This window comes from Streptomyces alfalfae, from assembly GCF_004127445.1.
GTDB classification, from domain to species: domain Bacteria; phylum Actinomycetota; class Actinomycetes; order Streptomycetales; family Streptomycetaceae; genus Streptomyces; species Streptomyces alfalfae.
Genome location: NZ_QEXM01000025.1, coordinates 1 through 115,343, shown reverse-complemented (window position 1 = coordinate 115,343; position 115,343 = coordinate 1). Strand labels below are relative to the sequence as shown.

At 71.6% G+C, this 115,343-nt stretch carries 93 protein-coding genes, 2 tRNA genes and 2 pseudogenes (1 of these 97 running past the window's edge); 59 read left to right on the top strand and 38 right to left on the bottom strand.

What is annotated here, in order from left to right:
- Together DCW30_RS10025 and DCW30_RS10020 are read right to left on the bottom strand one after the other, a co-directional pair.
- Positions 1 to 132, bottom strand: the 5' end (the start) of a protein-coding gene (locus DCW30_RS10025) for an exopolysaccharide biosynthesis polyprenyl glycosylphosphotransferase (protein WP_076685207.1). The gene continues 1,362 nt to the left of window position 1, outside the view; the window shows 132 of its 1,494 coding nt (coding positions 1-132); its start codon is at positions 130 to 132; its stop codon lies beyond the left edge, outside the window.
- The gene (locus tag DCW30_RS10020; RefSeq protein WP_076685206.1) at positions 129 to 1,304 is read right to left on the bottom strand and encodes a glycosyltransferase; all 1,176 of its coding nucleotides are present in this window, start codon (positions 1,302 to 1,304) and stop codon (positions 129 to 131) included. Before DCW30_RS10020 ends, DCW30_RS10025 begins: the two co-directional genes overlap by 4 nt.
- Before the next feature lie 386 nt (positions 1,305 to 1,690).
- Between DCW30_RS10020 and DCW30_RS10015 the strand changes: the two genes are divergently transcribed.
- The 6 genes from DCW30_RS10015 to DCW30_RS09990 all read left to right on the top strand — a co-directional run bounded on the left by DCW30_RS10015 (position 1,691) and on the right by DCW30_RS09990 (position 5,546).
- Positions 1,691 to 1,930 carry a chaplin gene (locus DCW30_RS10015; protein WP_062774708.1) on the top strand — a complete coding sequence of 80 codons (240 nt, stop codon included), beginning with the start codon at positions 1,691 to 1,693 and terminating at the stop codon, positions 1,928 to 1,930.
- A 260-nt stretch (positions 1,931 to 2,190) separates the two neighbouring features.
- Positions 2,191 to 2,769: a hypothetical protein gene (locus DCW30_RS10010; protein ID WP_062774710.1), complete on the top strand. Its 579-nt coding sequence runs from the start codon at positions 2,191 to 2,193 to the stop codon at positions 2,767 to 2,769.
- Between the two features lie 188 nt (positions 2,770 to 2,957).
- On the top strand, positions 2,958 to 3,236 hold the full coding sequence (locus DCW30_RS10005; protein WP_062774713.1) for a hypothetical protein: 279 nt from the start codon (positions 2,958 to 2,960) through the stop codon (positions 3,234 to 3,236).
- A gap of 303 nt (positions 3,237 to 3,539) precedes the next feature.
- On the top strand, positions 3,540 to 4,202 hold the full coding sequence (locus DCW30_RS10000) for a vitamin K epoxide reductase family protein (RefSeq protein ID WP_076685205.1): 663 nt from the start codon (positions 3,540 to 3,542) through the stop codon (positions 4,200 to 4,202).
- Positions 4,199 to 4,636 (top strand): tyrosinase family oxidase copper chaperone, encoded by a 438-nt coding sequence (locus tag DCW30_RS38105; protein WP_076685204.1) that lies wholly within the window; start codon positions 4,199 to 4,201, stop codon positions 4,634 to 4,636. The genes DCW30_RS10000 and DCW30_RS38105 overlap by 4 nt, the downstream gene beginning before the upstream one ends.
- A 37-nt stretch (positions 4,637 to 4,673) precedes the next feature.
- Positions 4,674 to 5,546 (top strand): tyrosinase family protein, encoded by an 873-nt coding sequence (locus DCW30_RS09990; protein ID WP_076685203.1) that lies wholly within the window; start codon positions 4,674 to 4,676, stop codon positions 5,544 to 5,546.
- Positions 5,547 to 5,633: 87 nt separating this feature from the next.
- On the opposite strand, the gene DCW30_RS09985 is transcribed toward DCW30_RS09990, so the two are convergent.
- Together DCW30_RS09985 and DCW30_RS09980 are read right to left on the bottom strand one after the other, a co-directional pair.
- On the bottom strand, positions 5,634 to 5,909 hold the full coding sequence (locus tag DCW30_RS09985; protein WP_062774722.1) for a chaplin: 276 nt from the start codon (positions 5,907 to 5,909) through the stop codon (positions 5,634 to 5,636).
- Between the two features lie 203 nt (positions 5,910 to 6,112).
- Complete coding sequence (locus DCW30_RS09980) at positions 6,113 to 6,373, bottom strand: hypothetical protein (RefSeq protein WP_123985604.1); 261 nt, start codon at positions 6,371 to 6,373, stop codon at positions 6,113 to 6,115.
- Between the two features lie 196 nt (positions 6,374 to 6,569).
- On the opposite strand from DCW30_RS09980, the gene DCW30_RS09975 reads away from it, so the two are divergent.
- Both DCW30_RS09975 and DCW30_RS09970 read left to right on the top strand, forming a co-directional pair.
- Complete coding sequence (locus DCW30_RS09975) at positions 6,570 to 7,784, top strand: FAD-dependent monooxygenase (RefSeq protein WP_076685201.1); 1,215 nt, start codon at positions 6,570 to 6,572, stop codon at positions 7,782 to 7,784.
- 265 nt (positions 7,785 to 8,049) lie between these two features.
- Positions 8,050 to 8,970: a DUF2382 domain-containing protein gene (locus tag DCW30_RS09970; RefSeq protein ID WP_076685200.1), complete on the top strand. Its 921-nt coding sequence runs from the start codon at positions 8,050 to 8,052 to the stop codon at positions 8,968 to 8,970.
- A gap of 163 nt (positions 8,971 to 9,133) precedes the next feature.
- On the opposite strand, the gene DCW30_RS09965 is transcribed toward DCW30_RS09970, so the two are convergent.
- The 4 genes from DCW30_RS09965 to DCW30_RS09950 all read right to left on the bottom strand — a co-directional run bounded on the left by DCW30_RS09965 (position 9,134) and on the right by DCW30_RS09950 (position 12,130).
- Positions 9,134 to 10,357 carry a hypothetical protein gene (locus DCW30_RS09965; protein ID WP_232626783.1) on the bottom strand — a complete coding sequence of 408 codons (1,224 nt, stop codon included), beginning with the start codon at positions 10,355 to 10,357 and terminating at the stop codon, positions 9,134 to 9,136.
- Positions 10,350 to 10,568: a hypothetical protein gene (locus DCW30_RS09960; protein ID WP_076685199.1), complete on the bottom strand. Its 219-nt coding sequence runs from the start codon at positions 10,566 to 10,568 to the stop codon at positions 10,350 to 10,352. Before DCW30_RS09960 ends, DCW30_RS09965 begins: the two co-directional genes overlap by 8 nt.
- A gap of 425 nt (positions 10,569 to 10,993) precedes the next feature.
- Positions 10,994 to 11,509: a hypothetical protein gene (locus DCW30_RS36645; RefSeq protein WP_162933569.1), complete on the bottom strand. Its 516-nt coding sequence runs from the start codon at positions 11,507 to 11,509 to the stop codon at positions 10,994 to 10,996.
- A 156-nt stretch (positions 11,510 to 11,665) separates the two neighbouring features.
- The gene (locus tag DCW30_RS09950) at positions 11,666 to 12,130 is read right to left on the bottom strand and encodes a DoxX family membrane protein (RefSeq protein ID WP_076685197.1); all 465 of its coding nucleotides are present in this window, start codon (positions 12,128 to 12,130) and stop codon (positions 11,666 to 11,668) included.
- A gap of 170 nt (positions 12,131 to 12,300) precedes the next feature.
- Between DCW30_RS09950 and DCW30_RS09945 the strand changes: the two genes are divergently transcribed.
- Complete coding sequence (locus tag DCW30_RS09945) at positions 12,301 to 13,527, top strand: amidohydrolase family protein (RefSeq protein WP_076685196.1); 1,227 nt, start codon at positions 12,301 to 12,303, stop codon at positions 13,525 to 13,527.
- A gap of 86 nt (positions 13,528 to 13,613) precedes the next feature.
- Here the strand turns inward: DCW30_RS09945 and DCW30_RS09940 are convergent, their stop codons facing one another.
- The 7 genes from DCW30_RS09940 to DCW30_RS09910 form a co-directional block, all read right to left on the bottom strand.
- Positions 13,614 to 14,546: an FkbM family methyltransferase gene (locus DCW30_RS09940; RefSeq protein ID WP_103557445.1), complete on the bottom strand. Its 933-nt coding sequence runs from the start codon at positions 14,544 to 14,546 to the stop codon at positions 13,614 to 13,616.
- A 491-nt stretch (positions 14,547 to 15,037) separates the two neighbouring features.
- Positions 15,038 to 15,796, bottom strand: a complete 759-nt coding sequence (locus DCW30_RS09935; protein WP_076685195.1) for a glycosyltransferase family 2 protein — start codon at positions 15,794 to 15,796, stop codon at positions 15,038 to 15,040.
- Between the two features lie 726 nt (positions 15,797 to 16,522).
- Entirely contained in the window at positions 16,523 to 20,578 is a 4,056-nt protein-coding gene (locus DCW30_RS09930) for a WD40 repeat domain-containing protein (protein WP_076685194.1), read from the bottom strand.
- A gap of 151 nt (positions 20,579 to 20,729) precedes the next feature.
- The gene (locus DCW30_RS36640) at positions 20,730 to 20,900 is read right to left on the bottom strand and encodes a hypothetical protein (RefSeq protein ID WP_159043843.1); all 171 of its coding nucleotides are present in this window, start codon (positions 20,898 to 20,900) and stop codon (positions 20,730 to 20,732) included.
- Positions 20,901 to 21,250: 350 nt separating this feature from the next.
- Positions 21,251 to 21,541, bottom strand: coding sequence for a hypothetical protein (locus tag DCW30_RS09925; protein WP_076689038.1), 291 nt, complete (start codon positions 21,539 to 21,541; stop codon positions 21,251 to 21,253).
- Between the two features lie 862 nt (positions 21,542 to 22,403).
- Positions 22,404 to 22,631 carry a hypothetical protein gene (locus tag DCW30_RS09915; protein ID WP_076685193.1) on the bottom strand — a complete coding sequence of 76 codons (228 nt, stop codon included), beginning with the start codon at positions 22,629 to 22,631 and terminating at the stop codon, positions 22,404 to 22,406.
- 213 nt (positions 22,632 to 22,844) lie between these two features.
- On the bottom strand, positions 22,845 to 23,543 hold the full coding sequence (locus DCW30_RS09910; protein WP_076685192.1) for a helix-turn-helix domain-containing protein: 699 nt from the start codon (positions 23,541 to 23,543) through the stop codon (positions 22,845 to 22,847).
- A gap of 330 nt (positions 23,544 to 23,873) precedes the next feature.
- On the opposite strand from DCW30_RS09910, the gene DCW30_RS09905 reads away from it, so the two are divergent.
- The 5 genes from DCW30_RS09905 (at position 23,874) to DCW30_RS09885 (ending at position 29,569) form a co-directional block, all read left to right on the top strand.
- Positions 23,874 to 24,551 carry a hypothetical protein gene (locus DCW30_RS09905; protein ID WP_079250047.1) on the top strand — a complete coding sequence of 226 codons (678 nt, stop codon included), beginning with the start codon at positions 23,874 to 23,876 and terminating at the stop codon, positions 24,549 to 24,551.
- A 61-nt stretch (positions 24,552 to 24,612) separates the two neighbouring features.
- Positions 24,613 to 26,028, top strand: coding sequence for a ParB N-terminal domain-containing protein (locus tag DCW30_RS09900; protein WP_076685191.1), 1,416 nt, complete (start codon positions 24,613 to 24,615; stop codon positions 26,026 to 26,028).
- The gene (locus tag DCW30_RS09895; protein ID WP_076685190.1) at positions 26,029 to 27,849 is read left to right on the top strand and encodes a DEAD/DEAH box helicase; all 1,821 of its coding nucleotides are present in this window, start codon (positions 26,029 to 26,031) and stop codon (positions 27,847 to 27,849) included.
- A gap of 266 nt (positions 27,850 to 28,115) precedes the next feature.
- Positions 28,116 to 29,069 (top strand): NaeI family type II restriction endonuclease, encoded by a 954-nt coding sequence (locus DCW30_RS09890; RefSeq protein WP_076685189.1) that lies wholly within the window; start codon positions 28,116 to 28,118, stop codon positions 29,067 to 29,069.
- Between the two features lie 86 nt (positions 29,070 to 29,155).
- Positions 29,156 to 29,569, top strand: coding sequence for a very short patch repair endonuclease (locus DCW30_RS09885; protein ID WP_237283556.1), 414 nt, complete (start codon positions 29,156 to 29,158; stop codon positions 29,567 to 29,569).
- A 24-nt stretch (positions 29,570 to 29,593) separates the two neighbouring features.
- Here the strand turns inward: DCW30_RS09885 and DCW30_RS09880 are convergent, their stop codons facing one another.
- The 6 genes and pseudogenes from DCW30_RS09880 to DCW30_RS09855 form a co-directional block, all read right to left on the bottom strand.
- A complete protein-coding gene (locus DCW30_RS09880; protein ID WP_076685187.1) occupies positions 29,594 to 30,868 on the bottom strand; it encodes a DNA cytosine methyltransferase in 1,275 nt (424 codons plus the stop codon).
- A gap of 472 nt (positions 30,869 to 31,340) precedes the next feature.
- Positions 31,341 to 31,757: pseudogene (locus DCW30_RS09875) on the bottom strand (serine hydrolase); the annotation flags it as partial.
- Positions 31,758 to 31,816: 59 nt separating this feature from the next.
- Positions 31,817 to 32,263: a hypothetical protein gene (locus DCW30_RS09870; RefSeq protein WP_076685186.1), complete on the bottom strand. Its 447-nt coding sequence runs from the start codon at positions 32,261 to 32,263 to the stop codon at positions 31,817 to 31,819.
- A gap of 1 nt (position 32,264) precedes the next feature.
- Complete coding sequence (locus DCW30_RS09865; RefSeq protein ID WP_076685185.1) at positions 32,265 to 33,164, bottom strand: TIR domain-containing protein; 900 nt, start codon at positions 33,162 to 33,164, stop codon at positions 32,265 to 32,267.
- Between the two features lie 193 nt (positions 33,165 to 33,357).
- A tRNA-Pro gene (locus DCW30_RS09860) sits at positions 33,358 to 33,431 on the bottom strand.
- Positions 33,432 to 33,589: 158 nt separating this feature from the next.
- On the bottom strand, positions 33,590 to 34,516 hold the full coding sequence (locus DCW30_RS09855; RefSeq protein ID WP_076685184.1) for a metallophosphoesterase: 927 nt from the start codon (positions 34,514 to 34,516) through the stop codon (positions 33,590 to 33,592).
- Positions 34,517 to 34,684: 168 nt separating this feature from the next.
- On the opposite strand from DCW30_RS09855, the gene DCW30_RS09850 reads away from it, so the two are divergent.
- Positions 34,685 to 35,149: a GatB/YqeY domain-containing protein gene (locus DCW30_RS09850; protein WP_076685183.1), complete on the top strand. Its 465-nt coding sequence runs from the start codon at positions 34,685 to 34,687 to the stop codon at positions 35,147 to 35,149.
- Positions 35,150 to 35,426: 277 nt separating this feature from the next.
- On the opposite strand, the gene DCW30_RS09845 is transcribed toward DCW30_RS09850, so the two are convergent.
- The gene (locus DCW30_RS09845) at positions 35,427 to 37,742 is read right to left on the bottom strand and encodes a transglycosylase domain-containing protein (protein ID WP_076685182.1); all 2,316 of its coding nucleotides are present in this window, start codon (positions 37,740 to 37,742) and stop codon (positions 35,427 to 35,429) included.
- A gap of 384 nt (positions 37,743 to 38,126) precedes the next feature.
- Here DCW30_RS09845 and DCW30_RS09835 point away from each other — a divergent pair, with 384 nt between their 5' ends.
- Positions 38,127 to 38,471 carry a WhiB family transcriptional regulator gene (locus DCW30_RS09835; RefSeq protein WP_030782081.1) on the top strand — a complete coding sequence of 115 codons (345 nt, stop codon included), beginning with the start codon at positions 38,127 to 38,129 and terminating at the stop codon, positions 38,469 to 38,471.
- 180 nt (positions 38,472 to 38,651) lie between these two features.
- Here the strand turns inward: DCW30_RS09835 and bagB are convergent, their stop codons facing one another.
- Positions 38,652 to 40,028, bottom strand: a complete 1,377-nt coding sequence (gene bagB / locus DCW30_RS09830) for an ATPase BagB (protein WP_076685180.1) — start codon at positions 40,026 to 40,028, stop codon at positions 38,652 to 38,654.
- Complete coding sequence (gene bagA, locus DCW30_RS09825) at positions 40,025 to 41,005, bottom strand: ATPase BagA (RefSeq protein ID WP_076685179.1); 981 nt, start codon at positions 41,003 to 41,005, stop codon at positions 40,025 to 40,027. The genes bagB and bagA overlap by 4 nt, the downstream gene beginning before the upstream one ends.
- Before the next feature lie 82 nt (positions 41,006 to 41,087).
- On the opposite strand from bagA, the gene DCW30_RS09820 reads away from it, so the two are divergent.
- The 4 genes from DCW30_RS09820 (at position 41,088) to DCW30_RS09805 (ending at position 43,695) form a co-directional block, all read left to right on the top strand.
- Positions 41,088 to 41,249 carry a Sp36 family protein gene (locus tag DCW30_RS09820; RefSeq protein ID WP_003975360.1) on the top strand — a complete coding sequence of 54 codons (162 nt, stop codon included), beginning with the start codon at positions 41,088 to 41,090 and terminating at the stop codon, positions 41,247 to 41,249.
- Complete coding sequence (locus tag DCW30_RS09815; RefSeq protein WP_062774759.1) at positions 41,246 to 41,716, top strand: RidA family protein; 471 nt, start codon at positions 41,246 to 41,248, stop codon at positions 41,714 to 41,716. The genes DCW30_RS09820 and DCW30_RS09815 overlap by 4 nt, the downstream gene beginning before the upstream one ends.
- Before the next feature lie 190 nt (positions 41,717 to 41,906).
- The gene (locus DCW30_RS09810; protein ID WP_076685178.1) at positions 41,907 to 42,788 is read left to right on the top strand and encodes an NUDIX hydrolase; all 882 of its coding nucleotides are present in this window, start codon (positions 41,907 to 41,909) and stop codon (positions 42,786 to 42,788) included.
- Between the two features lie 76 nt (positions 42,789 to 42,864).
- Positions 42,865 to 43,695 (top strand): MBL fold metallo-hydrolase, encoded by an 831-nt coding sequence (locus DCW30_RS09805; RefSeq protein ID WP_076685177.1) that lies wholly within the window; start codon positions 42,865 to 42,867, stop codon positions 43,693 to 43,695.
- Between the two features lie 139 nt (positions 43,696 to 43,834).
- On the opposite strand, the gene DCW30_RS09800 is transcribed toward DCW30_RS09805, so the two are convergent.
- On the bottom strand, positions 43,835 to 44,509 hold the full coding sequence (locus DCW30_RS09800; RefSeq protein ID WP_055553109.1) for a Crp/Fnr family transcriptional regulator: 675 nt from the start codon (positions 44,507 to 44,509) through the stop codon (positions 43,835 to 43,837).
- A gap of 419 nt (positions 44,510 to 44,928) precedes the next feature.
- On the opposite strand from DCW30_RS09800, the gene nth reads away from it, so the two are divergent.
- The 3 genes from nth to DCW30_RS09785 all read left to right on the top strand — a co-directional run bounded on the left by nth (position 44,929) and on the right by DCW30_RS09785 (position 48,142).
- Positions 44,929 to 45,912: an endonuclease III gene (gene nth, locus DCW30_RS09795; protein WP_103557444.1), complete on the top strand. Its 984-nt coding sequence runs from the start codon at positions 44,929 to 44,931 to the stop codon at positions 45,910 to 45,912.
- A 147-nt stretch (positions 45,913 to 46,059) separates the two neighbouring features.
- Positions 46,060 to 46,887: an NUDIX hydrolase gene (locus DCW30_RS09790; protein WP_079250377.1), complete on the top strand. Its 828-nt coding sequence runs from the start codon at positions 46,060 to 46,062 to the stop codon at positions 46,885 to 46,887.
- 49 nt (positions 46,888 to 46,936) lie between these two features.
- Positions 46,937 to 48,142, top strand: coding sequence for a MarP family serine protease (locus DCW30_RS09785; protein ID WP_062774768.1), 1,206 nt, complete (start codon positions 46,937 to 46,939; stop codon positions 48,140 to 48,142).
- Between the two features lie 54 nt (positions 48,143 to 48,196).
- Here the strand turns inward: DCW30_RS09785 and DCW30_RS37405 are convergent, their stop codons facing one another.
- The 6 genes from DCW30_RS37405 to DCW30_RS09755 all read right to left on the bottom strand — a co-directional run bounded on the left by DCW30_RS37405 (position 48,197) and on the right by DCW30_RS09755 (position 56,188).
- A complete protein-coding gene (locus DCW30_RS37405; RefSeq protein WP_076685175.1) occupies positions 48,197 to 48,385 on the bottom strand; it encodes a hypothetical protein in 189 nt (62 codons plus the stop codon).
- Between the two features lie 175 nt (positions 48,386 to 48,560).
- Positions 48,561 to 49,577, bottom strand: a complete 1,017-nt coding sequence (locus DCW30_RS09775) for an alpha/beta fold hydrolase (protein WP_234381537.1) — start codon at positions 49,575 to 49,577, stop codon at positions 48,561 to 48,563.
- Positions 49,574 to 50,071, bottom strand: coding sequence for a phage holin family protein (locus DCW30_RS09770; protein WP_062774770.1), 498 nt, complete (start codon positions 50,069 to 50,071; stop codon positions 49,574 to 49,576). Before DCW30_RS09770 ends, DCW30_RS09775 begins: the two co-directional genes overlap by 4 nt.
- 52 nt (positions 50,072 to 50,123) lie before the next feature.
- A complete protein-coding gene (nhaA, locus tag DCW30_RS09765; protein WP_076685174.1) occupies positions 50,124 to 51,524 on the bottom strand; it encodes a Na+/H+ antiporter NhaA in 1,401 nt (466 codons plus the stop codon).
- Between the two features lie 249 nt (positions 51,525 to 51,773).
- Complete coding sequence (gene acs / locus DCW30_RS09760; protein WP_103557443.1) at positions 51,774 to 53,774, bottom strand: acetate--CoA ligase; 2,001 nt, start codon at positions 53,772 to 53,774, stop codon at positions 51,774 to 51,776.
- Positions 53,775 to 53,839: 65 nt separating this feature from the next.
- Complete coding sequence (locus DCW30_RS09755) at positions 53,840 to 56,188, bottom strand: bifunctional SulP family inorganic anion transporter/carbonic anhydrase (protein ID WP_076685173.1); 2,349 nt, start codon at positions 56,186 to 56,188, stop codon at positions 53,840 to 53,842.
- Between the two features lie 299 nt (positions 56,189 to 56,487).
- On the opposite strand from DCW30_RS09755, the gene DCW30_RS09750 reads away from it, so the two are divergent.
- Entirely contained in the window at positions 56,488 to 57,756 is a 1,269-nt protein-coding gene (locus DCW30_RS09750) for a polysaccharide deacetylase family protein (protein ID WP_076685172.1), read from the top strand.
- Between the two features lie 15 nt (positions 57,757 to 57,771).
- On the opposite strand, the gene DCW30_RS09745 is transcribed toward DCW30_RS09750, so the two are convergent.
- Positions 57,772 to 58,752: an ATP-binding protein gene (locus tag DCW30_RS09745; protein ID WP_076685171.1), complete on the bottom strand. Its 981-nt coding sequence runs from the start codon at positions 58,750 to 58,752 to the stop codon at positions 57,772 to 57,774.
- Between the two features lie 101 nt (positions 58,753 to 58,853).
- Here DCW30_RS09745 and DCW30_RS09740 point away from each other — a divergent pair, with 101 nt between their 5' ends.
- On the top strand, positions 58,854 to 59,669 hold the full coding sequence (locus DCW30_RS09740; RefSeq protein ID WP_076685170.1) for a Fic family protein: 816 nt from the start codon (positions 58,854 to 58,856) through the stop codon (positions 59,667 to 59,669).
- A 411-nt stretch (positions 59,670 to 60,080) separates the two neighbouring features.
- Here DCW30_RS09740 and DCW30_RS09735 read toward each other — a convergent pair whose 3' ends face one another.
- Positions 60,081 to 60,905 (bottom strand): HAD family hydrolase, encoded by an 825-nt coding sequence (locus tag DCW30_RS09735; protein WP_062774786.1) that lies wholly within the window; start codon positions 60,903 to 60,905, stop codon positions 60,081 to 60,083.
- A 565-nt stretch (positions 60,906 to 61,470) separates the two neighbouring features.
- On the opposite strand from DCW30_RS09735, the gene ssd reads away from it, so the two are divergent.
- The 7 genes and pseudogenes from ssd to DCW30_RS09700 form a co-directional block, all read left to right on the top strand.
- Positions 61,471 to 62,610 (top strand): septum site-determining protein Ssd, encoded by a 1,140-nt coding sequence (ssd, locus tag DCW30_RS09730; RefSeq protein WP_076685169.1) that lies wholly within the window; start codon positions 61,471 to 61,473, stop codon positions 62,608 to 62,610.
- Complete coding sequence (locus tag DCW30_RS09725; protein WP_076685168.1) at positions 62,607 to 63,779, top strand: TadA family conjugal transfer-associated ATPase; 1,173 nt, start codon at positions 62,607 to 62,609, stop codon at positions 63,777 to 63,779. The genes ssd and DCW30_RS09725 overlap by 4 nt, the downstream gene beginning before the upstream one ends.
- Positions 63,776 to 64,633 (top strand): type II secretion system F family protein, encoded by an 858-nt coding sequence (locus DCW30_RS09720; RefSeq protein ID WP_076685167.1) that lies wholly within the window; start codon positions 63,776 to 63,778, stop codon positions 64,631 to 64,633. Before DCW30_RS09725 ends, DCW30_RS09720 begins: the two co-directional genes overlap by 4 nt.
- The gene (locus DCW30_RS09715) at positions 64,630 to 65,409 is read left to right on the top strand and encodes a type II secretion system F family protein (protein WP_076685166.1); all 780 of its coding nucleotides are present in this window, start codon (positions 64,630 to 64,632) and stop codon (positions 65,407 to 65,409) included. Before DCW30_RS09720 ends, DCW30_RS09715 begins: the two co-directional genes overlap by 4 nt.
- Before the next feature lie 195 nt (positions 65,410 to 65,604).
- Complete coding sequence (locus tag DCW30_RS37400; protein ID WP_076685165.1) at positions 65,605 to 65,817, top strand: DUF4244 domain-containing protein; 213 nt, start codon at positions 65,605 to 65,607, stop codon at positions 65,815 to 65,817.
- The gene (locus DCW30_RS09705; RefSeq protein ID WP_076685164.1) at positions 65,804 to 66,220 is read left to right on the top strand and encodes a TadE family type IV pilus minor pilin; all 417 of its coding nucleotides are present in this window, start codon (positions 65,804 to 65,806) and stop codon (positions 66,218 to 66,220) included. Before DCW30_RS37400 ends, DCW30_RS09705 begins: the two co-directional genes overlap by 14 nt.
- A pseudogene (locus tag DCW30_RS09700) lies at positions 66,217 to 66,501 on the top strand (Rv3654c family TadE-like protein); the annotation flags it as partial. The gene DCW30_RS09705 and the pseudogene DCW30_RS09700, both read left to right, overlap by 4 nt.
- 155 nt (positions 66,502 to 66,656) lie before the next feature.
- On the opposite strand, the gene DCW30_RS09695 reads toward DCW30_RS09700, so the two are convergent.
- Positions 66,657 to 69,593, bottom strand: coding sequence for a DEAD/DEAH box helicase (locus tag DCW30_RS09695; RefSeq protein WP_418347112.1), 2,937 nt, complete (start codon positions 69,591 to 69,593; stop codon positions 66,657 to 66,659).
- An 80-nt stretch (positions 69,594 to 69,673) separates the two neighbouring features.
- On the opposite strand from DCW30_RS09695, the gene bldG reads away from it, so the two are divergent.
- The 14 genes from bldG to DCW30_RS09625 all read left to right on the top strand — a co-directional run bounded on the left by bldG (position 69,674) and on the right by DCW30_RS09625 (position 89,753).
- The gene (gene bldG, locus DCW30_RS09690) at positions 69,674 to 70,015 is read left to right on the top strand and encodes an anti-sigma factor antagonist BldG (RefSeq protein WP_005475923.1); all 342 of its coding nucleotides are present in this window, start codon (positions 69,674 to 69,676) and stop codon (positions 70,013 to 70,015) included.
- Positions 70,016 to 70,157: 142 nt separating this feature from the next.
- Entirely contained in the window at positions 70,158 to 70,595 is a 438-nt protein-coding gene (locus DCW30_RS09685; RefSeq protein WP_076685163.1) for an ATP-binding protein, read from the top strand.
- A gap of 520 nt (positions 70,596 to 71,115) precedes the next feature.
- Positions 71,116 to 73,518, top strand: a complete 2,403-nt coding sequence (locus tag DCW30_RS09680) for a sodium-translocating pyrophosphatase (protein ID WP_076685162.1) — start codon at positions 71,116 to 71,118, stop codon at positions 73,516 to 73,518.
- A gap of 276 nt (positions 73,519 to 73,794) precedes the next feature.
- Positions 73,795 to 74,382 carry a small secreted protein gene (locus DCW30_RS09675; protein WP_076685161.1) on the top strand — a complete coding sequence of 196 codons (588 nt, stop codon included), beginning with the start codon at positions 73,795 to 73,797 and terminating at the stop codon, positions 74,380 to 74,382.
- A gap of 530 nt (positions 74,383 to 74,912) precedes the next feature.
- Positions 74,913 to 76,427 (top strand): DUF7059 domain-containing protein, encoded by a 1,515-nt coding sequence (locus tag DCW30_RS09670; protein ID WP_076685160.1) that lies wholly within the window; start codon positions 74,913 to 74,915, stop codon positions 76,425 to 76,427.
- 378 nt (positions 76,428 to 76,805) lie between these two features.
- Entirely contained in the window at positions 76,806 to 77,003 is a 198-nt protein-coding gene (locus DCW30_RS09665) for a hypothetical protein (RefSeq protein WP_062774810.1), read from the top strand.
- Between the two features lie 324 nt (positions 77,004 to 77,327).
- The gene (gene topA / locus DCW30_RS09660) at positions 77,328 to 80,174 is read left to right on the top strand and encodes a type I DNA topoisomerase (protein WP_076685159.1); all 2,847 of its coding nucleotides are present in this window, start codon (positions 77,328 to 77,330) and stop codon (positions 80,172 to 80,174) included.
- 123 nt (positions 80,175 to 80,297) lie between these two features.
- A complete protein-coding gene (gene tmk, locus DCW30_RS09655) occupies positions 80,298 to 83,588 on the top strand; it encodes a dTMP kinase (RefSeq protein ID WP_076685158.1) in 3,291 nt (1,096 codons plus the stop codon).
- A gap of 320 nt (positions 83,589 to 83,908) precedes the next feature.
- Complete coding sequence (locus DCW30_RS09650; RefSeq protein ID WP_076685157.1) at positions 83,909 to 85,114, top strand: DNA polymerase III subunit delta'; 1,206 nt, start codon at positions 83,909 to 83,911, stop codon at positions 85,112 to 85,114.
- A gap of 206 nt (positions 85,115 to 85,320) precedes the next feature.
- Positions 85,321 to 86,904, top strand: a complete 1,584-nt coding sequence (locus DCW30_RS09645; RefSeq protein WP_076685156.1) for an alpha/beta hydrolase — start codon at positions 85,321 to 85,323, stop codon at positions 86,902 to 86,904.
- 95 nt (positions 86,905 to 86,999) lie between these two features.
- Positions 87,000 to 87,076, top strand: a tRNA-Thr gene (locus DCW30_RS09640).
- A gap of 278 nt (positions 87,077 to 87,354) precedes the next feature.
- Complete coding sequence (locus DCW30_RS09635) at positions 87,355 to 87,948, top strand: hypothetical protein (protein ID WP_076685155.1); 594 nt, start codon at positions 87,355 to 87,357, stop codon at positions 87,946 to 87,948.
- Between the two features lie 454 nt (positions 87,949 to 88,402).
- The gene (locus tag DCW30_RS09630) at positions 88,403 to 88,984 is read left to right on the top strand and encodes a cupin domain-containing protein (protein ID WP_079250044.1); all 582 of its coding nucleotides are present in this window, start codon (positions 88,403 to 88,405) and stop codon (positions 88,982 to 88,984) included.
- Positions 88,977 to 89,753, top strand: coding sequence for an SDR family NAD(P)-dependent oxidoreductase (locus tag DCW30_RS09625; RefSeq protein ID WP_076685154.1), 777 nt, complete (start codon positions 88,977 to 88,979; stop codon positions 89,751 to 89,753). Before DCW30_RS09630 ends, DCW30_RS09625 begins: the two co-directional genes overlap by 8 nt.
- Positions 89,754 to 90,058: 305 nt before the next feature.
- Here the strand turns inward: DCW30_RS09625 and DCW30_RS09620 are convergent, their stop codons facing one another.
- The 3 genes from DCW30_RS09620 to DCW30_RS09610 form a co-directional block, all read right to left on the bottom strand.
- Positions 90,059 to 90,712 (bottom strand): LuxR C-terminal-related transcriptional regulator, encoded by a 654-nt coding sequence (locus DCW30_RS09620; RefSeq protein WP_062774822.1) that lies wholly within the window; start codon positions 90,710 to 90,712, stop codon positions 90,059 to 90,061.
- Positions 90,676 to 92,010, bottom strand: a complete 1,335-nt coding sequence (locus DCW30_RS09615; protein WP_079250043.1) for a sensor histidine kinase — start codon at positions 92,008 to 92,010, stop codon at positions 90,676 to 90,678. Before DCW30_RS09615 ends, DCW30_RS09620 begins: the two co-directional genes overlap by 37 nt.
- Before the next feature lie 290 nt (positions 92,011 to 92,300).
- A complete protein-coding gene (locus DCW30_RS09610; RefSeq protein WP_076685153.1) occupies positions 92,301 to 92,756 on the bottom strand; it encodes a MaoC family dehydratase in 456 nt (151 codons plus the stop codon).
- A 259-nt stretch (positions 92,757 to 93,015) separates the two neighbouring features.
- On the opposite strand from DCW30_RS09610, the gene DCW30_RS09605 reads away from it, so the two are divergent.
- The 11 genes from DCW30_RS09605 (at position 93,016) to DCW30_RS09555 (ending at position 104,259) form a co-directional block, all read left to right on the top strand.
- Complete coding sequence (locus tag DCW30_RS09605; RefSeq protein ID WP_076685152.1) at positions 93,016 to 93,948, top strand: 3-oxoacyl-[acyl-carrier-protein] synthase III C-terminal domain-containing protein; 933 nt, start codon at positions 93,016 to 93,018, stop codon at positions 93,946 to 93,948.
- 129 nt (positions 93,949 to 94,077) lie between these two features.
- Complete coding sequence (locus tag DCW30_RS09600; protein WP_076685151.1) at positions 94,078 to 95,532, top strand: preATP grasp domain-containing protein; 1,455 nt, start codon at positions 94,078 to 94,080, stop codon at positions 95,530 to 95,532.
- Positions 95,529 to 96,815 (top strand): type III PLP-dependent enzyme, encoded by a 1,287-nt coding sequence (locus tag DCW30_RS09595; RefSeq protein ID WP_076685150.1) that lies wholly within the window; start codon positions 95,529 to 95,531, stop codon positions 96,813 to 96,815. Before DCW30_RS09600 ends, DCW30_RS09595 begins: the two co-directional genes overlap by 4 nt.
- Before the next feature lie 36 nt (positions 96,816 to 96,851).
- On the top strand, positions 96,852 to 97,127 hold the full coding sequence (locus tag DCW30_RS09590) for an acyl carrier protein (protein WP_062783014.1): 276 nt from the start codon (positions 96,852 to 96,854) through the stop codon (positions 97,125 to 97,127).
- A 2-nt stretch (positions 97,128 to 97,129) separates the two neighbouring features.
- Positions 97,130 to 97,948: a hypothetical protein gene (locus tag DCW30_RS09585; protein ID WP_076685149.1), complete on the top strand. Its 819-nt coding sequence runs from the start codon at positions 97,130 to 97,132 to the stop codon at positions 97,946 to 97,948.
- Positions 97,932 to 98,573 carry a hypothetical protein gene (locus DCW30_RS09580; protein ID WP_076685148.1) on the top strand — a complete coding sequence of 214 codons (642 nt, stop codon included), beginning with the start codon at positions 97,932 to 97,934 and terminating at the stop codon, positions 98,571 to 98,573. Before DCW30_RS09585 ends, DCW30_RS09580 begins: the two co-directional genes overlap by 17 nt.
- Positions 98,570 to 99,697, top strand: a complete 1,128-nt coding sequence (locus DCW30_RS09575) for an acyl-CoA dehydrogenase family protein (RefSeq protein WP_076685147.1) — start codon at positions 98,570 to 98,572, stop codon at positions 99,695 to 99,697. Before DCW30_RS09580 ends, DCW30_RS09575 begins: the two co-directional genes overlap by 4 nt.
- Before the next feature lie 104 nt (positions 99,698 to 99,801).
- A complete protein-coding gene (locus DCW30_RS09570) occupies positions 99,802 to 100,467 on the top strand; it encodes a 4'-phosphopantetheinyl transferase family protein (RefSeq protein WP_076685146.1) in 666 nt (221 codons plus the stop codon).
- 163 nt (positions 100,468 to 100,630) lie between these two features.
- On the top strand, positions 100,631 to 102,832 hold the full coding sequence (locus DCW30_RS09565) for an MMPL family transporter (RefSeq protein ID WP_103557440.1): 2,202 nt from the start codon (positions 100,631 to 100,633) through the stop codon (positions 102,830 to 102,832).
- A 229-nt stretch (positions 102,833 to 103,061) separates the two neighbouring features.
- Entirely contained in the window at positions 103,062 to 103,370 is a 309-nt protein-coding gene (locus DCW30_RS09560) for a helix-turn-helix domain-containing protein (RefSeq protein WP_076685145.1), read from the top strand.
- A gap of 157 nt (positions 103,371 to 103,527) precedes the next feature.
- Positions 103,528 to 104,259: an AfsR/SARP family transcriptional regulator gene (locus DCW30_RS09555; RefSeq protein WP_232626794.1), complete on the top strand. Its 732-nt coding sequence runs from the start codon at positions 103,528 to 103,530 to the stop codon at positions 104,257 to 104,259.
- Positions 104,260 to 104,314: 55 nt separating this feature from the next.
- Here the strand turns inward: DCW30_RS09555 and DCW30_RS09550 are convergent, their stop codons facing one another.
- Positions 104,315 to 111,430: an amino acid adenylation domain-containing protein gene (locus tag DCW30_RS09550; protein WP_076685144.1), complete on the bottom strand. Its 7,116-nt coding sequence runs from the start codon at positions 111,428 to 111,430 to the stop codon at positions 104,315 to 104,317.
- A gap of 207 nt (positions 111,431 to 111,637) precedes the next feature.
- On the opposite strand from DCW30_RS09550, the gene sbnA reads away from it, so the two are divergent.
- Positions 111,638 to 112,678: a 2,3-diaminopropionate biosynthesis protein SbnA gene (gene sbnA / locus DCW30_RS09545; RefSeq protein ID WP_076685143.1), complete on the top strand. Its 1,041-nt coding sequence runs from the start codon at positions 111,638 to 111,640 to the stop codon at positions 112,676 to 112,678.
- A gap of 38 nt (positions 112,679 to 112,716) precedes the next feature.
- Positions 112,717 to 115,343: amino acid adenylation domain-containing protein (locus DCW30_RS09540; RefSeq protein ID WP_129299889.1), on the top strand; the 2,627-nt coding region annotated here is incomplete at its 3' end.

Genomic DNA, 115,343 nt, shown 5'->3' with positions numbered 1-115,343 from the left:
GGGCCCCCTCGCCGGGGCGCCGGCGCGCGGGCAGAGGGCGCCGCGGGGCGCCACGACGAGGGGTCCGGCCGGGGGGTACGTGTCCTGCCGCGGCTGTCCCGCGGAGGAGGCGACGGTTCGTTCGGCACTCACGTGGTCGTGCACTCCCTGTACTTGGCGGTCGCCGGGTACGTGGTGGGCGCCGGGCCCAGCAGCTCCCGGTACACCGCGTCGATCGCCGACGCGGTCCGCCGGGCGTCGTGGTGATCGAGGACATGGCGGCGGCCCCGCCGCCCGAGTTCGGCCCGCAGCGGGCCGTCCCGCAGCAGGGCGAGCAGCGCCCGTGCCAGCGTCGCCGGGTCGCTGGGCGGTACGAGGGCGTGCGCGCGGTCGGCCGGGGGAAGGCTCTCCCTGGCTCCGTCCACGTCGGTGACCACCACGGGACGGCCGCAGGCCATGGCCTCCAGCGGGGCCAGGGCCATGCCCTCCCAGCGGGAGGGCAGGACGACCACGTCGGCCGCCCGGTACCAGCAGGCGGTGTCGTCCGTCGCCCCCGCGAACGTCACGGTCGTGTCCGCCAGGTCCCGCAGCCCGGCGGCGTCGGGGCCGTCGCCGACGAGGACGAGCCGGGCCCCGGGCAGCGCTTCGGCGACGGCGGCCCAGGCGCGGAGCAGGACGTCCTGCCCCTTCTGCCGGCACAGCCGGCCCACGCACACCACGAGGGGGGCCCGCGCGAAGGAGTCGGGCAGCAGCCGGCGACGGGCCTCGGACCGGCGGCCGGGGGCGAAGCGGGCGACATCGACGCCGTTGGGGATCACCGTGTACGCACCCGTGACGCCCGCCCTGCGGCCGGTGATCCACTCGGCCTCGCTGACGCAGACGATGCGGTCCGTCCAGCGGGCGGCGCGCCGCTCCCAGCAGCGGGTCAGGGGCGCGGTGACGCCGCCGACCGCCTCGAAGGACCAGGCGTGCGGCTGGAAGACGGTCGGGACGCGCCCGCGCAGGGCGAGGCGCGCGGCGAGGCCCGCCTTGGCGCTGTGGGCGTGCACGAGCGCCGGCCGCACGCGGGCGATGACGCGGGCCAGGTCCCGTACCTCTGCGGCGAGTTGTGGGCCGGGGGAGCGCGACGCCGTCCACGGATGGCCGCGTACGCCGCCGTCGGCGGTGTCCCAGACCCGGGGCAGCATGCCCTCGTCGGGGCAGGCCACGTGGACGTCGGCGCCCGTCGCGGCCTGGGCGCGGGCCAGGTCGGTGACCACCTGGGCCACACCGCCCTCGACGGGCCGGCTGACGTGCAGGATCCGCGGGCCCGGGGAGTGACGCATGACGGCGTTGGCCTTCCGACGTGAAGAGCTCTGAACCACAGCGGAGATAAGGCATCTGCAAGGAATGCCGGGATCTTACGTATATGACTGAAATATCCCAATGCGATGCGCAACTGTAGCTCGGTGGAGGAGTAGCTCCGCCGATCCCGGCGCGTGTGTCGGATCGGTGAAATGCGTGGTGGGGCGGGGTCGATGGGAACGGCACACGTATCCGGTGCGCCCAGCGGGCCGCCGGTCGCGGCGTCGGCCGGTGCCCTCGCCGTCAGCGGGGCGCACGGCACACATCACTCTTCTGGGTGCACAACTCGGCGTCCGGATCGGCAGTTGATTTCCCGTACACGGGCATTCCGCCCGTGCGTCACACCTTTGCCAAGGAGCAGCACCCCATGTCCCGTACCACCAAGGTCCTCGCCTTCTCCGCCGTCGCCGCCGCCGCTGTGGCCGGATCGGCGGGTGCCGCCTCCGCGGACGCCGACGCGAAGGGCACCGCCTCCAACTCACCCGGCGTGGTCTCCGGCAACGTCGTACAGGTGCCGGTCAACGTCCCCGTGAACGTCTGCGGCAACACCGTGAACATCGTCGGCCTGCTGAACCCCGCGTTCGGCAACAAGTGCGTCAACCACTGACACACCGCCCGGAGAACGGCCGTCCCCGCGGAGGCGGGGGCGGCCGTTCCCGCGTTCGGAGCAGTCGCCGGGGGCCCGTGCCCCGAATGGAGTGGCGTCAGGAAATTATCCGACCGTCCGTCAAATCTCGTCCCCACCTGCGCTGATGCTCCCGGACGCCCGGTGGAGCGCCGGGCCGGGTGGACCGCTCGGTTGCGGTGGGCCCGCACCGCTCGCACGGTGATCGCAAGATCCGACGTATCACCGAAAGGCTGTGACCTATGCGCGCTCTGCCCGTACGGCGTATCGCGACCACCACCCTGTGCGCGACGCTGCTCCTCGGCACGGCCGGCCCCGCGCTCGCCTCCGCGGACTCCGCTTCCCGCGAGGAGACCAGGACCGCGCCCCGCGCACCCGTCATGACGCCGAAGGCCATGCTGGCCGAGGCGAAGCGGCTGCAGGACGCCGGCGGTGTCATCACCCCGGCCGCCGACCTGCTGGTGGCGGTGCTGGAGGCCGAGGGGTACAGGCTCTCCGCCGCGGAGGCCGCGAAGCACGCCCAGGCCGTACGGACGGAGGCCCGGAAGGTGTCCGCCAGGCAGCCCGCCGCTCCGGCCGCCGCCCCGGCCGCCAGGGCCCCCGAGCCCCCGGCGGGCAGCCTCCCCGCCCTGCAGAAGACGGTCGACAACATGCTCAAGGCCACCACGACCGGTGACGCCACCGGCGTCGTCAGGGAGGGGCGCTCGCTCGTCACGGGGCTGCTCCAGGGCGTGCTCGGCGGCCTCGGCGGCGCGGCCCAGCCGGCCCCGGCGCCCGCTGCGGCCCCGGCCGCCGGACCGCAGCAGACGCCCGCGACCTGAGCGGCGGACGGCGGGCGGCCTTCATGCGCGCGGGTCCGCGGGAAGTTCCCGGTCCAGGGGTTTCCGTACCGGCCCGTGCTCGTTGGTTCCTTACGAAGTGACACGACAGGTGAAGTGACACGTCCGGGCGATCGACGCCAGGGCGGCACGTCCACCGGGCGACACGCGTTGCCAGAGAAAGGAACAAGATGAAGGCCATGAAGGCTGCCGCCGTCCTTGCCGGTTCCCTCGCCATCGCGGGTTCCGCCGCCGTGCCCGCGTTCGCCGGCGCCCAGGCGCCCTCCGGCCCGAACGGCGGCCTCGACGACCTCGCGAGCAAGGGCCTGGAGGCCGCCACCCCGGTGGGCACGAACATGCTCAACCCCAAGAACAGCGACTCCGTGGCCAACACGGTCAAGGGCGTCGTCAGGGGCCTGAGCTCCGAAGGCCCCGGCAAGCTCATCGGCGGCCTCCCCGCCGGCAAGTAGCCGCGCCTCGCGCAGCCCCCCCGGGAACACAGAGGGCCGGCTCCCTTCGACGGGCCGGCCCTCCGGCGTGCGCACGGGCGGTCAAGGCGTCCCGTACGGCCACCAGTTCGACCCGGAGCCGTCCTGAGCCCCACCGGTGTGACCCCATCGTGTGATGGCTGCCCGCGGCTCCGCCACCCGGGTGACAACGGAGCCGGTCGCGCCGCCGGGCGTCTATACGGTCTCCCCCATGACCACGACCACGACTTCCGGCGGCCCCCGCGACGCCGCGCACCGCCCGCCGCCGACGCCCGGCCCCGGCCGATGAGCGCCACGGAACTGCCGCTCCGGCTGCCGGCGCAGTCCGCGGGCGGGCGCGGCCCGGCCCCGGCGCCGCCCGCCGAGGGGCCCGGCCGGTGGTTCGGCGTGCTGCTCGTGGTCACCGGGGCGGCGGGGCTGCTCGCGGCGTGGGCCATCACGCTCGACAAGTTCAAGCTGCTCGAAGACCCGGACTTCCGGCCGGGGTGCAGCCTCAACCCGGTCGTGGCCTGCGGCAGCATCATGCGGAGCGAGCAGGCGGCGGTCTTCGGGTTCCCCAACCCGCTCCTCGGCCTCGTCGCCTACGCCGTCGTGGCCGGCGTGGGCGCGAGCGTGCTGGCGGGCGCCCGCTTCCCCCGCTGGTACTGGCTGGCGCTCAACGCGGGCATGCTCTTCGGCGTCGCCTTCTGCACCTGGCTCCAGTTCCAGTCGCTCTACCGCGTCAACGCGCTCTGCCTGTGGTGCTGCCTGGCCTGGGCCGCGACCATCCTCATGTTCTGGTCCGTGACGGCGCACAACGTCCGGCGCGGATTCCTCCCCGCGCCCCGGGGGCTGCGTACCGTCGTCGCGGAATGCGCCTGGGTCCCGCCCGCCCTGCACATGAGCGTCATCGGCATGCTCGTCCTCACGCGCTGGTGGGACTTCTGGACGAGCGGAACGGCGGGGTGAGCCGGCCGTGGGGCACGCACGGTGAGCCGGAACGGCTCGTCGACCGGGTGACGCGCCGTCACCTCCTCGGCGTCGCGGCCTCGGCCCTGCTCGCCGCCGCCGAGATCATGCGGACGCCCTGGGTCACGCGCGAACAGAGTCCGGCCCCGGCGCAGGCCCCGGCCGAGGTGCCGGACGGCCCGCCCGCCGGCTTCGACGAGATGTACCGGGGCCGCCGCATCCAGGGGGAGCCGGTGGCCGTGCGCGAGGGACGTACGCCGGAGAGCTGGCGGATCACCGTGGACGGCCGTCCGCTGGGCCTCATGCGCCGCGCCGACGGCAGCTTCCTCAGCATGGTCGACCACTACCAGTCGTACGACACCCCGCTGGCCGCCGCACGAGGCGCCGTGGACGAGATCGGCCCCCTGCAAACCCTGAGCGGCCGGCACCACTGAGTCCGGCGGCCCACCCCGGAACGCGGAACGGACGGACATGGCCCCCACGCGCAAGAACCAGAGCAGGCTGACCAAGGCCGAGCGGCGCAGGTTCGTCGACGCGGTGCTGAAGCTGAAGCGCCGGGGTGAGTACGACGCCTTCGTGCGCACGCACCTCGACTTCTACGTCTCGGACGGCGAGAGCCGCCTGCGGGTCGCGCACATGGCCCCCTCGTTCTTCCCGTGGCACCGCCGCTTCCTGCTGGACTTCGAGCGGGCGCTCCAGCGGATCGACGCGGGCGTGACCGTCCCGTACTGGGACTGGACGAAGGACCGGACCCCGGCGGCGTCCCTGTGGGGCGACGACCTGATGGGCGGCACGGGACGGGGGCCGGACCGCCGGGTCACGACGGGGCCGTTCGCCCGGGGGAGCGGCCACTGGGTCATCAAGGTGGGCGTCACCGACGGGGACTTCCTCACTCGCGACCTGGGGCGTCCGCGCGCCCCCATCGCCCTGCCGACCGCGCGGGAGGTGGCCGACGCGATGGCGGACCCGCGCTACGACGTCCCGCCCTACGACTCCACGGCACGCGCGGGTTTCCGCAACCGGCTGGAGGGCTGGACGTCGGCGCGGGGCGACGCGCGGTGGCGCAACCACAACCGGGTCCACCGCTGGGTCGGCGGGCACATGCTCGGCGGGGCCTCCGTCAACGACCCGGTCTTCTGGCTGAACCACGCCTTCGTCGACCTGCTGTGGGACCGCTGGCGCCGCCGCCATCCCCGCTCGGCCCCCTACCTGCCCGCGGAGCCGCCGGGCGCCGGCTCGTCCCAGTACCGCCGCGTCGTCGCGCGCCACGAGCGGATGCCGCCGTGGGACGTGCGCCCGGACGACCTCCTCGACCACCGCGCGCACTACCGGTACGGGGGGTAGCCCCCGGCGGGCCGTTCACCGGGGGCCGGTGGACCGCTCACCGAGGGCCGGCGGGCCGGCGGGCCGCTCGGGGCGGCCCGGGGGCACTCAGCGGCCGTAGCCGCCGTGGCCGTGCTCGTGCTTGCTGACGTTCGTGCACTCGTTGCCGAAGGCGGGGTTCAGCAGGCCGACGACGTTGACGGTGTTGCCGCAGAGGTTGATCGGGGCGTGGACCGGAACCTGCACGACGTTGCCCGAGATGGCGCCGGGGGAACCGACGGCAGCGCCCTTCGCGTCCGCGTCCGCCATGGCCATGCCCGCGCCACCGAGTACGACGGCACTGGTACCGAGGGTGGCGGCGGTGACCTTCGCGATGCGAGACATCACGTTCTCCTTTGACTTGGTGAGCGCGGCTGCCTACGCGCAGCCGCACCCTCGTTAACGCCCCGCGTCAACGTGAAGTCACGGCAAGGAGTGCCGCGACCGCCATGAACAAGGACATTTCGCAGATGAGATGGCACGCAGAGTGGTCGCGTGGAGGAGAGGGACGTCGCGTGGTGGTTCGGCGCCGCTCGCCCCGCGCGGTGTCACATGCGCCCGCCGACGACGCACGAGCTGCCGTACCGCCAGTCGCAGGCGGGCGAACTCCCGACGGAGGCGTCCCGCACAGAGGTGTCGTGGACGGAGGCATCCCGTACGGAGGCGTCCCTTGCGGACTTGCTGCTCTCGGAGGTGGTGGTCACCGCCGGGGAGGGCCCCGTCGGCGTGGCCGCCGCGGACACGATCCCCAGCGGGGGGACCAGGGCCAGCGCGAAGATCAGGAGCGGCCTGGTGAGGTGAGCCGACACGTCCGGTCTCCTCGTGATCGACGTAACCCGAGACAGAGTGATGGTGCACACATCTCACCCAAGATCGCATGCCGATCACTTTCGGTGAGCGGCGGTGGGGTGACGTGCGGCGACACTGCCGCGCCCTGGGCGGCGGAGACGCCACGGGCGGCTACTTTATGTCACCGTTCCGCTTCCCTCGGCGACAGGAGTCCCCGTGAAGATCGATTGCGTCGGCGGAGGCCCCGCATCCCTGTATCTGGCCATCCTGGCGAAGCTCAAGGACCCGGCCCACGAGGTCACCGTCCATGAGCGGCACGCCGAGGGCGCAAGCCACGGCTGGGGCGTGACCTTCTGGCCGGACCTCCTGGAGGAGCTGCGGGCGCACGACCCCGAGTCGGCCGCGGTCATCGCCGAGCGGTGCGTGAGCTGGCGCGGCGGCTTCGCCCACGTCGGCGACAGGACCACCGCGCACGACGGCGATCTGGGCCATGCCATCGGACGCCACGAGATGCGGACGATCCTCGCGGACCGGGCCCGCTCCCTCGGCGTGCGCCTGGCGTTCGGCACCGAGATCGGCGGTCGCGGCGACCTGCCGGACGCGGACCTGGTCGTCGCGGGCGACGGCGCGCACAGCAGGCTCCGCACGGCGCACGCGGAGCACTTCGGCACCCGGGTGACCACCGGCGCCAACCGCTTCATCTGGCTCGGCACGACCCGCGTCTTCACGGCCTTCACCTTCGCGTTCGTGGAGACCGAACACGGCTGGATCTGGTGTTACGCGTACGGGTACAGCGGCGGGCACAGCACCTGCGTGGTGGAGTGCTCGGCGGCCACCTGGACCGGCCTGGGCTTCGACCGGATCGCCCACACCGACGCCCTGCGGCTGCTGGAGAAGCTGTTCGCCGAGCCACTGGACGGCCACGGGCTGCTCGGCCGCGACGACATCGAGGGCCACGCGCAGTGGCAGGCGTTCCCGACGGTCACCAACGCCACCTGGTCCCACGGCAACCTGACGCTGATCGGCGACGCCGCCCACACCACGCACTACTCCATCGGCGCGGGCACCACGCTGGCGCTCCGCGACGCCGCGTGCCTGGCGGGGGAGCTGAGGGGCGTGGGCCCGAGGGAGCTGCCCGACGCCCTCGCGCGCTACGAGCGCCGCCGCAAGCACGCCCTGCTCGCGGTGCAGAGCGCGGCCCGGCACAGCGCCCAGTGGTACGAGAACCTGCCCCGCTACATCGGCATGCCCCCGGAGCGGATGTTCGCGCTCCTCGGCCAGCGCCACTCGCCGCTGCTGCCCTATGTGCCGCCGCAGATCTACTACCACCTGGACCAGACGGTCGGCCGACTCAACTCCCTCCGCTGGCTGAAGCAGCGGCTGGGGCCCCGCGTGGCCAGGGCGCTGCAGGGCCGGCGGCCGGAGTCCTGACGGGCGGAGTCCCGACGGCCGGTGGCCCATGGATGCAAACCCCAAGTGTTCACCCGTTCGGACCCTCGGGGCCGAAACCGCTGTGACCGGCTCGATCGCCTCGGTTGCCGGGGCGGAGAACGCGGGCGAGCCGTTCCCCGCACGCTCCGTGACTCCCCGCCTTGCGGGGCGGGCCGGGGCGGCGCGCGATGGACCTTAAGAGGCGTGCGTCGTTCCGTGGCGGATCGGATTTCGCCCGTCGCATGCTCAAAGGGAGTGATCACCCATGACGCAGGGCGAGGCCTTCACCAACCCTGACGCGCTCAAGGGCCTGACAGCCTATGACCGGACCGGCGAGAAGATAGGCAGCATCGAACGGGTCTACCTCGACGACCGCAGCGGCCGCCCCGAGTGGGTGACCGTCAAGACGGGCCTCTTCGGTATGAAGGAGAGCTTCGTGCCGCTGTCCGGGGCGCGCCTCCAGCAGGACGCCCTGCACGTCTCGTGCACCAAGGAGGCCGTGAAGGAGGCGCCGCGAGTCGACGCCGACCAGCACCTGGAGCCCGGTCAGGAGCACGAGCTGTACGCGCACTACGGCCTGTCCCGCCCCGGCATGGGCACCACTGGCACCGGTACGGGCACGGGCATGGGCGCCGCCGGTACGGCCGCCGGTACGGGCACCGGCATGGCCGCGGGCGAGCGCCCGATGGCCGGAGCCGCCGGTGGCCGCGAGTACGCCATGCGCGGCAAGGAGCGCGACGACAGGGCGCAGGACATGATCCGCTCCGAGGAGCGGCTGCGGGTCGGCACCGAGGAGGAAGAGGTCGGCCACGCCCACCTCCGCAAGACGGTGGTGAACGAGGACGTCACGACGTCCGTGCCGGTCACGCACGAGGAGGTCCGCGTCGTCCGCGAGCCGATCCGCGAGGGCGACCGCTCGCGCGCCAACATCGGCGAGGCGGAGACGGAGGTGACCCTCCACGCCGAGCACGCGGTGGTGAGCAAGGAGTCCGTGCCGGTGGAGCGCGTCCACCTGGAGACCGAGCGGGTCACGGAGACCGAGGAGGTCACCGGCACCGTCCGCAAGGAGCAGATCGAGTTCGACGACGGCACGAAGGACAGCCGCCGCCGCGGCATGAAGGGCGACCGCCGGGGCACGAAGGGCACCGACGCCTGGCGCGAGGGCAAGCAGGGCCCGAACCACTGACCCGCGCCCAGGGCCACCGGCCCCCCGGCAGAGGCCCTCACCCACCGGGTGAGGGCCTTCGCCATGTCCGACCGGGGCCGGGCCGCGCCGCCGCCTGCCCCTGCTGCCTCGCCGCGCCACGCGTCGTGTCCGATGAGCGGCCGATGACCACGCCCCATCGGGCTCAGACGATCGACTTGATGGTCCTGTCCGCGTACCGCAGCGTCTCGTCGATGGTCCTGCCCATCTCACGCACGGCGTCGGGCCGTGCCGTCAGGAGGGCGCTGACGTTGATGCTGCTCACAGCGAGGAGGCAACCGGCCACGGTCAGGAACTCCCGGTACCGCTCCTGCCCCTCATGCCCGAGCGATGCCCAGTGCCGGGGCTCCGGCGGCAGATTCACCCTCCACTTCTCGAGGGCGTGGGTGCCGTGGACGCTGACGTACTCCATGATCTCCGTGGCGCGATGCAGTACGTCGATCATCGCGTCGAAGCCCCGCTGCGACTGGTCCAGAGCCGCCTCCGCGGCTTCGACCTCGGTTCGGAGACGCTCCTCCTCCTTCTTGTTCCGACGCTGCCTCACGACGTAGAAACCTGCGGCGGCCAGCGCTGCCACCGGGGCGGCGACCATGCCGGTGAGCAGGAGGGTCCCACCGGCCATCCCCGCACCGCCGGCGGCCAAAGTGCCCCCTCCCAGGAGGGCCAGAGTCGCGTTGGTCGCGGCCACCCCGGACAGCGTGGAGATGGCTGCTCCCGTGGAGGCGGTCCCGAACAGCGCGGCGGCCGTGAACGCGCCGTAGGCCGCGGCGCCGCCGACCGCCGCACCCGCCGCGCCTCCGGCGGCGGCACCGCGGATCGCGTTGGCGATCCCGACGGCCATGGCCTCGACACGTATCGCGGTAGGGATCTCGCCCGCGGTCTCGATCTCCTCCTCGCCCGGCATCTCCGGCTCGGGCGCCTCGCCGATGCTCTCGGCCAGCTCCACGAATCGCAGGAAGAACTCGTCGCGGGCGGCATCATGGACACGGTTGAAGGCTTCCCCGTCCTCCTGGGTGATCCTCGACCGCTCGGCCGCCTTCTCGGTGATCTCGGCGTGACGCCTCTTCGTCTCCGCGACCTGGTCCCGCAACTTCACCGGCCGCCGGCCCCGCTGACGGGCGAGGGAACCGGTCCGGTCCTCCGCCTCCTGCGTGAGTTGCGCGGGTGTCAGCCGGAGCGCGAGGGCGATGGCGGCCAGACGGTGCTCCCCGGGGCTCACGAGCCCACGCTCGATCCGGGAGATCGAGACCGCGCCGCCCTTCCCGTAAGCGGCCCGCTCGGCCAACTCCTCCTGGGACATGGAGGGAGTCCGCGCCAGCCGGTGCTCGCGGATCACGAGCCCCATCGCCTCTGCGCTGAAGTCACTCACCGGTTCCGGTCCTCTTGGCCAGCGGACTGTGGCGACGCCAGGAGGACCGAGCCTCACGTGCCAGCACACCGCCGGAGCGGAGAGCCTGGACGCCGTCCTCCGCGAACTGCTTGGCCGCCTTGACGACCACCGGGTCACGACGGACTTTGTCGGCCGTCTGGATGTTCTGGGCGGCGGTGAGGGTGAGGTGGGCGAGGTTGAGACGAGACATGGCGGCAGGCCTTTCGTCGCTGGTGACGCCTGGGCCCGTGCAACATAGCCTCGCTTAGTGTTCGGCGTCCGCACTATGGCGATACTGCCCGCGGTCAGCCGGGTTGCCCGACAGGATCGGATGCCGGCCATGCGCAGTGACCGTGGGTGCCCGCGTCCCCGGAGCGCTCTCCGGGGAGAGCCCACTTCAGCGCGCCGGCGCCGTGGCGCTCATCGAGGGCGGCTTCGATCCGGTCGATGCCGTCGAGGGACCTGACGGCGTGGAAGCCGACGTCCCGGACAGCGACGTGGCCGTCACGCCGTCCACCGGATCGGTCAGTCGTCCTCGTCGCAGCAGGTGCCGTCCTCGTCGACGTCGCAACCGTTGCTCGCGGCCCTGGCCCCGCTCTCCCAGCGGGAGGGGCCCGGGGCACCGCTGTGCCGGCATCAGAGGTGGAGCATCGTCATCATCTCGGGGCTGCGGGTGCCGGTGGAGACGGCCGGCACGGTTTCCCCGGGGCGGATCCATCCGGCACGCTCGGCCGCTGCGACGGCAGCCCTCTCCGCGGCGTCGGCCTCCGCGTTCAGGCGCTCGTCGGTGCCGACGTGTTTCGCGCCGGCGGCCGGCGAGGCCTTGAGCACTGCCTGGCAGGCGGCCACTGCGGTCCCCGCGGCGTCGTCGACGAGCTGCGCCGTCTGAGAGGCCCGCGCGGCCGAAGCCGCAGCGTTCCGTGCGCAGCGGGAATCCGCGGCCGTGTCGGGCGCGCTCTCCGAGAGGACGGCAAGCGCCTGCGCCGCGACACGCGCCGCGTGAGCGGATCTCCAGACGGCGTCGGCGTGCTCCCCGGACCCGCGCCGCTCGACGTAGCGGCTGAGCGCCGCCGCGCTCCCGGCCCGGGCCGCGTGGCCCGGCCGCAGGGCAGCCGCGGCTGCCTCCCCCTCACCGTGCTCGTGCTCGTTCACCGGCACCTCCATGCCCGCGCGGAGCGACGGAGCGTGCCACCCCGCCCTCGTCCGACGACGTCCACACCGGTGGACCGCGGATGTGCCGGGCAGGGTGGCACGGTGCCGTGCAACTGACCAGAGCCGGTGTGCACGCCGCAGCGCGATCGTCGCCGCTCACGGGCGTGCTCCCGGCTGGAACAGCCCGAACACGTCGTCCAACGACCACACCTGCCAGCCCACCGCGAAGAGAACGACGACGGAGATGAGAGCCATCATCAGGTTCTGGCCCTGCTCGGCCCAGTCGTGGATCATCAGCACGAAGTAGACCAGGTTGAGCATCAGGCCGCCGACGAGCGCGATCGGTGTGAGCGCGCCGAGGACGAGACCCAGGCCGAGCGCCAGCTCCGCGTAGGCCACGATGTAGGCCATCAGCCGTGGCCGGGGTCTCACCGCCAGGTCGAAGCCGGAGCGGACGAACTGCCAGCGGTGCTTCTCGGCGATGCCCACCGCCCAGCCGATGCCGCCTCCGGTGAACCACGTCTTCTTGTCCTTGTGGCGCCAGCTCTCCAGCCACCACAGGCCGAGGCCGATCCTCAGCACGGCGATCCACTCGGCGCCGCTGAGCCACATCGTCCGCATCGGTCGTCCTCCTCGGCCGCACCTGACGGTACGTCAGTTCAGCGGGTTCCGCCCGATCGCGCAAGGGGTCCGGTTTCCGGCGGGCCGTTGCCGTCATCGGTGTGAGCCCATAACCTGAATCTGATGGATCGTCAGATACGGACAGGGGCAATCGGCAGGTAGTAGGGGGCATGGCAGTGGAGAACAACGAGGTCGGAGCCACAGAGCTCCCCCGCGTCATCAGCGTGGACGACCACGTGATCGAACCCGCGCACCTCTTCGAGAAGTGGCTCCCGAGCAAGTACCGCGACCGGGGCCCGAAGCCCTTCACCGCAGGTATCGGCGAGCTCGAGTACATCGGCGGCAAGTACAGGTTCACGACGGACCCGGAAGGGCAGGTCACCGACTGGTGGGAGTACGAGGGGGAGATCTTCCCGTACAAGCGGATCATCGCCGCTGTGGGCTTCTCGCGGGACGAGATGACGCTCGACGGCATCACGCGTGAGCAGATGCGCCGCGGCTGCTGGGACCCGAAGGCCCGGCTGGCGGACATGGACGTCAACCATGTCGAGGCCTCCCTCTGCTTCCCGACGTTCCCGCGCTTCTGCGGGCAGACCTTCTCCGAGGCCAAGGACAAGGAGGTGGGGCTCGCCTGCGTCCGGGCGTACAACGACTGGATGGTGGAGGAGTGGTGCGGTGACAGCCGCGGCAGGCTGATCCCGCTGTGTCTCATCCCGCTCTGGGACGTGGACCTCGCCGTCGCCGAGATCAAGCGCAACGCCGCCCGCGGGGTGCGAGCGGTGACCTTCAGCGAGATCCCGACGCACCTCGGGCTGCCGTCGATCCACTCCGGTCACTGGGACCCGTTCTTCGCGGCGTGCGAGGAGACCGGGACGGTGGTGAACATGCACATCGGTTCGTCGTCGCAGATGCCGGCGGCGTCACCCGACGCGCCCCCGGCCGTTCAGGCGTCCCTGAGCTTCAACAACGCCATGGCATCGATGATGGACTTCCTCTTCTCCGGCGTCCTGGTGAAGTTCCCGCGCCTCACACTCGCGTACAGCGAGGGGCAGATGGGATGGATCCCGTACGCCCTGGAGCGCGCCGACGACGTCTGGGAGGAGCACCGGGCCTGGGGCGGGGTCAAGGACCTCATCCCGGAGCCTCCGTCGTCCTACTACTACCGGCAGATCTACTGCTGCTTCTTCCGGGACAAGCACGGTATCGCCTCGATCGAGACGGTGGGCGTCGACAACGCCACCTTCGAGACCGACTATCCGCACGTCGACTCGACGTGGCCGCACACGAAGGCGGTGGCCGAGGATCACGTCGGCCACCTCCCCAAGGACGTGGCGTACAAGCTGCTCCGTGGGAACGCGATCCGGATGCTGGATCTGCCGTTCGACCGGGGCCTGTAGGGGCGGCCACGGGTGGTGAGCCGGTGGGACCCGGCCCCGCCACCGGGCAGAAAGGGGTCGGACGGCGGGGCTGAGCCCGAACCGGGTCAGCGCAGCGTCTCGGCGTCGATACGGGAGAAGACCAGCTCGGTCTCACCGACGATGGGGCCGCGCCAACGGACCGGAGGCTCCGGCCGGCGCAGGGCGCGGGGGTAGTTCTCCGGCCGGTAGTCGGTCGGCAGCCGGTAGGTGTGAAAGCCGTGCCGAGCCATGGTGTCCAGCAACTCGTCGATGGAGTCGCCGAGCTGGGCCATGCGGTCCGGAGTGACCTCCACGGCGATCTCCGCGTCCGGGCGGAGCTCCGCGAGGGCGGGGGCCAGCCCCCTGATGACGCCGCCCTCGGCGCCCTCCACGTCGATCTTGATCACGCGGGCCCTGCCGAGTTCGCCCTCGTCCAGGACCTCGGGCAAGGGGAGCGCCGCCATCTCGAAGCTGGACTCGGCCGGACCGTCGTACGGGACGATCGAGTTCGCGCCCATGTTGTTCGAGCTGGCGAGGACGAAGGTCAGCGTCTTGTGGCTGTCGGAGACCGCCGCGTTGACGGCACGCACGTTGCCGCAGTCGTTGAGACGGATGTGCCGCAGCACGCGCTCGTGGAAGGCGGGGGACGCCTCGATGGCCACGACCTGTCCCGCGCCGCCGACGAGTCGTGATCCCAGGACCGCGAAATATCCGATGTTCGCGCCGACGTCGATGAACGTGTCTCCGGTGCTCAGCCGGCTCCGCAGCCACCGCGTCATGTGGGGCTCCCACACCCCGTAGAGGCTGATGAACCGCTGGATGAGGTCTCGGGAGTCACACGCGAAGCGCGCCCCGAAGCGGGCCTCGACCACGCGCTGCCGCGGGTGGTCACGGAGGTACGGGTTGAGGTAGCGGGCGGCGAGCAGGCCCTTGAGCAGCGAGCCGGGTGCGTTGCGCACGTAGCCGCGACCGAGCGTGGCGAGAAGCTCCGACGCGGGGCGGGGGGTGGCGGGAGGCATAGCTGTGACCGTACGAGTGCGCGGAAGCCGCGGCAAGATCGGGTGGGGTCCGGGGCGGCAGCGTGCAGATATAGGCGCAGGCCGGGAGGCTGAGCCGCTGGCGGACGGCCGGTCGGGGGAGCTGACGCTGCCGGCGGCCATCCGGGCGGGACGGTTGACGCTGGCGGCGGCCGGCTGGCCGGGGCAGTTGACGCTGCCGGGGGGGCGCCCGGGCGGGGAAGTGGGCGCTGCCGAGGGACACCCGACCGGGAGGGCTGACGCTGTCGGCGGGCACCGGGGCGGGACGGTTGACGCTGGCGGCGGCTGGCTGGCCGGGACGGTTGACGCTGCCGGGGGACACCCGACCGGGAGGGCTGAAGCTGCTGGCGGGCACCCGGGCGGGACACCCGACCGGGACGGCTGACGCTGCCGGCGGATGGCCGGGCGGGCGGGACAGTCGATGTCGCCGTGCCCGCGGCCTCCCGCGAGACGGCCTACGAGACGCAGGTCGATCAAGAGCCGACGGGGTAGCGCCACTGGAAGTGGCCGAGTGCTCGCGCCCTGGCCTCGACCACGGCCATGCGCGCGTCGCGCTCCGCCGTGTCGACATGCGCTGCCTGGCCGGTCACCTGGCCCTCCCACTTGCGGTAGAACAGGCCGACCTCCGACGAGAACCAGCCGCGTGACGTGGAGTTCAGGGCGAGCAGAAGGCCCGTGTCCTCGGAGGCCGGCAGGGCCATCCAACCGCCCAGGGCCACGAGCAGGTCGCGACGCACGAAGAGGGTCGCCGGGTGCACCTGTGCGCGGTAGTCGTGAGACGCCCAGTGGTCGAGCACTTCCTGGCGCTCGACCGGCCCGGGCTCCGGGTCGCCGGGGAAGCCGACGGTGGAACCGTCGGGGAGGAGATCGAGCGCGCGCGACGTCGCCCAACCGATGGTCCGATCTGCTTCGAGGGCTGCGAGGTCGCGGGCCAGCGCGCCCGGCGCCAGTTGGTCATCGGCGTCCAGGACCTTGACGTACTCGCCGTCCGCGTGGGCCAGGGCGATGGTGCGGGCAAGCCCGGGGCCTCCGTGACGCCCCTGCCGGAACGTGATCCGGCCGTCGTCGGGGACATGGGGCGCGACCTGATCCGTCTTCCCGTCCTCCTGGATCAGCCAGTGCCACTCCCAGCCGGCAGGCAGCTCCTGCTCGCGGATGGACTTGTACGCGTCAGCCAGGAAGTGCGCCGACGGTGCATGGACGGCCGTGACGATGACGATGCGCCGGCTCACGGCTCACCACCTTTCCGAGGGAGTCGTGAACAGCGTTTCCGTGCGGCAGACCCGCCCCCTCCGCCCTCCTGAACCGCCGGAGGCCGGGCCGTCACACGCTCTTCCGACGCGGAGGCCCCGGTCCTTCGTGCTCACCGTCTCACCGTCCCGTCGCTCAAGCACGCTTCAGCGTACGACTCCTCAAGCGGGCTCAAGGCTGCGCCTCTTGAAGAGTGATGGCGCGCGGACACGGCGGCCCACCCCTGGCCGTACGCGCTGCGATTTCCGTGAGCTCGCCGGCCGCTGCGCCGGATGAGCTGCTCGGATCGGGCCGGCAGTCGGCGTCCAAAGCTGAATTCTCCGCGGTTTCAAGCCAACATCTAGGCCCGGCCCGATAAAAAATCTAGCCGGGCTTGAGGTGCGCGTTATGCGAGGCCTGTGACACGAAGCGTGGCCCAACCACTCAGTGGGCTCGCGGGTGGTTAGCGGGTGATGTCAAAATGTGGACCACCTGGCCGCCGTTTTACCACGCATCGGGAACTGGGCGCCTTGCGGACGGGCGCCCCCACACCGGCCGCTGAGCGACGAGGGTACGGAAGTGCCCGACCGCTGGCGACGGGGGATGCACCAGCGATCGGGCTAAGGCCAACGGTAACAAGGCTGTTGAGGTAAGGGGAGGCAACTGCTCCGTCAAAGTGGGGCGTTGTGACCGGGATCACGCGGCCTGGTCTGCAGGGGAGAGATTCGCTACTCGTCGCACGGCGGCGCGTAGGAGAGGCGAGGCAGATACTCCTGCCATTTCTCCCGGGTGAGAACACCGAGAGTGGCCGAGCAGATCCGGCGAATCGCCTCGTCGGTGTCCAGGTTCCAAAGCCGGACGGTATCCGTGCCACTCGAAACTCCGATCATCTCGCCCCGGGGGCTGAACGACAGGAAGCTGCCCGTCTTGGCGTTGGGGCTCATGGACTGGCCGATGGGGGAGGCGTCAGAGGGGCGGGCGACATCCCAGAGCCGGACCGTGTTGTCGTCGCCGCCACTCGCCAGAGTGTGACCGTCCCTGCTGAACGTCAGCGACACCACCGCGTCCGTGTGGCCTGTGAGTGCGGAGCCCGCCTGGGCCGCCTTGAGCGGATCGGCGACGTTCCAGAGGCGGACCGTGCCGTCGTCGCTGCCGCTGGCCAGCGTACGGCCGTCCGGGCTGTAGTCGAGCTCGTTGATGGGGCCCAGGTGCCCCCGGAGGGGCTTGCCGATTCGTGAGACATGGCGGGGGTCGGCGACGCCCCAGAGGCGGATCGTGCCGTCCGCGCTGGCGCTGGCCAGGGTCCGTCCGTCTCTCCCGAAGGCGAGGGAATTGACGTAGCCCTTGTGGCCCGTGAGCGGCGCGCCCAGCTTGCGGAGACGTGACGGGTCGCCGGCGTCCCACAACTGGATGGTGCGGTCCGTGTCGGCGGTCGCCAGTGTGCGCCCGTCCGGGCTGAAGGCGAGCGCGGCCGCGAACCGCGTCCGCAGGGCCACGGGCGGCCCCTCGGGCTCGGGCCGCGTGGGATCGGAGACGTCCCAGAGCTGCACTGCGCGGTTTCCCGTCAGTACCGCCAGGGTGTGGCCGTCGGGGGAGAACACCGGCGCACGGACCTCGCCGTCCCGGGGCGTGAACGGTTTGCCCAACGCCACGGGGCGATTGGGGCGCTCCACGTTCCACAGCCGGAGCCGTTCGTCGCGCGCGGCGGTGGCGAGCACCTTCCCGTCAGGGCGGAACGCCCCGATCCTGCCCACCACGTCCGACGTCGGTATCGACCACAGGCGGACCTTGTTGTCGCCGCTCCCCGTGGCGAGGGTTCGCCCGTCGGGGCTGAAGCCCAGGGCGTAGATCTCCCCGCTGCTGCCCGCGAGAGGCTCGCCGACCTGCGACGGATGTGCCGGGTCACGGACGTTCCACAGGCTCGCCGTGCTGTCCGCGCTGGCGGCGGCGAGCATGGTCCCGGCGGGGTTGAAGGACACGGACCACACCGCGCCGGTGTGGCCGGTCAGCGGCGCGCCGAGGGGTTTCGCACGGCGGGGGTCGCGCACGTTCCAGAGACGGACGGAGTTGTCTCTGCTGCCGCTTGCGAGAGTGCGTCCGTCAGGGCTGAAGGCCACGGAGTGCACGGTTCCCGTATGGCCGGTCATCACCTTGTCGACCGGCTTCGGATGATGTGGATCGGTCACGTTCCACAGGCGGATCGTGCCGTTGTCGCCACCGGCCGCCAGTGTTCCGCCGTCGGGGCTGAAGGCCACGGAGCGCACAGCGGCGGTGTGGCCGGTCAGCCTGCGGAGCGGCTTCGGCCGGCTCGGGTCGCGGACGTTCCACAGACGTACGGTGTGGTCGTCCCCGGCCGAGGCCAGCGTGCGCCCGTCGGGAGTGAAGGCGACCAGATAGATCGCGCCCTTGTGACCGGTCAGGGGAGAACCCAGCGGACGCGGGTGGCCGGGATCGCGCACATCCCACAGCCGGACCGTGCCGTCGTCCGAAGCGGTCGCGAGGGTGTCGCCGTCCGGACTGAAGACCGCACTGCTCACCCAGCTCTTGTGGCCGGTGAGGGGCTTGCCCAAGGGCTTGGGACGGGACCGGTCCGACACGTCCCACAGCCGTACGGTCCTGTCGTAGCTGGCGGTGGCCAGGAACCGTCCGTTCGGGCTGAACGTAGTGAGGTAGACGGCCCCCTTGTGGCCGAGGAGCTGCGTGGCCAACGGCGCGTTCACGATCGAGAGCAGCCGGTTCTGCGTGTCCTCGTCATCGGGCCGCAGATCATGTGCCACCAGGTCGAGCTGAGCCGACAGCGACGGATCCGTGTCCTGGACCCGATCGGCCTCGGCGACCACTTGCTCGAACACCGCGTCGTCTCGTTGCCGCCACGCGACGACCGCGGAGACGACGGCCACCATGGCGAGGACGACCAGGACCGCCACCGCGCCCCGGATGATCAGGACCGTGCGCCTACGGAGTCGGGCCGAGGCGGCCAGGAACTCCACCGCGCCTTTGGTCAGGAACGTGCCCCCGGCGGTCTTCCTCCAGGCACGGGCTTGCTCGAGACGGGAGCCCCGGTAGAGCAGCGACGTATCGCGGCCGGAGTCCTCCCAGGCCCTGCCGTCCTCCTCCAGGCGCTGGCGCAGCAGGTTGTCGTTCCTGTCCTCGTCGATCCAGTCACGCAGACGAGGCCAGGCGTGGAGCAGCGCCTCGTGTGTGATCTCCACGGTCTCGGCGTCGAGGGTCACCAACCGAGCGCGTACCAGTGCTTCGAGCGATTCCTCGGTCTTGCCGGGGTCCGTCGATTCCTCGGCCAGTTGCCGCCGCGCGCCGCGTCTGCGAGTGGCCTGCGTGTCCTCGCCGAGCCGGACCAGCCTGAGCAGGAGCAGGCGAGCGGCGGTGCGCGCGGCCGGGTCGAGGTCGGACCAGGCACGCTCGGCGCTGGCCGCGACCGCCCCCTGTATCCCTCCCGCCGCGCGGTAGCCGGCCAGCGTCAGCCTGCCCGTCTTCCGCCGCTGCCACGTGGCGAGCAGGGCATGGGAGAGGAGCGGAAGCACTCCCGCGTCGTGCGTCCCGCGGGGCCCGTCGGTGCTCACTTCCCGGATGATCAGTTCCGCGAGCCCTGGTTCCAGTTCGAGACCCACGGCTTTGGCCGGTCCGGTCACGGCTTCGCGCAACTCCGACGTGGTCAGTGGCCCGAGCACCATGTGCCGGTGCTGCAGGGCGTCGGCCAGTTCGGGATATCTGAGGCACTGCTCATAGAAGTCGGCTCGTATGCCCAGGACCACGAGCGCGGGAGCCGGCTCACCGGTGGCGCTCGGCGCGCTCGCCGCCTGGAGGAGCTGGATGAAGGCACGCTTGCTCGCCTCGTCGGAGGAGAGGGTGAACGTCTCCTCGAACTGATCGATGATGAGGACGGGGCGAGCGGTCGAGGACGTCTGGCGTCGGGCCCAGGCCGTGACGGCTTCTTTCACCGCCTCGGCGAAAAGCGGAGTACCAGCTTCCCGCACCGTTGCTGCGGCTGCGGCTGCCGCTGCCGTTTCTGTTGCCGCTCCCGTCTCCTCGGTGGCGGAAACGGCATGAGCGAGCTCAGGTATCCGGCGGGTCAGCTCGGCGAGAGGGTCGGCTCCCGGTACGAGCTGCAGCACCGGGCCGGGTCGGCCGCCCTCGTCGCTCAGCACGCCGTTCTGCAGTGCGGGCACCAGGCCGGCGTTCAGAAGGGAGGACTTTCCCGCCCCTGAAGCGCCGACGAGCATGACCAGGCCGCCCGTCTTCTCCGCGGCACGCAGCTGGGCGACAAGGGCGTCTGTACTCCGCTTGCGGCCGAAGAACCACCGGGCGTCCTGCTGTCGATACGAGGCCAGCCCTCGGTAGGGGCACACACTGTGGACGGCAGCCGGGGCGTCGCCCTGGAGCCGTTCCTGATCGTCCGCGAACGCGGGGGCGGAGCGGCCGTTGGCGGGGTCGGCCACCGCGCGCTCCCAGAGGAGCTGCCACTGGGCCATGTCGTACAGGCCGGCGGACACCGGGACGGGCCGCTCGCGACGTGCTTCCGGGATCAGCACATGGAGCACCGCCGAGAGAGCGGCGAACTGGGCGGGCACGTTCTTGGCCCGGCGCCAGTCGCTGATCCGCTGGGCCGATACCCGTACGATCCGCCCGCGCTCGTCGACCCGCGGGTGCCGGACGACGGCTTCGGCCACGCGCTGGAGGGGAGGATTGCCGGCTTCCTTGTACAGCAGCGCGAGACGCTCCGCGAAGGCTGTGCGTGCCCCTGAGTCGGGACTCAAGGCCTCCACCCCTTACTTCCCCCGCACATGGACATCCGGACCGGAAAACTCACTTTATACGCCTGACCTGCGGTTACGGGGGCCGAGCAACGACGGAACCTCCTCTTCCAGCGCCTCGACTGGCAGGATCAGGAATCGGTAGCGAGCCAACCGCGCAGCGTCAGGGCAGGTCACCAGCACGACGTGACTCGCCCAGGTGAATCGCGACGCTGCACGCCCTCGGCTGGTTTTCGCCGATCACCTCCGGACCGTTGTCGCGTGGACTGCGGATCCGCCTTTCCTCGATCCGCGCCGATACGCCGACATGACGCGGATCGATGCAGTGCGTCATTCGGTACCGGTCCCCACAGGGGAGGGACCGGTACCGGATCGACGCGGCCAGGACCGAGCCCGGCCGTCACGGGACCGCCTGGGGCCGACACCCTCACTCGCCGCACCGAGCCTTCCCGAGGCAGGGGCTCGGCGGGGGGCAGACAGCGGACCAGGCCCGGCTTCCATGTCTGGAAACCGGGCCTGATCGCTGGTGTTTCAGCTGCCGGGTCGGCGGAGATCTCGCAGGCGTCCGCCGCTGCCGGCCGGTGTTGTCACGCGGTCAGACACTCGGGCCGCCTGATCTCGGGCCGCCTGGTCTCAGGCCGCCTGATCTCGGGCCGCCTGGTCTCAGGCCGCCTCTCGGCCGGCTCAATGGCGTTCGTGGAGCCGCTTGACCTGCTTGACCCAGAAGCCGAACTTCTCATCCGCCGACGCGCTCATGGGGAGAAGCTGGAGTTCCTTGGCCAGCTGGTAGAAGCCGGAACCGGCGTCGTTGGCCCCCAGGTAGTTCACCAGGGCCGAGAGCATGAGAGGCGGGTCCGAGGGGGCGATCTCCTGGTCGCGCTCCACGATGAGCCCGAGCAGATGCCCCATCGCGGCCCGCTCGTCAGCACGCTCGAAGTCGAAGGGACGGCACCCTGTCCGCCTGGCCACAGTCACGTTGAGCTCGGTATACGAGGTGAGCCTGCCCAGCTTCGCTCGCTCGACGAGAAAGCCCCGACCGGCATGTACCAGTTCGTCCCATTCGCTGTCCGCGCGGCCGTATCCAGACATTCCCGCCCCCTGAGCTACGTCGATCTGTGAGACGGAACGTACAGCGCCGGCACAACGCCCACAATCGCTCAATGGGTTGATCACCGCAGGTCCGGGTCACGGGTCACGGCGGGGAACACCTCATCGCTGAGGAGGTCTACCGGAGGCACATCCGGCCCATGATCCAGACCGTTGCGGTGGTCATGGACGGCATCTTCGAGCGGGGGCCGGAGTGGTAGGCATGCGGATGGACACGCATGCGAAACAGGTGAGGCACCTACGGATATCCGTAGATGCCTCACCTGGTGTTTCAGCTGTCGGGGTGGCGGGATTTGAACCCACGACCTCTTGGTCCCGAATGGGGTTCGGGTGGCGATCTTGCCAGCGTGGATGGTGTTTGCGCTGGTCAGGGCGTCGGGATGTCGTGGTCTCGGAGGGGCTCGGGGGGGGGGGCGGGTTGGCTCCCAGATGGCTCTCAGGGGCGCAGCCACTACTCGTCCTCGTCGACCTGTGCTCGCAGCATGCTGCGTTCGAGGGTAGGCAGATGGCGGTAAGGGGGCTGGCCTCTGCGCCCTGTGAGGTCGATGGTGTCGTGTGCCGGCTGTCTGCTGGGGGCAGGTCAGCAGCCCGGCAGTGTGCCGCACCCGCCGATATGCGCGGGTGCCGCACACTGCTTGATCGTTCAGCTCGCCGTCGTTAATGCGGCCGGTCGGTCATCGCCTGCTCCCTGGGGGAGGAGGAGCCGCGGGCCGTGAGCGGTGAGCAGACCTCAGTGGTTGAGGTACCGAGTGGCCACGATCTGGATGATGACGCCGCCGCCGGCGAAGGCGGCCCCCTTGAGGAGCTGGATCACCAGCGTCCAGCGGAGGAAGCGGAGTCGGCGACGCGTCTTCTCCCAGAGGGGGCCGACGCGTCCCAGGCCGTCGGCGTCGCGGAGCCGCAGGCAGGCAGCCTTGATCTTCCTGGTCAGTCGGCCCAGGAGGGCCTTACTATTCAAGATGGAACTCCTAGTTGGTCATCGATCTAACGGGCGTTTCGGCAGGGGAGGTCTCGGTCGCGGTTTGCCGACCCTTCAGGCCGAGCCTTCCCTGCGCCGCCGGGGGTGCGCGGCAGTAGCCATTAAGGGGGCGGGAAGACCCCTCGCGCCTATTTCTGAACATGCGTGTTTCCTGTTTCTGGCTCGGGGGAGGATTAATCATTCAAGATGATGCTAGCGGAGTGCACCGAGAGTGATCGCGATTTCCGTCGAGTCCCTTCCTGCTGATTTCGCAGAACGGATCAGAACCTCCATTTCGGTCTTCATCCCTGCACGTGCAAGGATGTCGGCATATGTGCCGATATCCCCTTCGCTCAGCGCAGCTCCCAGACTCTGCAGATGAGCCACGCGATCGACGTCGATCATCGTCGCCAGATGCGTGGGTAGATCCGGGTTCATCTGTGCCGTCCTGTTGCGCCGGTCCCCCTTGTCGGCAGAGGCATCGCAGGAACTGTTGCGCCGGTCCCCCTTGTCGGCGGCGCTGGAATGCGCGTTGCGCCGGTCACCTTGGGCTACCTTCTCGTCGCAGATGCACTTGCCCGCGCATCGACGGCAGGCCGACTTCCGTGCGGCCTGGAGGAGCGGCTCGAGTGCCGCGAACTCATGGGCCAGGGCGGCGGCATTCCCGTCGCCTGCCACCCCCTTGACCGCCAGCCCGGACATCTCCTCGATAACTGCCGGGTGCGGAAGCCGCCGCCCGTTGAGCCAGTGGGAGAGGAGCGGCGGCGAGATGTGCAGCGCCTTCGCCTTCTGGGCCATCGTGTCGCCGGGGCGGACGTGGTGGATGAGGAGCTTGAGGGCGTTGGCGAACGCCTGAACCTCCTCCGTGGCTTCGGGTGCACAGGTGGTGCTAATCGATCCAAGTGACGGCATGCCAAACGAAACCTTCCGCTCGCTCGAATTTGCCTATGGGGAACCGGTGATCAACGGAAGCCTAGCCACTCCCCGGCTCGGTGGTGCACGGTTCCATGTTTTTCCCTGACTACTTTTTTGTGGGAGAGTTTGGCACCTTTAATGCCGACAAATAATGCCAAAACGGATCTTTACGGACACTTTCTCTTTCCTTGTTTGTGTAAAGATCGCTCATCGCTGGAATGAAGGTGTGGTGCCGTGCTACTAATGAATGTCCGCAGCCCGCAGCCCGCTGCCCACCAGTTCCACCCCGTGCCTCCCCGCCGGGAGGCCCCCGCGAATGGAGATGTCATGCCGTCCTGGCAGGATGCCGGCCTCGGAACAATGAAGCGAGTGGCTCTGTGGCTGGTCTCCGTAGTCGGCGAAGGCAACACCTTCACTAAGGAGGAGCTGCGGGCAGCCTTCCCTGGGGTGTCCCAAGTCGACCGCCGCATGCGAGATCTGCGGGACTTCGGTTGGCGCATCGATACCAACAGGGAAGACGCGGGATTGGACTCCCATGAGCAGCGCTTCGTGAAGCCCGGCGACCCCGTCTGGGAGCCCGGTCGCGCTACCCGCAAGTCAGGCACGATGGCGATCGGCGCAGCGCGTCGGCGCGAGGTGTTGGCTAGGGACGGGTACATGTGCCGCTCCTGCGGCATCACCCCCGGCGAGACCTACGCCGGCACTTATGAGGCAGCCCAGCTCGACATCGCCCGCCGGGATGTGGTGAAGGCGGACGGTACCAAGGCCACGGAACTGGTCACCGAGTGCAAGCGATGCCGCGTGGGAGGCAGGTTGCTCACAGCGGATCTGGAGAAGGTGCTCACGGCAGCCGCTGCGCTCGGCTCAGCCGAGCGCAGCGTACTGTCCGGTTGGGTGGCGGCCGACCGGCGGGAGTTCAGCCGCCTGGAGCAGATCTGGAGCGACTACCGCTCTCTGCCTGAGGAGTCACGGGCGCAGCTCCGGGCGGAGCTGGGACTCGGCTGAGCACACGCCGGCAGCACGGAACAACCCTCGTAAGAACGCGAACGAAAGCAGGAGCGAGTACATGGCCAAGGGCTACGGTCTGCCGCCGGGTGCCGAGGAGAACCGCGCCCTCGTCCAGTCCCGGTTGGAGGAGATCGCGGCCGGCGGCGGCCCCCGGGAGACCTTCACTGTCGAGTGGCGGGGTGGTCCGGAGCATCTGGAAGTCATCCAGATGCCGGTGGGCAACCTCTACTACAACCCGGCAACCCACCGCATCCGCGCACAGGCCGACCACGACCCGAAGCAGGCGGCAGCGCTCGCGGACGACCCCTGGACCAGCGACAGCCAGGCATACCTTGACCGCCTCCTGCAAGTGCTCCCGGCAGACCCCGCCCGGACTGACCCTGAGTTCGACGAGCTGACAGCGAGTCTGAAGGAGTACGGGCTAACCGATCCCGGGTTGATCACTCACGAAGGCATCCTCGTCAACGGCAATACCCGGCGCGCTGCTCTGATGCAGCTCTACGGCCCCACTCATGCCATGCGTGTTGCCGTTCTGCCGCCCTCCTGCGACTGGCAGGACATCGCCGCGATCGAACTGTCGCTCCAGCTGCGCAAGGAGCACCGGCGGGACTACTCCTACATCAACCGGCTGCTCGCGGTTCAGGAGCTAGTGGACCAAGGCACGCCCCTCGCTGTCATCGCTGCTACTTTCCGCACGACCGCGGAGCGCTGCCGGCAGGACCAATGGGTACTCGCCCGCATCGAGTCGCTTATCGAGCGAAGTAAGACGGCCGGTGAGCAGCTGTCCTTGGTTGCGTTCGAGGACCAGGCTGAGAAGTTCCGCGAACTGCACCGCGCCTACGCCAAGCAGTACGCGGTCAACCCCGAGAAGGCTGAGCTGCTGCTGGAGAATCGGTTGGCGGCCATGCTCCTTGGCTTCGCCAAGACCGATGTCCGGTTCATCGACCACGACTTCCGCGACCGCTACCTCTCCGAGATCCTGCCGGACAGCGAAGTCCCGACCGAGCCCTCATCGGGGGTGGCCATCCCTGGTTTGGGGCGGGCCGTGAAGGGCCCGTCCGCCGCCCTTGGCGCAGCCAAGGCACTGACAGACGCAGTCCTGCACGCGCGAGCTGTCAGCCGACCGGGCAGCGCGGCTTCGCCGGAGGCTGCGGCTGAAGCGCAAAGGGACGTCAATCGGCTGCGTAAGGCGATGGATCAGGCCCTCGGCGATGCCGGCCGCGACGCGCGTATCAAGAAGCGCAAGCAGGCAGCACCTGCTCGCCTTGCCGACGCAGGTCGCGACATCGAGCAGTGCGTCACCGACCTGGTCATGTCCCGCGCGCAGCGAAGCCTGGATGAGGAGTCGTTCGACGATGCCGTCACTGACCTGCGGCAGAAGCTGGAAAAACTTGCTATCGAGGCCAAGCGCACTGTGCAGCAGCCCGGTGACGGCGTGACCTGGCTCCTCGAGACGTTCGGGAAGGCGCAGTAAGTGGCTGACGAGCCCAGTCTGACGATTGGCTTCGACGTCACGCGTACGCAGGCTGCGCTGCGGACAGTGCCTGCCTGCCGCAGCGCGCTCGGGCAGATGGTGGCCGGCTTCCCCAGCGGCCGGATGACCGACAGGCTCTCGGCGGCTGTCCCTATCGACAGCTTCCTCGCCAGCCTCAACGCTCTCGGTGCCTGGCCCCGGCCGGACAGCGTCGTATGGGAGGACGACTTCCGCCTCCTAGTCACCGAGATGCTCGACACGGCGGACACGGCGGAACGGCTCCTCAGCGGCTCGCCCGACGAGAACACCGTCGAGCCGGAATCGGTCCCGGCCTTGTTGAGTGGCGACTGGACCGGCCCTCTCACGCCATTCCAGCTCCGCGACATAGCTCGACTGCTCTCAGTCGGCCACGGAGCCAATTTCAGCGTTCCCGGCGCTGGCAAGACCCGTGTCTCCCTCGCTGTCTTCTCTGCGCTCCGCCAGCGCGGAGCGGTGGCGCGCATGCTCGTGGTGAGTCCCAAGTCCGCCTACGAGGCATGGCAGGATGAGACCAAGCGATGCTTCTCCACCCGGCTCGATGTGCAGGTGCTGGGCAAGTCAGTGCCGGCGTCTGCGGACATCCTCCTGGTGAACTACGAGCGTTTGGACCGGGCTCTCGCCGGGCTGTCGCAGTGGTTGAAGGCGGCTCCGGCAATGCTCATCCTCGATGAGGCACACCGCATGAAGCTCGGGGGAGCAGGGGTGTATGGTGCCGCCTGCATGGCGCTCGGCCCCCTCAGCCGAGTCCGGATGATCCTCACCGGCACCCCAGCCCCCCAAGGCGCCAAGGACCTGGAGAACCTGCTTTCCTTCGTCTGGCCCGGCCATGGCCGACGCGTGGTCACCCAAGCTGTTGACGGTGGCGACCTCGCCCATGCCAGCCGAGTACTGCGCCCCCTTTATACGCGGACGACCAAGGAGGAACTGGGGCTGCCCCCGGTGGAGACGCGAGTGCGCCGAGTCCCGATGCCGCCACTGCATCGCGAGATCTACGACGCGCTGGTGGGCAAGCTCTCAGCCAGGGCGGCCGCAGACAGGACTGACTTCGAAGCCCTCGGCAAGACGGCGCTGCGCCTGCTGATGGCGGCGACGAGCCCGTCCCTGATCGTGGCGGGTTCTACACGCCACGAGCCGCTCCACTTCCGCGTCCCACCATTGGAGGTGGCTGAAGGGGAATCGCTCTCAACGCTCCTCCGCCGCCTCCCCGACTACGAGCTGCCGCCCAAGTACCAGGAGGCTCTCTCCATCGTCTCTGCCAATGCCGCGGCTGGACGCAAGACCCTGGTGTGGACCAGTTTCGTGCGCAGCATCACCTCGCTCCAAGCACTGCTGGCGCCGTTCCAGCCAGCGGCAGTGCACGGAGGAACCCTCGATCGGGAAGCTGAGCTGCGCCGCTTCAGGGAAGATCCGGACTGCAATGTCCTGATTTCTAATCCGGCGACCCTCGGCGAGGGCATCAGCCTCCACCAGGTCTGCCATGACGCGGTCTATGTAGACCGTGATTTCCAGGCAGGCCGGTTCCTGCAGAGCCTCGACCGCATCCACCGTCTCGGCCTCGCCCCGGACACGGAGACGCGGGTCACGGTCCTCACAGCCGAGGGAAGCATCGACGAGGTGGTGGCCCTTCGACTGGCGGAGAAGCTGGACTTCATGGGGCGGATCCTTGACGATCCGGAGGTGCAGCAGCTGGGCGACCCCGAGGAGGAGCTCCCGTTGGCCGCAGGGATGGACGCCGCCGACGTGCGAGCACTTCTCGAACACCTGGGGGCGGGAGCGGCCTAGCGGGGGCGGGATCTCGACTCACAGTCCCGCGTTGCAGCAGTGCCTCGAAGGCGTCGGCTTCTCGCTGCAGCACCATGCGCCCATGAAGGCCAGGATCCGGCCGCCTGCATCCAGGTCGGCCTCCGCAAGGAGCCCCAGCAGCAGGGACACACGGCCTTCGTCATCAATCTGCAGTTCTGCTGGTTCGCTTATCACAATCGAAGTTTGCCAGCTTCCGTGGGAGGGCTTGGCTGCCCCGCAGCCCGGCTCCCGGATAGAGTCCCGCCGTGGACGGCGAAGCGATCAGTACGCAGGCGGCCCTATGGACTGTTGACGAACCGGGCGATCCAGAGCTGGATGCCGTTGCGCAGCAGATCCTCGCTGCCGACCCGCACGGCGGGAGGTTTGCAGGGGCGATCCGGCGGAGCATCGACATGCTCCTGGACGGCCAGCACACCGGCCGCTTCCGGTGGGACCAGCTGTACAAGACAGAGAAGGCTCACCTGGGCACGCTGATCGAGATCAATGTCCAGCGGGAGTTCGGCTTCGACGACGGCATCAGCATGGATTACTCCATTGCCGGCACCGACGTCGACTGCAAGTACTCGCAGACGCTCGGCGGGTGGATGGTGCCGCCAGAGGCCCTCGGCCACCTGCTGCTTGTCGTCTGGGCCAGCGATGATGAGTCCCGCTGGTCCGCTGGCCTCGTACGCGCACTGCCAGCAAGGCTGAACAGCGGCGGCAACCGGGACGCCAAGAAGACACTCAACGCCGCAGGGCGGTCCGCTGTCCGGTGGCTGTTTCACCGGGCGCCCCTCCAGGAGAACATGCTGCTGCGGCTCTCCGAGGCCGACATCAAGTCGATTTTCTCCCACAAGAGCGGCCAGCGCCGAGTGGATGATCTCTTTGTGCGAGCTCAGGGCCGACGGGTCAGCCGCACTGTCGTCGCCACAGTGGCGATGCAGGAGGACTACATGAAGCGCGTCCGCTACAACGGCGGCTCGCGCTCAAGGCTCCAACCCCGCGGAATCGTCATCTTGGGCCACTACTCCAGCCACGGCCGGATCGCTGAATTGCTCGGGTTGCCCGTACCGTGCTCAGGCGAGTCGGTGAGTGCGAGGCTTGCGGCTGCCCGTCCCCATCATGGGGAAGCGCCGAGAATAGAGATGGACGGACAGGAATGGGTCCTCGCCAGGCCGGACGATCCGGAGGAAGCCGTCCCTAAGCTGCCGGAGATATGAGCGAGCAAGGACAACCAGAAGCACCGGCCGTGCAGTGGGCACCGCCGGAGGGGTCGTGGGCGTCGTCGGCTGCGAACCGGCGGAGCATGCTCGGCAACCGGAATCGCGATACCGCACCCGAGCTGCTCCTCCGCTCGCTTGTCCACGCCGCTGGACTGCGCTACCGGGTGGCTGCAAAGCCGCTTCCAAAGATGCGCCGCACGGCCGACATGGTCTTCCGCCCTGTGAAGGTGGCCGTCTTCATCGATGGCTGCTTCTGGCACGGCTGCCCGGAGCACTTCGTGATGCCCAAGACGAACCGGCCGTACTGGGAAGACAAGATCGGCCGGAACGTCCAGCGAGACCGGGACACGGACAACCGCCTCGCGGAGGCAGGCTGGCTGGTGCTCCGCTTCTGGGAGCACCTCGAACCAGAGGCGTGTGCCGCCACTGTCATTGAGGCAGTGGCCGCCCGGCGGCAGGAGGTCGAAGCCTCGAAGCATCCGAGGAAGATCTCCTGACCGCCGTGTTGCTGGCGGCAGCCGTCAGCTGATCTTCGCCTGGTTCAGCGAGAAGAGCTCATGCCGCTGGTGGCCTTCTTGGCCGACGAATGCTCTGAACTCGCCGAGCCTGTAGCCGAGGGCGCCGCTGGACCGCTTGACCCTCTGGATGACGAAGTCCCGCTCCAGGTGCGCGATGTGCCGCTCTACTTCCGGCTCGGACATACGCTGCCCGGTCTTCTCCAACCGACTGATGATCTGGTCGACGCCGATGGGGCGCTCCATTGCCCGCAGCAGCTTGTAGACGGGGTCGTGGACCACCTCTGTGGTCTCCACAAGCTCGGTGCGGGAGCCCTCTTTGCGCAGGGCTCGGGCGATGGACCGGCCTACCGCCTCTGCGACAGGCGGCGGGAAAGCGTTGCCCACCTGCCGGTACGTGCTGGTCTTCCGGCCTTCAAACACCCAGCTGTCCTCCGGCTTCCAGCCCTGGATCCGGGCAACCATCTCGACAGTCAATTTCGGTCCGGGCTTGCCTTCAGCCGGCTTCCATCCAGGCTCTGGGGCATGATCGCTGATTCCGAGGGCGTCCACCCCCAGCTTCGCCCATGCTGCCTTGGCGCGCGTGGGCCCCAGATCGGCACCGCCGTGCTTCTTTGACCCTCCGACGATGGTGGGGCCGATGTCGTTTGCCTTCTCCGCCCAGCTGCTAGCGCCCTCCCAGCCCCTGGCGGCCATCAGATCGCGAAGGACCTCGCCTACCGTTGGACGCTTGCCTGCCAGTGGCTCGGGCCAGGCGAAGTACTCAGCGTACTCAGGGAGGAGCGCAACGAGCACGAAGCGGGGACGCAGCTGCGGAACACCGAAGTCGGCTGCGTGCAGAAGCTTCCACTGGGCGATGTAGCCAGCGCTCTGCAGGGTGTCGAGGACGTTTTGCCGATAGGCCGTGAAGCGATTGGCGCTGAGCCCCCGGACGTTCTCCAGGAGAAGAGCCTTGGGCTTGACCCTCTCAGCCAGGTGCACAGCCCAGGCGAAAAGATCGCGCTCGTCTGTGGCCCCCAGCTGCTTACCAGCAATGGTGAACGGCGGGCAGGGCACTCCGCCGGCGATCAGATCCACTCCGCCGAACTTCTCGGGCTCCCACACCTTCGGATCGGCCACGTCGCCTTGCCGCACATCCCAGTGCGGCCGATTTTTGCGCAGCGTGGCGACGGCGTGCGTGTCGAGCTCCACGGCCAGGGCGTGCCCGAACCCAGCGCGCTCCAGCCCGAGGGCCTGCCCGCCCGCACCTGCGCAGATCTCGACAGCCTGCAGATCCGTCATTCATCCTCCATACGTGCGCACCGCCCGCCGCATGCCTGGCTGCACTTGCGGCAGACTGGACTCGAACACGCTAGCGAGTCCGTCTCTGTGTACGAACATCCCAGGAACAAGCCAGCACGTCCACCGAGACGGGCATGTACAGCTGACCGCGAACGCGACCAGTGAGAAAGGCCAGTCTAGATGGCTGGAACCCTGCAGACTCTTGCCTTACTGCCGCCTCACGCGAAAGAAATGGAGGGCCTCCTCACACACAGGAGTGTCCTTGGTTATGCCATCGGGAGGCAATCGAACGCTGCTTCCGGAGGCTGAGCGCCAGACATGGCCTACGCTTGTGATTCGCCACAGAAGCGACGTGTCAGCATGCCAGCGAAGCAGACATCCACCACTACGCGCTGATCATTCTGCACCGCATGCCGACGGGATCCGGCCTCGTGGCTGGGTGGCGTGGACCTTCAGCGTCAACCTCGACCAGTTACGCCAGCGACCTTCGCACTGCGTCCACCAACGACGTCGCACGCTTATCGCCGGGCCCGCCGATGATGTGGTTCATTGCGTAGCCGAAGGCGACGCCGCGCTCGGGGTCGGCGAAGCCGAGTGAGCCGCCTCTGCCGGTGTGGCCGAAGGCGTTCGGGCCGGTCATGGGGTTGGTCTCAGTGGGCAGCATGTATCCGGAGCTGAATCTGCTCGAGATCAGCATCACCTGGTCCCTCCCGCCAGCCTGCTCCTTGGTCGCCGAAGCCAGGGTTTCCGGGGTGAGCAGGCGTACGCCGTCCACCTCGCCGATCAGCGCTGCGTACATGCGCGCCAGTCCGCGAGCAGTGCCGACGCCGTTTGAGGCCGGGAGTTCCGCGGCCTGCACCTCGGGGGAGTCGAAGTCGATCTCGGTGGGGCACGCGATCACCGCGTGGCGGCACACGCGTTCGTGACCGCCGCTTCGGCCGCCTCGGGTCAGACAGCAAAGGCTTGACCGCATACGAGGCAGTGATAGGGGCCCGACGTGTCTTCGGGTACTTTCACCGGCTCGTACGAGTGACAGGGGGATGTCACGATGACCATGTCGTCGGGTTCAGTGAGGGGCGAAGGCGCCTCTGGGGTATCCACGCTGCCCTTGACGCCGACCTTCACGTACTTGCTACGGATCGGCTTGAGCGCGTTCTTAAGCTCGTCCTCCACCATTCGCGCTGCGGCGGGAGCGATCAGGCCCCTGGCGTAGTCGACCTGTTCCTGCGTCCACCAGGAGTCTGGCCCCGCCGGCTGCCCACAGAGAGGGCAGTAGTAGGGCTCGGCCTCTTCATTCGCCGGTCCGTGGTGCCACTTGAACTGGTTGATGCAGTGGGGACACTCGCGACGCACGAAGCCGTCGTGGTCCAAGGGCAGGCTCATCGGAATTTCCATGTCACGCCCCATCCACGAACTCTTCGACCCTGATCGGTACCCCGTCGGCGGTCTTCCCCGTCAGGACGACGTTAAAGTACGAGCTTGCCCCCATCCCCAGGGTGCGAGCACTCATCACCCGCACCGACTTACCGGCGGGCAACTTCGGGACGGGGAACTCACCATCGCTGTGGGTGATAAGCCTGTTCTCCTCTTCGGCTTCCACATCCAGGTCGTAGACGTCTCCTGGACCGTGGTTGGTGATTACGACCGTCCCCATCTTTCTCGACCCGTTGTCGACGTAGCGGGCACTGAGCCGAGGGGTACCGGCTGCTTGCGACGACGGAAGCTTCCGTCCCAGCGGAAGCCCGCCACCTGGTGGGACAGGCGGAGTGAAGTCGCCGGCGTCATGCCAGTCCGTACCGGTCAGCCGCACGGCGCACCCCGCGGTCTGCAGACGAGTCGCGAGATCCTGCCGCTTTCTCGTGGAGTCTTCAAGGCGGATCACGTGCCGGCCGTGAATGTCGCTGAAGACCTTCACCTGCCCGAGCTCGACTATCACGGTGCGGTTCTCGTCCCGGCCCATGGCTATCCCTGCCTCGAACAGCACGTTCGGTCGGGGTTGCATCTGCGGGTTGCACTCGGGGTCTCCGGCGTACGTGAGGCTCTCGTGCAGGTAGGTGACGTCGTCGGGGGTCTGGAGCACCACCACCGCCTGTGCCTGTGAGAACGCGGTGTCCAGGACCTCGCCGATGTATGGGGAGCCCTCGCCAGTCCTCTGGATGGCCTCGGACCATTCGATTGGATCGAGGCCGATAGCGCGCAGGAATTCGAAGAGCCCCTTGCGCGCGAGCTCGTTCCGTCCGTGGATCACGAACACCTTTCGAGGGTCTACGCCGCCCTCGGCCACTCGGTCTGCCATGTCTTGCTCACCACTCACGGTCGAGGGAGAACTGTTCTCAGCGACGGTAGCGGCAGGCACTGACAACGAAGGGAGCACGATGCTGGGAGCCGGATTCCGCAGTTGGCTCCCAACTGGCTCCCGAATGGTCCCCGGAACCACTCAGGGGCCCGACCCGCACCGCGGGTCAGGCCCCGGACCTGGTACTTCACTGTCGGGGTGGCGGGATTTGAACCCACGACCTCTTCGTCCCGAACGAAGCGCGCTGCCAAGCTGCGCTACACCCCGATGTCGTTGCTCCACTGTCCGCACTGCTGTGGGCCGTGGCGACATCGATAACTCTAGCGGACCCGCGGCCGGAGACGAAATCCGGTTATCGGGGGCCGGAGCCCCGGAGGCTTCGACCCGCCGGGGGAAGGGCGCGGGGCCGCCCCCGGGCCCACTCCTCAGACCCGAGGCGCCAGCGTCAGCAGGGTCGCCTCCGGGGGGCAGGCGAAGCGCATGGGGGTGTAGCGGTTGGCTCCGCAGCCGGCAGAGACGTGGAGGTAGGACGTCTGGCCCTCGGCCTCGTGCGTCGAGAGGCCCTTGACGCGGTCCGTGTCCAGGTCGCAGTTGGTGACCAGCGCCCCGTAGAAGGGGATGCAGACCTGGCCGCCGTGGGTGTGGCCGGCCAGGATCAGCGGGTAGCCGTCCGCGGTGAAGGCGTCCAGGGTGCGCAGGTACGGGGCGTGCACGATGCCCATCGAGAAGTCGGCGCCGGAGTCCGGACCGCCCGCCACGCGCGCGTAGCGGTCGCGTTTGATGTGCGGGTCGTCCAGGCCCGTGAGGGCGATCTCGTAGCCGTCGATCTTCAGGGAGCCCCGCGTGTTCGTGAGGTTCGCCCAGCCCGCGGCGTCGAAGCCGTCGCGCAGGTCCTCCCACGGGTTGTGGATGACGCCGACTGCGGGCGGGTTCCCGTTCAGGCCGTGCTTGCCCTGCACCTTCTCCAGGAGGTAGCGGGCGGGGTTGCGGGGCTTCGGGCCGTAGTAGTCGTTCGAGCCGAAGACGTACGCCCCGGGGAACTCCATCAACGGGCCCAGCGCGTCCAGCGTCTCCGGCACGCCCTCGGGGTCGGAGAGGTTGTCCCCCGTGTTGATCACGAAGTCGGGGCGCAGGCCCGCGAGTGACTGCAGCCAGCGCTGCTTCTTGCGCTGCCCGGACACCATGTGGATGTCGGAGACCTGGAGGACCCGCAGGGGTCGCATCCCCGACGGCAGCACGGGCACCGTGACCCGCCTCAGCCGGAAGGAACGGGCTTCGAAGCCCACCGAGTAGGCGAGACCGGCCGCAGCCGTCGCCGTGATGCCCAGGGGTACTGCGTATCGCGCGCGCATCCCCCCATCGTGTCAGACACCGCAGGTCCGCGATCCCGAGGGCGGTCGCCGCCAACCGTCCACGGGGCGCGGGCGTCCGCCCCCGGCACCACCCCAACAGCCGCCCCACACCGCCCCCTCGGCGAAATCGAGGCGCAGGGAACCTTCCGCACCTGCCACAATCGACCCATGACCACGCTCAAGTCGAAGCTGCAGGAAGACCTCACCGCCGCGATCCGGGGGCGTGACGAGCTGCGCTCCTCGACGCTCCGGCTGACCCTCTCCGCCATCACCAAGGAGGAGGTCTCGGGCAAGACCGCGCGCGAGCTCTCCGACGACGAGGTGCAGAAGGTGATCGCCCGCGAGGCCAAGAAGCGCCGCGAGGCCGCCGAGGCGTTCGGGCAGGGCGGCCGTGCCGAGCAGGCCGAGCGTGAGAAGGCGGAGGGCGAGATCCTCGCCGAGTACCTCCCGAAGCAGCTCTCCGACGACGAGCTGCACGCGATCGTCGCCCAGGCCGTGGAAGAGGCCAAGGCCGCCGGCGCCGAGGGACCGCGCGCCATGGGCCAGGTCATGAAGATCGTGAACCCGAAGGTCGCGGGCCTCGCCGAGGGCGGCCGCGTCGCCGCCACCGTCAAGAGGCTCCTCGCGGGCTGACGGTTTCGCACGAAGGCGGGGCCCGCCCCCTGCGGCTGACCCGCCCCGGCCACTACGGCCACTACGATCGCCCCGGCCACTACGGCCACCACGATCATGACGGCCGCCACAGCCACCAGATCTCACGACTGAGGGCGCCCCCCGATCCGGCTGAACAGCCAGATCAGGGGGCGCCCTCAGTCACGTGACGCAAGCCCGCGGTCACGCCGAAGCCGAAGCCGACGCCGAAGCGGCAGCCGACGTCGAAACCGAAGCCGAAGCGAACGCGGACGCGGAGCTACGGCCGCCAGCCGCCGATCCCCCCGTCACCGCCATTGCCGTTGCCACCGCCATTGCCGTTCCCGCCCCCGTCGCCCAGGCCGCCGATGGCGTCCGGCGGGATCTCGACGTCCGGCCAGTCGTCCCCGAGGCCGCCGTTGTCGCCATTGCCGCCGTTGTCGCCGCCGCCCGCGCCCGGCTTGTCGTCGTCCTGGTCCTGGTCCCGGCCCTGGCCGTCGTCACCGTCCCGGTCCCTGTCGCGGTTCTTGTCCTTGTCGCCGCCGGGGATGTGCACGGTGTTGAAACCGGGCGCCGGCTTGCCCGCCAGGGCGCCGCTCATCGCGTCGCGCCAGATCGGGCCCGGCACCTCGCCGCCGAAGACCTTGGAGTACGGGACCCCGCCGATGGTGATGTCGACCATCTGCCGCTTGTGCTGCGGGTCGCCGACCCAGACCGCGCCCGACATGTTCGGGGTGTAGCCCACGAACCAGGCGGCGTAGCGGAAGTCGGTCGTACCCGTCTTGCCCGCGCTCGCCCGGGAGCCGAGCCCTGCCTGCCTGCCCGTGCCGTCCTCGACCACACCCTTGAGGAGCGTGTTGATCGTGTCCGCGGTCTTCTGCGACATCGCGCGCGAGCACGTGGACTTCGGCACCGGCAGCGACTTGCCGCTGAGCGTGTTGATCGACTCGATGGCGATCGGCGTGCAGTACGTGCCGCGCGAGGCGAAGGACGCGTACGCGCTCGCCATCGTCAGCGGCGACGTCTCCTGCGTGCCGAGGGCGATCGAGGGGGCCTGCGCCATGTCCTTGCCGTCCGCGCGCTCGACGCCCATCTTGTCGGCCATCCGCGTCACCGGACAGATGCCGATGTCGCCGATGAGCTGCACGTAGTAGGTGTTGACCGACTTGGCGGTCGCCTCCCGCATGCCGTACGGGCCGACTTCGGTCTCGTTCTCGTTGGTGAGCTTCTCGTTGTTGCTGTTCACCCAGTTCTTGCCGCCACAGGTCGAGACCCGGGCCGGATACGGCATCTCGTACGGGGACGAATAGCGCTGCCCCGCCGACTTGCCGCCCTCCAGGGCGGCCGCCGCGACGATCGGCTTGAACGTCGACCCCGGCTGGTAGCCCGCGCCGCCGCCCATGTCGCTGTCCACCGAGAGGTTGATCGTGGTCTCGTCCTTCTGGAAGCCGTAAGGACGTGACTGGCCCATGCCGAGGACCTTGCCCGTGCCCGGCTCGACGATGGTCGTGGCGGTCGCCACGTCGTCGCTCTTGTTGACGTGGTCCTTGATCGAGGCCTGGACCGATTCCTGCGTCTGCGGGTCGAGGGTCGTGCGGATCTTCAGGCCGCCCCGGTTCCAGACCTTGGCGCGCTCTTCCTTGGTCTTGCCGAAGACCGGGTCGTTGAGGAAGACCTCGCGCACGTAGTCACAGAAGAAGCCCGCGCCGCTGACCGCGGTGATGCAGCCGTTCTTGGGGCGGCTCACCTTCAGGCCGAGATCGGTCTTCTTGGCCTCGTCCGCCTCCTGCTGCGAGATGTCGTGCGTCTCCGCCATGCGCTGGAGGACGATGTTGCGCCGCTGGGTGGCCTCCGTGGCGTCGTTCACCGGGTCGTACCGGCTCGGCGACTGCACGATGCCGGCCAGCAGCGCGGCCTCCTGGAGCTTCAGGTCCTTGGCGGGCTTGGAGAAGTAGCGCTGGGAAGCGGCCTCGATGCCGTAGGCCTGCTGCCCGAAGTACGTGATGTTCAGGTAGTTCTTGAGGATGCGCTTCTTGCCCAGCTCCTCCTCGACCTGAATCGCGTACTTCAGCTCGCGGATCTTGCGCCCGAGCGTCTGCTGCGTGGCCTGGGCGACCTTCGTCGGGTCGTCGCCGGCCTCCTCCACGAAGACGTTCTTCACGTACTGCTGCGTGAGGGTCGACGCGCCCTGCGCGACACCGCCGCTCTGCGCGTTCTGGTTGAGCGCGCGCAGGATGCCCTTGAGGTCGACGGCGCCGTGCTCGTAGAAGCGGGCGTCCTCGATCGCGACGATCGCCTTCTGCATGTACGGGGAGATGTCCTTGAGGGGCACCACCGTGCGGTCACGTGAGTAGACCGTAGCGATGTTGCCGCCCTTGTTGTCCAGGATGGAGGTCCGCTGGCTCAGCGGCGGCTGCTTGAGATTGGCGGGGATCTCGTCGAACCCCTCGACCGAGCCCTTGGCCGCCAGGCCCAGCGCTCCGGCCGCGGGCAGGGCGATCCCGGCCAGTACCGCACCCGCGAGCACGCTGACCCCTAGGAACTTCGCGGCTTGCTGAGTGGGAGACAGACCACCGCCCGAGCGCTTCTTTGCCATGGGGGCAGCCTACGTTCTGATTCGCCGGACACGCCTTAATGCCTTGGCCTAAGCTGCTCACAACTGTCACAGGACTGCGGTGTGGCAACAAGCCCTCTGTCGCTCCCGATTCTGACGGATTTCTGTCCGAATTCGCCTTGAGTGGCGTCCGACGTCCGTTGTGACCCAGCTGAACTGCCCCGATATGCCGGGTTCCTCACGCATGTCACCAGCTCACTCCGTCGGGTGATCTGCCGCTTACGCATAGTCCGTTCGGACCATTCAAGATTGGGCCCGAAGGGGGTGTTGCGCTGTGCCCACCTTCCGTAACGTCCTCAACTGGCGGCGGTGCATATGCCGCTGCCGCCGTGGGGGAGCCTCGATTCGGGAGAGGACGGCGCCGGTATGGGCTGGGTAACCGACTGGAGTGCGCAGGCGGCCTGCCGCACTACCGATCCGGATGAACTGTTCGTACAAGGAGCAGCGCAGAACAGGGCCAAGGCGGTGTGCACCGGATGTCCGGTGCGGACCGAGTGCCTGGCCGACGCGCTGGACAACCGCGTCGAGTTCGGCGTCTGGGGTGGCATGACGGAGCGTGAACGCCGCGCGTTGCTGCGCAGGCGCCCCACCGTCACCTCATGGCGCAGGCTCCTGGAGACAGCGCGCTCCGAGTACGAGCGTGGTGCGGGCCTGCTGCCCGTGGACTTGGAGGACGAGGAGACGTACGAGAGCTACGCGGCTGTGGGGTAGCCGGCCGCGCCGCGGGTCGGCCGGTCGCGGGCCCGCCGGAAGAGCCGGACACCGGGCCGCGGAGGACCGTCGTACGGCACCGTCGTGCGGGGCCCGGCTGCACGACCCTGTGCGGCACCGCCGCGCGGGGCCGGAGCGAGCCGACCCGGTGGGCGGGGTCGGCCGGCGTCGGAGGGGCGGTCAGCCTGCCAGCCGGTCGCCGATGGCCCGGAGCCCCGCGAGGTCGTGCACGTCGCCCGGGAGCGCGGCGACTTCCGTCACCGCCACCTCGGGGTGGAGCGAGGTGAATCGATCACGCGTGCGCTGCTCACGGTCGAGCAGGCGCATGCGCTCCGCGTGCAACCGCAGTAGGCCCGCGGTCAGCTGCGCGGTCAGCTGTTCCTCGGACGCGTCGGCGTCGGTGTGGGTCTCGTGCGCTTCCGGTGCGGCAGATCCGGCGGGTGCGTCAGGTGCGTCACGTGGGTCAGGTGTGGTCTGTCCGGGCCGGGGAGCCTCGGTGGGGGTTTCGGAGGTCTCGGGGGTCGCGGAGTGCTCGGGGGAGCTACGAACTGCTTCCTTCCCATCCCCCTGATCCACAATGCGATTATCTTCAAGATTTTCCGCGGCGGCGAGCGCCCGCTCGGCCGAGAGCTGCGCGGCACCGCTGCCGTGCACACGGTTCAGCACGAGCCCGGCCAGCGGCATGTCGTCCGCGGCGAGCCGCTCCACGAAGTACGCGGCCTCGCGCAGCGCGTCCCGCTCCGGCGAGGCCACCACGAGGAACGCGGTGCCGGGCGCCTGGAGCAGCCGGTACGTGGCGTCCGCGCGCGTACGGAAGCCGCCGAACATGGTGTCCATGGCGGCCACGAACGTCTGCACGTCCCGCAGCAGCGGCCCGCCGAGCAGCTTGCCGAGCGCCCCGGTCATCATCGACATGCCGACGTTCAGGAACTTCATGCCCGCCCGGCCGCCCACCTTGGCGGGCGCCATGAGCAGCCGGATCAACTTCCCGTCGAGGAAGGAGCCGAGGCGCTTGGGCGCGTCGAGGAAGTCGAGCGCCGAGCGTGAGGGCGGCGTGTCCACGACGATGAGGTCCCACTCGTCGCGCGACCTGAGCTGCCCCAACTTCTCCATCGCCATGTACTCCTGCGTGCCCGCGAAGCCCGCCGAGAGCGACTGGTAGAAGGGGTTGCCCAGGATGGCCTCGGCCCGCTCCTTGTCGGCGTGCGCCTCGACGATCTCGTCGAAGGTGCGCTTCATGTCGAGCATCATGGCGTGCAGCTCGCCGTCGCCGTCCACGTCCTTGACCCGCCGGGGGACGTTGTCCAGCGAGTCGATGCCCATCGACTGGGCGAGCCTGCGCGCCGGGTCGATGGTGAGCACGACGACCTTGCGGCCCCGCTCCGCGGCCCGCAGCCCGATGGCCGCCGCCGTGGTCGTCTTGCCGACGCCACCGGAGCCGCAGCACACCACGATGCGGGTCTCGGCGTCGTCGATCAGCGCGTCGACGTCCAACGCGCGCGTGGCGTCGTCCAGCGTGCGTGCGTCGTCCAGGGGCCGTGCCGGTTCCGGGGTCATGCGATCCCTTGCTTCCGCAGTGCCGTGGCGAGCTCGTAGAGGCCCGCGAGGTCCATCCCGCCCGACAGCAGCGGGAGTTCGTGCAGAGGCCGGCCGAACTCCGTGAGGACGGCGCGCTGGTCCTCCTCCAGGGAGTACCGCTCGGCGTACTCCGAGGCCTGCTCCAGGAGCGGTTCGACCAGGCGCTCGGCGCCGCCGCCGCGCCGGGTGTCGCCGAGTCCCGCGGCCGAGAGCGACTCCGCGATGGCCTTACGGGGCGGCCGGTCGAGGCCGAGCCGCAGCGCGGTCTCGTCGAGCGGGGCGGGGCGCACCATGTTCACCATGATCCGGCCCACGGGGAGCCGGGCGGCCCCCAGCTCCGCGATCCCGTCCGCGGTCTCCTGGACGGGCATCTCCTCCAGGAGGGTCACCAGGTGCACGGCCGTCTCGGGGGACTTCAGGACCCGCATCACGGCCTGCGCCTGGTTGTGTATGGGCCCGATCTTGGCGAGCCCGGCGACCTCGTCGTTCACGTTCAGGAAGCGGGTGATGCGGCCGGTCGGCGGCGCGTCCATCACCACGCAGTCGTACGCGAAGCGCCCCTGCTTGTCCTTCCTGCGCACCGCCTCGCACGCCTTGCCGGTCAGCAGGACGTCCCGCAGACCCGGCGCGACGGTCGTCGCGAAGTCGATGGCCCCGAGCTTCTTCAGGGCGCGGCCGGCGCCCCCCAGTTTGTAGAACATCTGGAGGTAGTCCAGCAGCGCCAGCTCGGGGTCGATGGCGAGGGCGTACACCTCCCCGCCCCCGGGAGCGACGGCGATCTTGCGCTCCTCATAAGGCAGCGCCTCCGTCTCGAAGAGCTGCGCGATGCCCTGCCTGCCCTCGACCTCGACGAGGAGGGTCCGCTTGCCCTCCGTCGCGAGGGCGAGCGCGAGGGCCGCGGCCACCGTGGTCTTGCCGGTACCGCCCTTGCCACTGACGACCTGGAGCCTGCTCACACTTCCGAGCCTAACCAGTCGTCGGCCGGGCTACGCAGGAGCCCACCGTGAGCATCCCCTCACACCGACTACAGTCGGCCACATGACCAAGTGGGAATACGCAACCGTGCCGCTGCTCGTCCACGCGACGAAGCAGATTCTGGACACCTGGGGCGAGGACGGCTGGGAGCTGGTCCAGGTCGTGCCAGGACCGAACAACCCCGAGCAGCTCGTGGCCTACCTGAAGCGCGAGAAGCAGGCATGAGCGGCGCCGTGGAGGCCCGCCTCGCCGAGCTGGGCCTGACCCTGCCGGAGGTCGTGCCGCCGCTCGCCTCGTACCAGCCCGCCGTCCGGTCCGGCGTGTACGTCTACACCGCGGGGCAGCTCCCGATGGTGGAGGGCAAGCTCGCCGTGACCGGGAAGGTCGGCGGCGAGGTCACGCCGGAGGAGGCCAAGGACCTGGCCCGCACCTGCGCGCTGAACGCGCTGGCCGCGGTGAAGTCGGTCGCCGGTGACCTGGACCGCGTCGCGCGGGTCGTGAAGGTCGTCGGCTTCGTGGCCTCCGCCCCCGACTTCACCGGCCAGCCCGGCGTCATCAACGGCGCCAGCGAGCTGCTCGGCGAGGTCCTCGGGGAGAAGGGCGTGCACGCCCGCAGCGCCGTGGGCGTCGCCGTGCTCCCGCTGGACGCTCCGGTCGAGGTCGAGATCCAGGTGGAGCTGACGGAGGCGTGAGGCCCGGCCCCGCCGGCCTCGCCAACCTCGTAGAGGCTTCGTAGGGCTGATGTGCTCGGGCCGCACGGCCTCCGTGGGACCGATGCGCTCGGGCGGGAACTCCGTGGGACCGGCGCGGCGCAGGCAGGGCCTCTGTAGAGCCCGATGGCTGCCTCTCGAACATCAGCCCACCAGGGGATAGCCTCCGCCCATGGCAAATGGGCAGTGGTACCCCCCGGAGTGGCCCGACCGCATCCGCGCCCTCGCGAGCGGCGAGCTGACTCCGGCGACCCCGCGCCGCGCCGCGACCGTCATGCTGCTCAGGGACGGCGCGGAGACCGGCGCACCACAAGTGCACATGCTGCGCAGACGCGCCTCCATGGCCTTCGCCGGAGGCGCGTACGCGTACCCGGGCGGCGGCGTCGACCCGCGCGACGACGACCATCTGGTGCGCTGGGCGGGCCCCACGCGCGCGTGGTGGGCGGCCCGGCTGGGCGTCGACGACGAGGCCGGGGCCCAGGCGATCGTCTGCGCGGCGGTCCGCGAGACGTACGAGGAAGCGGGCGTGCTGCTCGCCGGGCCCACCCCGGAGACGGTCGTGGGCGACACCACGGGCGAGGACTGGGAGGCGGACCGCGAGGCCCTGGTCGCCCGTGACCTGTCCTTCGCGGAGTTCCTCGACCGCAGGGGCCTGTGCCTGCGCAGCGACCTCCTGGCCGCCTGGGCCCGCTGGATCACCCCGGAGTTCGAGCCCAGGCGCTACGACACGTTCTTCTTCGTGGCGGCGCTCCCCGAGGGGCAGCGCACCCGCAACGCCTCCACGGAGGCGGACCGTACGGTCTGGATCCGCCCGGCGGACGCCGCCGCCCGCTACGACAAGGGCGAGCTGCTCATGATGCCGCCGACGATCGCGACGCTGCGGGCGCTGGCCGCCCACGCCTCGCCCGCCGGGGCGCTCGCCGCCGCCGCGGAACAGGACATGGCACCCGTGCTCGCCGAGGCGCGCCTTGAGGGCGACGCCCTGGTCCTCACCTGGCCGGGGCACGACGAGTTCACCAAGCGCGTCGCGCCGGGCCCCGAGGGCGTCGCGTGACCCCGCGGAGGCCCGCGCGGCCCCCGGCCGCCGCACGTGACGCGCACACCCCCACCCCGACGGGAGCCACCCCCGCATGACCGACGCCGCCGCCCTGCCCGGACAGCCCCGTGGCGGGGTCCTCAGCGGTCCTGCCACCGCCCGCGCGGTCAACGTCCTCGCGCCGAACGCCTCCGCCATGACCCTGGACGGCACCAACACCTGGATCGTCTCGGAGCCCGACTCCCCCCTCGCGGTGGTCGTCGACCCCGGGCCGCTCGACGACGGCCATCTGGGCCACGTCATGGAGACGGCCGAGAAGATGGGCAAGCGCGTGGCGCTCACCCTGCTGACCCACGGTCACCCCGACCACGCGGAGGGCGCGTCGCGCTTCGCCGAGCTGACAGGAACTCACGTACGCGCCCTCGACCCCGCCCTGCGCCTGGGGGACGAGGGCCTCGGGGCGGGGGACGTGATCACCACGGGTGGCCTGGAGCTGCGGGTGGTGCCCACCCCCGGCCACACCGCGGACTCGCTCTGCTTCCATCTCCCGGCCGACCGGGCGGTCCTGACGGGCGACACGGTCCTCGGCCGCGGGACGACGGTCGTGGCGCACCCCGACGGCCGCCTGGGGGACTATCTCGACTCCCTGCGCCGGCTGCGGTCCCTGACGGTCGACGACGGCGTCCACACGGTCCTGCCGGGCCACGGGCCGGTCCTGGAGGACGCCCAGGGGGCCGTCGAGTTCTACCTCGCCCACCGGGCCAACCGCCTCGCCCAGGTCGAGACGGCCGTGGAGAACGGCCACACCTCCGCGGCGGACGTCGTGGCGCACGTGTACGCGGACGTGGACCGCTCGCTGTGGCCGGCCGCCGAGCTCTCGGTCAGGGCGCAGCTGGACTACCTCCAGGAGCACGGCCTGATCTGAGGCGCAGCCTCGGCGCGAGCAGGGGCCGCCTCGGCACGAGCAGGGGTCTCCGCGGCATCAGCAGGCGTCTCTCCGGCACGAGCACGGATGGGCCCCGCCTCACGTGAGGCGGGGCCCATCTCCGTACGTCGTACGAGCGTCAGCGCGAGCGCTTGGCGAGGCGCTCCACGTCGAGCAGGATCACCGCGCGGGCCTCCAGGCGCAGCCAGCCGCGTCCGGCGAAGTCCGCCAGTGCCTTGTTGACCGTCTCGCGGGAGGCGCCGACGAGCTGGGCCAGCTCCTCCTGGGTGAGGTCGTGCACCACGTGGATGCCCTCCTCGGACTGCACGCCGAAGCGGCGCGACAGGTCGAGCAGCGCGCGGGCCACACGGCCGGGCACGTCGGAGAAGACCAGGTCCGACATCTGGTCGTTGGTCTTGCGGAGCCGCCGGGCGACGGCGCGCAGCAGCGCGGACGCCACCTCGGGGCGCGCGTTCAGCCAGGGCTGGAGGTCGCCGTGGCCCAGGCCGAGGAGCTTGACCTCGGTGAGGGCGGAGGCGGTGGCCGTACGGGGGCCCGGGTCGAAGAGCGACAGCTCACCGATGAGCTCGCCGGGACCGAGCACCGCGAGCATGTTCTCGCGGCCGTCGGGTGAGGTGCGGTGGAGCTTCACCTTGCCCTCGGTGACCACGTAGAGGCGGTCTCCGGGGTCTCCCTCATGGAAAAGGGCGTCTCCGCGCGCGAGCGTCACCTCACTCATGGAGCCGCGAAGCTCCGCGGCCTGCTCGTCATCGAGCGCCGCGAAGAGCGGGGCGCGCCGCAGAACGTCGTCCACGAGTTCTCTCCTTGTCGACCTGCATCAGGGGACCGTGTTCCCCAGTTTGCCGGACGGTCCAAACAGTGTGATCAGTCACAAGTCTGCCGCACCGGCGTGGCGTGCTGTGCGGGAGGGGGCCAATTGGGGGCCGATCCATGAGGTCAGGGGCGGATGTCAGTGCCGGGCCCTAGGCTGGCCGGGTGTCCAAAAAGCCGGTGAACGCACAGGCCGTGGGGGCTGGGAAGGTGGCCGCACCCCCTGATTCCGCTGTGGGCGAACAGGAGTCCGGTGCGTCGGGCGAACCGGCGAATCGGGCAGGAGTGACACGTCCGGAGGGTACGCCTCCGGCGAAGCGGGCCGCACGCGCGGAGCGGTCGGTCCGTGCACGGCAGACCACCCCCGAGCAGCAGCCGGCCTCCCCGAAGAAGGCACCTCCAGTGAAGAAGCAGACGCCCCCGGGTCCGGAACCCGCCCCGGCGAAGAAGACGACCGCCCCGGCCGAGAAGACGGCGGCCACCGCCAAGAAGGCCACGCCCGCCGCCAAGAAGACAGCGGGCGCCGCGAAGAAGGCGGCGAGCACCGCGAAGAAGGCCACGCCCGCCGCCAAGAAGGCCGCGGCCACCTCCAAGAAGGCCCCCGCCGCCGCGAAGCTCCCCCAGGAGTCCCGCACGGCGCTCGTCCGCCGCGCCCGGCGGATCAACCGGGAGCTCGCGGAGGTGTACTCGTACGCCCACCCGGAGCTGGACTTCGAGAACCCGTTCGAGCTGCTGGTGGCGACGGTGCTCTCCGCGCAGACCACGGACCTGCGGGTGAACCAGACGACGCCCCGGCTGTTCGCCAGGTACCCGACCCCGGAGGACCTGGCCGCGGCGGTGCCCGAGGAGGTCGAGGAGCTGATCCGGCCGACCGGGTTCTTCCGCGCCAAGACCAAGTCGATCATGGGCCTGGCCAAGGCCCTGACGGAGGACTTCGGGGGCGAGGTCCCGGGACGCGTGGAGGACCTGGTCAAGCTGCCCGGTGTGGGCCGCAAGACGGCCTTCGTGGTCCTGGGCAACGCCTTCGGAGTGCCCGGCATCACCGTGGACACCCACTTCGGACGCCTCGTCCGCCGCTGGAGGTGGACCGAGGAGACGGACCCGGAGAAGGTCGAGGCGGCTGTGGGCGCGCTCTTCCCGAAGAGCGAGTGGACGATGCTCTCGCACCGTGTGATCTTCCATGGCCGCCGCATCTGCCACTCCCGCAAGCCCGCCTGCGGCGCCTGCCCGATCGCCCCGCTCTGCCCGTCGTACGGCGAGGGCGAGACGGACCCGGAGAAGGCGAAGAAGCTCCTGAAGTACGAGATGGGCGGCTTCCCCGGCCAGCGCCTCAAGCCCCCGGCCGACTACCCCGGAAAGCCGGCGCCCCCGCTCGCGGAGGGGTGACATCGCGGCGGGGCGGAACGAACGGGGAGACGAAGAGCGTTGTCCAGACGGACGGGGGCGCCGATGACGCACGCGAGCGAGATGACGGACACCACGAACAGCCACAGCAGCAGCCACACGGACGACGCACGCACCGACGGCGAAGCCATGCCCGGAAGCGGCGCGGCAACCCACCAGAGCGGCCACACCACACTCCGGAGCGGCCACACCTCATCCCAGAGCGGCCACACCTCGCGCCAGAGCGGCCACGCCTCGCTCCGGAGCGGGCAGGCGTCGCCCCGGAGCGGTGAGGCCACGCTCAAGGGCGACGCCCCGGTCGTCCGTGCCGAGGGGCTGCCGCCCTGGCTCGACCCGGTCGCGCACGCCGCGCGGACCGTCGAGCCGCTCCAGCTCAGCCGCTTCCTGCCCCCGGAGAACGGCACGGGACGCCAGTCGGCGGTCCTCGTCCTCTTCGGGGAGGGCGAGCGGGGCCCCGAGCTGCTCCTGATGGAGCGCGCGGGCTCCCTCCGCTCCCACGCGGGGCAGCCTTCCTTCCCCGGCGGCTCCCTCGACCCCGAGGACGGCGACCCGCGGACCGAGGGGCCGCTGCGCGCCGCCCTGCGCGAGGCGGAGGAGGAGACGGGCCTCGACCCCCGGGGCGTCCAGCTCTTCGGCGTGCTGCCGCGCCTCTTCATCCCCGTGAGCGACTTCGTGGTCACCCCGGTGCTCGGCTGGTGGCACACGCCGACCCCGGTCGGCGTCGTCGACCCGAACGAGACGGCCCGCGTCTTCACGGTCCCCGTGTCCGATCTCACGGACCCGGCCAATCGCGCGACGGCCGTCCACCCGAGCGGCCACCACGGACCCGCGTTCCTCGTCGAGTCAGCCCTGGTCTGGGGTTTCACCGCGGGCGTGATCGATAGAATTCTGCACTTCGCGGGCTGGGAGCGACCCTGGGACCGCGGTAGGCAGGTCCCGCTCGACTGGCGCGCATGACAAGGTTGCGTGGACGTGGCGGTCGCGATGCGAGGCGAGGATTGAATCGGTGAACGTGCTGGACGTCCTGTTGCTGCTCGCCGCGGTCTGGTTCGCGGTCGTGGGCTACCGCCAGGGCTTCGTGGTCGGCATCCTCTCGGTGATCGGCTTTCTGGGCGGCGGCCTCATCGCCGTATACCTGCTGCCGATCGTCTGGGACGCGCTCAAGGACGACGACGCGGCCGGGGTGAGCACGACGGCCGCGGTCGTCGCCGTCGTCATCGTGATCGTCTGCGCCTCGATCGGCCAGGCCTTCACCACCCATCTGGGCAACAAGCTCCGCAGATACATCACCTGGCAGCCCGCCCGCGCCCTGGACGCGACGGGCGGCGCCCTGGTGAACGTGGTCGCCATGCTCCTGGTCGCCTGGCTGATCGGCTCCGCCCTCGCGGGGACGACGCTGCCGACGGTCGGCAAGGAGGTGCGCAACTCCAAGGTGCTGCTCGGCGTCTCGCGGGCGCTGCCCGGCCAGGCCGACACGTGGTTCAACGACTTCTCCTCGGTCCTCGCGCAGAACGGCTTCCCGCAGGTCTTCAGCCCGTTCTCGAACGAGCCGATCACCGAGGTCCGGCCCCCCGACCCCAAGCTCGCCAAGAGCAAGGTCGCCACGACCGCGAAGCGCTCCATCGTGAAGGTCCGCGGGGAGGCCCACAGCTGCGGCAAGGTCCTCGAAGGCACCGGCTTCGTCTTCGCCGAGCGCCGCGTCATGACGAACGCGCACGTGGTCGGCGGCGTGGACGAGCCGACGGTCCAGATAGGCGACACGAACCAGACGTACGACGCCAAGGTCGTCCTCTACGACTGGGAGCGGGACATCGCCGTCCTGGACGTGCCCACGCTGAAGGCGCCGGCCCTGAAGTTCACGTCCGAGGACGCGTCGAGCGGTGCGGGCGCCATCGTCGCCGGCTTCCCCGAGGACGGTCCCTACGACGTCCGTCCCGCGCGCGTGCGCGGCCGCATCCAGGCCAAGGGCCCGGACATCTACCACCGCGGCACGGTGCGACGCGACGTCTACTCGCTCTACGCGACGGTCCGTCAGGGCAACTCGGGCGGCCCGCTGCTCACGCCCGACGGCAAGGTCTACGGCGTGATCTTCGCGAAGTCGCTCGACGACCCCGACACGGGGTACGCCCTGACGGTGGACGAGGTGCGCGAGGACATCGAGCGGGGCCGCACCGCGAACCAGGAGGTCGACAGCCAGGGCTGCGCCCTGTAGGCGCAGGGCTGCGCTCTGCCTGGATCGCGGAGGTGAGGCGCCGGGGGAGCGGGGTCAGTCGCGGGTGTGCCGGAGCCGCGCGGAGACCCAGCGGGCCCTCCGGCGGAGGATGCGGGAGATGCCCATGGACTGCGGGGGTCCGTGTCGGCCCCTGTCCTGTTGCCCGCTCCTCTCGCGGCTGTTCAGCGCTGTGGCCGAGCGGCGATTGCGTGCTACGTCACTGTAGTCGTGCGTCCAGCCCATACCCGGACGTGTGCCCGGGCCCCATGGTCGGTAACCGCGCTCAGGGGACCCAATTGGCCTATGCGCCGGGCAATTGGCGTTCGTAGGACAAGTGTTCCCAGAAGTTATCCGGATGACCACGCTCCGGAGGCCTGACAGTGGGGCCCGGAGGCCCGACAGCCGGGACCCGGGGGCCTCACCGGTCCGGCTCGGGGTCCTTCAGCCAGTTCACCAGCTCCGTGGAGAACGCCACCGGGTCCTCCTCGTGCGGGAAGTGCCCGAGGCCGTCGAACAGCCGCCAGCGGTAGGGGGCTTCGACGTACTCGCCGGACCCCGCCGCACTCCTCGTACGCATCACGGGATCGAGGGAGCCGTGCAGATGCAGCGTCGGCACGCGCACGGGCCGCTTCATCCGGCGGTTGAACTGGATGCCGTCGGGCCGCGCCATCGACCGCACCATCCAGCGGTAGGGCTCGATCGAGCAGTGGGCCGTCGAGGGGATGCACATGGCCCTGCGGTACATCTCCACCGCCTCGTCCTCGGGTAGCCGGGGCCCCGACCAGTCCCGCACCAGACGCCCCACCAGGGCGCCGTCGTCGGCGACGAGTTGACGCTCCGGCAGCCAGGGCCGCTGGAAGCCCCACACGTACGAGCCCGCGGCGGTCTGCCTGCGGTCGGAGAGCATCGCCGAGCGCCAGCGCCGGGGGTGCGGCATGGAGGAGACGGCGAGGCGGCGCACCAGCTTGGGCCGCATCACGGCCGCTGTCCACGCGAGGTATCCGCCGAGGTCGTGGCCGACGAGCGCGGCGTCCGGTTCGCCGAGCGAGCGGACGACGCCGGTGATGTCCAGGGCGAGGTTCGCCGGGTCGTAACCGCGGGGTGTGCGGTCGCTGCCGCCCACGCCCCGCAGGTCCATCGCCACGGCCCGGAAGCCCGCGTCGGCGAGCGCGACCAGCTGGTGCCGCCAGGTCCACCAGAACTGCGGGAAGCCGTGCAGCAGCAGGACCAGCGGTCCTTCGCCCATCTCGGCGATGTGGAAGCGGGCCCCGTTGGCGGCCACGTCCCGGTGGGTCCAGGGGCCGTCGACGCGTACGGCGGACGAGGGCTGCGCGGGTTGCGCCGAATGGGCGACGACGTCCCGCGCGGGGGCCAGTTCGTCGCCGTGCCGCGGGGTGCCGTCGAGGGCCTGGTCCTGGGGGGCGGGGTCCGTCATGAGGACGAGCGTGCCACAGTGGCCCCCGTCTCACCGACTCGGACGTCGACCGCACCCGCGGGGCTCACGGAACGCGCGTGGGGCTTGACGTTCCCCAGGACGGCGGCCGTCTCCTTGGCCGAGGCGGCGACCTTCTGCGGGCCCTTGCCCTTCTTGGCCTTCTTGGCGAAGACGACGCCGATCAGCGCGAGCGCCCCGGCGACCAGCACATTGGCGGCGAAGGACAGCAGGAAGCAGACGGCGAGGTTCCAGTCGCTCCAGGTGTGGATGCCGTACGCGAGCGCGAAGCTCAGCATCGGCAGCGAGAAGATGAGGACCATGCCGGCCGCGCCGAAAGCGCCGCCGCCGATCGCCCCGCGCTTGACGTCCTGACGCAGCTGGGCCTTGGCCAGCGCGATCTCGTCGTGCACCAGCGCGGACATCTCACTGGTCGCGGTGGCGACCAGCTGACCGAGGCTGCGCTCGGCGCCGACGGGGCCGTCGGGTGAGCTCATGGCGTTCTCCCCTTTTTCTCTTCTGATCTCTTCTGAGATATGTCTGCTCAGATCATGCCGGACCGTTGCCATCCTCGCTTTCCCCACCCGCGACTTCGGCAAGCCTGCGGTGTTCCGCGGCCTTCTTCTCGTGGATGGCCGCCATTCGGAGGTGGTAGTCCGGGTTGCCGAGCTCGTAGACGTCGGGTATCCCGTCCAGGTCCTCGTCGCGCTCCTCGTCCTCCCAGAGCTTGCGGTACTTGGCGTTCCGCAGCTTCAGCAGGATTCCGGAGAGGACGGCCGCGATGAGGGAGCCCGCGAGGACGGCGGCCTTGATCTCGTCGGTGAGCAGCGGATCACCGGTGAAGGCGAGCTCGCCGATCAGCAGGGAGACGGTGAAGCCGATGCCGGCGAGCGAGGCGACCGCGAACACGTCGGGCCACGCCAGGTCGTCGTTCAGTTCGGCCCGGGTGAAGCGCGTCGCGAGCCAGGTGCCGCCGAAGATGCCGACCGCCTTGCCGACGACGAGCCCGAGCACCACGCCCAGCGTCTCCGGCTGGGTGAATACGTCGCCCATCGCGCCGCCCGAGACGGAGACACCCGCGCTGAACAGGGCGAAAAGCGGCACGGCAAGACCGGCGGAGAGAGGGCGTACCCGGTGTTCGATGTGCTCGCCGGGGGAGTGCGGCTCGCTCTCGTCCTCGCGGTGGCAGCGCAGCATGAGACCCATGGCGACGCCCGCGATGGTGGCGTGGACGCCGCTGTTGTACATCAGGCCCCAGATGACCAGGCCGAGCGGCACGTAGAGGTACCAGCCGCGGACCCGCTTCCTGAGCAGCAGCCAGAAGAGGGCGAGGCCGAGGAAGGCTCCGCCGAGCGCCGCGAAGTTCAGGTCGCTGGTGAAGAAGACCGCGATGATCAGGATGGCGAAGAGGTCGTCGACGACGGCCAGTGTGAGCAGGAAGGCGCGCAGCGCGGACGGCAGGGAGGTGCCGATGACCGCGAGGACCGCCAGCGCGAAGGCGATGTCGGTCGCGGTGGGCACGGCCCAGCCGGCCGTCGAGCCGCCGCCCATGACGTTGGTCAGGACGTAGACGAGCGCGGGTACGGCCATGCCGCAGAGGGCCGCGACCACGGGCAGCGCGGCGGCCTTGGGGTCGCGGAGATCACCGGCGACCATCTCGCGCTTGAGTTCGATGCCCGCGACGAAGAAGAAGACGGCGAGCAGTCCGTCGGCCGCCCAGTGCTGGAGGGAGAGGTCGAGTCCGAGCGAGCCGGGTCCGAGGTGGAAGCCGCGCACCGCCTCGTACGAGCCGCCTGCCGTGTTGGCCCAGATCAGCGCGGCGACCGCGGCCACGAGCAGCAGGACGCCGCCCACGGTCTCGGTGCGCAGGGCTTCGGCGACGAAGTTCCGCTCGGGCAGGGAGAGGCGGCCGAGGAACTTGTGGCGGGTGCGGGGGGCGGGCGCGGTCACGGGGATGGACCTCCGGGCAGGTGGGCAGGACGGAGCACATGCCGACCAGACTTCCCGGCGCACCTGGGTACTACGTGTCGCGTGACCGCCGTGATCTCTTGTCACGGTCTTGACGCGGAGTCCAGCCTACCCAAGCGCCGCCGGGACGTATCCGGCGATCTTCACTTTACGGAGAAAGAGGGCACCCGGCGCGCTGCCGGATGCCCTCCTCGTACCGCTGGCGCGGTCGTCCGCGCGGACCCGCTGGGGTCAGTCCTCGCTGGGCGCGGCCGGGAGCCGCGTCTGGATCAGGTCCATCACGGAGGAGTCCGTGAGCGTGGTGACGTCACCCAGCTCGCGGTTCTCCGCGACGTCCCGCAGCAGGCGCCGCATGATCTTCCCGGAGCGCGTCTTCGGCAGCTCCGCCACCGGCAGGACGCGCTTGGGCTTGGCGATCGGGCCGAGCGTGGTGCCCACGTGGTTGCGCAGCTCGGCGACGAGTCCCTCGGCCTCGGCGTCGGCGGAGCCGCGCAGGATGACGAAGGCGACGATGGCCTGCCCGGTCGTCTCGTCGGCGGCGCCGACGACGGCGGCCTCGGCGACCGCCGGGTGCGAGACGAGCGCCGACTCGACCTCGGTGGTGGAGATGTTGTGCCCGGAGACGAGCATCACGTCGTCCACCCGGCCGAGCAGCCAGATGTCGCCGTCCTCGTCCTTCTTGGCGCCGTCACCCGCGAAGTACCTGCCTTCGAAGCGCGACCAGTACGTGTCGATGAACCGCTGGTCGTCGCCCCAGATGGTGCGCAGCATCGAGGGCCACGGCTCGGTCAGGACGAGGTAGCCACCGCCGCCGTCGGGCACTTCGTTGGCCTCGTCGTCCACCACGGTGGCCGAGATGCCGGGCAGGGCGCGCTGCGCGGAGCCGGGCTTGGTCTCGGTCACGCCGGGCAGCGGCGAGATCATCATCGCGCCGGTCTCGGTCTGCCACCAGGTGTCCACGATGGGGCACCTGTCGCCGCCGATGTTCTTCCGGTACCACATCCAGGCCTCGGGGTTGATCGGCTCGCCCACCGATCCGAGCACCCGCAGACTGCTCAGGTCGAACTTCGCGGGGATGTCGTCGCCCCACTTCATGAACGTCCGGATCGCCGTCGGCGCGGTGTAGAGGATCGTGACCCCGTACTTCTGGATGATCTCCCAGAAGCGGCCCTGGTGCGGGGTGTCGGGGGTGCCCTCGTACATCACCTGCGTCGCGCCGTTCGCCAGCGGACCGTACGTGATGTACGAGTGGCCGGTGACCCAGCCGATGTCGGCGGTGCACCAGTAGACGTCGGACTCCGGCTTGAGGTCGAAGACGGCGTGATGGGTGTAGGCCGCCTGCGTCAGATAGCCGCCGGAGGTGTGCAGGATGCCCTTCGGCTTGCCCGTGGTGCCCGAGGTGTAGAGGACGAAGAGCGGGTGCTCCGCGTCGAAGGCCTCGGGGGTGTGCTCGGCGGACTGCCTCTGGGTGGCCTCGTGCCACCACACGTCGCGGCCCTCGGTCCACGCCACGTCCTGGCCGGTGCGGCGCACCACGAGGACGTGGCGCACGCCCTCGGCGCGGCCGACGGCCTCGTCGACGGCGGGCTTGAGCGCGGAGGGCTTGCCCCGGCGGTAGCCGCCGTCGGCGGTGATGACGACCTTGGCGTCGGCGTCCTTGATGCGGGCGGCGATGGCGTCGGCGGAGAAGCCGCCGAAGACGACCGAGTGGGCGGCGCCGATGCGGGCGCAGGCCAGCATCGCGACGACCGCCTCGGGGATCATCGGCAGGTACACCGCGACGCGGTCGCCCTTCTCGACGCCGAGCTCGGTCAGCGCGTTCGCCGCCCGGCTGACCTCTTCCTTCAGCTCGGCGTAGGTGATGGCCCGGCTGTCGCCGGGCTCACCCTCGAAGTGGATCGCCACACGGTCGCCGTGTCCCGCCTCGACGTGGCGGTCGACGCAGTTGTACGCGACGTTGAGCTTTCCGTCGGCGAACCACTTGGCGAACGGCGGGTTCGACCAGTCCAGCGTCTCGGTCGGTTCCGTGGCCCAGGTCAGCCGGCGGGCCTGCTCGGCCCAGAAGCCGAGCCGGTCAGCCTTGGCCTGTTCGTACGCCTCCGCGGTGACGTTCGCGGCGGCTGCCAGCTCCGCCGGCGGCGCGAAGCGACGCTCCTCCTTCAGAAGGTTGGCCAGGCTTTCGTTGCTCACGACATCTCCCTTTCCCAGGGTGTCCGTTGTGTCCGAAGCCACAGCTCATCAGACACAACCCGGTGTGACAAGGGTCTGCCGAAAATTGGTTTAGACCTTTAACCGTCTCACAGCTGTGGCGCCGCCGCCCGCGTCGGCCCGGGACGGGTCGGCGAGACCTGGTCGAAGACCTCGTAGGGCGGCCTGCCCGACCCGGAGCCATCCGTCAGCAGATAGGACTGCGCCTCTCCGACGTGGAAGTACATACCGTGCAGCTCAAGATCACCGGCCGCAAGTCGACGCGCCACCGACTCGTGCGCCCGCAGGTGCTCCAGCTGCTGAATCACGTTGGTGAGGCACAGCTGCTCCACCGGGTCGGCCGGCGCCTGTCCCGCGAGCCGCGCCCAGTCCTCACCCTGGGCGGCCACCCGCTCCAGGCTCGGCCGGCCGTGCCGCAGCCACCGCCACAGCGGGGTCTGCGCGTCGCCCTCCGGGATGCTGAGCAGGGCCTGCATCGCACCGCACCCGGAGTGCCCGCACACCGTGATCGACCGCACCTTCAGCACGTCGACCGCGTACTCGATCGCGGCGCCCACCGAGTCGTCACCGCTCTCCGTGCCCGGCGGCGGCACCAGATTGCCGACATTGCGTACGACGAAGAGGTCGCCGGGGCCGCTGGATGTGATCATCGAGGTGACGACCCGGGAGTCGGCACACGTCAGGAAGAGCTGTGCGGGCTGCTGCCCCTCGCGGGCGAGCCTGGCCAGCTCGCCCCGGACATGAGGCGCCGTGTTCCGCTGGAAGGCGCTGATGCCGCTGGCCAGTTGGTGTCCGCGCGGCTGCCCCGTCTCCTGCTCCTCCTGCGGGCGGTCGCAGTGGTGGTTGCGCCACGGGGTCCATGGCCGGCAGCACGAGTGCGCGGCGCTCGCGGGCTCGGCGATGCGGGTCCCGGCGCGGCCGGTGACCTCGACGCTGCCGCCGTGCGCGGCGTGCGCGTCCTGCCAGCACTGCAACGACTCGAAGGCGGCGTGGTCCATGAAGGAGCCGTCCAACTCCACGACGACGTCCTCCCCTTGCGGGACGAGGTGCAGGGTCCTGCTGAGCCGGGGCACGGCGAGGAACGTCAGCTGCCCGCGCACGCGGACATGGTGGACGCCGGCCACCTTCTCGTGGGTGATGCGGGTGCGGGCGAGGCGGTGCAGCGCGACGGCGACGGCCACGGCGATGCCGAGCGCCACGCCCTCCAGGACGCCGAAGACGACCACGCCGAGGGTGGTGGTCGCGTACACGACGATCTCGCGGTGACGGGTGATGGTGCGGATGTGGTTCAGGCTGACCATCTGGATGCCGACGGCCATGACGAGGGCGGCGAGGGCCGCGAGCGGGATCAGCTCCAGGGCGGGGACCAGGAGCAGCGCGGCCACCACTACCCAAACGCCGTGCAGCATCGTGGAGTTCCTGCTGACGGCTCCCGCTCGCACATTGGCCACACTGCGCACCGCGACCCCGGCGACGGGGAGGCCGCCGAGCGCGCCGGAGACGATGTTGGCGCCGCCCTGGCCGAGCAGCTCCCGGTCGAGGTCGGAGCGCCGCACGCTGGTGTCGAGCTCGGGTCGCTGAGAGGTCAGCTTGTCGATGGCGACGGCGCCGAGCAGCGACTGCACGCTGCACACCAGGGTGGTGGTGAGCACGGCGGCGACGATGCCGAGCACGGGGCCCTCGGGGAGCCCGGCGAGCGCGTGGCTGCGCCACGAGGGCAGGTCGACCCGGTCGAGGCTGAGCCGGGTGACGGAGGCGAAGCAGGTCGCGACGGCCACCGAGACCAGCGCGGCGGGCAGGACGCGGGTCATGCGCCCGGCGCGTCCGGGGATGCGGGGCCAGAGCAGCAGGACGACGAGGGTGAGCAGACTGATCGACAGGGCGGCCGGGTGCAGGGTGGCCAACTGGGCGGGCAGGGCGCGGAGGTTGTCGAGCACCGCGCTCTGCGGGGTGCCGCCGAGCACGATGTGCAGCTGGGCCATGGCGATGGTGACGCCGATGCCGGCCAGCATGCCGTGCACGACGGCGGGGCTGACGGCGAGCGCCGAGCGGGCCACCCGCAGGCAGCCGAGGCCGAGTTGGGCGAGCCCGACGAGGATGGTGATGGCGCAGGTGGTCTGCCAGCCATAGCGGTGGATGATGTCCGCCGTCACGACCGTGAGGCCGGCGGCCGGGCCGCTGACCTGGAGAGCCGATCCGCCGAGCCGTCCGGCGACGAGGCCGCCGACGGCGGCGGCGACGAGGCCCGCCTGCAGGGGCGCTCCGGTCGCGAGGGCGATGCCGAGCGAGAGCGGCAGGGCGATCAGGAAGACGGCGAGCGACGCCGAGATGTCGGCTCCCGCGATGCGGAACCTCTTCCCGGGCGGCGGGGCGTGCGGCTTGTGGGCGCGCGGTTCGTGGATCGACTCGGTCGTGTCGGTGGGGGCGTAGGCAGTCATGTTTCCCGTCTCCTCCGGGGCAGCGCGGTCGCGGACATAGGGGCCCTCCGGCGGTGTGCGGAGGACGGCATCGCGGCCGTGGGTCACGGCGTAAAGCGGCGGGGAGCTATCAACGCTCGGTAAACGAATCGTAATGCAGAGTAAAGGTCGTGGATGGATTTTCGGGGCAAATGGGGCAGACGGTCACTCGGATGAGCGAATAAAAACTTTTATCGGCTTGTCGGACCGGAGATTTCAGGCCTGCGGGCGAGGCTGCTGTCTGTTCTGTCCCGACTTGCACGAAAGAAGGTGGGCGGAAGATGGCCGCCAACCGGAGAGTCACCGCGAGCCTCACCGCCCTCGTGGCCTGCGCGGCAGCATTGGCCGGCTGCGCCGAGAGCGGCAACGGCGTGAAGGAGGGCGCGCACGGCGCGAAGAAGGGAGCCGGCGCCCCGCTCAAGAGCCCCGTCCGGCTGATCGGGGACGGGTCCACCGCCTACACCGGGAAGCAGCCGCATCTGCCGAGGCCGGAACGGCTCAAGCCCGGCCAGAAACCACCGCAGTTCGTGGTCTTCTCCTGGGACGGCGCGGGGGAGGACAGCCAGAAGCTGTTCTCCCACTTCCGCAAGGTGGCCAAGCGGAACGACGCCACCATGACGTACTTCCTCAGCGGTGTGTACATGCTTCCCGAGAAGAAGCGGGAGCTCTACAAGCCGCCGCGGCACCTCACGGGCAGCTCGGACATCGGCTTCAACGACCGCCGGGGAATCGCGGACACCGTGGAGCAGCTCCGCGGCGCCTGGCTGGAGGGCAACGAGATCGGCACCCACTTCAACGGGCACTTCTGCGGCGCGGGCCGCGGTGTCGGGGAGTGGTCCGTCGAGGACTGGAAGAGCGAGATCAAGCAGGCCAAGTCCTTCGTGAAGTCCTGGAAGACGAACACGGGCATGAAGGGGGCGAAGCCGCTGCCCTTTGACTACGACAAGGAGCTGGTGGGCGCCCGGACCCCCTGCCTGGAGGGCCAGAAGAACTTCATGCGGGCGGCGCGCGAACTGGGCTTCCGCTACGACACCAGCGGCGTCAACGACCAGCTCTGGCCCAAGAAGAAGGACGGGCTCTGGGATCTGTCGATGCAGCTCGTGCCCGTCCCGGGGCGCACGTTCGAGACGCTCACCATGGACTACAACTTCATGGTCAACCAGTCCGGCACGACCTCACAGGGCGACCCCTCCATGCACGAGTACTGGGGTGACCAGATGCGCGACGGCCTGCTCCAGGGCTTCGACCGGGCCTACAAAGGCAACCGCGCCCCGCTGATCATCGGCAACCACTTCGAGTCCTGGAACGGCGGCACCTACATGCGCGCCATCGAGGAGACCATCGAGAAGGTGTGCACCAAGTCCGAGGTGCGCTGCGTCTCCTTCCGCCAGCTCGCGGACTGGCTCGACGCGCAGGACCCGAAGGTCCTCGCGCGGCTGGTGAAGCTGCCGGTCGGCCAGGCCCCGAAGGAGGGCTGGGCGAGATACCTCTCCGCCCAGCCCGCACCGGCCCCGAAGGGTGTGCCGGGCGCTCCGGCGCACAAGTCCTGAACCCGGCGGCCCTGTTCAGGCAGTGGCCACCATCTGCTCGCGCAGGACGAAGTCGGGGTCGACCTGGCCCGCCAGGTCGGCGCCCGTCCGTTCGTTGCCCCAGCTCTGCGCGTTCTTCAGGTGGAAGTGCACCATCTGGCGCGTGTACCGCTCCCAGTCCCTTCGCGCGTACGAGGCGTCGACGGTGGCCTGGAGCGTCCGCAGGGAGCGGCGGTTGTCCTCTTCGAGCAGCTCGAAGCGGGGCGGGCGGCCCTTCTCCATGGCGCGCACCCAGTCCGAGTGCCCGACGGTCACCAGGAGGTCGTCGCCGACCTGTTCACGCAGGAAGTCGACGTCGTCCTGGCCCTGCACCTTGTTGCCCACGACCTTCAGCTCCACGCCGAAGTCGCGTGCGTACTCCTTGTACTGCCGGTAGACCGAGACGCCCTTCCTCGTCGGCTCGGCCACGAGGAACGTCAGGTCGAAGCGGGTGAACATGCCGGAGGCGAAGGAGTCCGAGCCCGCGGTCATGTCGACGACCGCGTACTCGTCCCGGCCGTCGACCAGGTGGTTCAGACACAGCTCCACCGCTCCCGTCTTGGAGTGGTAGCACGCGACACCGAGGTCGGCTTCGGTGAACGGCCCGGTGACCATCAAACGCACGGTGGCGTCGTCGAGTTCCACGGGCCGCGCGCACGCGTCGAACACCGGGTTGTTCTCGCGCACCCGCAGGAGCCGTGAGCCCTCACCGGGCGGTGTCGTCTTGATCATCGTGTCGGCGGAGGCGATCCGCGGGTTGGAGCCCCGCAGGTACTCCTTGATCAGCGGCAGGTGCGCGCCGAGGGCGGGCAGCTCGGCGGCGTCCGTCTCGTCGAGGCCGAGGGCCGGTCCCAGGTGCTGGTTGATGTCGGCGTCCACCGCGATGACGGGTGCGCCGGTGGCGGCGAGGTGGCGGATGAAGAGCGAGGACAGGGTGGTCTTGCCGCTGCCGCCCTTCCCCACGAAAGCGATTTTCATAATCACGAAGCGTAGCTGATTGGTCACCACGCGTGCGTGGCTCGGGTGAAGAAGACCACTCCTTCGTGGAGGGCGGCCGTTCAGTACGTAGGGTCGTACTCATGAGTACGACACCCGATCCGCTCGCGGCCCTGGGGACGATCCCCGGCGTGGCCGACTCCGTGGACTCCGTGCGCAAGGCGGTGGACCGGGTCTACGGACACCGGATCATGCGGCGCCGCAGCAATGAGGTCACTTCAGAGGCGGCCCTGCGGGGTGCCCGCGGGTCCGCGGCGCTCTCGGGCGCGGAGTGGGCCCTGGAGGAGGTGCGCAGGCGCAGTGACTTCAGCGGTGACGGCGAGGCGCGCGCGGTCGGCGGGGCCCTGCGGCTGACCGCCGAGGCGGGCCAGCTGCTCTCCATCTGGCGGCAGTCGCCGCTCCGGGTCCTGGCGCGCCTGCATCTGGTCGCCGCGGCCGACGCCGACGAGGCGGCGGGGCGTCCGCGCCTCGCGGGCGAGTCCGTCGATGAGCCGCTGATCGAGCTTCCGCTGCCGGACGCCGACGAGGTGGCGGGGCGTCTGGAGGGCCTTTCGCGGCTGATCATCCAGGGCGGCTCGGCGCCGGCCCTGGTGACGGCGGCCGTGGTCCACGGAGAGCTGATCACCCTGCGGCCCTTCGCCTCGTGCAACGGCCTCGTCGCGCGCGCCGCCGAGCGCATCGTCCTGGTGGGCAGCGGCCTCGACCCGAAGGCGGTCTGCCCGGCGGAGGCGGGTCACGCGGAGCTGGGGCGGGCGGCCTATGCGGCGGCCCTCGAGGGCTACGCGTCCGGCACGCCGGAGGGCGTGGCGGCCTGGATCGCCCACTGCGGCAAGGCGGTGGAACTGGGCGTCAGGGAGTCCACGGCGGTCTGCGAGGCGCTGCAGCGGGGAGCGGCGTAGGGCCTCGGACGGGAGTGCGGGGGCGGAGCGGCGTCAGGCCTGGACACGGGGGCGGCGCAGGGCCCTGGACAGGGTTGCGGCGGTACGGAGAGCCGTACCGCCGCTGGCATGTCCACCGTGTTACCAAGCGTCCTCGATATGTTGCCCATCAGGTCGGGACTTTGCCCGTCACCTGGTGCGGCTGGCCCGTAATCGACGGGTCGACGTCGCGTGGGTGCTCGGTGTTCATGCTTCGGTCCGTGGGGCCGTTACTGCGTTTGAAGGGGATCCTCTCGGATGTCCTTGGTCTCGCGGGCCGTTGACTCCTTTGTACTCCTGTCCTGGGGTGAGCGGAAGTCCTGGCCGCACTTCTTTACTTTTACTCTCAAATACGCCTGAATCGGGCGCGGGGAGGGTGCGGGGAGGAGTGGGTCAGCCCACGGGGGCCCGGCGGCGGCCGGCGAGCCAGACGAGGCTCGCGGCGGCGGCCGCCGCGCCCACCGCGGCCGCCGCGATCAGGGCGGGCCGCGGCGGAGCGGCCAGGCGCTGCTTCAGCCGTACCGGACGGTGGAAGTCGAGGATCGGCCACGCGCGCGTGAGCGCCTCGCGGCGGAGCGCGCGGTCCGGATTGACGGCGAACGGATGCCCGACCGCTTCGAGCATCGGCAGATCGGTCGCCGAGTCGCTGTAGGCGAAGCAGCGGTCCAGGTCGTACCCCTCCGAGAGGGCGAGTTCCTTGATGGCCTGCGCCTTGGTGGGTCCGTACGCGTAGTACTCCACCTCGCCGGTGAAGCAGCCGTCGTCCCCGACGACCATGCGGGTGGCCACTACGCGGTCCGCGCCGAGCATCTCGCCGATCGGCTCGACCACTTCCGCGCCCGACGTGGAGACGATGACGACGTCCCGCCCCGCCGAGTGGTGCTGCTCGATGAGGGAGGCGGCCTCGTCGTAGATGATCGGGTCGATCAGGTCGTGCAGCGTCTCGGCGACGATCTCCTTGACCTGCTGCACGTTCCACCCGCGGCACAGCGCCGAGAGGTACTCGCGCATCCGCTCCATCTGGTCGTGGTCCGCGCCGCCCGCCAGGAAGACGAACTGCGTGTACGCGGTGCGCAGCACCGCTCTGCGGTTGATCAGGCCGCCTTGGTAGAACGACTTGCTGAACGTGAGCGTGCTCGACTTCGCAATGACCGTCTTGTCCAGGTCAAAGAAGGCGGCGGTGCGAGGCAAGGAGTGGTTTTCCACGATGCTGAGCATAGGGGCCCACCATTCGGCGTAAGCTGAGGCGTGTGGGTTTGCCTGAGAAGGCTCTCGGGTACACCATGGAAGTCACGGATCGTTCGCGACCGTGCTAACCCGGTCTGGCTCCTCCCCCCCCGAGTCGGACCGTGGGGACGACCCCCGCTCTCCCCCCCGGCGGGGGTCGTCGCATGTCCGGATGGGTTTTTGAGCCCTCCGCGGATCATCTTTCGGCTCCGCCGCTCCCCTTCCCGCCCTCCGCGCGGTCCTCTGTCGCGGCCGAAGACTGTCACTGTGTGTAGTCGATGGGCTGCGCTGTGAAAGCCCCGGGGAAGTCGGCCGGAAGCCGGCCCGGGACCTGTGGGAAGTCGGCGGGAAGCCGACGTTCCGTCACCGGTATGGGTGACGGAAATATTCACAGGCATCGCCTCGTCCACAGTTATTGAGCAAGATCCACACGATTTCCGGTGACGCCGCACGCTGATTCCACGCGTTCCGCTTGCGAAGTTCATGGCCGGATTGCTTTGTCCGGTTCTTCGCCGATGCGGAGTGCGCCATTCAGGGGTGCTTGCGGTGAAGGGGGATGGAGATCGTGGGTGGAGTCATTGCGCGGGACGGGTCCGCGTCGTCCGACGGGCGACAGCGCGGACCGCTGATCCTGACCGAGGATGTGCAGCTCCTCGACGACCTGCTGCGGCTGTGCGCCGCGGCGGGTGCGCGGCCCGAGGTGCACCACGGGGGGCCGGGGTGCGGAGAGGGGTGGGATTCGGCCCCGCTCGTCCTCGTCGGCGACGACGCGGCGGACCGGGTGCGCGGAGCCGCCCGACGGCGTGGCGTCGTGCTGGTTGGGCGGGATCAGGACGATTCCGGTGTCTGGCGGCGCGCGGTGGAGATCGGCGCCGACCATGTGCTGCTCCTGCCCGACGGAGAGCAGTGGCTGGTGGACCGCATCGCCGATGTGGCGGAGGGCGTGGGGCGGCCCGCACTGACCGTGGGGGTCATCGGCGGGCGCGGCGGAGCGGGCGCCTCCACCCTGGCCTGCGCCCTCGCGGTCACCGCGGCGCGGGCGGGCCGGCGCACGATGCTCGTCGACGCCGATCCGCTGGGCGGCGGCCTGGACGTCCTCCTCGGCGGCGAGACGGCCGACGGCCTGCGCTGGCCGGCGTTCGCCGCGTCACGGGGCAGGGTCGGCGGGGAGGCGCTTGAGGAGTCCCTGCCGGAGCTGCACGCGCTGCGGGTCCTGAGCTGGGACCGGGGCGAGGCGGTGGCGGTCGCCCCCGAAGCGGTGCGGGCCGTGGTGTCGGCGGCCCGCAGGCGCGGCGGCGTGGTCGTCGTGGATCTGCCGCGCCGGGTGGACGAACCGGTCGCGGAGGCGTTGGCCCAGGTGGACCTGGGGCTCCTGGTGGTGCCGCCCGAGCTGCGGGCGGTCGCCGGGGCCCGGCGGGTCGCCTCGGCCGCGGGGCTGGTGCTGCGGGACCTGCGGGTGGTGATCGGCGCCGGAGCGGGCCGTGGCGCCCCGGCGGGCCGCGGCGGGCTCGACTCCGAGGAGGTCGCCCGCCTCCTCGGGCTGCCGCTGGTCGGTGACGCGCCCTGGGAGCCGGGCCTCGCGGCGGCGCAGGCGGCGGGGGTGCCGCCGGGCGGGCTCGCGCGCGGGCCGCTCGCCCGGTTCTGTGACGCCTTCTGGGGCAGGGTGCCGGTCGACGCCGTGGGCGGTGGCGTATGAGCGCCGTCGTCGGGGCGCGGATGCTGGACGGGGTCCGCCAGTGGCTCGCGGAGAGCGGCAAGGAGCCGACCCCGGCCAGGGTTGCCGAGGCGCTGCGGGCCCAGGGCAGGGTCCTCGGGGCCACGGAAGTGCTCGGCGCCGCATCGCAGTTGCGCTCGGAGCTGGTCGGAGCGGGGCCACTGGAACCCTTGCTCGCGGACCGCTCGGTGACCGATGTGCTGGTGTCCGCGCCCGACCGGGTCTGGGTGGACCGTGGCGGCGGGCTCGAACTCACCGGGGTCACGTTCGAGGACGCTGACGCGGTGCGGCGGCTCGCCCAGCGCCTCGCGGCCGTCGCGGGGCGGCGCCTGGACGACGCGCGGCCCTGGGTGGACGCCCGCCTTCCGGACGGCACCCGGTTGCACGCGGTCCTGCCGCCGGTCGCCGTGGACTCCACGTGTCTCTCGCTGAGGGTCGTGCGCCCCCGCGCCTTCACCCTCGCCGAGCTGGTCGAGGCGGGGACGGTGCCGCCCGGCGGCGACCGCGTGCTGCGGGCCCTGCTCCACGCCCGTCTGTCGTTCCTGATCAGCGGGGGGACGGGCAGCGGCAAAACGACCCTGCTGAGCGCGCTGCTCGGCCTCGTCGGGCCCGGGGAGCGGATCGTGCTTGCCGAGGACTCCGCGGAGCTGCGCCCCGACCACCCGCACGTGGTCCGTCTGGAATCCCGGTCCGCGAACCAGGAGGGCGCCGGCCACGTCGGCCTGGACGACCTGGTCCGCCAGGCTCTCCGCATGCGGCCCGACCGGTTGGTCGTCGGCGAGGTGCGGGGCGCGGAGGTGGTCCATCTGCTGGCCGCGCTCAATACGGGGCACGACGGTTCCGGCACCGTCCACGCCAATGCCGCCGGTGACGTGCCCGCCCGGCTCGAAGCCCTGGGGACGGCCGCGGGGCTCGACAGGACGGCGCTGCACAGCCAGCTGGCCGCGGCCCTGTCGGTGGTGATCCACCTGGTGCGCGACCGGCAGGGGAGGCGTCGCATCGCGGAGGTGCACGTGCTGGAGCGGGACCCGTCGGGCCTGGTGGTGACGGTGCCTGCGCTGCGGTGGGGCGCGCGGTCCTTCAGCGAGGGGCCGGGGTGGCAGCGGCTCAAGACGCTGCTGGAAGGCGCTGCTTGGGGTGACCCGACATGAGTACGTCGATGTGGGCGGCGGCGGCCTGCGCGGGCAGCGCCGCCTGGCTGCTCGGCGGCCGGGACAAGGACGCCGGAAGGGTCCACGCGGTGCTCGCGACCCCGGCGCCCGCCGAGACGGACGGCTGGTCCTGGCGGCGGCTCGTCGCGGCCGGACGCGGGCGGGTGCGGCACGAGTGGTGGTGCCTGGCGGCGGGACTGCTGGTGGCGCTTCTGGGGGCGTCCGTGCTGCCGCTGGTGGCCGGAGCGGCGGCGGTGCCACTGGCCGGGCGGGTGCGGCGGGCCCGGGCCGCGCGCGCTGAGCGGGAGCGGTGCGGCGCGGCGGTCACCGCGCTCTGCGGGGCGCTCGCGAGCGAGGTGCGGGCGGGACGGCAGCCCGGGGACGCGCTGCGGCTGTCCCTCGGTGAGGCGGCTTCGCGGGGGATCTCCGAGGGCGCCCGGAGCGCGGCTCTCGCGGCGGCGCGCTTCGGCGGGGAGGTGCCGGACGCGCTGCGAGAGGCGGCGCGGGAGCCGGGGGCCGAGGGGTTGCTCGGCCTGGCGGCGTGCTGGCGGGTGGCGGTCGACCGCGGCGCCGGTCTCGCGGCGGGGCTCGAAAGGCTGGAGGCGGCGCTGCGTTCCGAGCGCGATCAACGGGCGGAGCTGCGCGCACAACTGGCCGGCGCGCGCTCGACGGCGGTGATGCTCGCGGGGTTGCCGGTGCTCGGGCTGCTGATGGGAAGCGCGCTGGGAGCCGAGCCGCTGCGGGTGCTGCTGCACACGGGCGCGGGTCTCGGATGCCTGGCGGTGGGCGCGGTGCTCGAAGGCGTCGGCCTGTGGTGGGCGCTGCGGATCGTGCGGGGAGCGGAGGGGCGATGAGCGATATCCACAGCCTGGGGGTAACGGTGTGGGGAATCGCGGCCGTGCTGTGGGTGGTGTCGACGCTGCTGGCCGCGCGACGCGAGAAGACGGAGCGGCACCGGACCGGAATGGCCCTCGGCGTGGGGGCGCCGGCAGCGGAGCGCTCGAAGCGGCGTCCGGCTGTACGGGGCGGGGCGCGCGCCTGGCTCATGGTGACCGGCACGGCGGGCGCGGTCTACGCCCTGGTGGGCGGCGGCGTGGGGCTGGTGCTGGCGGTGGCCGCGGGGTACACCGCATGGCGTTGGGCGCGGAGCCGGGCGTCACCTCCCGCTTGCGGGGAGCGGGGCGAGGAGGCCGCGGCTCAACTGCCGCTTGCCGCCGACCTCCTGGCGGCATGTGTGACCGCGGGGGCGAGCCCCGTCGAGGCCGCCCGAGCGGTCGGCGAGTCGCTGCGGGGACCGGTGGGTGAGCGGCTGGCGCGGGGGGCCGCGGAAGTGCGGCTCGGCGGTGAACCGGGCGAAGCCTGGCGGCACTTGCGGGAGATCCCGGGAGCCATACCGCTGGCCCGCCTTCTGGAGCGCGCCGACGAGTCCGGAGCGCCGGCCGCGGAACCGGTGGCACGCCTCGCGGCGGACGCCCGGGCCGAGCGAGGCCGGGCGGCCACGGCCAGGGCGCGGCGGGCGGCGGTCCTGATGACGGCTCCCGTGGGCCTCTGCTTCCTCCCGGCGTTCCTGGCGATCGGCGTGCTGCCGGTGGTGATCGGGCTGGCGCAAGGGCTGCTGAGCGCGGGGTGAACGCAGGCGTGGTGTTCGTTTCGGCCGCTGGGGCCCGGGCGGACCGAGCGGACCGAGCGGGCCCCAGCGGGCCGAACGGGCCTCAGCGGGCCGAACGGGCCCACACCGGGCTGAGCGGGCCCCAGCGGGCCGCGTGAGCAAAGCAAGTGAGTGACCGAGTCAGTGACCAAGTGAGCGGATCAGTGGAGGTCAGAAGTGTTCGGACATGGGTGTAGCGGTAGTGCGCGATGGCTGGTGCGGCGGGTTCGAGCGGCGCGCAGGGATGCGGGGATGGTGACGTCCGAGTACGCGATGGGCTTGATCGCGGCGGTGGGGTTCGCCGGGTTGCTCTACAAGGTCGTGACGAGCGGTCAGGTCAGGGCGGCGCTGCAGTCGATCGTGGAGAAGGCTCTCCATGCGCAGTTCTGAGGCCTGGCTTCGGGCGCGGGCCCGGGTGCGGGGCCAGGGCGGGGGCCGCTGTCGGGACGCGGGGTTCGTGACGGCGGAGGCTGCGGTGGTGCTGCCGACGCTGGTCCTGTTCGCCATGGCGCTGCTCTGGACGCTCCTTGCCGCGTGTGCGCAGGTCCAGTGCGTGGACGCGGCGAGGGCCGGCGCGCGCGCCGCGGCTCGGCAGGACCCGGAGGCGGTCGCCGTCGCGGCGGCACGGCAGGCGGCGCCACGTGGGGCGCGGGTATCGGTGCGGCGGGAGGGCGACCTGGTGCGCGTCGAGGTCCAGGCGGACGCCCCGGGGCCCAAGGCCCTGGGCCTCGGCCTGCGGCTGCGGTCGGAGGCGGTGGCGCTGGCGGAGGAGAGCGTGGGGGTGGGCGCATGACGGGCAGGCCTTGGCGCGGGGCGGCGAGGGACCGAGGGGCGGCGACCGTTTGGGTGGCCGTGGTGATGGCCGTGCTCTGCGTGATCTGCGGGGCGGTGCTCGCGATGGGGCAGGCCGTCGTGGCCCGGCATCGGGCGGGCGGGGCCGCGGACCTGGCGGCGCTGGCGGCGGCGGACCGTTGGGCGGCGGGGAGCGCGAAGGCGTGCGAGGGGGCGCGCAGGGTGGCCGAGGCGCAGGGAGCGCGGCTGGTGCGCTGCGCCGTGCGGGGGGAGATCTCCGAGGTGACGGCCTCGGCCTCCGTGGGCCCCTTCTCGCCACGGGTCAGGTCCCGCGCGGGGCCGCGACCGGCGGCGCCGTTCGAAGGACCGGGGGTCGCGTGGCCGCGGGGGCCGGCACCCGAAGCCGAGTCCGGCCCGATCGGCCATTCGGCCGTCGGCTACTGGGGCGGAGCCGAAGCCGTCCCTGCTTCCGGAGGCGAAGCCGCCCCGGGGCCCGAGGCCGCCACCCCTGGAGGCGAAGCCACCGGGGTCTCCGAAGCCGTCCCTGCTTCCGGAGGCGAAGCCGTCCCGGGGTCCGAGGCCGCCACCCCTGGAGGCGAAGCCACCGGGGTCTCCGAAGCCGTCCCTGCTTCCGGGGGCGAAGCCATCCCCGCCTCTGAGGCCAGCCCCGTCTCCGGAGTCGCCGGGGCTTCCGGAGGCGAAGCCGACCCTGCCTCCGGACCGGAAGCCGTCCCCGCCCCGGAAGGCGAAGCAGCCCCCGCCTCTGAGGCCGGCCCTGCCCCGGAAGCCGTCCCTGCCTCCGGACCCGAAGCCGTCCCCGACCCTGCCTCCGGACCCGAAGCCGTCCCCGACCCTGCCTCCGGAGGCGAAGCCGTCCCCGACCCTGCCACCGGACCGGAAGCCGTTGCCGCCCCCGGGGGCGAAGCCGCCCCCGCGTCCCGCAGCAGGACGGAAAGCAACCGCACCGCCCCCCGCTTGTGCAGCGGTTCGTTGCCGTTGCCGCACTTGGGGGACTGGATGCAGGACGGGCAGCCGGCCTCGCATTCGCAGGAGGCGATGGCCTGGCGGGTGGCCGTCAGCCATTCGCGGGCCGTGTGGAAGGCCCGTTCGGCGAAGCCCGCCCCGCCGGGATGGCCGTCATACACGAAAACGGTCGGGAGGAGCGTGTCCGGATGCAGCGGCACGGAGACCCCGCCGATGTCCCAGCGGTCGCACGTGGCGAAGAGCGGCAGCATGCCGATGGAGGCGTGCTCGGCGGCGTGCAGGGCGCCGCCGAGGATCTCGGGATTGACGCGGGCCGCGTCCAGTTGGTCCTCGGTGACGGTCCACCAGACCGCCCGGGTGCGCAGTGTGCGGGGAGGGAGGTCCAGCTTGGTCTCGCCGAGGACCTCACCCGTGATGACCCTCCGGCGCAGGAAGGAGACGACCTGGTTGGTCACTTCGACGGAGCCGTAGCAGAGGCGTCCCTGGCCCCAGGGGACCTCGACATCCGTCTCCAGGATGGCGATGGCCGTGGTGTCGCGCGCGGTCGTGGAGTACGGCGGCGCGGCCTCCTCGACCAGGGCCACGGAGTCCTGGAGGTCGAGGTGGCGCACGAGATACGTACGGCCCTGGTGGAGGTGGACCGCGCCCTCGTGGACGGTGGTGTGGGCGGCGGACGCGTCGACCGTGCCGAGCAGCCGTCCCGTGCCCTCCTCGACGATCTGGACGGGCTCGCCGCCCTCGCCGCGGATGTCCGTGAGGTCGGCGGCCCGCTCCCGGCGGGTCCAGTGCCAGGCCTTGGTGCGGCGACGCAGCAGCCTCGCGGCCTCCAGCTGCGGAAGCAGTTCCTCGGCGGCCGGGCCGAAGAGCGCCAGGTCCTCCTCGACCAGCGGCAGCTCGGAGGCGGCCGCGCAGAGGTGGGGCGCGAGCACGTAAGGGTTGTCGGGGTCGAGGACCGTGGACTCCACGGGCCGACGGAACAGCGCCTCCGGATGGTGGACGAGATAGGTGTCCAGCGGATCGTCCCGGGCGACGAGGATGGCCAGCGCCCCCTGGCCGGAGCGCCCCGCGCGGCCGGCCTGCTGCCAGAGCGAGGCCCGGGTGCCCGGATAACCCGCGATGACGACGGCGTCGAGGCCCGACACGTCGATGCCGAGTTCGAGGGCGCTGGTGGCGGCGAGGCCGAGGAGTTCGCCGGAGTGCAGGGCGCGTTCCAGGGCGCGGCGTTCCTCCGGGAGGTAGCCGCCGCGGTAGGCGGCGACGCGGTGGGTGAGGGAGCGGTCGACCTCGGCGAGGCGTTCCTGGGCGATCACCGAGATCAGCTCGGCGCCGCGCCGGGACCGTACGAAGGCGACCGAGCGGACGCCCTGGACGGTGAGGTCGGTGAGGAGGTCGGCCGTCTCCGCGGTGGCGGTGCGGCGGACGGGCGCGCCCTTCTCGCCGTGGAGTTCGGTCAGCGGCGGCTCCCACAGGGCGAAGACGAGGTCGCCGCGGGGCGAGGCGTCGTCGGCGACCTCCTTCACCGGCAGCCCGGTGAGGCGCTCCGCCGACACGGCGGGCTCGGCGGAGGTGGCGGATGCGAGGAGGAAGACGGGTTCGGAGCCGTAGCGGGCGCAGAGGCGGCGCAGACGGCGCAGGACCTGCGCGACGTGGGAGCCGAAGACGCCGCGGTAGGTGTGGCACTCGTCGATGACGACGTAGCGCAGGGCGCGCAGGAAGGAGGACCAGCGCGGGTGGGACGGCAGTATCCCGCGGTGCAGCATGTCGGGGTTGGTCAGCACGTAATTGGCGTACTGGCGCACCCACTCCCGCTCTTCGAAGGGGGTGTCGCCGTCGTAGACGGCCGGACGCACGGCGCTGCCGAGGGGAGCGGCCAGTTCGCGGACGGCGCGGCGCTGATCGGCCGCGAGGGCCTTCGTGGGGGCGAGGTACAGAGCGGTGGCGCCACGCCCGTTCGAAGCCTCGGAGCCGTCCATGAGGGCGGAGAGGACGGGGGTGAGATAGGCGAGCGACTTGCCCGAGGCGGTTCCGGTGGCGACGACGACCGAATGGCCGTCGAGCGCGTGCTCGGCGGCGAGTGCCTGGTGGGCCCAGGGATGTTCGATGCCCGCGGCCCGGACGGCGGATATGACCTCCGGCCGGATGCGGTCGGGCCAGACTGCATACCGGGCCTCACGTGGGGGCATGTGCTCCGTATGAGTGACGCGCGCAGCACGGCTCGGCCCAGCGGTGAGTCGGTCGAGGACCACCCGTGGGGAGGCGTGTGCCCGGGCGCCCGCAGAGGGTTCTCCGGGGGGAGAATTGTTGGCCATCGGCATCGAGTGTGTCACTGGTGGGATGGACAATGGTCGTAAGGCGTCGTGCACGCCCGCCGGTAAGTGATTGAATGCCATCGCGGCTGGCGATCCGTCCTGGGGGCTCTGCCGAGGTGTCCCGAGGGATGACCGCTCGATAGCAAGGTGCTGGAGGTTCCGTGGACCTGTCCCTGTCGACCCGTACCGTCGGCGATCGCACGGTCGTCGAGGTCGGTGGCGAAATCGATGTGTATACCGCGCCCAAGCTGCGCGAGCAGTTGGTCGAGTTGGTGAACGACGGCAGTTTCCATCTGGTCGTCGACATGGAGGGCGTGGACTTCCTCGACTCCACCGGACTCGGCGTGCTGGTCGGCGGCCTGAAGCGTGTGCGTGCCCATGAGGGCTCGCTGCGCCTGGTCTGCAACCAGGAGCGCATTCTCAAGATTTTCCGTATCACCGGTCTGACCAAGGTGTTCCCGATTCACACCTCGGTCGACGAAGCGGTCGCGGCCACCGACTGACTGGCGTGCGGCTGAGCGCCGGACGACGGAGGTCCGGCGCACCAGCCGGGCGTCCGGGCCGTTGGCCCGTGTGGCAGTACAGCAGGGGGCTGGGCCTCGGCCCGGTCCCCTGACAGCACGCGTGAAAGTCCGAGGGGGACGTATGGCCACCGTCGAGCTCCGCTTCAGCGCGCTGCCCGAGCACGTGAGGACCGCCCGTCTGGTGGCGGCCGCGGTCGCGCGCAGGGCGGGTGTGGAAGAGGCCGTGCTCGACGAGGTCAGGCTCGCCGTCGGCGAGGCCTGCACGCGCGCCGTCGGACTGCATCAGGCCGGCGGCGTCACGGCGCCGGTGCGGGTCGCACTCATCGAGGACGAGAAGCAGTTCTCCATCGAGGTCGGCGACGAGGCACCCCGTTCGGCCCCCGGCGACCGGGTTCCCGGCGCGGCGGGCCAGGGCGAGGAGCCGGAGGCCGACGGCGAGGACGAGATGGGTCTCGCGGTCATCAGCGGTCTCGTGGACGACGTCGAGGTCACCGCGGGTGAGTCCGGTGGCCTGATCCGCATGACCTGGCCGACGACCCCCGCGCCGCTCGTTTCCTGAGCACGGCGGCCGTTCCTTTCCTGAGCACGGCGACAGCGCCCGGGGCGTAGCCGCGGCCTGTCCGCGCGCCGCAGCGACCGGGCCGTCTCCGCCTGCCGTCGTCGCCTCTGCCCCGCGCCACACCCCCCGCTGGCCGCCGCCATCCCCTCTGCCCGGGATGATCACGGCGATCACGGCGGTCACGGCGGACACCGCTGGCACGGCCGACCATGACGGACGCGGCCGACCACGACGGCCATGGCGTAACCCATCGATCCGATAAGCCCACACCCCCGTCATCCCCGTCATGAACAGGGGCTTTTCTTCGGGTGATCTTATTTCGGGTTAGATCGACGATCTTTCGGAAATCGCTCGTCAACGGTTTTGAGGCATTACCGCTTTCAGGGTCATCTGGTGACCCGGATCATTTGCTCAGGGGCAATCTCCGGTCAATTGCGTTAGCGGCGCTCTGTTTTGATCAGGTTCCGCTCCCTACAATCCGTCCACATCTTGAGCTCAGGTCAAGCGTCAAGGAGGACGAATGGCGGGGCTTTCTACCCCTCATCAGATTGACCAACCCACAACCTTCGCAGCCGCAGTACTGACGGATGACAACCGTCTCATCGTCATGGTGATCGCGGCCGTCGCGCTCGCGGCGCTCGTCGTCGCGGGCGTGCTGGTACGCCAGGTCCTCGCGGCGGGCGAGGGAACCGACAGCATGAAGAAGATCGCGGCGGCGGTCCAGGAAGGCGCGAACGCCTATCTGGGCCGGCAGCTCCGCACCCTCGGCGTATTCGCCGTCGTGGTGTTCTTCCTGCTCATGCTGCTGCCCGCGGACGACTGGAATCAGCGCGCCGGACGATCGATCTTCTTCTTGATCGGAGCGGCGTTCTCGGCGACCACCGGCTATATCGGTATGTGGCTCGCCGTACGCAGCAATGTGCGTGTGGCGGCCGCCGCCCGAGAAGCCACTCCGGCACCGGGCGAGCCGGAAAAGGATCTCACCGCCGTCTCGCACAAAGCCATGAAGATCGCTTTCCGTACGGGCGGTGTCGTCGGCATGTTCACGGTGGGGCTCGGTCTTCTGGGCGCCTCCTGTGTGGTGCTCGTCTACGCCGCCGACGCGCCGAAGGTGCTGGAAGGTTTCGGCCTCGGTGCGGCGCTGATCGCGATGTTCATGCGTGTCGGCGGCGGCATCTTCACCAAGGCCGCCGACGTCGGCGCCGACCTGGTCGGCAAGGTCGAGCAGGGCATTCCGGAGGACGATCCGCGCAATGCCGCGACCATCGCCGACAACGTGGGCGACAACGTCGGCGACTGCGCGGGCATGGCCGCCGACCTCTTCGAGTCGTACGCCGTGACGCTGGTCGCCGCGCTGATCCTCGGCAAGGTGGCGTTCGGTGACTCCGGGCTCGCCTTCCCCCTGCTCGTCCCCGCCATCGGCGTCGTCACGGCGATGATCGGCATCTTCGCGGTGGCGCCCCGGCGCTCCGACCGCAGCGGCATGAGCGCCATCAACCGCGGTTTCTTCATCTCCGCGGTGATCTCGCTGGTCCTCGTGGCGGTCGCCGTCTTCGTCTATCTGCCGTCCTCGTACGCGCAGCTGGACGGTGTCACGGACGCGGCGATCAAGGGCCACGACGGTGATCCGCGGCTGCTCGCGCTGATCGCCGTGGCCATCGGCATCGTGATGGCCGCCCTGATCCAGCAGCTCACCGGGTATTTCACCGAGACCACCCGGCGTCCCGTCAAGGACATCGGCAAGACCTCGCTGACCGGTCCCGCCACGGTCGTCCTCGCCGGCATCTCGATCGGCCTGGAGTCGGCCGTCTACACCGCGCTGCTCATCGGGCTCGGCGTGTACGGGGCGTTCCTGCTCGGCGGTACGTCGATCATGCTCGCCCTCTTCGCGGTCGCCCTGGCCGGCACGGGCCTGCTGACGACCGTCGGCGTCATCGTCGCCATGGACACCTTCGGTCCCGTGTCCGACAACGCGCAGGGCATCGCGGAGATGTCCGGTGACGTCGAGGGCGCGGGCGCGCAGGTGCTCACCGATCTGGACGCCGTCGGCAACACCACCAAGGCCATCACCAAGGGCATCGCCATCGCGACCGCGGTCCTCGCGGCCTCGGCGCTCTTCGGGTCGTATCGCGACGCCATCGCGACCGCGGCCAGGGACGTCGGCGAGAAGCTCGGCGACGGCGCCCCGATGAACCTGGTCATGGACATCTCGCAGCCCAACAACCTGGTCGGCCTGATCCTCGGCGCCGCGGTCGTCTTCCTCTTCTCGGGGCTCGCGATCAACGCGGTGTCGCGGTCGGCCGGGGCCGTGGTCTACGAGGTGCGGCGGCAGTTCCGCGAGAAGCCCGGGATCATGGACTACAGCGAGCAGCCCGAGTACGGGCGCGTCGTCGACATCTGCACCAAGGACGCGCTGCGCGAGCTGGCCACACCGGGTCTGCTCGCCGTGCTCACGCCGATCGCGGTCGGTTTCTCGCTCGGCGTCGGCGCGCTCGGCTCGTTCCTCGCGGGCGCGATCGGCACGGGCACGCTGATGGCGGTCTTCCTCGCCAACTCGGGCGGAGCCTGGGACAACGCGAAGAAGCTTGTCGAGGACGGCCATCACGGCGGCAAGGGGAGCGAGGCCCACGCCGCGGTGGTCATCGGCGACACCGTGGGCGACCCGTTCAAGGACACCGCAGGCCCGGCGATCAACCCCCTGCTGAAGGTGATGAACCTGGTGGCGCTGCTCATCGCGCCCGCGGTCATCAAGTTCAGCTACGGGGAGGACGCCAGCGTCGGCATGCGGGTGCTGATCGCGGTGCTCTCCATCGCGGTCATCGTCGGCGCGGTCTACGTCTCCAAGCGGCGCGGCATCGCCGTGGGCGACGAGGGCAACTCCGAGCGGGCCGCCAAGCCGGCCGATCCGGCGATCGTCTCCTGACCCTTCCGGAAGCCTGCTCAACGTGTGGGCGGACGGCGCTTCTTGACGCGCCGTCCGCCCACACGTCTATATGGTCCCGCCCCCGCCTCTGCGCGGTTGTGCCCCTCGTCTGCGTGGCCCCTCCCGACGGTCCGTCACGCGCACGCGCAACCGTGAGGCTTCTCTCCCGCTCCAGGCCCTCTCCCGCTTGGTGCAAATGGCTGCAATAGGGGTAGTAGCGGACCCTCGGCATGCGGATGTAGCCCAGTTGGCGTGTAAGTTCCGGGGCCGAGAGCCATGGAAGGGACCAATCCGGTGAACAAGAAGCTTGCAGCCGCACTGTCCGGCGGTGCGGTACTGGTACTCGCTCTGTCAGGGTGCAGCAGCGACGACGGCGACAAGGAGCTGGACGACTGGGCCAAGAAGGTCTGTGACTCCGTTCAGCCGCAGTCGAAGAAGATCGCGGACGCCAACGCCGCGATCCAGCAGGAGACCTCGGACAACAGCTCGCCGACCGATGTCCAGAAGACCGACTCCAAGGCGTTCCAGGACATGTCCGACGCCTACAAGGCGATGGGCGACTCCGTGAAGAAGGCGGGCGCCCCGCCGGTCGACGACGGCAAGAAGAAGACGGACGACGCCGTCAAGGAGCTCAACGCCATCTCCAAGTCGTACGGAGACCTGAAGAAGCAGGTCGACGGCCTGGACACGAAGAACCAGGCGGACTTCGCCGACGGCCTCAAGGACGTCGCGGGCGAGCTGGACAAGCTGAGCAAGAGCGGCAACAGGGCGCTGGAGAAGCTGCAGGAGGGCGAGGTCGGCAAGGCGATGGGCCGCCAGGACAGCTGCAAGAGCGCGTCCGCCACGCCGTCCGGCAAGGGTTAGCCCTTACGGGGGGCGCGTGCGGCAGCGCCGGAGTGGCGGAGCCGCCCGGGGCTGCCGGAGCCGTCGGAGCCGCCAGGCCGCCAGGGCCGCCGGGGCCGCGGCAGCCGTCGAAGCCGCCAGAGCTGCCGGAGCCGCCAGAGCTGCGGCAGCCGCCGGAGTTGCCGGAGCCGCCGGATCCGCGGGAGTCGGCGGTGCCGCCAGGACCCCGGGAGCCCCGGCAGCCGCGGAAGCCGTCAGAGCCGCGGGCCCCGGTGGAGACGGCGGCGCCCGCACGCTGTGGGCCCAGGCGCGGCCTCGGCTCGGGCGCACCCCGCCGGGCCCCGGGTCAGGCGCACCCGCGCCCGCCCCAGGCGCGGCCTCGGCCCAGGCGCACCCCGCCGGGCCCGCCCCAGGCGCACCCCCGTCCGCCCCGGGCCCAAGCGCACCCCCGCCCGCCCCCGCCCCGGCCCTTTTCGGCCGTACGTTTCTCACGCCCTCGGCGCCTGTGCGGCGCTGGGGGCGTTGGCGGGACGGCGGGCCACAATGGAGGGGTGAGTAACGCCAGCCTCCCCCTGCCTTCGTCCGACCGCGCCGATGTGGCCGCCTCCCTGCGCAAGGCCCTGCTCGACGCGGCCTTCACCGCCGATGGGCTGCTCGAACTGCTCGGGGCCTCCGCGTACGCCGCGCTGGCCCGCAGCGAGACCGTGCCCGCGCTGCGCGCCACGCGCGGCGACGGCGCGCTCGCCGCGCTCGTACGCCTCTTCCTGCTCCAGGAATCCGTCCCGCACGCGCGCGTGGTCGGCGTCCTGCCCGTCGACGCCCTCCTGGAGAGCGGCTGGCTGACCGGGCGGGACGGTGAGCTGCGGGCCACCGTCGACGTGCGGCCCTACGGCGGACCGAGCGGCGAGGACTGGTTCATCGTGTCCGACCTGGGCTGCGCGGTCGGCGGCGCGGGCGGCATCGGCAGCCATGACGAAGGCGTCGTCCTCGGGGTCGGCGGGGCGTCCACGACGCTCGCCGGGCTCACCGTGCGCACGCCGGTCGACAGCGCCCTCGACCTCGGCGCCGGCTCCGGCATCCAGGCGCTGCACGCCGCGCAGCACGCCACGCGCGTGACGGCCACCGACCTCAATCCGCGGGCGCTGGAGTTCACGCGGCTCACGCTGGCGCTGTCCGGCGCCCCCGCGGCGGACCTGCGGCAGGGTTCCCTCTTCGAGCCCGTCGCGGACGAGACGTACGACCTGATCGTGTCCAACCCGCCCTTCGTGATCTCGCCCGGCGCGCGGCTCACCTACCGCGACGGCGGGATGGGCGGGGACGATCTGTGCCGCTCGCTCGTTCAGGAGGCGGGGGAGCGGTTGAACGAAGGGGGGTACGCGCACTTCCTGGCCAACTGGCAGCACGTGGACGGCGAGGAGTGGCAGGACCGCCTGCGCTCCTGGGTGCCGCGCGACTGCGACGCCTGGATCGTGCAGCGCGAGGTGCAGGACATCACGCAGTATGCCGAGCTGTGGCTGCGGGACGCGGGGGACCACCGCGAGGACCCCGCGCGGTACGCGGAGCGGTACGAGGCATGGCTCGACGAGTTCGAGGCACGCGGGACACGGGCCGTCGGCTTCGGCTGGATCACGCTGCGCAAGACCGGCGCCGCCGAGCCCGTCGTGACGATCGAGGAGTGGCCGCACCCCGTCGAGCAGCCGCTGGGCGAGACGGTGCGGGAGTTCTTCGAGCGCCAGGACTATCTGCGCGCGCACGACGACGCGGCGCTGCTCGCCGGGCACTTCAAGCTCGCCGACGAGGTCGTCCAGGAGCAGGTCGGGCTGCCGGGCGCCGAGGACCCCGAGCACGTCGTGCTGCGCCAGCACCGCGGCATGCGGCGGGCCACCAAGGTGGACACGGTGGGCGCCGGTTTCGCCGGGGTGTGCGACGGGTCGCTGAGCGCGGGCCGCATCCTTGACGCCATCGCGCAACTGGTCGGCGAGGACCCGGTGTTGCTGCGCGACCGGACGCCCGCGCAGATCCGGCTCCTCGTGGAGCAGGGCTTCCTGCTGCCGGTCGAGGCGTAGGAGCGCGCTCTCCCCCTCGTCGCCGGAGTGGGGGCGGCTTCGGTTCCGGCGTAGGGACGCCGGACCTCCGGCGTGGGGCCGCCTCCGTGCGGGCGGGAGCGCCGGGCGGGCAGGCGCGGTGATCCGGCCGGAGCGGGCGGAACCGGCCAACCTGCCGTACACATCCGGCAATTCGGGTTCCCCGGGCGAAGCCTTCGGGCCGCCTCCCGGGAGCCACCCGGGCACGGCGGCCGCCGGACGCCCGCCGGGCACGGCGCAGCGGTCGGGCGGGGCGAGGGGCCGCCGACCGTTCACCCCGATTTCGCGCTCCCGATTCCCTCGCGTGTCAGCCTCCGAGCGGGGACCGCGAAGGAAGAGCTGTACGGGGAGGCAAGGGCAATGGAGAGCGCACCAGCGATCTTCGCCGGAACGGTGTTCGCGCTGTTCGGCGCCGGGCTGCTGCTGTGGACCGGGGTGCGGGTCGCGCACCGCGCGCCCGTCGCCCAGGGTGTGAGTCCCGTCGCATCGGCGACGCTCGCCGCACTCGCGGGTTCGGCCGCGCTCCTCCTCGCGGCGTGGTGCTTCACGCGGCTGTGAACTCAGCGCGTGGCCGCCCTCTTCCGGTGGGGCGGAGCGACGCGCTCCGGTGATCGCGCCGATGACGTGGGGCCGCTGCCCGGGCCGGGCGCCGAAACGGCGGGTCCACCCTCCGGGCGGCAGGAATGGCGGTAGTCGGGTTACCGTTCGAGTGGCCGTTGCGGGCTTTTCCCGTTTGACACGGGGGCGGGATGTACCGTCACACTCCGCAGCGTCAGCGCAACGCAAGCCATGCGAGCACTGCCACCGCACTGTCACGAGCACTGCGACCACGTGGTGCCACCGCGCACTGCCACCGAGCGTCGACCGGAGAGAAGAGCGAAGTTGTCCCCGACCAGCGAGACCGCACAGGGCGGCCGCCGACTCGTCATCGTCGAGTCGCCTGCCAAGGCGAAGACGATCAAGAGCTACCTCGGCCCCGGCTACGTAGTCGAGGCGAGCGTCGGGCACATCCGTGACCTCCCCAACGGCGCCGCGGAGGTGCCCGAGAAGTACACCGGCGAGGTGCGCCGCCTCGGCGTGGACGTCGAGCACGACTTCCAGCCCATCTATGTCGTCAACGCCGACAAGAAGGCACAGGTCAAGAAGCTCAAGGACCTGCTGAAGGACTCCGACGAACTCTTCCTCGCCACCGATGAGGACCGCGAGGGCGAAGCCATCGCGTGGCACCTCTTGGAGGTCCTGAAGCCCAAGGTCCCCGTCCACCGGATGGTCTTCCACGAGATCACCAAGGACGCGATCCGCAGCGCCGTCGCCAACCCGCGCGAGCTGAACAAGCGCATGGTCGACGCCCAGGAGACCCGCCGCATCCTCGACCGTCTCTACGGCTACGAGGTCTCGCCGGTCCTGTGGAAGAAGGTCATGCCGCGCCTGTCGGCGGGCCGTGTCCAGTCCGTGGCCACCCGCCTCGTCGTCGAGCGGGAGCGCGAGCGCATCGCCTTCCGCTCCGCCGAGTACTGGGACCTGACCGGCACCTTCGGCACCGGCCGCGCCGGTGACGCCTCCGACCCCTCGCAGCTCGTCGCCCGCCTCACCACGGTCGACGGCAAGCGCATCGCCCAGGGCCGCGACTTCACCTCCGTCGGGCAGCTCAAGGCCAACAGCGCGGGCACCCTGCACCTGGACGAGGCCAACGCCCGCGCGCTGGCCGCCGCCCTGGAGAACACCGCCTTCTCGGTGCGGTCGGTCGAGTCCAAGCCCTACCGCCGCTCGCCGTACGCCCCGTTCCGTACGACGACCATGCAGCAGGAGGCCTCGCGCAAGCTCGGCTTCGGCGCGAAGGCCACCATGCAGGTGGCCCAGAAGCTGTACGAGAACGGCTTCATCACGTACATGCGTACGGACTCCACGACCCTGTCGGACACGGCGGTCACCGCCGCCCGTGCCCAGGTCACGCAGCTCTACGGCAGCGACTACCTGCCGGACAAGCCGCGCACGTACGCGGGCAAGGTCAAGAACGCGCAGGAGGCGCACGAGGCGATCCGCCCGTCGGGCGATCGTTTCCGCACCCCTGCCGAGACCGGTCTGACCGGTGACCAGTTCCGGCTCTACGAGCTGATCTGGAAGCGGACCGTCGCCTCCCAGATGAAGGACGCGACGGGCAACTCCGTCACGGTCAAGATCGGAGGCCGTGCCTCCGACGGCCGCGACGCCGAATTCAGCGCGTCCGGCAAGACGATCACCTTCCACGGCTTCCTCAAGGCCTACGTCGAGGGCGCCGACGACCCGAACGCCGAGCTGGACGACCGCGAGCGCAGGCTCCCGCAGGTCGCCGAGGGCGACGCGCTCTCCGCCGACGAGATCTCCGTCGACGGCCACGCGACCAAGCCGCCGGCCCGCTACACCGAGGCCTCGCTGGTCAAGGAGCTCGAAGAGCGCGAGATCGGCCGCCCGTCGACGTACGCGTCGATCCTCGGCACGATCCTCGACCGCGGATACGTCTTCAAGAAGGGGACGGCGCTCGTCCCCTCGTTCTTGTCGTTCGCCGTCGTCAACCTCCTGGAGAAGCACTTCGGGCGGCTCGTCGACTACGACTTCACCGCCAAGATGGAGGACGACCTCGACCGCATCGCGCGCGGCGAGGCGCAGGCGGTGCCGTGGCTGCGGCGCTTCTACTTCGGTGAGGGCGAGGGCTCCGGCTCCGCGGCCGAGGCGGGCAACGGCGACGGCGACCACCTCGGCGGCCTCAAGGAGCTCGTCACCGACCTCGGGGCGATCGACGCCCGCGAGGTGTCCTCCTTCCCCGTCGGCGACGGCATCGTGCTCCGCGTGGGCCGCTACGGCCCCTACATCGAGCGCGGTGAGCGGGACTCCGAGAACCACCAGCGCGCCGACGTGCCGGAGGACCTGGCGCCCGACGAGCTGACCGTGGAGTACGCGGAGGAACTGCTCGCCAAGCCGAGCGGCGACTTCGAGCTGGGCACGGACCCGCAGAGCGGCCACCAGATCATCGCCAAGGACGGGCGGTACGGCCCGTACGTCACCGAGGTGCTCCCCGAGGGCACCCCGAAGACGGGCAAGAACGCGGTCAAGCCGCGCACGGCCTCGCTCTTCAAGAGCATGTCGCTCGACACGGTCACCCTGGAGGACGCGCTCAAGCTGATGTCGCTGCCGCGCGTGGTCGGCGCCGACGCCGAGGGCGTCGAGATCACCGCGCAGAACGGCCGGTACGGCCCGTACCTCAAGAAGGGCACGGACTCCCGGTCCATCGACTCCGAGGAGCAGCTCTTCACGATCACGCTGGAAGAGGCCCTGGAGATCTACTCCAAGCCGAAGCAGCGCGGGCGGGCCGCGGCGAAGCCGCCGCTCAAGGAGCTCGGCGAGGACCCGGTCAGCGGGAAGCCGGTCGTCGTCAAGGACGGACGTTTCGGGGCGTACGTGACCGACGGCGAGACCAACGCGACCCTGCGCGCGGCGGACTCCGTGGAGGAGATCACCCCGGAGCGGGGCTACGAGCTGCTCGCGGAGAAGCGGGCCAAGGGCCCCGCCAAGAAGACGGCGAAGAAGGCTCCCGCCAAGAAGGCGACCGCCAAGAAGACCGCCGCGAAGAAGACGACCGCCAAGAAGACGGCGGCAAAGAAGACGACGGCCACGGCCAAGAAGACCGCCGCCAAGAAAACCACCGCCAAGAAGACGGCCGCTTCCGCGAAGAGCGCCGCTTCCGAGAGCTGACGCCCCACCGCCGGGCGCCCCGTTTCCGGGCGCCCGGCGGCTTCGGCGTTGCCCCCGATCACCGGGCGGTCGTTTGTTCGGGTGGGGACGCATGGACATCGGGCGTCCGGATAGGCTGGACGGATGACGCGTGCCGAGCAGCCAACGGCCGGAATCCCGGCCCCCGACGACGCCCTGGTCGCAGATTCCCGAGAGCGTGCCGTCCGCGCCTTGCTGCGCGTACCGCAGCTGAAGCGCCTGTGGAGCGCACAGTTGGTGGGCAGTGTCGGCGACGCCCTCGCCCTGCTCGTCCTGGTGATCCTCGCGCTCCAGTCGGCGATCTCCGAAGCCGCCTTCGGCGGTGGATACCGCGGTGTCGCCCTCGCCATCACCGCCGTCTTCGGGGCCCGTGTCCTCGCGACGCTGCTCTTCGGGGCCGTGCTGCTCGGCCCCCTGACCTCCCTCACGTCGCCGGACGGGCCGCTCGACCGGCGCTGGACGATGGTCGGGGCCGACGGCGTACGCGCCGCGCTGCTCGTCGTCGCGCCGCTGTGGATCGACTGGACCCCGGACAACGCGCTCGCGGTGATCCTGGTGACGTCCTTCGTGATCGGCGTGGCCGAGCGGTTCTGGACGGTCGCCAGGGAGTGCGCCGCGCCCGCGCTGCTGCCCGCGCCGCCCCTGGAGGGCGCGACGGTGCGGCCGCTGCCGGACCACATGGACGCGCTGCGGCGCCTCTCCCTGCGTACGGGATTCGTGGCGCTGCCCATCGCGGCCGTCGTGCTCGTGGCCATCACGCTCGTCGGCAACGTGCTCGGCGCCGGTCTCGAATGGTTCGAGCTGCACCAGGCGGGGCTCGCCTCGTTCGTCGCGGCCGGACTCTTCGCCGCGTCGCTCTCCATCGTCTACCTCCTCGTCCTGCCCGGCAGGCAGACGCCACGCGCGCGTAGCCCGCTCGAAGGGCTGCGCAGGCCGCGCACCGGCACCGGCCCCGACAAGGGGCGCACGGGGACCATCCCGCTGCTCGTCGTCGCCTGCGCGGCGGTCGCCACCGCCATCGCCGCGGCCGTCGCCGTGGCCCTGCTGCACGCCAAGGACCTCGGCGGAGGCCCCGTCGCGTACGGCCTGTTCGTGCTCGCCCTGACCGGCGGCACCGTCGCGGGCATCGCCGGCGCCCCGTCCCTGCTGCCCTCGCTCTCCCGCCGCCGGCTGCTGGCGCTGGCCCTCGCGCTGACCGGCGTCGCGCTGCTCGTGGCGGGCCTCGTGCCCGACGTCACCACCGTGCTGCTGCTCCTGGCCCTCGCCGGGGCCGCCGCGGGCGTCGCCGCGAACACCGGGCACGCGCTGCTCGAACAGGAGGTCGAGGACTACCGCAGGATCCGCATCGCGGAGCACCTCCAGGCAGTCGTACGCCTCTGTGTCGCGCTCGGCGCGCTCCTCGCCCCGGTGGTCGCCGCCCTGATCGGGCCGCACCGCGTGGTCAACGGCAAGTTCGTCTTCGACCACGGCGGCGCCGCCTTCACGCTGATGCTGGTCGGCGCGCTGCTCCTGCCGGTGGCCGCGCTGCTGCTCGCCAAGACCGACGACCGGCAGGGCGTGCCGCTGCGGCACGACCTGCGCGACGCCCTGCGCGGCGGCGACGACCCGGCGCAGGCCACCTGCGCCACCGGCTTCTTCATCGCCCTGGAGGGCGGCGACGGCGCGGGCAAGTCGACCCAGGCCGAGGCGCTCGCCGAGTGGATCCGCGCCAAGGGCCACGAGGTCGTCGTCACGCGCGAGCCGGGCGCCACGCCCGTCGGCAAGCGGCTGCGCTCGATCCTGCTCGACGTCTCTTCGGCCGGCCTCTCGCACCGCGCGGAGGCACTGCTGTACGCCGCCGACCGCGCGGAGCACGTCGACACCGTCGTGCGGCCCGCGCTGGAGCGCGGCGCCGTGGTGATCTCCGACCGGTACATCGACTCCTCCGTCGCCTACCAGGGCGCCGGACGCGACCTCTCGCCCACCGAGGTCGCCCGTATCAACCGCTGGGCGACCGGTGGCCTGGTACCGCATCTGACCTGCCTGCTCGACGTGTCGCCCGAGGCGGCGCGGGAGCGGTTCACGGAGGCGCCCGACCGGCTCGAGTCGGAGCCCGCCGAGTTCCACGCGCGCGTGCGGTCCGGTTTCCTCACCCTCGCCGCGGCCGACCCGGGGCGCTACCTCGTCGTCGACGCCTCCCAGGAGCCGGAGGCGGTCACCACCGTGATCCGGCACCGGCTCGACATGGTGCTGCCGCTCTCCGAGGCCGAGATCAAGGCCCAGGAGGAGGCCCGCAAGGCCGCCGAGGAGGAGGCCAGGCGCAAGGCCGAGGAAGAGGCCGCGCGCAAGGCCGAGGAGGAGCGGCTCGAGCGCGAGCGCCAGGCGCAGCTCGCCAAGCTCCGCGCCGAGGAGGAGGAGCGCAAGCGCCGCGAGCTGGAGGAGGCGCAGCGCCGCGAGGCCGAGCGGCAGGCCGAGGAGGCCAGGAAGCGTGCCGAGGAGGCGCGCCGCAAGGCCGAGGAGGAGAAGGCCAGGCTGCTCGCGGAGGAGAAGCTCCGCGCGGCCGAGGAGGAACGACGCCGCCGGGAGGCCGAGGAAGAGGCGCGGCGGCGGGCCGAGGCGGAGGAGCGCCGCCTGGAGAAGCAGCGCAAGGCGGAGGAGGCACTGCTCCGGGCCGAGGAGGCGCGGCGGATGGCGGCGGCTTCGGCGGCCGCGGCCGCCGCGGAGGCGGAGACCGCCAGGGCCGCGGCTGCCGCTCGGGCGGCCGAGGCCGCGGCGGCGACGCCGAAGCGGGCGGACTTCACCAAGGCTTCGGGCTCCGCTGCGGGCTCCGCTTCGGGGGCGGCTTCGGCTGCTTCGAAGGGCGCGGCCGGCCGGGCTTCCGGGGGCGGTGCGGCCGGTGCTCGGTCCGGTGGCCAGTCCGGTGCTCAGTCCGGTGCTCAGTCCGTCCCGGACAATGAGACGACCGTGCCCACGCCCGTGGTGAAGCCGTCCGGCGGCCCCACGGGTCAGAGTGGTCCCACCGGGCCTGCCGGTCCCGTCGGTCCCGCCGACGAGACGGCCGTGCTGCCGCGGGTGCGGCCCGACGGGCCGGGCCCGGAGGACACCGAGGTGCTGCCGCAGCCGCAGGTTCCGGGTGCGGCGGACGAGACGGCGGTGCTGCCTGCCGTCCGGGAGGACCAGGTTCCGCCGGGATACTTCCGCGACGAGCGGCCCTCGCCCGACGGTCCCAACGAGCGCACGGCGGAGCTTCCGCAGATCGACGAGCAGGGCGTGCCCCGGCGGAGGCCCGACTGGGCCGAGGAGACCCCGCTGGACGACCTGCCGACGCTGGCGGACGAACTGCTCGGCGGCCAGGCCGACGAGGCCGACGAGGACGACAAGCGCGGTCGGCGGCGCCGGGGCGGCCGACGGGGCTGATGGGTCTGGCCCCAGGGCCTCGGGCGGGCTGTGGCCTCGGGTCGGCTTTGACCGGGCTCCGGCTCGGCTCTGGCCGGCGTGGGGCCCGGCTTCGGTTTCGGCTCTGGTCGGCGTGGGCCACCCGGCTTCGGCTCGGCTCTGGCCGGCGTGGGGCCCGGCTTCGGCTTGGCTGGCCGGCGTGGGCCCGGCGTTGCCCGGAGTGGCCCTGACTGCGGGAAGGCCCACGTCGGCGTCCGGCGGCCCGCGTTGTCAGTGCCGTGTCCCACAATGGGCAGTCCGGCAACAGCACAGAGCAGTGAGCGGCGTAAGGCGGTGACCCCATGAGCGTGTGGGACGACCTGGTGGGGCAGGAGCGGGTGGGCGAGCAGCTGGCGGCTGCCGCCCGGGACGCCGACGCGCAGGTGACGGCGGTCGCCGCGGACACCCCGCTGCCGGACTCGTCGAAGATGACGCACGCCTGGCTGTTCACGGGGCCGCCCGGCTCCGGGCGGTCCACCGCCGCGCGGGCCTTCGCCGCGGCCCTGCAGTGCACGAGCCCGGACCGCGCGCTGGGCGGCGCCCCCGGCTGCGGGTTCTGCGACGGCTGCCACACCAGTCTGATCGGCACGCACGCCGACGTGGAGGTGGTCCGCACCGACCTGCTCTCCATCGGCGTGAAGGAGACCCGCGAGCTCGTGCGGCGGGCCCAGCTGTCGCCGGCGGTGGGACGCTGGCAGGTCATCGTCCTCGAGGACGCGGACCGCCTCACCGAAGGCGCGGGGAACGTCCTGCTGAAGGCCGTGGAGGAGCCCGCTCCCCGCACGGTGTGGCTGCTCTGCGCGCCCTCCCTGGAGGACGTGCTGCCGACCATCCGCTCCCGCTGCCGGCACCTGACACTGCGTACGCCGTCGGTGGACGCCGTCGCCGACGTGCTCGTACGCAGGGACGGCATCGAGCCGGACGTCGCGGCCGTCGCCGCGCGCGCGACGCAGGGCCACATCGGCCGTGCCCGGCGCCTCGCCACCGACCCGCGGGCGCGGGAGCGCAGGGCCGCCGTGCTCAAGCTGCCGCTGCGGGTGCAGGAGATCGGCGGTTGCCTGAAGGCCGCTCAGGAGCTGATCGACACGGCCGCCGAGGACGCCAAGCAGATGGCCGAGGAAGTCGACGTCAAGGAGACCGAGGAGCTGAAGGCGGCCCTCGGGGCGGCGCAGGGCGGCCGGATGCCGCGCGGCACCGCGGGCGTGATGAAGGAGCTGGAGGACAAGCAGAAGCGCCGCAGGACCCGTACGCAGCGCGACAGCCTCGACCTCGCGCTCATCGACCTGACCGCGCTCTACCGCGACGTCCTCGCCCTGCAGCTCGGCTCCCGCGTGGCCATCGCCAACGCCGAGGTGCAGGACATGCTGGAGCGCATGGCCCTGGGCGCCTCGCCCGAGTCCACCCTGCGCCGGATAGAGGCGATCGGCGCCTGCCGCACCGCCCTGGACCGCAACGTGGCACCGCTCCTGGCGGTCGAAGCGATGACGGTGGCGCTGCGAGCGGGCTGAAGCGGCCATGGATCCACCGGAACCGGTGGATTCGCGGGCACCGGTGTATCCACGGGAACCACGAACCGCAGGAACCGCGAGAACCACTGGAATCACTGGTGGGTGAAATCCGGACGACACGAGGGGGTGGATGAACGACTCACCCATACGAGTAACGTATGAGCACGTTGAGTGATGCGCGCCTTGCGGAGAGTTAATGTCACCTGATGGACACCAGCCGTCACCGCAGTCGCCGCACCCTCGGCCATCGCCTCACCTTCCGTACGTGCGGCACCCTGCTCGTGACCGCGGGACTGCTCGCCTCCGGCTGCTCGTCGAGCGGTTCGACGGCGGACGCGTCCCTGGTCGCCGCGCTTCCCGAGTCGACGCCCACGGAGCTGGCCCCGTACTACAACCAGAGACTGAGCTGGCGCGCGTGCGGCGTGGAGGGTTTCGAATGCGCCTCGATGAAGGCGCCGCTCGACTACGCCAAGCCCGCGAAGGGCGACATCAAGCTCGCGGTGGCCCGCAAACAGGCCACGAAGAAGAGCGGGAAACTGGGATCGCTCCTGGTCAACCCGGGTGGCCCCGGCGGCTCGGCGGTCGGCTACCTCCAGTCGTACGCGGCGCTGGGCTACCCCGAAAAGGTCCGCGCCCGCTATGACATGGTCGCCGTGGATCCGCGCGGCGTGGCCCGCAGCGAGCCCGTCACCTGCCTCGACGGCAAGGAGATGGACGCGTACACGCAGACGGACGTCACCCCCGACGACCGGCGCGAGACGGTGGCGCTCCGGGCCTCGTACCAGCGGTTCGCGGACGGCTGCGAGAAGAACTCGAAGAAGATCCTTCCGCATGTCTCCACGGTGGAGGCGGCGCGGGACATGGACGTGCTGCGGGCGGCGCTCGGCGACGCGAAGCTGTCGTACGTGGGCGCGTCGTACGGCACGTTCCTCGGCGCCACGTATGCGGGCCTCTACCCCAAGCGGGTGGGCCGGCTGGTCCTGGACGGTGCGATGGACCCGTCGCTGTCGGCGCGCCGCATGAACCGCGACCAGACGGCGGGCTTCGAGACGGCGTTCCAGTCGTTCGCGAAGGACTGCGTGGGGCGCGGCGCGGAGTGCCCGATCGGCACGGGCGGCACCCGTGACGCGGGGAAGCGCCTGAAGTCGTTCTTCGAGGCGGTGGACCGCGAGCCCCTGCGCACCGGAGACGCCTCGGGCCGCAGGCTCTCCGAGGCGCTGGCCACGACCGGTGTGATCGCGGCGATGTACGACGAGGGGGCCTGGCCACAGCTCAGGGACGCGCTGACCTCGGCGATCAGGAACAAGGACGGTTCGGGCCTGCTGGCCCTGTCCGACAGCTATTACGAGCGGGACAGCAGCGGCGAGTACGCGAACCTGATGTCGGCCAACGCCGCCGTGAACTGTCTGGACCTGCCGCCCGCCTTCACCACGCAGGAGCAGGTGAGGAAGGCCGTGCCCGACTTCGAGAAGGCTTCCCCCGTCTTCGGCGAGGGCCTGGCCTGGTCCTCGCTGAACTGCGCGCACTGGCCGGTCAAGGCCACGGGCAAGCCGCACCGCATCGAGGCGAAGGGCGCGGCGCCGATCGTGGTCGTCGGCACCGTCCGCGACCCGGCGACCCCCTACCGCTGGGCGAAGGCCCTGGCCTCACAGCTCTCCTCGGGCCGCCTCCTCACCTACGAGGGCGACGGCCACACGGCGTACGGCCGCGGCAGCCGGTGCGTCGACTCCACGATCAACACCTACCTCCTGAAGGGCACACCCCCGGCCGAGGGAAAGCGCTGCTCATAGCCGCTGAGGGCCGCCCGCGAGGGGGTGTGCGGAGCACCCCCGGAAACTGTGTAGACTTGGGCGCGTTGCCGATCGCATCATGGTGCGGACGGCGCGCCGCCTTAGCTCAGATGGCCAGAGCAACGCACTCGTAATGCGTAGGTCTCGGGTTCGAATCCCGAAGGCGGCTCCATCGAACACCCCAGGTCGGTTTTATGGCCTGGGGTGTTCTTGTGTGTCCAAGTCCCCAACGGGTGTCTGCGGGTGCTCCGCCGATGGTGGGCGATGGCGATGGGTGGTGACATGAGGCCGGGATCCGTTTGGTATGCGGCTTATGGGTCGAATATGCATGTGGGGAGGCTGGCTGCCTATATCCGTGGGGGGTGTCCCGTTGGTGGGGGGCGGGCGTATCCCGGGTGCCGGGATCGGACCATGCCTGTCGCGTCCGTTCCCGTGGAGCTTCGTGGGGTCATGTACTTCGCGACCACTTCGGCCGTCTGGGGCGGAGGGCGGGCCTTCTACGACCCTGGGGCGCCGGGGCGTGTGCTGGGCAGGGCGCATCTTGTGACCGGTGAGCAGTTCGGGGACATCGTGGCTCAGGAGATGTACCGGGAGCCGGGCGGGCCGGGGGGCGAGGCCGTGCTGCGGGACGTGCTGCGGGACGTGCTGGCCCAGGGGCGTGCCGTGCTGGGAGACGGGCGGTACGAGACTCTGGTGTGCGTCGGGGAGATCGACTCCGTGCCTGTGGTGACCTTCACGGCTCCCTGGGGCGTGCGCGAGGTTCCGGGGGTCTCGCCCGCCGCCTCGTACCTTCGGCATCTGGGCGCGGGGCTGCTCGCCGCCGGGGCGTGGGAATACGAGATGGTCGCTTCCTATCTCGCGGGCTGTCCCGGGGCCGCTGGGTGCTGGTCGGAGCGGGAGATACTGGAGTTGCTGAGGTCGGGAGACCGAGGGGGTTCCGGCGGTTCGGCCGGTGGGGGCGACGTGGGCGGGGCGAGCGGGGCGTACGGCGGAGAACGTGTCGCCGTCACGCGGCTTCGGGGGTGGCCGCCGCCCTCCTCGTGAGCCGCGGGGTGGGCCCGGCGCTGGGGGGGCATACGCGCCCTGCTCCGTGAGCGCCGGCGGGTGTGGTTCGTGCGCGTGGACCAAGTGTGGCCAGGGCCCACGACCGCGCGCAGGGTGTGCAGGGAATGGCGCTGCCTGCCGTGGAGGAGCGGGGCGGCGCGGTCGTTGGCCCGGGTGGGCGGGGGTGGTAGCCCTGGGGCGCGCCCGCGAGGGCGGCCCAGTGTGACGGTACGTCGATGACCTCGCCTGACACGTGCCGCGAGGTGCCGCCAGGCCGCGGACTCCCAAAAACTTTTGGCGGGCAGCGCGCGGTGCAGGACGCGGTCGTCGAGGCGGTGGGCCCGGTCCTCGCCGATCATCCGCTGGACGCCGGCCGGGGTGCGGGTTCGGCTCTCTTCTTTCTGACGCCCTGCGTGCGCGGTTGGGGAGTTGTCGGAGCGGGGAGCGATCTCGCATGGGTGTGATGGGTGAGACTGCCGATGAAGTGGCCGCGCGGTATGGGCTGCGGCCTCTGCCGGTCGAGGGTGGGTTGTTCCGGCGGACCTGGGCGGGGGCCGAGGGCGAGGACGGGCGGCCCGCGGGGTCCGCGATCATCGTGCTGCTGAGCACCGCCGCGGGGGACTTCTCCGCCCTGCACCGGCTGCCGGTCGACGAGGTCTGGCACTTCTACCGCGGGGACCCGCTGGAGCTGCTGCTCCTCGCCCCCGACGGTTCCGATCGCCTCGTCCTGCTGGGGGAGGGCGGGGAGGTGCAGTACGTGGTGCCCGCCGGGACGTGGATGGGGGCGCGGGTCGTCGGAGGCGGGCGGCACGGGTGGGCGCTCTTCGGGACCACCATGGCACCCGGTTTCGTGCCCCGGGATTACGAGGGTGGGGACGCGGAAGAGCTGTGCGCGCGGTACCCGGGCCGGGCGGCGCTCATCCGGGAGCTGTGCCGGGCCGACGGGGCCGGGCCGATGCCCGAGGACGTGGACGGGGCGTTCGAGGGGCCCGCGTCACCCGCCGACCGCCCCCTGGGCGGTGGTCCGGATGCGTGACGGGACCCTGCCCGGACTGAGCGGGCGCGTCGCTCTCGTCACCGGGGGCAGCGGTGGCATCGGCGCCGGGGTCGCGGCGCGGTTCGCGGCCGCCGGGGCGGCGGTCGTCGTGCACTACCGGGGCGGCGCGGCACGGGCCCGGGACGTGGTCGAGCGGATCGAACAGGGTGGCGGTGAGGCCATCGCCGTAGCGGCGGATCTGACGCGGGAGGCGGAGTGCCGGCGCCTCGTCGAAGAGGCGCGTGCATGGCGTGGACGCCTGGACTCCGTGGTGAACAGTGCCGGGATCCAGCCCGTACGGGAGCTGCCGGGTATGACGGCGCAGGAGTGGAGGGGTGTGGTCGACGCGAATCTGACGGGCGCGTTCTGCTGTACGCAGGCCGCCGCGGAGGTCATGGCCGGGCAGGACGGCGGCGGGTCCGTCACGCACGTCGCGTCCATCGAGGGGACGAGTCCCGCGCCGGGCCATGCGCACTACAGCGCGTCCAAGGCCGCGCTGATCATGTTCGCCCGCTCGGCGGCCCTGGAGTACGGGCCGCGGGGGGTACGGGTGAACACCGTATCCCCCGGCCTCGTCGACCGGCCCGGCCTCGCCGAGGACTGGCCGGACGGGGTGGCCCGGTGGCGGGCGGCGGCACCTCTGGGACGGCTCGGCCGCCCGGAGGACGTCGGCAACGCCTGCGTGTTCCTCGCCTCGGAGGCCGCGGCCTGGATCAGCGGGACGGATCTGGTGGTCGACGGAGGGGTGGGGGCGCGGCCCACGTGGTGAAGCGGGGCCTTCAAAGCCGCCCCGCCGAGCGCTGCGGTGCTGCCCGCCGGGCGACACCGCCCGCTCCCCCCTCGCCGGGCGTCACCACCCCCGCCGAGCTGGCGTGCCCGCCGGCGTCACTGCCCTCGCCGGGCGTCGCCACCCCACCGGGTGAAGCCACCGCCCCGCCCAACAAGCCGCCCCCGCCCAGCGAAGCCGCCCCGCCCAACAAGCCGCCCCGCCCAACAAGCCGCCCCCGCCCAGCAAAACCGCCCCGCCCTGCGGAGCCCGCCGCCCAGCGAAGCCGCCACGCTGAGCGAAGCCCCCTACACCCCGTCCGCATCCAAATAGGCCAACACCGCGAGCACCCGTCGATTGTCCGTGTCGGACTGCGGCAGTCCCAGCTTCGGGAAGATGTTGCTGATGTGCTTCGCCACCGCCTTCTCCGAGATGAACAAGGCCTCCGCGATGCCCGCGTTGCTGCGGCCCTGGGCCAGGCACTCCAGGACCTCGCGTTCGCGGTCGGTCAGCGTGCTCATCGGCTCGTCGCGCTTCTTGCCGGTCAGCAGCTTCGAGATGACCTCGGGGTCCATCGCGGTGCCGCCGTTCGCGACGCGCTGGATGGTCGATATGAACTCGGCGCCGTTGGACACCCGTTCCTTGAGGACGTAACCGACGCCCTCCGAGCCCGTCGACAGCAGCTCGTGCGCGTACAGGGGCTCCACGTACTGGGACAGGAGCAGGATCGGGAGGTTCGGGACGCGTGTCCGCGCCTCCACCGCCGCCCGCAGGCCCTCGTCGCTGAAACCCGGCGGGAGCCGGACGTCGACGATCGCGACGTCCGGCTCCTGCTCGGTGAGGCTGCGGAGCAGCTCGGGGCCGTTGTCCACGGCCGCCACGACTTCGTGGCCGAAGGCCTGGAGGAGGCGGGTCAGGCCGTCCCTCAGCAGGAAGTGGTCTTCGGCGAGGACAACACGCACGGCAGCTCCATCGTCACCATGGTCGGGCCGTTGAGCGGGCTGCTCACGGCGAGGACGCCGTCGAAGGTGGCGAGGCGGCGCTCGATGCCCCGCAGCCCCGTGCCGGCGTTGATGTCGGCGCCGCCGCGGCCGTTGTCCGTGATGGTGATGCGCAGCATCCCCGCGTCGTGCCGGACGTCGACCCAGCAGCGCTCGGCGCCGGAGTGCTTGGCGGCGTTCGTGAGGATCTCCGAGACGGCGAAGTAGGCCGCCGACTCCACCGGGGGCTCCGGGCGGGCCGGCAGGTCCACCTGGACGTCGGTCTTCAACGGGCTGATCATCGCCAAGGAGCGTACGGCATCGCCGAGTCCGCGGTCGGCGAGCACCGGCGGGTGGATGCCGCGGACCAGGTCGCGCAGCTCCTCAAGGGCCTTGTTCGAGGACTGGCGGGCCTCGACCAGGAGGGCGCGGACGGCCTCGGGGTTGGACTCCAGGAGGTGTTCGGCGGCGTCCAGCGTCATGCCCATCGCGACCAGGCGGGCCTGGGCGCCGTCGTGCAGGTCGCGCTCGATGCGGCGGATCTCGGCCATCTGTGTGTCGACGGCGTCCGACCGCGTGGTGGTCAGGTGCTCGATGCGCGGGGCGAGGAGTTCGCCCTCACCGGGGGACAGCATCGCCCGCAGATAGCGCGAGTGCTGGTTGACCGCGCGCGGGCCCGCCCAGAAGAACGCCAGCGGGAACTGGACGAGGCCGAGCACGCCCGCCAGGATCGCGGTGCCCCAGCCGTCGACCGGGATGAACAGGTACCAGATGCTGTCCCAGTCCTGGGAGAGCTGCGCGCCGAAGACGGCGGTCGTCAGGCCCCAGAGGCCGCTGAGGACCAGGAGGAGCGGGCCGAAGGAGATGGCGCCGCCCGCTATCGGGTCGATCGTGGCCCACCGCCAGTCGCGGTAGACCTGGTTGTCCTTGGCGAGGAGCTGGGCGCGCAGGGCCTTGCCGCGGTCCTGGTCCGGAACGTCCTTGTACGGGGCGGGGATCTCGATGCCCGAGTACTCCTTGGCCAGCGCCCGCTGCCGGTCGGCGAGGCGGCGGACGCGGGAGACCGCGTTCGGCATCAGCTTGACGCCCAGCGGCCCGCTCAGCGTCAGATAGACGAAGAAGAGCCAGAGGGACAGCCAGAACGCGCGGCACGACAGGCCCCACAGCACCAGCGAGCGACGGAATCCGACGGGTCCTGGGGAGAGGGGAAGGCTCTGGTCGGGGCCGTTCCCGGTGGTGGTCTGCGGCCTGGTGTCCGCGAACTGTCGCGTGCTGTCCATCTGGCCAACGCCTTTCTGCCTGCTTCTCATGCGGGGTGTGGAGCGATGAGCTGCTGCGGTTCCGCTCGACCATTATGAAAGGGGGCGCGGCCGGAAGTCGGTGGTAATAACTCCCCTCTTGGCCCCGACAAAACTCCCCCTCCGGCGCCCGCCGCGGGGCGCCACCCGGGCTCGCCCTGCACCCCCGGGCCCCGCCCTACACCCCCGGGCCCGCCCTACACCCCCGGGCCCGCCCCGCGCACCCGGGCCCCTTCCGGGCCCACGGGCCCGCGCCCCGGCCGGCCCGTGGGTCAGGCCGTGAGGCGCGACAGGGTGTCCGCCGTGCACACCGAGCCCGGCTCGCCCTCCACCTCCACGGTCACGCGCATCGCGTAGATGCAGCCGTTGGGCAGGATGCGTACGTTGGTCAGCTTCCCCGAGCCGCGGATGCGGGAGCCGACCTTGATCGGGCGGTTGAAGCGGACCTTGTCCAGGCCCACCAGAATGGCGAGGGATATCCCCTTCACCTCGAAGAACGGGCGCATGATTTCCGGCAGCATGCCGAGCGTCATATAGCCGTGCGCGATGGTGGTGCCGAATTCGCTTTCCCTGGCGGCGCGTTCGGGATCGGTGTGGATCCACAGCAGGTCGCCCACGGAGTGCGCGTACTGGTTCACGTTGTCCTGCGTCACGTCGAACCAGCGGCTCGGGCCGAAGGTCTCACCGGTGGCCTTCGCCAGTTCGTCGAGGTCGTTGAAAGTTCGCATGGCGTCGATCCTGGGCGGCCCCGGCCCGGTGGGACAAGCGGCGACGGCCCCGCGGGGCCGTGTGGTCAGCAGACCGTCACTTGGTTGTCAGCGCACCCGACGAATCTTGTCGTCAGGCCGTGCGAGGCACGTCCGTGCCCTGGTCACGCCGGGCGTCGCGAGGCACGTCCGTGCCCAGCGCCCCACCGGCCCCGCGCGGCACGTCCGTGCCCACCGAACCACGACCCATCGGCTCTGCCAGGACGACCGGAAGGCTCTGATGACGTCGATCGCGGCAGTCTCCAGCTACCTCCCCGACACCGTGCCGCTCGCCTCGCTCCAGGAGCAGGTCGGGCTGAGCGACGTGCAGCTCCGGCGGTACCAGCGGTTCTACGGTCTCGCGGACGTGTGCAGGGACGAGGGCGGCACCGAGACCGACCTGCTGCTCAGGGCAGCCGCCAAGCTGACGGAGCTGCGCGGCCAGGAGCAGCGGGTGAAGTACGTGCTCCAGGCGCGCACCATGCCCTCCCCGCTGCCGTACCCGCTGACGTCGGTCGGGCCGCTGCGCGAGGAGCTGGGCCTCGGACACGCGGCGGGCTTCGTCGTCTCCCACCACGCCTGCGCCTCGGGGCTGCTCGCCGTCGACATGGCGGGGATGCTGCTCGCCGCCGACGACGACCCGGACGCGCTGGCCCTCGTCCTCGCGGGCGAGAAGGCCTGCACGTACCGCACGCAGTCCATCCCGGACGTGACGGTGATGGGCGAGGGCGCGGTCGCCATGCTGGTGAGCGGCGAGGACGCGGGGCCCAACCGGATGCTGGGGTACGCGGCCCGTACGCACGCGCGGTTCCACTCCGACTTCATCCTGGGCGGCGACGCGGCCAAGGACTTCCAGGCGCAGTACCTTCCCGGGCTCTGCGAGGTCATCGTCACGGCCCTCGACGAGGCGGGGTGCGGCCTCGACGAGCTGGCGCTCGTGCTGCCGCACAACGTGAACCGGCTCTCCTGGATGGGCGTCTGCAAGCAGCTCGGCATCCCCATGGAGAAGGTCTTCCTCGACCTCGTGGGCGCGGCGGGGCACTGCTTCTGCGCCGATCCGTTCCTCAACCTCCAGCACGCCCAGGAGCTGGGGCGGCTGCGTCCCGGTGACCGCTATCTGATGACCAGTGTGGGGCTCGGGGCGACCTTCTCGGCCATGGTCTTCGAGCACTGAGCCCCGGGCGGTCCAGCGCCCCGTGCCCCCGGCCCCCGGCCCCCCGCGCCCCCGGCCCCCGTATCCCCGGTCCCCCGTACCCCCGCACCCCGAGCTCCGCGTACCGAGACGACTGACGAGGTCCCCACCATGACCACACCGCCCACCGGACCCGGCTTCACCGGCCGACTCAAGCGTGCCGTCACCGGCGACGCCGGCACCCCGCTGGTGTTCCTCGGCAACTTCGAGGTCGAGAACCAGTGGGCGCAGGGCGAGCCCGCCCTGCCCCGCGTCGCCTCGCACGCCGGCAGCGCCGTGGTGAACAGCATGGACGAGTTCGCGCTGCTGCTCGGCGGCAAGGACGACCACGTGGTCCTCAAGGCCGCGCCCGACGAGGGGTACCGCCGCTATCTGGAGGGCCTCGGCATGGCCCTGCCGACCGTGCACGTCGTCGCGGACGCCGATCCGCGCCGCACCGTCACCGAGGACGCCCTCGCCGATCCTGCGCTGATCGCGAACCTGGCCGGGCTCGCCACCGAGGGCGCGCGGCTCTCCGCGCACGGCGTCTCGGAGGTCGAGGAGCGGCTCTCGGCGGCCACCGGGCTCGCCGTCGCGGGGCCCTCGGCGGCTCTGTGCAAGCGGGTCAACTCCAAGATCTACAGCCGCCGTGCCGCCGACGAGCTGGGGCTGCGGCAGGCGCGCGGCTGGGCCTGCGACACCCTGGAGGAGCTGGCGGCGGCCGTGGAGGCGGCCGGCGAGCTGCTGGCGGCGGGGCGCAAGGTCGTGGTCAAGGACGCCTTCGGGGTGTCCGGCAAGGGCATCGTCGTGCTCGACAGCGAGAAGCGGCTCGCGCGGCTGCACCGGATGGCCGTCACCCAGGCGAAGAAGCAGGCCGACGGCGAGGGAGAGGGCGCGGGCGACGGCACGGGCGTGCGGACCTCGCTCGTCATCGAGGAGTGGGTCGCCAAGCGGTGCGACCTCAACTACCAGTTCACCGTGGGGCGCGACGGCTCCGTCCACTTCGACTTCGTCAAGGAGCTCCTGACGGAGAACGGCGTGCACAAGGGGCACCGGATTCCCGCCCGGCTCTCCGACGCGCAGGTCCAGGAGCTGACCGAGGCCGCCGCGAGGATCGGCGGACGCCTCGCCGCCGACGGCTACTTCGGCGTCGTCGGCGTGGACGCCATGGTGGCGCCCGACGAGAGCCTGTACCCCGTCATCGAGATCAACGCCCGCAACAACATGTCCACGTACCAGTCCGTGGTGCACGACGGGCCCACCGCCCTGGTCGGCCCGGCGGACGTGGCCGTCGCCCGGCACTACACCGTGCGGCTCGACCGGCGGTTCCCCTTCGACGAGATGCGGGCCGTCCTCGACGGGCTGCTCCTGACCGACGGGCGGCCCACCGGCCTGTTCGTGAACAACTACGCGACCGTCAACGCGGCGGCGGACCAGGCGTCCGCGCCCGCGGGCGGCGCCCCGGCCCAGGGCTTCGAGGGACGCCTGTACGGCGTGCTCGTGGAGAGCTCGGCCGAACGCGTCGACGCGCTCGACGCCGACATCACTCGCCGCCTGGCGGCCCTGACAGAACGGAGCTCGGTGTGAGCGTCGCATTCGAGGTGCAGGGGATCGGGATCACCGACCTCGCCGCGGAGTTCGGAACCCCGATGTACCTGTACGACGGGGAGGAGATCCGCGGCCGGTTCGCGAACCTGCGCGCGGAGCTGCACGACCGCCTGGAGGTCTTCTACTCCCTCAAGGCCAACCCGAACGTCTCCATCTGCTCGCTCCTGCACACCTGCGGGGCGCGCGCCGAGGTGTCCTCGCTCACCGAGCTGGTCACCGCCCGGCGCGCGGGCGTCGCGCCGCGGGACATCATCTTCCTCGGGCCCGGCAAGAGCCGCTCGGAGATCGAGGCCTGCGTCGACGAGGGCATCTACGCCATCGTCTGCGAGTCACTCGGCGAGCTGGAGCTGATCGACGAGGTCGCGCGGGAGCGCGGCGTCACCGCGCCGGTCGCGCTGCGCGTCAACCCCAGCTTCTCCGTCAAGGGCTCGGGCCTGACGATGGGCGGCAAGCCGCGCCAGTTCGGCATGGACGAGGAGCAGCTCCTGAAGGAGCACGGCCTCGCGGCGCGCTTCCCCGGCGTGCGCCTCATGGGCGTACAGGTGTACCTGGGCACCCGCATCCTCGGCGAGGAGACCGTCGCGGAGAACACCCGGCGCATCCTGGAGCTGGCCGAACGGGTCGGCTCCACGCTGGAGTTCGGCCTGGAGATGGTCGACATCGGCGGCGGCCTCGGCATCGCCTACTTCGACAACGAGAAGGACCTCGACGTCGCCGAGCTGGCCCGGCTGGTCAACCCGCTCATCCAGGAGTTCGCCGCCCGGCACCCCGAGACCCGCATGATCATGGAGCTGGGGCGCTTCCTGACGGCGGCCTCCGGCACCTACGTGACGCGCGTGCGCTACACGAAGACGTCCATGGGCGAGAAGTTCGCCGTCACCGACGGCGGGACCAACCACCACATGGCCGCCGTCGGCATCGGCTCCTACGTGAAGCGCAACTTCCCCATCGTCGCCCTGGAACGGCTCGACGAGCCCGCCGACGGGCCGTGGAACGTGACGGGTCCGCTCTGCACGCCGAACGACGTCGTCGGCAAGAAGGCCCCGCTGCCCGACCTGCGCCCCGGCGAGCTGGTCGGCGTCCTGCGCTCCGGCGCGTACGGGCCCACCGCGTCGCCCGTGCACTTCCTCAGCCACGGCTACCCCGCCGAGGTGCTGGTCGACGGCGGGCGGGCGCACCTGATCCGGGAGCGCGACGACGTCGAGGTGATGCTCGGCCGCCAGCGCCTGTTCACGCACGACGCGGCCTCCACCCCCGCCTGACCCCTCCGACCCGAACCGCACACCAAGGAGAACGACATGACCGAGAACACCGCAGTCGCCGCGCCCGGCGCCCAGCACCTCGACGCCGTGCGCAGCGCCCTCGGCGAGGTCCTGAACAAGGACCTGTCCGACGCCGCGGAGAGCGTGCGCCTCTTCGACGAGCTGGGCCTGGACTCCTCCAGCGCGCTCGAACTGCTCATCACCATCGAGGAGATCCTCGGCGTGCAGTTCGACGCGGAGGAGCTGGAGATGACCCACTTCGAGACGGTCGGTTCGCTGGCCGCCTTCGTGTCGGCGGAAGCGGGCGCGTAGGCATGTTCCGCACGACGGCGCCGGTGCGGCGCAGGGGCGCGGGCCACGCGCCGGACCCCGCCACGGCCGTGCCCCGCCTCGTGCGGGCGGCGTGGCGCACCGCCTCGGGCCCCGGCCGGGCCTATGACCCGGCGGAGGTGCACGAGGACTTCCTCCAGGAGGCCGCGGACCCGTACGGCGTGGAGTTCCGGCGCGACCTGTTCGCCGCGTCGGGCCGCCGCACGTCGGTGGAGCTGGCGGACGCCGCGCTGCGCGGCCTCGGCCCGCTCGACGGCGACGAGGCGCCCGAGGTCGTCGTGGTCGCCTACGCGACGCCCGACTTCGAGCACGGCGAGCTGGTCGCCGCCTACCTCAAGCACCACCTGCCGGGTGAGCCGCTGGCGTTCGCCGTGTCCGACCAGGGCGTGCTCGCGCCGTTCACCGCGCTGCGCGTGGGCGTCGAGTACGCGCGGCGCGGAGGCCTGCGACGCGTCCTGCTCGTGGTCGTCGACCAGAGCTCGCAGCCGTACGAGATGCCGTCGTCCGGCCGTGACGCGGTCGCCGAGGACTCCGCGGTGGCGCTCCTGCTGGCCTGGGACGGCGGCCAGGAGGCGTCGCTCGGCGGCTTCGGGCTCGGCCCCGCCGACCGCACCGCGCCGCCGCCGGGCGAGGTGGTCCGGCCGCTGCCGGGGCTGCCGTGCACCGGGGTGTGGGCCGCTCTGCTGAGCGGGACGCCCGCGAGCGGCCCCGCCGTGCTCGCCGACCTCGACGAGAGCCGGGGCCAGGCGGCCTACTGCACCGTCGACGTGGGGGAGTGGAGAGCCGATGCCGGTACGCGCTGAGTGGCAGGAGTGCAGGGAGAGCGCCCGCGAGGACGGGCTCGTCCCCGCGCTGACCCTGCTCGGCCGGGCGCTGTCCCCGGGCGCCCTGCCGAGGGGCCCCGGCGGCCACGCCGTGGTGCCGCGGGCCCTCCTGGAGGAGAACGCGGCACAGCGGGCCGAGGCCGCGCCGCACGTGCCCGCGCCCCTGCTCGGCGAGGAGACGGGCCTCGCGGTGCTCGCGCCACCGGCCGGCGGGGCGCAGGAGCCGCCGCTGCCCGAGGCGTGGCGGACCGGCCTCGTCTGGCTGCGGCTCGGCGCCTCCGAGGCGCTGCGGGACGCCTGCGTGGCGTATCTCGCGGGCCGGGAGTCCGAGGGCACCGCCCTGCTGATGAAGCAGATGGTCAAGGGCACGCTCGCCGAGGTCCTCATCGAACACCTGGAGATCGAGGGCGCGCTCGGCGAGGGCCCCGGCGGCGACGCGGTCCGGCGGCTCCAGGAGCAGATCACCCGCACCGACCGGACCATCCTGCGCCTGCTCGGCGCGCACGGCTTCACGGGCGACGGGCCCGGCAGGGACGCCTACGTCTCGGAGCTGCTGGCCGACGTCTACGCCACCGCCGGGGACGCCCGGGAGGAGACCCCGTGATCGCACTGCCCGAACCGCTGACCGCTCTGCGCGCGCAGGTGGCCGCCTGGTCAGGTGAGCTGCGCGCGGGCGCGCTCGACGTCGACCGGGACCCCGAGGCCATCCGCGACCGGCTCGGTCTGCCCGCCGTGCGGTTCCTCGCGGGGCTCGGCGACGGCGAGCCCGCGGCGCCCGGTCACGAGACCCTGGAGCGGGTCGTCGTCGCAGAGGAGCTGGCGCGCGGCGACGCGGGCACCATGCTCGCCTCGCCCGGACCGTCCATGAGCGGCGTGCTGCTCGACGTGCTCGGCGGGCCGGAGCAGCGCGCCTGGTTCTACGGGCGGCTCGCCGAGCGGCCCACCTGGACCTGTTTCGCCCTGACCGAGCCCGAACGCGGCTCCGCCATCGGCGAGATGGGCGCCACGCTCACCCCGCAGGAGGACGGCTCGTACCTCCTGCACGGGACCAAGCGGTACGTCGGCAACGCCACCCGCGCCGGGATCGCCGCCGTCTTCGCCCGGGTCGCGGGCACCGAACGGCTCGGGGTGACCGCCGTCCTCGTCGACACCGCGGACCCGGGTTTCCGGGCGGAACCGCTGCCCATGCTCGGCCTGCGCGGCGCGCGGTTCTCCGCGCTCACCCTCGACGCCGTGCGGGTGCCCGCGGACCGGGTGCTCGGCGCCCATCTCTCGCCCACGCGGCGCGGCATGTGGAGCATCGTGCAGGTCTTCAACCGGCTGCGCCCCAGCGTCGCCGCCATCGCGCTCGGCATCGCCCGCGCCGCCCACGAGTACGTCGGCGAGGAGCGGGGCACGCTGCGCGGCGTCGAGCGGGAGCGCTTCGACGCCCTCGGCCAGCGCATCGACGCCGCACGCGTGCTGACCTACCGCGCCGCCATGGCCGTGGACGCCAAGCCGGCCGCGGGGCACCTCGCCTCCGCGGCCAAGGCGCGCGCCGCCGAGCTGGCCGAGCACGTCACGCTGGAGGCGCTGACCTTCTTCGGGCCCGCCGCGCGCCTGGAACACCCGCTGCTCGACAAGCTGGCGCGGGACGCCAGGGGCGTGGAGTTCATGGAGGGCTCGGGCACCGTGCAGAAGCTGAACCTCTTCCAGGGGCTGCACTCCGGAAAGGTGGGAAGACCCTGACCCCCGGCGGCGCGGCGGCCCCAGGGGCCCCGGACGTCGTCGAGGTCTGGCGCATCCCGCTGGGCGGGGACGACGCCCCGGCGGACCTCGCGGACCTCGTCGGCGTGCTGGACGCGGAGGAGCGCTCGCGGGCCGCCCTCGCCGCCCGCGAGGAGCTGCGGCGGCGGTTCGTGATCGCGCACGGAGCGACCCGGCACGTACTCGGCCGCAGGCTGGGCACGGCGCCGGGCGCGCTGCGTTTCTCGCGCGGGCCCTGGGGCAAGCCGGAGGTCGCCGACGCCCCCGGGCTGCGCGTCAGCCTCACGCACTCGGGGGATCTCGCGCTGCTCGCGGTGACCGGCTCGGGGCGGGCCGTCGGCGTCGACGTGGAGTCGCTGCGGCCGGACGGCGACGGGCTGCGGCTCGCGCGGCGGTTCTTCCCCGCCGCCGAGCGCGACCTCGTCACGGGCGGCGACGCGGGCCGCGTCTTCACCCGGCTCTGGACGCGCAAGGAGGCGTGCGTGAAGGCCGCCGGCGGCCGGCTCGCCCAGGGCTTCGCGGTGCCCGTGGGACACGGCACGGGACGCGAGGCGGAGGAGCGCACGGAACCGGTGACGGTGCGCGGCCCGGATTCCGGGCTTCCCGGCCCCTGGACGCTCCGCGATCTCGTCCTGCCCGACCCCGGATACTGCGCGGCGGTCGCACTCGACGGCGAAGGCCCCTTCCGCACGCGATTGCGCGTCTGGCGGGCCGCGGCGCAGACGGATCAGTATGCCGGTGGAATTCCATAAAGAACTGGCACCAATTCGTCATGGCGGTTGTGCGCGGATGTCAAGTAGAAGAAACTCCCCCTCACCTCGGGGTAGTTGTACCCGTGTGTGATCACCGGCCCGTCACTAGTTTTGGGCACATCGGAAGTGCGCGGCAGTACAGCACCGGAGGGGAAAGGTAATCGTGGGCAGCAAGAACCTGATCACGCGGATGGCGCGGTGGAGCGCCACACATCCGTGGTGGGCGATCACACTGTGGGTGGTATTCGTGATCGGCGCACTGGCGGCCGGCAGTGCGACGGGGACGCAGCGCGCCACCAACGCGGACCTCGCCATCGGGCAGTCCGGACGGGCCGCCGAGATCGCCAAGAGCGGCGGTCTCGAGGACCGCGCCGTCGAGAACATCCTCGTCACCCCCTACGAGGGCCGGAAGTTCGACCGCGAGGCGGCGGGCCGCGCCGCCGAGGCCGCGGTCGCCGAGCTGCGGGACGTCGAGGGCATCGCCTCGATCGGCGACCCGGTGCCCGCGCCGAACGGCTCCGCGCTCGTGGTCCCCGTGGTCCTCAAGGGCGACCCGGAGACGGCGGACACCCGGGTGCAGCCGCTGGTCGACGGCGTCGCCGCCGCCCAGAAGGAGCACGACGACGTACGCGTCGAACTGGTCGGCGCCGGCTCCATCAAGGCCGGTCTGAACGAGATGCTCAACGAGGACCTGGGCAAGGCCACCGTGCTCAGCCTGCCGGTCACGCTCCTGGTGATGGTCTTCGTCTTCGGCGCCATCGTGGCGGCCGGCGTGCCCGTGCTGCTCGGCCTCTCGGCGGTGCTCGCGGGGCTCGGCCTGTGGGGCGTCGCCTCCCAGCTCGTGCCGGACCCGGGCCCGGTGACCCACATCATCGTCCTGATGGGCATGGCCATCGGCGTCGACTACTCGCTCTTCTACCTGAAGCGGCAGCGCGAGGAACGGGCGCTCGGCTCGAACAACGTCGACGCCATCGAGATCGCCGCCGCCACCTCCGGACACGCCGTGATGGTGTCGGGCCTGGTCGTGATGGTGTCCATGGGCGCCCTCTACCTCGCGGGCCACGTCGCCTTCGAGTCGATGGCCACCGGAGCCGTCCTCGTCGTGGCCATCGCGATGGTCGCCTCGCTGACCGCCCTGCCCGCGCTGCTCTCCAAGTTCGGACGCTTCCTCGACAAGCCGCGCGTGCCCCTGGTCTGGCGTCTGACCGCCCGCAGCGGCAAGCCGCGCCTGTGGTCGGCGATGCTGAAGCCCTCGCTGCGCCACCCGGTGATCTCGCTGGTCGTCTCCGTCGGGGCCCTGCTCGCCCTGGCGCTGCCCGCCCTCGACCTGAAGCTGAAGGCCACGGGCATCGACGACCTGCCGCGCTCCATCCCCGCGATGCAGGCCAACGACCGCCTCGTGCAGTCCTTCCCGAGCCAGGCCGACACGCACACCGTCGCCGTGAAGGTCCCCGAGGGCGAGCGCGACCGGCTCACCGCGGCCATGGCCGGCCTCGTCGAGCGGGCGGGCAAGGACAGCCTGTTCACCAGGACGCCCGAGCCGGAGGTGCGGGTCTCCAAGGACGGCACGATCGCCACCGTCGCCATCGGCACCCGCTTCAACAGCAGCTCGCCCGACGCCCAGAAGTCCCTCGCCAGGCTGCGCGACGACATCGCCCCCCAGACGGTCGGCGCGGTCCCCGGCGCCGAGTTCGCCGTCGGCGGCAGCGACGTCGCCTACGACGTGGACTACCGCGCGAATGTCGTCGAGAAGATGCCGTGGGTGCTCGGCATCGCCCTCGCGCTGACCTTCCTCGTCATGGCGATCGCCTTCCGCTCGGTGATGCTGGCGCTGATCACCGTGGTGCTCAACGTCCTGTCCGCGGTGGCCTCGTTCGGTCTGCTCGCGCTGATCTTCCAGCGGACCTGGGCCGAGGGCATCCTCGACTTCGAGTCGACGGGCCGGGTGGTGGCGTGGCTGCCGCTGATGCTCTTCGTCATCCTGCTCGGCCTCTCGATGGACTACCACGTCTTCGTCGTCAGCCGTATCCGCGAGGCGGCCCGCGGCGGCCTCGGCGTCCGCGAGGCCGTCGAGCAGGGCATCACCCGCACCGCGGGCGTGGTGACCAGCGCGGCCGTGGTGATGGTGTCGGTGTTCGCGCTCCTGGCCTCGCTGAACTTCATCGAGATGAAGCAGATGGGCGTGGGCATGGCCTGCGCGGTGCTGCTGGACGCGACGCTGATCCGCATCGTGGTGCTGCCCTCGGTGGTGACGCTGCTCGGCTGGAAGACCTGGTGGCCCTCGCGCCTCGCCCACCAGGACGACACGCGGCCGGTGCGGGTGCCGGCGGCGGCCCGGGTGGGGGCGATGGCCGAAACCAAGTGATCCGCGACCGCCGGTGACCGGCCGGCTTCAGGGGGGACCGAGCCCGCTCGGTCCCCCCTGAACTGCGTTCCTCGCACGCGACGCTGATGACCTGTCGCAATCGGCGGCGTGGTCGGGAATGATGGGTCTGGTGTGAAACGTGTGTGCCCTGTGGCGAAAGTTGTACACTCGCGGAGCGCCCATTGGCCGATATCCGGGGGTCCGTGCTAGGGCGCACGGGGGTGTTCTCATGGCTGAACCAGCGGCCGAGCCGGCCGACGTGACCGCGGCCGCCGCGCGCTGGGGACCGGAGCTGGACCGGGTGGGTCTGCTGTCCGAGCGGGAAAAACAGGTGTTCTCGCTGCTCGGTGCGGGCTATTCCAACCGGGGCATCGCGAGCAGGTTACGCGTCACCGAACGCACGGTGAAGGCGCATGTAGCAGGCATCCTTGCGAAATTGGATGTCGAGTCACGCCTGCAAGTCGGCCTCGTCGCCCAGGTTTACCAGCTCATGTACCAAGGTACAGTTTCGCATTCTGATGCCTTGCCGGAGAATTGAGGCGCGCGCAGAATCCCTTCCTTCTCTTTCGTAGCCGGACCGCGCGGGCCACCCCCGCAGCGGGGACCGGCTCGCGGGCGTGAGCAGGGGGCTGTCGGCGCGCTGTCCGGTAACAACAGGGGGATTAGTGCAGATTTCTATTCTGGGTCCGCTACTCGTGGGGGACGGCCACAAAACGGTCGGCATGCGGGCGAAGAAGATCCGCGTCATGGTGGCCATGCTCGCGCTCAATCCGGGGCAGGTCGTCTCCTTCGACGAACTGATCGACGAGATGTGGGGAGAGGCCCCGCTCAAGAACGCCAGGAACGCGCTCCAGGCGAACGTGAAGCGCATGCGCAAGTCGCTCGGGGAGCTCGGACTCGACGACTCCGACCAGGGTCTCGTCCGGACCGTCGACAACGGCTACGTGCTCAACGAGACCGAGGACGCCCTCGACGCGTACCGCTTCCTGCGCACCGCCGAACGCGGCGCGGGGCTCGTCAACGACCGGCCCCAGGAGGCCGTCGGCTTGCTGCGGGAGGCGCTCGGCATGTGGCGCGGACCCGCGCTCCTCGACGCGAGCGACGGACCACGCTGCCGCGCCGTGGCGCTCCGCCTCGACGAACAGCGCAAGACCGCCCGTGAGGACCTGATCTCCGCACAGCTCCAGGGCGGTGAGGCGGCGGTCGTCATCCCGGAGCTGAAGCAGCTCCTCGCCCAGTACCCGGAGCGCGAGCGGTTCAGCGAGCAGCTGATGCTCGCGCTGTACCGCTGCGGCAGGCAGTCCGAGGCGATCGACATCTTCCACCGCACCCGCAAGCAGCTCGACCGCGACCTCGGCCTCAAGCCGAGCCGCCGCCTCGCTCACCTCTATCAGGCGATCCTCACGCAGGACCCGTCGCTCCAGTAGCGGCGCGCTCCCGACAGCACCGCGCCGGCGGCCCCCAGGGGCCGCCGGCGCTTCGTCATGCCCGGCGCAGCGCCGCCTCCGTGGCCGCGCCGACGATTCTTGCCGCCGCCGGGCCGAGCATCTGCTCGTGGCCGCACGGCACTTCGTGCACGTCGAGCGGCCCGCCGATGTGCGCGGCCCAGCGGGCCGGCAGGTCGCAGGACGGGCGGTCGCCGGTGGCCGCGAACAGGGTGAGGCCTCCCTCGAAGCGGCCGGGGGTGAACTCCCAGGCGATGTCGGTGTGGTGCCGCATCACGTCCATCAGCCGCCGCAGGTCGTCCTCGCCGAACGCCCCGGCGTCCCCGAACTGGCCGGCGTGTTCCAGGAAGTTCGCCAGGATCTCCTCGTCGGAGGGCGGCACGTCCCCCGCGGCCACCGGGAAGCTGTCCAGGGCGCCGAGGAACGCCGTGCGCTCCCCCGCCTCCTGGAGCTGCACGGCCATCTCGTGCGCCACGAGGCCGCCGAACGACCAGCCGAGGAAGTGGTACGGGCCGTGCGGCTGCACCTCCCTGACGCGCGCCACGTACGCGGCGGCGAGCGAGCGCACGTCCCGCGGCCGGTCCCAGACGGCGTCCGGGGCGATGCCCTCCGACTGGAGCGCGTAGACCGGGCGGCGCTCGTCCAGGTGCTGGGCGAGCCCCGCGTACGGCAGGCCGAAGCCCACGCCGCCGTGCACGCAGAACAGCGGGGCGGCGTCCCCGGCGGGCCGGATGGCGAGGACCGGCGTGAACGCGCCGGAAGCGGGGGCGGAAGCGGAACCCGCCGCGGTGGCCGCCGCCGCGAGGGCGGCCACCGTCTTGTGCGTGAACACGTCCGCCAGGGAGATCCGCAGCCCCGCCTTGGCGGCCCGGCTCACCACCCGCACCGAGCGCAGGCTGTCCCCGCCGCTGGCGAAGAAGTCGGCGTCCGCGTCGGTGATCTCGCGGCCGAGGACCTCGCTGAACACCTCCGCGAGGACGGCTTCGGCCTCGGTCGCGGGCGTCCGTCCGGCAGCGGCCACCGGGGCGGCGGCGCTGCCGGGCGCGGGCAGCGCGGCGGTGTCCAGCTTGCCGTTGGCCGTGAGCGGCAGCGCGGGCAGGGTGACCAGGGCCGCGGGGACCATGTGCTGGGGCAGCGCCGCGGCGACGTGGGCCCGCAGGACGGGGACGTCCACCTGTGCCACTCCGGGGAGCGGCACCACGTACGCGGTGAGCTGGGCGGCCTCATCGCCCTGCCGGGTGACGCGGACCGCTGCCTGCTCGATCACCGGGTGGCGGGTCAGGACGGCCTCGATCTCGCCGGGCTCGATGCGGTAGCCGCGCAGCTTCACCTGGTGGTCGGCGCGCCCCACGTAGTCGAGCAGGCCGTCCTCGCGCAGCCGCACGAGGTCGCCCGTGCGGTACATGCGGGCGCCCGGCGGCCCGAACGGGTCGGCGACGAAGCGGTCGGCGGTGGTGCCGGGCCTGCCGAGGTAGCCGCGCGCGAGCCCCGCCCCGGACACGTACAGCTCCCCGGTGACGCCGGGCGGGACGGGCGCGAGCGCCGCGTCGAGCACGTACGTGCGGAAGTTGGCGAGCGGACGGCCGATCGACGGCCTGCCCTCGCCGTCGAGCGGGTCGCTCACGGTGGCGCAGACGGAGGTCTCCGTCGGGCCGTAGGCGTTGCGGAAGGCGTGCGTGGCCGACCAGCGGCGCGCCACCGCGGGCGGGCAGGCCTCGCCGCCGACGAGCAGCAGCAGGCCCTCGGGGAGCGTGCACTCCTCCGGGATGGCGGCGACCACGGTGGGCGGCAGGACGGCGTGGTTGATCCGGTGCTCGGCGGCGAGCGAGGTCAGCAGTTCGCCGGAGAGCCGTGACTCGGCGGTGGCGAACACCAGGGCGCCGCCCGCGTACAGCGAGGCGCACAGCTCCCAGACGGTCGCGTCGAAGCTGAACGAGGCGAATTGCAGGACCCGCGTGTCGGGGCCCGTCCCGAGCCGTTCCCGCTGGCTCACGGCGAGGTTCACCGCGCCCGCGTGCGGTACGACGACGCCCTTGGGGCGTCCCGTGGACCCGGAGGTGTAGATGACGTACGCGGCGTCCTGCGGGGAGAGCGGGCGGGTCCGCTCGGCGTCGGACAGGGCGTGGGCGGCCAGGCGTCCGAGCCGCTCGCGGGTGTCCGGGGCGTCCAGGACGAGCGGGGGGCGCGCCCCGGCGGGCAGCCGGCCCGCGACGGCCGCGGTGGTGAGGGTCTCGGCGGGCGCGGCGTCGCCGAGCATGTACGCCACGCGGTCGGCCGGGTAGTCGGGGTCGACCGGCAGATAGGCCGCCCCCGCCTTCAGGACGCCGAGCAGCGCGACGACGGTGAGCGGCGAGCGCGGCAGGGCGAGCGCGACGACGGAGCCGGGGCCCACGCCACGGGACGCGAGGTCCCTGGCGAGCCGGTTGGCCTCGGCGTCGAGCGCGGCGTACGTCAGCGTGTGCGGTCCCGCGGCCCCCTCGGGCGCGGGGTCGACCAGGGCCGGGTGGCCGGGGTCCCGGCGGACGTGGCCCTCGAACAGGGCGGGCAGGGTCAGCGGCGCCACCTCCGTGCGCGGCCCCGTGCCGGTGCGCAGCAGGGCGGCGCGCTCGTCGCCGGTCAGCAGATCGAGGCGGCTCAGCGGGGCGTCGGGGGAGGTGGCCGCCGAGGTGAGCAGCGTGACCAGGCACCGGGCGAGGCGGTCCGCGGTGTCACGGGTGAACAGGTCCTCGCTGTATTCGAGCAGGACCTCCAGGCCGCCGGGCGAGCCGTCCGCCGCACGGACCTCGGTGACCTGGAAGGACAGGTCGAACTTGGCGGTCGTGGTGGGCGCCTTCTGCACCGTCGCCGTCAGCCCGGGCAGGCCCGGCAGCGGATCGGCGCCCGCCTGGAAGGCCAGGATCACCTGGAACAGCGGCTGGCGGCCCAGGGAACGGGCCGGGTTCAGCTCCTCCACGAGGTGCTCGAAGGGCAGCTCGGCGTGGGCGTACGCCGTCAGGTCGGTCTCCCGCACCCGGGCGAGCAGCTCCCTGAAGGCCGGGTCGCCGCCGGTGCGGGTGCGCAGGACGAGGGTGTTCACGAAGAAGCCCACGAGGTCGCGCACCTGGTCGTCGGTGCGGCCCGCGACCGCCGTGCCGAGCGGGATGTCGTCCCCGGCGCCGAGCCGGGTGAGCAGCGCCGCGAGACCCGCCTGGACGGTCATGAAGAGGCTGGCGCCGTCCCGCCGTGCCAGATCGGCGAGGCGCGCGTGCACCTCGGCGGGGACGGTGCGGGTGACGTCGGAGCCGCGCCGGGTGGCGCGGGCCGGGCGCGGGAAGTCGGCCGGCAGGTCGAGCTCCTCCGGGAGTCCGGCCAGTTCGGCGCGCCAGTGGGCGAGTTCGCGGGCGGCGAAGCTGCTCGGGTCTTCCTTGTCGCCGAGCAGGCTGCGCTGCCAGCGCGCGTAGTCGGTGTACCGCACGGGCAGCGGCCGCCACTCGGGCGCCCGGCCTGCCGCCCTCGCCGTGTAGGCGGCGGAGAGGTCGCGGGCCAGCGGGTCGAGGGACCACCAGTCGGCGGCGATGTGGTGCAGGGTCAGCGTGAGGACGTGGGTGTCGGCGCCGAGCGCGAACAGCCGCGCCCGCAGCGGCACCTCGGCCGCCAGGTCGAACACCGTGCCCGCTTCGGCGGCGAGCGCGTCCGGCAGCTCCGCCTCGGTCAGCGGCACGTGCTCCAGGCGCGCCCCGGCCTCCGCGGCCTCCGCGGGCGTCAGGACGAGCTGCGAGGGCAGCCCGTCTGCCTCGGCGAAGACGGTGCGCAGACCGGCGTGGCGGGCCACGACGTCCGCCAGGGCCGCGGCGATCGCGGTGGCGTCGAGCGGTCCCGTCAGGCGCAGTGCCAGGGGGATGTTGTACGTGCCCGCGGCGGAGTCGGCGGTCTCGTCGAGGTTCTGCTGCTCCATGCGGGACAGGAACCAGAGCCGGCGCTGGGCGGGCGAGAGGGGCGCGGGGCCGCCCTCGGGGGAGGGGCGCAGGGGCGGGCGGTCCGGCGCGTCCTCCCCGGCGGAGGCGGCGGGCGCCGTGAGCGAGGCGGCGAGGGACGCGGCGGTGCGGTGCTCGAAGAGCGCCCGGACGGGGACGTCGTCGCCCAGTTCCGCGCGGAGCCGGTTCGTCACCCGCGTCGCCGAGAGCGAGTGGCCGCCGAGCGCGAAGAAGTCCTCGTCGGGAGCGACCCGGTCGACGCCGAGCACCTCCGCGAAGACCGCGCAGAGCAGTTCCTCGTGGACGCCCGCGGGGGCCCGTCCCGTTCCCGGGCGCTCGCGGGACGGTTCGGGCAGCGCCTTGCGGTCGATCTTGCCGTTCGGGGTGAGCGGCAGCTCGTCCAGAGGGACGTACACGGCAGGGACCATGTGTTCGGGCAACACCGCTGACGCGCGCTCCCGCAGCCGGTCGCGGTCGGCCCCTGCCGGTACGACATAGGCGGCCAGCAGGGCGTCGCCCCGCGGGCCGGTGCGGGCGGTGACCACGGCCTGGTCCACGCCCGGCTGGGCGGCGAGCACGGACTCGATCTCGCCGAGTTCGATGCGGTAGCCGCGGATCTTCACCTGGTGGTCGGTGCGGCCCGCGTACTCCAGGGAGCCGGAGGCCGGGTCCCAGCGGGCGATGTCGCCCGTGCGGTACATGCGGGTGCCGGGCGGCCCGTACGGGTCGGTGACGAAGCGCCCGGCGGTCAGGGCCGGGCGGCCCAGGTAGCCGCGGGCCACGCCGCCGCCCGCGATGTACAGCTCGCCGAAGGCGCCGTCGGGCACCGGCCGCAGGGCGGCGTCGAGCACGTACACCTGGGTGTTGTCGACGGGGCGGCCGATGGTCGGCGGCTCGCCGGGGCGTACCGGCGCGGAGGTCGACCAGATCGTGGTCTCGGTCGGGCCGTACAGGTTCGTCACCGAGGCGCAGCGCTCGGCCAGCGTCCCGGCGAGCGCCTCGGGCAGGGCCTCGCCGCCGACGAGCGCGGTGAGCCCGGCCACGCAGGCGGGGTCCTCGGCGACGAGCGCCTGCCAGAGCCCGGGGGTGGCCTGCATCAGCGTGGCGCCGGTCGCGGCGATGGCGGCGGCGAGCGCCTTCGGGTCGCGCACGGTCTCGCGCGGCGCGACGATCAGCTCGGCGCCGGCGGCCAGGGGGACGAACAGCTCCAGGTTGGCGATGTCGAAGCCGAACGTCGTCACCGCGAGGAAGCGGTCCTCGGGGGTGACGCCGAAGCGCCGCAGCATGTCGCAGACGAGGTTGGTGAGCGCGCCGTGCGGCACGACGACGCCCTTGGGACGCCCGGTGGAGCCCGAGGTGTAGATGACGTACGCCGGGTGGTCGGGGTGGACCCGCGGGGGGCCCGTGCCGGACGCGGCGGCGGTCACCTCCTCCCCCCGCTGCCAGGCGCCGTCGTCGCCGAGCAGCCAGGCCCCGCCGGGCATGGCGTCCGCGCCGAGGCGGTCGGCGACGGAGGCGCTGGTCAGGGTCACCACGGGGGCGGCGTCGGCCAGCATGTGGCGGAGCCGGTCGGCGGGGTAGTCCGGGTCGAGCGGCAGATAGGCGGCGCCGGAGCGCAGCACGGCGAGCGCCGCGACGACCAGGTCGACGGACCGGTCGAGCGCGATGGCGACCACCCGCTCGGGCCCGGCTCCGGCGGCGCGCAGGTCGAGGGCGAGCCGTTCGGCCCTGCCGTGCAGTTCCGCGTACGTCAGGACCCGGTCGCCGTCGCGCACGGCGGGCGCGTCCGGGGTGCGGGCGGCCCACTGGGCGAGCAGCGGCGGCAGCCAGGGCGTGGGCAGCGGCCGTTCGACGCCGTCGCGCGCGCTCAGGACCCGGGCGCGCTCGGCCTCGTCGAGGACGTCGAGGCGCCCGCTGGGCTCGTCGGGGCGGGCGACGGCGGCTTCGAGGAGCCGTACGAAGCGGGCCCCGAGGCGTTCGGCGTCGGCGCGGGACAGCCGGGCCGGCACATGGTTGAGGGTCAGGCCGAGCTCGTCGCCGGGGAAGACGGTGAGGGTCAGCGGATAGTGCGTCGCCGACCGGATCTCCGCGTGCGCGCCGGCGTCGAGCGGGAGCCTGCCCACGGGGTAGTTCTGGAACATCAGGGCGGTGTCGAAGAGCTCGCCCCGCACGTGCGTGAGCTGCTGCACGTCCGCGAGGGTCAGGTGCTCGTGCGGGAGCAGCCCGCCCTGGCGCCGCTGCACGTCGGCGAAGAGTTCGGCGGGGGTGCGGGCCGGGTCGACGGTGACCGGGACGGGCAGCGTGTTGGCGAAGAGGCCCACCATGCGCTCGACGTCGGGTATCTGCGCGGGCCTGCCCGAGGTCACGGCGCCGAACACCACCGTGTCCTGGCCGGTGAGGCGGGACAGGAGCAGCGCCCAGCAGCCCTGCACCACGGAGTTGACGGTCAGGCCCCGGTTCCTCGCGAACGCGGCCAGGGCCTTCGACGAGGCGGCGGAGAGCCGCAGCGGCAGCGCCTCGGGCAGCGCGGCCCCGGGCGCGGCCGGCCGCCGGGCGGGCGGCACGAGGCGGGTCGGCTCGGACACCCCGGCGAGCGCGGCGCGCCAGGCGGCGCGGGCCGCGTCCCGGTCCTGCGCCCCCAGCCAGGACAGATAGGAGCGGTACGGGACGGGCGCGGGCAGTTCGGCCGCCGGGGCGCCGGGCCGAGCGAGTTCGACCAGCTCGCGGCTGAGCGCGGCCATCGACCAGCCGTCGACCACGATGTGGTGCACCGTCCACACCAGGCGGCACCGGCCGTCCGCCGCGCGCACCAGCGTGAAGCGGTGCAGCGGCGGCTTGGCGAGGTCGAAGCGGCGTACGCGGTCCTCCTCGGCGACCCGGTCGAACGCCGCGCCGGTGTCGTCGGAGGCGGGGACCTCCACCTCCCGCCAGGGCAGCTCCACCTGGGTGGGGACCACCTGGATCGCGTCGCCCGACTTGCGGTGCCGGAAGCACGCCGTGAGGTGGGGGTGCCGGACCAGGAGCGCGGTGGCCGCGGCCCGCAGGGAGCGCCGGCCCTCCGCCGTGAGGCCGTCCAGATCCGCCACCAGCTGGATGGTGTAGACGTCGAGGCCTTCGCGGTCGTACTCGCTGAGGAACAGCAGACCCTGCTGGAGGGGCGACAGCGGAAGGACGTCGCTGATGGTGGCTGGCCGTTTCAAGCCGCGCTCCTCTACGTGCGGACAGGGGTGGGCCCATTCAGAATTGACGGCCCCGCTGACCGTCAACTGACGACGGACTGACCAAGTGCCGACGCGCCCGCGGATGCCGTCAGAGCAGTGTCAGCAGTCCGTCAGTGCATGGTCAGCCGGACCCGGAAGTCTCTACGACGAGGTCAAATCGTTGCTGCCGTCGGCCAGGAGACTCCATTGCCAGTGATATCCGCGTCGCATGAATTCGATGTCAGCGACCTCTTCGTCAATCTCCAGCCGTTCTCCGGGCGCCGTCTCTTTCTGAAGGTCGAGGGTTTCAACTTCGCCGGTTCCATCAAGCTGAAGGCCGCGCGCGAGATCGTCGCGCAGGCCGAGGCGGCCGGTGTGCTCGGCCCCGGCACGACCCTGGTGGAGTCCTCCTCCGGCAACATGGGCGTCGCCCTCGCCGTGCTCGCGGCGAGCCGCGGTTTCCACTTCCTGTGCGTGACGGACTCCCGGTGCAACGCGGTGACCCGGCGCACGATGGAGGCCTTCGGCGCCGAGGTGCACGTCATCACGGAGCCGCACGAGACGGAGGGTTTCCTCGGCGCCCGCATCCGGCACGTCGAGGCGCTGGTCGCGGCCGACGAGAAGAAGGTCTGGCTCAACCAGTACCGCAGCCCCGGCAACTGGATGGCCCACTACCGCACCACCGCCCCGGCCATCGCCGCCCAGTTCCCCGACCTGAACGTGCTGATCGTCGGCGCGGGCACCACGGGCACCCTGATGGGCTGCGCCCGCTACTTCCGCGAGACGCGTCCCGGCGTCCGCGTCGTCGCCGTCGACAGCGTCGGCTCCGTCACCTTCGGCGGCTCCGCCGGCGCCCGCCACATCCCCGGGCTCGGCACCAGCGTGCGGCCCGCCCTGCTCGACGAGTCGTACGTCGACGACGTGGTCCTCGTCCCCGAGGCGGACACCGTGCGGACCTGCCGGGAGCTGATGCGGCAGGGGTTCCTCTTCGGCGGCTCCACCGGAACGGTCGTGCACGGCGCCCTCGACTGGCTGCACCGCAATTACCGCGACGAACAGGTGACGGCCGTCACCATCTCGCCCGATCTCGGCGAGCGCTATATGGAGACGATTTACCACGACGAATGGGTGCGCGACTCCTTCGCACCCGGCGTCCTTTCGGGCGGTGCCGGAATTCAGGGAGGGCCGGGTTTCGGTGATCCGGCGGACTTCGCCGCCACCGCGGGACTCGAATCCGTTTCCCGCTGAGCCCGCCGTCGAATTTCAGGTCTGAGGAGAGCATTGCGATGAAGACACCCGGGGGAGTGGCGCTGCCGCTCACGGCCGCGCAGGCCGAGATCTGGTTCGACGAGCAGTTCGCCACCGGGCCGCTGGCCTACAACATGGCGGACTGCATCGAGCTGACGGGCCCGCTCGACGCGGCGCTGCTCGGCCGCGCCCTGCGCCGCCTCGGCGAGGAGGCCGAGGGCCTGCGGGTGCGCTTCACCGACGACGACGGCACCCCGCAGCAGGTGGTGTGCCCGCTCGGCGAACTGCCGCTCACCGTCATCGACCTCAGCTCCGAGGCCGCGCCGCGCGCCGCCGCCGACCGGTGGATGGAGGCCGACCTCGCCGAACCGCTGAAGGTCACCGACTTCCCGCTCTTCCGCAGCGCCCTGCTGAAGCTCGGCCCCGAGCAGCACCTGCTCTACCTGTGCATGCACCACATCCTGTCCGACGGCTACAGCCGCGCGCTGATGTACCCGAAGCTGGCCACGCTCTACGCCCAGCTCGCGGACGGGCTGCACGAGCGCGACCTCGACGCCGCCGCCATCCCGGCCTTCCACCGGCTGGTGGACGCCGAGCGCGACTACCTCGCGTCGCGGCACGTGGAGCGCGACCGCGCCTACTGGACGGGCCGCCTCGTCGACGCCCCGGACTCCTCGCCCGAGCTGGTCTCCCTCTCCGCCAGGGAGCCCGCCCCCGGCCGCGGCACCCTGCGCCACACCGCACGCCTGACCCCGGACGCCACGAGGGCCCTGCGGGACATGGCGAGCGACGGCAAGGTCACCATGCCGGTCCTGATGGTCGCCGCCATGGCCGCCTACGTGCAGCGCGTGACCGGCGTCGCCGAACCGCTGCTCACCCTGCCGGTCACCGCCCGCGTCGGCGCCGTCAGCCGCGAGATCCCCGGCATGCTCGCCAACTACCTGCCCCTGGCGGTCCGGGTGCGCCCCGGCATGACCCGGAACCAGCTGCTGCGCTCCGCCTGGACGGAGGTCGCGGGCGCGCTGAAGCACCAGCGCTACCGGGGCGACCGCGTCCGCCGCGACATGGGCCTGCGCATCGACGACCGCCGGGCGTTCGGCCCGTTCATCAACGTCCTCAACCAGGACCCGGAGCTGGCCTTCGGACCCGCCTGCCGCGGCGTCGTCACCAACCTGTCCACCGGCATCGTCAACGACCTGATCATGACCGTCCTGAACGGCGCCGACGGCTCCCTGGAGATCCACCTCGACGGCAACCCCGAGCTGTACGAGGACGCCGAGCTCGCGGCCCACCTGCACCGCTTCGAGGCCTTCGTCGGCAGGCTCGCCGCGATGGACCCGGAGACCCCGCTGGCCCGCGTCGACGTCGTCGCGCCCGGCGAGACCGCGGGCCTGCTGCACGGCCCCGCGCGGGACGACGCGTACGAAGGTGTCGTCGAACTGGTGAGCGCCGTGGCCGCCCGCACCCCCGACGTGCCCGCCGTCGTGGACCCCTCGGGGACCGTCACGTACGCGGAGCTGGTGCGGCGCGCGGGCGGCGTCGCGGCACGGCTCGGGGCCGCCGCGGTCCCGGAGCGGTCGGTCGTCGCGGTGCTCGCCGATCCGGGGACGCCGTTCGTCGCGGGCATCCTCGGCGTGCTCGGCGCGGGCTGCGCCTGGCTGCCGCTCGACCCGGCGGCCCCCCACGCGCGCAACGCCGGCCTGCTGCGGGACAGCGGGGCGCGGCTGCTGCTCGTGGGCGCGGAGCACGAGGACGTGGCGCTCGCCTTCGCGGGCGAGGTGCCCGTGCTGCCGCTCGCCGCCCCCGAGGACGCGCAGAACACCCGGGCACTCCCCGCACGCGGCGGCGCTCTCGACCTGGCGTACGTGATGTTCACGTCCGGGTCCACGGGCCGCCCGAAGGGCGCGATGGTGCACCGCGCGGGCATGGTCAACCACCTGTGGGCGAAGGTCGGCGACCTGGACCTCAAGGCCGGTGAGGCGGTGGTGCAGAACGCGCCGCTGACCTTCGACGTCTCGGTCTGGCAGATGCTCGCCCCGCTCATCGTGGGCGGCCGGGTGCGGGTCTCCGGCGTGGAGATGGCCGCCGACCCGACGGCGCTGTTCGGCGCCGTACGGGACGAGCGCGTCGAGGTGCTCGAAGTCGTGCCCTCGCTGCTCCGCGCGGCCCTCGACGCCTGGGACCTGGAGGGCGTCGCCCCTGAACTGCCTGCCCTGCGCCGGCTGATGGTGACGGGCGAGGCGCTGCCGGTGGATCTGTGCGAGCGCTGGTTCGCGCGTTTCCCGGGGGTGCCGCTGATCAACGCCTACGGCCCCACCGAGTGCTCGGACGACGTCACCCACGCGGTGATCCGTGCCGGTGACCGTCAGCCGAGCGGGCGTGTCCCGATCGGCGGCGCGGTGCGCAACACGCGGCTGTACGTGCTCAGCGACGAGCTGCGGCCGGTGCCGGTCGGCGTCCCCGGCGAGCTGTACGTGGGCGGCGCGGGCGTCGGCCGCGGGTATCTGGACGACCCCGTGCGGACAGCGGGCACGTTCATGGCGGACCCGTTCGCCGGGGCGGGCAAGCGGATGTACCGCACGGGCGACCGCGTGGTGCAGCGCCCCGACGGACAGCTGGAGTTCATCGAGCGCCGCGACCACCAGGTCAAGATCCGTGGCCGCCG

Coding starts and splice junctions, on each gene's coding strand:
- DCW30_RS10010 (WP_062774710.1), top strand. CDS start 2,191: ATGCGCGCTCTGCCCGTACGGCGTATCGCGACCACCACCCTGTGCGCG.
- DCW30_RS09630 (WP_079250044.1), top strand. CDS start 88,403: ATGGGTGTGATGGGTGAGACTGCCGATGAAGTGGCCGCGCGGTATGGG.
- DCW30_RS09770 (WP_062774770.1), bottom strand. CDS start 50,071: ATGAGCTCACCCGACGGCCCCGTCGGCGCCGAGCGCAGCCTCGGTCAG.
- DCW30_RS09745 (WP_076685171.1), bottom strand. CDS start 58,752: ATGAAAATCGCTTTCGTGGGGAAGGGCGGCAGCGGCAAGACCACCCTG.
- DCW30_RS09815 (WP_062774759.1), top strand. CDS start 41,246: ATGAGCGGCGCCGTGGAGGCCCGCCTCGCCGAGCTGGGCCTGACCCTG.
- DCW30_RS09740 (WP_076685170.1), top strand. CDS start 58,854: ATGAGTACGACACCCGATCCGCTCGCGGCCCTGGGGACGATCCCCGGC.
- DCW30_RS09940 (WP_103557445.1), bottom strand. CDS start 14,546: ATGCCTCCCGCCACCCCCCGCCCCGCGTCGGAGCTTCTCGCCACGCTC.
- DCW30_RS10015 (WP_062774708.1), top strand. CDS start 1,691: ATGTCCCGTACCACCAAGGTCCTCGCCTTCTCCGCCGTCGCCGCCGCC.
- DCW30_RS09820 (WP_003975360.1), top strand. CDS start 41,088: ATGACCAAGTGGGAATACGCAACCGTGCCGCTGCTCGTCCACGCGACG.
- DCW30_RS09900 (WP_076685191.1), top strand. CDS start 24,613: ATGGCCAAGGGCTACGGTCTGCCGCCGGGTGCCGAGGAGAACCGCGCC.
- DCW30_RS09675 (WP_076685161.1), top strand. CDS start 73,795: ATGGAAGGGACCAATCCGGTGAACAAGAAGCTTGCAGCCGCACTGTCC.
- DCW30_RS37405 (WP_076685175.1), bottom strand. CDS start 48,385: ATGGGCTGGACGCACGACTACAGTGACGTAGCACGCAATCGCCGCTCG.
- DCW30_RS09960 (WP_076685199.1), bottom strand. CDS start 10,568: ATGTCTCGTCTCAACCTCGCCCACCTCACCCTCACCGCCGCCCAGAAC.
- DCW30_RS09845 (WP_076685182.1), bottom strand. CDS start 37,742: ATGGCAAAGAAGCGCTCGGGCGGTGGTCTGTCTCCCACTCAGCAAGCC.
- DCW30_RS09625 (WP_076685154.1), top strand. CDS start 88,977: ATGCGTGACGGGACCCTGCCCGGACTGAGCGGGCGCGTCGCTCTCGTC.
- DCW30_RS09775 (WP_234381537.1), bottom strand. CDS start 49,577: ATGACGGACCCCGCCCCCCAGGACCAGGCCCTCGACGGCACCCCGCGG.
- DCW30_RS09735 (WP_062774786.1), bottom strand. CDS start 60,905: ATGCTCAGCATCGTGGAAAACCACTCCTTGCCTCGCACCGCCGCCTTC.
- DCW30_RS09985 (WP_062774722.1), bottom strand. CDS start 5,909: ATGTCTCGCATCGCGAAGGTCACCGCCGCCACCCTCGGTACCAGTGCC.
- DCW30_RS09880 (WP_076685187.1), bottom strand. CDS start 30,868: ATGACGGATCTGCAGGCTGTCGAGATCTGCGCAGGTGCGGGCGGGCAG.
- DCW30_RS09990 (WP_076685203.1), top strand. CDS start 4,674: ATGGCCCCCACGCGCAAGAACCAGAGCAGGCTGACCAAGGCCGAGCGG.
- DCW30_RS09635 (WP_076685155.1), top strand. CDS start 87,355: ATGTACTTCGCGACCACTTCGGCCGTCTGGGGCGGAGGGCGGGCCTTC.
- DCW30_RS09725 (WP_076685168.1), top strand. CDS start 62,607: ATGAGCGCCGTCGTCGGGGCGCGGATGCTGGACGGGGTCCGCCAGTGG.
- ssd (WP_076685169.1), top strand. CDS start 61,471: ATGGAGATCGTGGGTGGAGTCATTGCGCGGGACGGGTCCGCGTCGTCC.
- DCW30_RS09600 (WP_076685151.1), top strand. CDS start 94,078: ATGACCACACCGCCCACCGGACCCGGCTTCACCGGCCGACTCAAGCGT.
- DCW30_RS10005 (WP_062774713.1), top strand. CDS start 2,958: ATGAAGGCCATGAAGGCTGCCGCCGTCCTTGCCGGTTCCCTCGCCATC.
- DCW30_RS09705 (WP_076685164.1), top strand. CDS start 65,804: ATGCGCAGTTCTGAGGCCTGGCTTCGGGCGCGGGCCCGGGTGCGGGGC.
- DCW30_RS09685 (WP_076685163.1), top strand. CDS start 70,158: ATGGCCACCGTCGAGCTCCGCTTCAGCGCGCTGCCCGAGCACGTGAGG.
- DCW30_RS09750 (WP_076685172.1), top strand. CDS start 56,488: ATGGCCGCCAACCGGAGAGTCACCGCGAGCCTCACCGCCCTCGTGGCC.
- DCW30_RS09755 (WP_076685173.1), bottom strand. CDS start 56,188: ATGACTGCCTACGCCCCCACCGACACGACCGAGTCGATCCACGAACCG.
- DCW30_RS09695 (WP_418347112.1), bottom strand. CDS start 69,593: ATGGCATTCAATCACTTACCGGCGGGCGTGCACGACGCCTTACGACCA.
- DCW30_RS09645 (WP_076685156.1), top strand. CDS start 85,321: ATGGACACCAGCCGTCACCGCAGTCGCCGCACCCTCGGCCATCGCCTC.
- DCW30_RS09850 (WP_076685183.1), top strand. CDS start 34,685: ATGACCACGCTCAAGTCGAAGCTGCAGGAAGACCTCACCGCCGCGATC.
- DCW30_RS09580 (WP_076685148.1), top strand. CDS start 97,932: ATGCCGGTACGCGCTGAGTGGCAGGAGTGCAGGGAGAGCGCCCGCGAG.
- DCW30_RS10000 (WP_076685205.1), top strand. CDS start 3,540: ATGAGCGCCACGGAACTGCCGCTCCGGCTGCCGGCGCAGTCCGCGGGC.
- DCW30_RS09610 (WP_076685153.1), bottom strand. CDS start 92,756: ATGCGAACTTTCAACGACCTCGACGAACTGGCGAAGGCCACCGGTGAG.
- DCW30_RS09810 (WP_076685178.1), top strand. CDS start 41,907: ATGGCAAATGGGCAGTGGTACCCCCCGGAGTGGCCCGACCGCATCCGC.
- DCW30_RS09615 (WP_079250043.1), bottom strand. CDS start 92,010: ATGGACAGCACGCGACAGTTCGCGGACACCAGGCCGCAGACCACCACC.
- DCW30_RS36640 (WP_159043843.1), bottom strand. CDS start 20,900: ATGACGCACTGCATCGATCCGCGTCATGTCGGCGTATCGGCGCGGATC.
- DCW30_RS09805 (WP_076685177.1), top strand. CDS start 42,865: ATGACCGACGCCGCCGCCCTGCCCGGACAGCCCCGTGGCGGGGTCCTC.
- DCW30_RS09790 (WP_079250377.1), top strand. CDS start 46,060: ATGCCCGGAAGCGGCGCGGCAACCCACCAGAGCGGCCACACCACACTC.
- DCW30_RS09905 (WP_079250047.1), top strand. CDS start 23,874: ATGCCGTCCTGGCAGGATGCCGGCCTCGGAACAATGAAGCGAGTGGCT.
- DCW30_RS10020 (WP_076685206.1), bottom strand. CDS start 1,304: ATGCGTCACTCCCCGGGCCCGCGGATCCTGCACGTCAGCCGGCCCGTC.
- DCW30_RS09970 (WP_076685200.1), top strand. CDS start 8,050: ATGACGCAGGGCGAGGCCTTCACCAACCCTGACGCGCTCAAGGGCCTG.
- tmk (WP_076685158.1), top strand. CDS start 80,298: ATGACGCGTGCCGAGCAGCCAACGGCCGGAATCCCGGCCCCCGACGAC.
- DCW30_RS09605 (WP_076685152.1), top strand. CDS start 93,016: ATGACGTCGATCGCGGCAGTCTCCAGCTACCTCCCCGACACCGTGCCG.
- DCW30_RS09950 (WP_076685197.1), bottom strand. CDS start 12,130: ATGCGGACGATGTGGCTCAGCGGCGCCGAGTGGATCGCCGTGCTGAGG.
- DCW30_RS09910 (WP_076685192.1), bottom strand. CDS start 23,543: ATGCCGTCACTTGGATCGATTAGCACCACCTGTGCACCCGAAGCCACG.
- DCW30_RS09855 (WP_076685184.1), bottom strand. CDS start 34,516: ATGCGCGCGCGATACGCAGTACCCCTGGGCATCACGGCGACGGCTGCG.
- DCW30_RS09590 (WP_062783014.1), top strand. CDS start 96,852: ATGACCGAGAACACCGCAGTCGCCGCGCCCGGCGCCCAGCACCTCGAC.
- DCW30_RS09585 (WP_076685149.1), top strand. CDS start 97,130: ATGTTCCGCACGACGGCGCCGGTGCGGCGCAGGGGCGCGGGCCACGCG.
- DCW30_RS09865 (WP_076685185.1), bottom strand. CDS start 33,164: ATGGCAGACCGAGTGGCCGAGGGCGGCGTAGACCCTCGAAAGGTGTTC.
- DCW30_RS09945 (WP_076685196.1), top strand. CDS start 12,301: ATGGCAGTGGAGAACAACGAGGTCGGAGCCACAGAGCTCCCCCGCGTC.
- DCW30_RS09715 (WP_076685166.1), top strand. CDS start 64,630: ATGAGCGATATCCACAGCCTGGGGGTAACGGTGTGGGGAATCGCGGCC.
- DCW30_RS09885 (WP_237283556.1), top strand. CDS start 29,156: ATGCTCGGCAACCGGAATCGCGATACCGCACCCGAGCTGCTCCTCCGC.
- DCW30_RS09835 (WP_030782081.1), top strand. CDS start 38,127: ATGGGCTGGGTAACCGACTGGAGTGCGCAGGCGGCCTGCCGCACTACC.
- DCW30_RS09650 (WP_076685157.1), top strand. CDS start 83,909: ATGAGCGTGTGGGACGACCTGGTGGGGCAGGAGCGGGTGGGCGAGCAG.
- DCW30_RS09560 (WP_076685145.1), top strand. CDS start 103,062: ATGGCTGAACCAGCGGCCGAGCCGGCCGACGTGACCGCGGCCGCCGCG.
- DCW30_RS09870 (WP_076685186.1), bottom strand. CDS start 32,263: ATGGAAATTCCGATGAGCCTGCCCTTGGACCACGACGGCTTCGTGCGT.
- DCW30_RS09680 (WP_076685162.1), top strand. CDS start 71,116: ATGGCGGGGCTTTCTACCCCTCATCAGATTGACCAACCCACAACCTTC.
- bagB (WP_076685180.1), bottom strand. CDS start 40,028: ATGACCCCGGAACCGGCACGGCCCCTGGACGACGCACGCACGCTGGAC.
- DCW30_RS09665 (WP_062774810.1), top strand. CDS start 76,806: ATGGAGAGCGCACCAGCGATCTTCGCCGGAACGGTGTTCGCGCTGTTC.
- DCW30_RS09720 (WP_076685167.1), top strand. CDS start 63,776: ATGAGTACGTCGATGTGGGCGGCGGCGGCCTGCGCGGGCAGCGCCGCC.